A 113116-nucleotide genomic window follows, 5' to 3' on the forward strand; every position below is an offset into this window, starting at 1 on the left:
GGTCGTGCTGTTGAACAAGATTCTGGAAAGCCTGTTTGCGCGCCGCAAGTTGGTGCCGGAAGAGGAATGAGATTTACATTACTGCTTCCTATACGATCGGCACCATTGATCGCTGACGCGGTTAGCTATCGCACTTCATGGTATCGCTTGCACAAAGGAGCAAAAACGGAATCCGTCATCGCTCTATGATTGTCTATGCTGCATAACCAGACGCCCCACGGATCTCGCAGCCATGACAACAATTCCCTCCAACAAGGCAGCCGTACTGGCTCAAGCGCTTATTCGCAACCTGAACAATGCGTCGCTGACGCATGAAACCTACGGCCCTTTGTTTGAAAGTCAGAGCGGCAGCCTTTCTGAAGGAACAGCCGCACAAAAGCTTGGTTTTTCGCTGGATATCGTTCCGCCAGGCAAGCGCTCATGTCCCTATCATTTTCACCATGCTCAGGAGGAGGCATTTCTCATTCTGGAGGGCACGGGTACGTTGCGGGTAGCAGGCGAGCATGTGCCGATACAGGCCGGCGATGTGCTTTTTATTCCCGCCGGCCCTGACTATCCACATCAGATCATCAATACGTCTCACGCTGAGTTGAAATACCTGTCAATCAGCACGAAAGAGTCGCCCGAAGTCGTGGAGTATCCAGATTCGGGTAAGTACCTTGCGACTGCCAGTGCCAAGGGAATCAAGGCGTTTCGCGCCCTACAGAGGACCGAGGCCAACTTGGACTATTGGGAAGGTGAAATCTGAACACGGCTGTGTTCTGGAGGCCTCTCTATGCCCGAGGTTATGTCGTTAGAGAGGCATTGCTTGCTGCCGTGACCTGTATGGGCGTGCGCTTTTTCCATTTCCAGCCAGCAGCCATCCTGCTACAGGCACGGTCGTTATAGAACGCCGTTCTGCTGATACGGCAGCGCTTCACGCTCAACAGCGTCCTACTGTGTAAGCCTCCGGGCACGCCTAAGCCAGGGATGTGTCATGCAGGCGGCTCTTGAGCCATCCGAGGGTAAAAGACGGCAATGGCAAGCGACTTTGAAAGTCGTCTCCCTGGCCAGGAGTCTCACCTGTGTAAACTGTATACGTCCAAAGGTTGTCAACGAAACGATAATCGCGTTCACTACCCTGATCTATCGTCAGGGGCAGCCGTGAAGTACGCCTCGCTTCAAGGTATAACTCATAATGCGTACACTCGCGAATGATCTTTCCATCATCGCTAGAATCAGTGCTGTTGGTGTTATTCTCAAGGTCATATCTGAAAGCACCCTTCTTCGTTTTGTCGCAATCGCACGGGTAACTGAAGATTCCTGGACAACCTGTGCCGTATTGGACCTGATCGGCTTTGGGCTCAAGGTAGGCGATCCTCTGGATGTCACCACAACACTGTGCCGCGAAGTCCATGCAAGCCAGGACTCGATCCTGATCAATAACGCCAGTGCAGATACGCGCTACTGCAGCCACCCAACCCCCAAGCAGTATGGTTTTGAAAGTTATATCTCGGTTCCCATCTTCCGGCGCGATGGCAGTTTCTTCGGCACGTTGTGCGCACTGGATCCAGAGCCCGCGAATCTGGACGAGACGAAAACCTTGGCAATGATGAGTTCGTTTACTCATCTGCTTTCGCTGGAAATAGAAACCCAGGAAAACCTTATCGAAACCGAAAGCAAGCTGCTTGATGAAAAGCTGACGGCCAAATCCCGAGAGCATTTTCTTGCCTTGGTTGGCCATGATCTGCGCAATCCACTGTTCTCCATTTGTGCGGGTGCACAGCGGCTGCTGAAAACACCGCGCGAGGATCAGGAGCGCTCGCTGGTCGAACTGATCCACGCTTCTGCCCAGCGAGCCCTACGAATGGTGGAAGACATCTTTGATTTCTCCAGAGGACAGCTGGGTAACGGCATCCCGCTAGCCAAGGAGGAGCGCGGCAACCTGGAACTGCACCTTCGGCAGGTCGTCAATGAGCTACAGGCAACCTACCCTGATCGCTGCATTGAAAGCGCGGTAAATACATTGGGGACGGTCTATTGCGATTGCGACCGCCTGGCGCAGCTTCTGTCGAACCTGACAGCCAACGCCATTCAGCACGGCAATCCGCAGAGCCCTATTCTGATCCGTGCAGAGGTGGAGAATGGTTTACTGACGCTATCCGTCCACAACGATGGCGAGCCTCTTTCTGAAAACATCCTGTCTGGCCTGTTCCAACCGTATTGGCGGGCCAGCCGAACGACGCTTCAGACCAACCTGCAACAGGGGCTGGGTATCGGGCTGTACATCGTCAATGAAATTGCCCGCTCCCATGGTGGCCATATGAAGGTAAATTCCAACCGAGACAGCGGGACGGTATTCACCCTCACCATGCCAGTAAATCGCTAGCAAGCAAGCGCTCTAGCATCGCCTTTCGAGCTGAATGGTAGGAACATCGGCGGTGCTGTACCTGTCGAAGTGAAAACAACGACAGAATGGTTTTATGACAGTGAACGCCTTGAAATACCGCCTTGCCTCGCTCGATCCACCGGTCAAGTACACACTTGAGAGTCGCGGCGATGTATTTGTCATTACGCTCATCGACCCGCGAACGCCTGCCAAGGTTGAGCGGAGCCTGCTTAATCGTCATGCCGCGAATCAGGAACTCATGAACACCATCATTGAAGATGCCATCCATGAGCTCCGTCGCAAAAGTTCTGCCGTTGCACGGGATCTATAAGCGCAACCGCTTACAAGCAAGCGAACGGTAACGATTCTGTCCTCGTTTTAGTACCCAACGGTAAACCGGTTGCGGAGATGCCTGCCTTGCTCCAGTTCGTCAACCATGGCGATTGCATAATCTTCGAATGAAATGTGGCTCCGTCCCTTCTGATCTACCAGTAGGCTGTCTTCACCCAGTCGAAACGTCCCAGTGCGTGGCCCATGTACGAATTCGGCCGAGGGCGAAAGGAATGTCCAGTCAAGCGCTGGCTCCCTTTGTAATCGCTCGAGAAAGAGCGCACCCGCCGAAGCCTCTGGCTTGTATTCCGCTGGGAAATCAGGCGTATCGATTACTCTGACTCCGGGTGCCACCTCAAGGCTTCCCGCGCCACCCACTACCAGATAACGTCTGATCCCAGCCTTTTTTACCGCTGAGATAAGAGTTTCCGGGTTGCTGCTGGTAAACATGACGGCACTGATAACGGCGTCATGACCCTTTAGGACACCCGTCAATTCAGCTTCGTTATTCGCATCGACCGCTACCGGTAGTACGCCTGCTGCCTTTTTTATACGAGAGGCATTTCTGGCAATTGCAGTCACTTGATGCCCTCGCTTCATCAACTCATCCTGAATGCACGAGCCGGCATTTCCTGACGCGCCAATTAATGCAACCTTCATGTATAGTCCCCTTCCGTTAGTTAGTAACTTTCGGAAACCACGTTAATTGACGCGGTACGTTCCGACAAGAACGCACTTTTTTCTCACTTGGTTACCCTGAGGTGACTGCCAATGAATCAAGCGGCTCTGGCACCCGACACATTTAGCGCTGACTGTCCAACCCGACGGATACTGGATCGAATTGCAGATAAGTGGACGGTGCTGATACTTGATCTTCTGCTGGAAAGTCCCCTAAGGTTCAATGAGCTATTGCGCCGAATCGGCGGGCTTTCCCAGAAGATGTTATCGCAGACGTTGAAAACGCTCGAGCGGGACGGTCTGGTCTTGCGTACGGCATTTCCCACCGTTCCGGTCACCGTGGAATACCGTATCACCGAGCTGGGCGTTACCCTCGCCGAGACGCTCAAGCCACTTCGGTTGTGGGCAGAGGCGAATATGGAGGCGATCGATCAGGCCCAACTGCGCTACGACAGCACGCCTCGGTAAACCAAGGCATGCTGCACGTTACTTTGCACGCGCCAGACAGCGCTGGTAGCGCTCCTCGACACGCTTGGCAAACCAGGCGGTGGTTAGTTTGCGGGTAATCTTGGGGCTTTCGAGCGTAATGCCTGGCAATATGGCCCGAGGTAGCGATTTACCCGCTTTCTTCTCAGCCAGCTCGAAAACGCGGGTGTACAATTTGGATTCCTCGAAATCGAGTGTTTCTCCTTTTTCAAGCGCACGTCGTATGGCCAGTTCACTCATGTCCAGTCGTTTGCCCAGCTTACGGACGGCCAGTTCGGTTGCACTCGGCTCCAGTGAGCCATAGCGGATCAGATCGCCGTCCAGCGCAAGAGAAACGCCTGTCAGACTGCTCACTGCCCGCTGAAACGCAGCATTACGGCTCGAATACCAACCGGCATTGTAATCGGCAAATCGGTAGATCTGTTGGGTGTAGCTGACCGGATAGCCAAGCAGGTGTGCCGTCCCGAAATAGACACCGCCGCGTCGGGTAAAGACCTCGTTACGAATCGATCCGTCAATCGTATAGGGATAACCTCTGGATTGGCGCTCAGCGAACGCTACGCTGACCTGCATCGGCCCGCCAGTTTCAACAGGGTTGAAGCTGCCAAAGAGTGTCTTGCCCAGCGGAACCATGCCAATGAAGTCATCAAAGATATCGCTCAGCTCTTTTTCGGTATGCGCCGCAGCAAGTCGCTCGTTATAGGTTTTGCCGTTGGGTGACCGTAGGCTTAATGCGGTACGGACCAGAAAGGCCGGTATATGCAACTTGCCGGCGCGGCGATCGATTTCCTTTTTCGCAATCGAGCCCATGCCTGGCACTCGAGGGTTTGCCTGAAACGTGGACTCCTGCTCAGTCACCGCCAATACGGAACAGATGTTTTCGGTCGTTGGAGGAATTTTTTGCGCATCGAACGCCATATAAATATCCCTGGCCCAGCCCTGGCGCTCAGACACACTACCAGGCATGAGCCTGACAATCCTGGCTTGTACTTCAGTTGGGCTGGGCGCAGTTACCTGCTGCGGAGAGTGTGTTCCACATCCTGCCAGCATCAATAGGGCTGTAAGTCCAAGAGCGTACCGGCCATAGCGTAAACCGCTATCCAGGCCCCTGGAAATGGAGTGGAATGATACAAGGAACGTGGCCACCGTGGGTGTGAGACGGAGGGTCTGCAAGGATTATGGTTCCCGTGTCGAGGTGAGATGCGTGTGAGACCTGCCCCCTATCGAAAGAATTCCACCTCGATAGCAAACGTAACGGCCTGCCTCATCCTATCGGATATCGGCCTGAACAGCTGAGATCCGGATTGCCAGATGGCCCATCCATTTTTAAGTTGTCATACTGCTGTCTATACTCTCGCCTCAATAACAACAACAGCCGGAGTCGCACCTTGAATATTCTGAAATCTCTCGTGCTTTGCGGGATCAGCCTTGCCGCAACGGCAAATGCCCAGGCCCAGTCAGCTTCCGCTCCCATTACGGCCGACGCACTTCCCGGCAATTACCTGCTGCTCAAACAGAAGATGACCTATCCAGATAGCTGGCTGTCAGGTCATTACAAGCACTTTTCAAAATGGCGTACCTATGCCCAAACGCTACTGCGCGAGGCGTTGCTAACGCCAGATTCAAAGCGTGCCTTCAACGCTCAGGTTATTGATCAGCAGCAGCGTTCAGGCTACAGCGCTCAGAAGATCAGGTTCACGCTGACGGATGAAAGTCGTGTCAACGCTCTGCTTCTTTTGCCTGATACGCCCGGCCCTCATCCCGCGGTGCTAATGCTGCATGACCATGGGGCGCGCTTTGATATTGGCAAAGAGAAGATGGTCAAACCATGGGGTGATCAAACAGTATCTGCTTCCGCGCAGCAGTGGGCCGACAAATATTTCTCTGGCCGCTTTCCTGGCGATGAGCTGGCCAAGCGGGGCTATGTCGTGCTTTCGGTCGATGCCCTTGGTTGGGGTGAGCGCGGCCCGGTGACATACGAACAGCAACAGGCGCTTGCCAGCAATTTCTTCAATTTGGGACGTTCCCTTGCCGGAACAATGGCCTATGAAGACATGCGCTCGGTCGATTTTCTGGCAACGCTCCCCATGGTCGACGCACGTCGCATCGGCGTTGTCGGGTTCTCCATGGGGGCCTTTCGCGCCTGGCAGTTGGCAGCCCTTTCAGACAAGGTTGCGGCAACTGCTGCCATTTCCTGGTTTGGGACTTACCAAGGCCTGATGACGCCGGGGAATAACACATTACGCGGCCAGTCATCGTACTACATGCTGCATCCAGGCATACCGGCCCGGCTCGATATTCCAGACGTTGCCGGAATTGCTGCACCCCGTCCGTTGTTGCTTTTCAACGGTGGAAAGGACACGCTGTTCTCTTCAGAATCGGTCGAAGCGGCTTACGCCAAGGTGCACCGCATCTGGCGTTCTCAACAGGCCGAGCTGAATCTCACCACACAGCTGTGGCCCGAACTTGGCCACGTGTTTGTGCAGGAGCAACAGGAAGCCGCTTTTGTCTGGCTTGATCAGTGGCTCAAGCCACGTTGATATAGAAGGAACGATAGGCATGAAGCTTGACACGATTGCCATTGGCGTCCTGGCGCTGAGCCTGACTGGGTGTGGAACCCTCAATACGGTGTTCCAAGACGATGCGACTACTAGCTACAAGCTCAGGCAGCAGAAAACCTATTGCGAGTCCATAAGCCGGGTCTATAGCGGCGTGGCGTACGATTTCTGCTCACTCAACGCTCCGCCCGTTATCTATCCCCCACCTCAGGAAAAACATGCTGTTCCACTGATTGCGGTAGATATGGCGCTTTCTGGTGTGTTGGATACGTTGGTATTGCCTTACACGATCTATCAGCAGAACAAATACGGCAGTATGGAAATCAAGGGCCAGAAATAGTTTCTCCTTTTCCTTGCAGCCAGTAGTGCCCGCTCGTAAGCGTTCGGATCTGCACTCGGTTAACCAGGTGTGATCGAGTACGAATGCTTACAGCGTGAACTAGGAATCGACAGAAGAACGGCCCAGGGGCCAGAATACTGCATGGGGGCGCAGCCAGCAGTGGCTCGGCAAAACTTCCCAGCCAGGGCAAGGGATGGTGCTCCGTACGACCAACTACCAACACATCCACCTCATCACGGCTGCAATAGTTGGTTACTGCAGCAATGGGCTGTAATCGCCTCGCCTCGACATAATCAAACATAACCAGGTGCAATGCTGCTCGGCTGGCTTGCGCCGGCGCTTGGGCACGCATAAAGGCAGCAGTCCGCTAACAGCTGTTGTCCACCACAAGAAGGAGGCGTTGATAGCGATTCATGCCGCGGCTCCTTGGGGCTCTCCCCCTACCTGATGCCACTATCGTCATACGCCTGTAAAGCCAAGGCTTGATACATATCAAGGAAATGAAGCAGACCTGCGTGTTGCAGGACATCATAAATCACGGCACGTGATGTCACCCAGGTAGAAGGTGTTTCTCAGCCTGCCCCCAGTTATGGAGATCGGCAGCGCCGATTATCCATACGTCGCCAGGTTTCGCATATGACGCAAAGGAGTGCTTAGCTTGGAGGTACGTTCAAGTGGGGCCTACGGAAGTGACTGACATGTCCCAGGCTACTGCGCTCCGCTCAAACGGCAGTCTGTAGTACAGCACGTCGGTTACCTACATAGCCAAGGTCATGATTGCTGGCGGTGAAATAAGGCTGAAATGAAAAGAGCGGTATGTATACAGCACGCACAAGCCTTGATGTAAATCAGTACCAGACGCTCTACATGAGCGTAACTATGGACGAAATCTTACATGGTCCCTGCCCATGAACATACTTATCAAACAGTCACCAGCCCAGTCCCTGCTCCAACTCATGATCCACGGCTGCGATCTACAAGCCGGAACAATGTTGGCCCAGGAGCGCCAGCATGAGCAGTTGGGCCCCGTTCGCCTGTCCAGACATTTGAGACAAGGCTCCACTGCTTTTTTGGATCTTTATCAAAAGCGCTAATCGCTGTTAGGTTAATGTGTCATCCCTTGTGCTTACGCAACAGCTCGCATCAAGCACGAGGGATGGCACCCGTTTCAACGGACTGGATCAGTAGTACCAGTCGCCTTTTCAAGCTGCACCTGTTTTTGCGTACCCAGCAGAAAAGCCGCTTTTTCGGCAAAACTGGTGTGGATATGCAAGGCATTGGCTGGATTACGAAACAATTGATGAGTCATGGCGCTACCCTCTTTAACTGGTGGGCTCTTCAAGGAAGAGACAGGTTCACCATAGGCAGCGCAGGAACAGGCTAGAAATGTTTTGTAGCACTAGTCATCATCAGCCAAATCGATAATCAGAGAAAGAGACTCCTTTTCAAGGGTTTAGCTGCTATCAACATGGCCCTCTGGATTTGGTCGTATACCAGAGTACACGACTAACTCCTCGTGTGATCGCGACATAAGAGAGCCTTGATGACTCATCGGCCATCGCCTGATCATAGGTGTTCTGAAAAAAACCAGACGCTCTATACAATGCGTTGCGCAGCGGATGCGGTAAGGCACCGGCTCCATCATCGACAACAATGGCTACTTCAGCCTGTAATCCCTTCGCCCGGTGGATGGTATAGCAGCGCACAGGTAGCGCCTTGTCGAGATGGCTTTGAAGGGTCTTGAGCGTCTCATTGCGTCGGCTCAACACCAACACCGCAGTCCGCTCCGAAGAGTTCCGACTTGCAGCGTGGACGCACTGAGCCTCGATCTCCTTTACCACTTCCGGCAGACGACTCTTGAAATCGAACCGTGTAACCGCCTGCACGCCATGATCACCTCGCTTGACAGTCCTGGCGGCCTGGCAGGTCTTTTCCTGCTTGAATATTACGCCAGCCAATACTCTCTCAGCGTCCCGAATAATGGGTTCCACGGAGCGGTAGTTGGTAGCCAGCGTCAGAACGGTACTTTTTCTGTTTCGCCCCTGGCTTGGAAAATGACGGTCGAAGTTCATGAAGAGTTCGGGAGAGCTTCCTCGCCAGCCATAAATGGATTGCCAGTCATCCCCTATCGCCATAAGACTGATTGCCCGCTTCTGACGGGCCAGATATCCATGGACGGCTTGCAGCCACAATACGATCTGTGGGGAGATGTCCTGAAATTCATCGATCAGCAGATGACTGAACGGCATCAGCATTTCCGGACGGATGCTCCGATCGTTTCGATTGAGCCGATCGGTAAGCTCCTGAAACGCACGGTTGAACGTCAGCAGGCCCCTCTCTTTCAGACAGGCTTCAAACGTTTTCCAGAAGAGCCCTAGGGCCTCGATAAAGATCTGCTCGCGAACGGAACACTGCACGCTATCGCTTTGCAAACGATCTACCCGTAGTCCCAGGCTTTCGATAAAGCCCGCCTGGACGTAGAACGCCTCAAAAAGCGGAACCGCTACGAACTCGCCCTCCAGCTTGAACGGCTTGAGTGGAGCGGGCCTGTTTCCTTCGCTTTCATCGCTTTCGTTAGCGATATTCAGCAGCTTGTCGACCTTCCTCTTGAACGCCGGGACGTCTGAATAGGCACGCTGGTAGGCCTGTTTGAGCAGGTCCAACTGCACAGGATGAAGACGGCCGCCTGTCAATGGATTGTCCAGCTCGGTAGCTGATGCCTTGCGATCGGACAGCTGCTCAAACCATACCGGCGCACCTAATGCGTCCTTGGCGAGCGTACCCATCGCCGAATGAAAGGTCCGTACGCAGCTGCGCGCCTGCTCAGCTGAAAAAGAGAACTTCCAGAAGGACAATACCTTGATAAGCTGCTCGCGCAGCTGCGCGCAGGAGTCGTTAGTAAACGATATGACTGTGAGCTGTTCGGGCTTGATATCCAGATGGCACAGCATGAAGACTACGCGCAGCACCAGCGTAGTGGACTTGCCCGACCCTGCACCTGCAAAGATGCGCGTAGCCGGGCTGCGGCTGACAATCATACCCCACTGCTCGTCTGACGGCGCTCGGATCACTCCTGCTTTGACGGCTTCGGCTACGCGCTCATGCATCGCCTGAACGTGCTGCTCGGTTATAGACAGTAACGCGGGCCCATAGAGTCCTTCCGTGGTAGCTCTATGGGCCTTGGGCTCAGACTCCAGAGGCTTCTTGGCTCGTCCGCTCGGCTTCGTTGATCGCTTGGTCGCAGTCACACTCTTGCTTTGAGCTTTTTTAGCCGTGGGAGCCGCCTTGCCACGCTTTGGAGAACCTTTTGCACCGGTTTCAGGTTTTTTGCGTGGGTTGACTTTCTGGGTGGGCTTACGGGTGACCATGGACTTGAGTTTATTGGTCAGCAACGAGCCCGCCTGCTTGCTTGGCTTGGGATGAGACAGCGGGCCATCACCATTGCTCTGCAGGTACTCCGTGGTACGTGGAAAATAGTTCGATAACGCCCCTGCCAGGTAGCGTTTAACAGCAGACAGCATGTGGATTCTATCCGGTTGAAACTCACCCTCAATGATACGGCGTTTTGGCTCGTTGTGCTGGATAGATAATCAGGGGAATGCTCAGTGTGGCTGCAACGAGCAGAAGCAAACTACCGGCACCCAAGCACCCTTTTGAAAAACCATGCACCATTACAGAGCACACCTGTGCACAGTCGGTGCGCATTTCATTACCAATATCTTTCTCAGGCGTAACAATGGTTTAGCGACTGTTACCAAATGTATACAGGCTTAATGATATCGAAACTGCCCTGATTTTATGCATTTACGCCATAAATATATGTGTAACGGACAAACATAAACCTGACTAATCAGTCATGTTTCCTTAGGTACAGCTTCTGCATAGAGCCCTGCGACGGGCATGAAATCCTGGAACTGTTTCCATGGATCTCCATGCCGTTAAACGGCCTGCTTGGTTGCCTTGGCCCTGTCTCGATACGCCATTCGGGAAGTGAGCAAAGCGCAATAGAAGCAGAAACCCATTTTATTCAAATTGACTCGGCGAGACGGGTTTCTAAGCCATGGGCCTAGTACGTCTCGATTGAGGGAGAGCAAATACGTAAGCGTTGCGTTAACCGTCCTGGCAGAGCGTATAGCGCCGCGCCGCGGACACTTTCCTTCTGCCTGTCAGCAGGAAAAGCACCATGGGGCGTTTCACTCGAACTCCTATAAAAATCATAAGGAAAATAGATGTCTACTTTGTACCGCGCCGGTTTTACCCTTTCGCTACTTGCACTTTCGCTTGCAGCTCAGGCTCAATCTCCGGCCCCTGATGATCCCAGCTACATCAATGAAGTCCAAAGCCTTCCCAATGTACAGAAGCCGGTCAAAGGCCAGGCAGGTGCCAAAGGATTTTTTGAAGACGATACGCTAACGCTGACCACGCGGAACTTTGCTGCTCGGGAGATCGGGCAAGACCGTTTCGGTTTCACCTATCCCAAGAACGGCTCCCGTCACTTCACTCATACTCGTAATACCTGGGTTCAGGGCACAGCGCTCAAATACAGCTCCGGTTATACGCAAGGTACCGTGGGGTTCGGTATCGATGTTGCTGGGTTCAATGCCATCAACCTGGAGCGAGGCAAGGGACGAATCGGTGGTGGCGGCAACCGTACGCTGGCAGACAGTGACGGTCATGGCCACGATGAATGGTCAAAGCTAGGGGTAGCTGATGTCCGTTTGCGTGTGTCCAATACCGAGCTTAAGGTCGGTCGCTTTCTGATTGATACACCCGTAGCCAGCTATAACGACAACCGCGCTCTGCCCTCCAGCTTTACCGGTTTCGGGATCGTCAGCGATGAATGGGACAACCTGTCGCTTCAAGCCGGCAGCTTCCGCCGTGCCAGTCCGCGAACCGGTGCAGGCGATGAGAAATTCACGACTGAATACGGTACACGCGAAGTCATTGGTGATCATTTGAGTTATCTGGGCGGTAACTACAAGCCGCTGGACGGGTTCGAGATCAGCCTCTACGGCGCACAGTTTGAAGACGTCTGGAACCAGTATTACTTGGGATTGAGCAAGACCGGCGGTGATATCAAGACGTTTGGCTGGAAAGCTGCATTCAATGGTTATCGTACCCTCGATCAAGGCGATGCGAAGGCTGGCAATATAAACAATACTGCCTGGAGCATGGCGCTTACCGGTAGCCATCAGGCTCACAGCCTGACGTTCGTGTATCAGCAGATTGAAGGAAACGAGTACTTCGACTATGCCCACGAGACCGCTGCGATCTACTTGGGCAACTCGATGTTTTCGGACTATAACGGGCCAAACGAGAAGTCCGCCCAGGTCCGGTACGAGACCGACTGGAGCTACTTCGGTGTTCCGGGTCTGACAACGGGCATCTGGTACGTTAAGGGCTGGGACATCGACGGTACGCATTACAATCCCGGCAGTGGCAATTACGCTAACTATGCCGAAGTACTACAACAGGACGGGGAAACCCACCACGAACTCGGGCTGGTCGGCACATACCAGGTCCAGTCCGGCCGAATCAAGGACAGCAAGTTCCGCCTGATGCTGACCCGTCACAAGGCTAGCCAGAATCAGGTAGACGGCAGCTTCAAGGAGATCCGCCTCGTTTCCACATTGCCATTCAACTTCCTGTAATACCGAAGGACGCGCTTCGGCGCGTCCTTTCTCACCCTGCTGGTCCATAGCAAATTGTAATAGTTTCGCTTTAGGCAAATGTCTATCGCCCGGTTAAGCTCTAGGCTTTCCACTCTATCCAAGGTGTTATGAACACGTCCTCCGAACCTCCCAGTCGACGCTTCCCTTCCATATCGAGCGGCCCTGCTCAGCGTCACGTTGCCACTTCCTTACGCCCTTTCTGTTTACCTCACAACGCCCTCTCGTTGCCACGGTGCCTGCTTGATCATCCCATCGCGCACACCGACGCTGTACACGTTCGGCTATTCAACTTCCAACAGATAGAGGCCTGATCCAAATGGAATGGATTGCTGATCCCACCGCGTGGCTGGGGCTTGCCACGCTGATCGTGCTTGAGCTGGTCCTAGGCATTGATAACCTGGTTTTTATTGCCATTCTGGCAGACAAACTGCCGCCTCACTTACGTGACCGCGCCCGCATCATCGGCCTGTCGCTGGCGATGCTGATGCGTCTGGGTCTGCTGGCCGGCATTTCGTGGCTGGTAACCCTTACCGCTCCGTTGTTCGAGGTATTTGGCAAGAGCTTTTCCGGGCGCGACCTCATTATGCTGTTTGGCGGTATTTTCCTGCTCTTCAAAGCCACGATGGAATTGCATGAACGCCTTGAAGGACATGTCGTTCAGGCACGAAACAGCAAAACCTACGCGGCTTTCTGGCCTATCGTCGCTCAGATCGTGGTGCTGGACGCGGTCTTCTCACTGGATTCCGTGATTACCGCGGTCGGCATGGTCGACCATCTTTCCATCATGATGATCGCGGTGATCGTCTCGATCGGGGTAATGATCGTTGCGAGCAAGCCTCTGACCCACTTCGTCAATGCACACCCTACCGTCATCATGCTGTGCCTGGGTTTCTTGATGATGATCGGTTTGAGCCTGACCGCCGATGGTTTGGGCTTTCATATTCCGAAGGGCTACCTGTATGCCGCGATTGGCTTCTCGATTCTGATCGAGCTGCTCAACCAGATCGCACGCCTGCGACGTCGTAAGAAGCTGCACGGAAACCATCCCTTGAGGGAGCGAACGGCATACGCGGTCATGCGCCTGTTGGGCGGGCGTAAGTTTGAAACGGACGAGGTGGATGACGAGATCACTGACCTGCTGGATGATGACCGAGATCAAAACGTCTTCCATCGCCAGGAACGCATCATGATCAGCAGTGTATTGAACCTGTCCGAACGGCCGATTCGCAGCCTCATGACGGTACGCTCCAATGTGGACTACATCGACCTGGCCAATACAGATGAGCACAATCGCCAGCGTCTGATGGACTCCCCTCACTCACGCCTGCCGGTCATACGAGACGGTAAAGTTGATGAGCCGCTGGGATTCATTCATAAGAAAGACCTGCTTCGTGAGTTGCTGGCAGGACACGATGTAGCATTCGATAGCGCTATTCATGTCCCTATCGTATTGCCAGAAACCTGCGGGGCCTTGCATGCGTTGGAACAGCTTCGCCATGCTTCGACGCACATCGCGTTTGTAGTCAACGAATTCGGTGATTTCGTAGGTGTGCTGACCATTACCGATATGCTTGAGGCCATTGCAGGTGATCTTCCAGACGCCAGCGAAATGGAAGTGCCCGATATCCGCAAGGACAAGGACGGCTTTATCGTCAGTGGTGGACTCCCGCTGGATGTTCTCAGGCAGCGCCTGGGCTTTCAGGCCAAGGCCACTCAGGACTATCAGACGCTGGCCGGCCTCGTCATGAGCCTGCTGGATCGGTTGCCTGTCAAAGGTGATCGCGTGGAATGGCTAGATTGGAGTCTCACCGTGACCGATATTGACGAGCGACGCGTTAGCCGCGTTTATCTTCGCAAGCGATAAGGCCATTGTCAGGCCTCTTGAAAAAGGCGGCTTCACGCCGCCTTTTCTGTTCGCCCGCATTTGCTCTTTCCCCTCATAAAGTTGCAACGTTTTGTCAAACTTGTCAGTTGAGACGCTGCAGGAAAGGACTTAACGTAATCAGCGTGACGCCGGGCCCCTCTGACGGTTCCTACCGCCATGTCGGAGTCACAGCTGGTACAACTTCGACTGTAAGGAGGGGCTCATGAACACCCTAGAAGCGTTTCTGTTCGCCGATTTTCTTGGTACGGCCACATGGTTGTGGCTTGCATTTCTGGCTGTCGTCATCACCCTGCTCACGCTTGATCTTGGGGTTCTGCATCGTGACAATCACGAGATAGGGATCAAGGAAAGTCTATTCCTCTCGGCAGGCTATATCAGCATGGGCCTGTTGTTTGCCGTATGGGTATGGTTCCAGAAAGGCAGTGACGCCAGCATGGACTACCTGACCGGCTTTCTAATCGAAAAGTCGCTCTCCATGGACAATGTGTTTGTCATGGCGATCATCTTCAGCTTTCTTGGCATTCCTCGACAGTATCAGCACAAGGTGCTGTTCTGGGGAATCATGGGTGTAATCGTCCTCCGAGCGCTTATGATTGGCCTGGGCGCAGCCCTTATCCATCAGTTCAGCTGGATCCTTTATGTGTTCGGGGTATTTCTTGTCGTCACCGGCATCAAAATGCTGTTCGCCAAGGTGGATGAAGCTCCAAACCTGGAAGATAACGTCCTGGTCAAGTTCTTGCGCAGACGGATGCGCGTTACGAATGAGCTGCACGAGCAGCACTTCTTTGTAAGGAAACCTAATGCTGCCGGTCACACAGTCTGGTGGGCAACACCGTTGTTCCTCGCGTTGATTCTGATTGAGTGTGCTGATCTGGTGTTTGCGGTGGACAGCGTACCGGCGATCTTCTCGATCACACAGGACCCGTTCATTGTCTACACCTCGAACATCTTTGCGATCCTGGGTTTGCGTGCACTCTACTTTGCGCTGGCTGCCCTGATTCATCGCTTCGCCTACCTCAAGTATGCGCTGGCGTTGGTTCTGGTGTTCATCGGAAGCAAGATCTTCCTGGTGGGCATCATTGGCAAAATACCTGCCGCCTTGTCATTGAGTGTAACGCTGAGCTTGCTGGCGGGTGGCGTACTGGTATCACTCTGGAAAACCCGGTCAACGGAACCTGCCAAGATCGAGCGCCCCAACGCTGAGCGCTGATCAGGTTAATGCTCAAGCCCTGGCGCCTTACTCGCCAGGGCTTCTGCCTTACCAATGCCACCAATAGGCGTGCGTGTTTGTCTTTGCCTGGCAGATTGGAAGCCATGATGTCAGTGCAAACTGACAAACGAATGGCTTAGGTAGGGGAGCCGGTGCAGGCTGAGGTACTGGCGCGGGCTCAGGTACGGGCTGCGGTTGTGGAGCCGGTACTGGCTGTGGAATGGGCACGGGCTTTGGTTGAGGTTGCGGCTCAGGCTTGGGTTGGGGCACAGGCGGAGTTGGGCTTGCCGCTTTTTGTGGCCCAATAGACACACACGAATTACTAGTCTCCACGTATTTACGCAAGATCGGCCATTGGATACGGTCCTTGCCGTCAACAGGCTCCACACTCAATACATAGTCGTCACCCCATCCTGGCCCGGCAGCCCAGACAGAGGCAGGGATACAATTTTCAGCGAGGTACTTGAGGGTATTGTCGAGCGCAGGTAACCAGGCAGGATTATTGTTCGGAACGCCGATTTCTCCCAGATAGCCTTTCTTGTTGTTGGCTTTCAACCACTCTACAAACGGCCTGACCCGATTGACACCAACCATAGGATCATTCATCCCAGCATCCCGAGGATTGGTGTAAGTGCCAGAGTTGTTATCGTCCAGGTAGGTATGCGCTGAATAAAGAATCTTGTCGGCCGGATCCTTGACGGAAAGCAGACCTGCACTTGAAGACGACGACCATAGCCAGGCACTGGAGAAGTTTTCACCTTCCACCAATATGTAATGGGTATTATCGATGCGGCGAATACCATCGATACCCGCCTGCATGATGGACGCCACCGTACCCGAGGTCGCATAGGGTTCATTCATCACGTCATAGGCGAATAAGGCAGGGTGACTTCCCCATGCTATTGCCATTCGATACGTGACATCACGAAACGCGTCTAGCGGGACGTTTCGACTGCCAATCAGCTGATTCTTGTACCGCGCAAAGTTATGCAGGTCCAGAATAACCCGCATATTGTATTTATGGGCGTAGTCCAGCGTCTGAGTTACAAGCCCAGCATAAGTTGGATCAAACGATGCGTAGGTGGTTTTCTGCAGACGTTCCCACAGGATGGGGAAACGAATGGTCTTTATGCCCTTTGCGCTCCACGCCTTGAAATACTGCTCCGTAGGAAAGATGTAGTTAAAGCCATTAGCGCCCGGCAGCACCTCGGCTGCAAAACTTGCACCCGACATGTTCAGACTTACCAGGTCGATGCCTGCTTCGGCCGTTGACAACGCGGATAACAATCCAGCAGCCAGCACTACCTTTATGGCGGCCACGGCAAAACCTCGGGGCTTTAAGATCGCACCCTTCATAGCAGCTTCCTTGCATGAGTTGATGTCTCCCTTCCCGCCTCTGTGTAAACAGAATGCGGAGGTAAAGGCCTCTCCAGCGCAGCGCAGGAAGGCCAGGAAGAACTATACGCGCTACGTTTGAAATCAAAGTGATAGCAGCGTCATAGTTATTTAGCTTTCACGATATGCCTCATGAGATTTGACGCAATGTTGTGCGCCAGATGTACTTTTGGGTTCAGGCGAAGCCGGCCTAGAAGATTGATCACACCTCCACGTGCGACATTCTCTGAATAGCGTATCGATGATCCAAGGCCCCAGACCGGTCGTGAATAGCGTTCCAATAGGAAGGAGGGAAACATCCCATTCAGCGTTACACCAAGCCAAAAGTGCAACGCGCAGCTAGGAGAGCTACTGGTTACAACGGCGGGAAAAGAAACGTACATGATTGACCTTTCCTGATGTGGGCGGAAAGGTACAGGCACATGCCTACGAACCCTTCTAGACAGGGTTCTTAGGCATCATTACCCCAAGAGCAGTTAAAGGAGAAATACCATCTCCTGTACACCAGTTTAACTACCCGCTGCGCATGAGCGTAGCGTATGGGCTGGAATCAGCCTGTCACCCATTCAGCCACAATGCGCGCCGCATCGGCCAGTACGTCATTGCGCGCTTCCGCCTGCTGGTTTTCAAGAGCGGAATAGAGAGCCAGCACAACGGGTGCACGGCGAGGCGGCCAGAGGATAGCCACGTCGTTGGCCGAGCCGTAATCACCCGTACCTGTCTTATCGCCTACCTGCCAGCCAGCCGGTACCCCGGCCCGGATACGCTTGCCACCTGTGGTATTGCCTTTCAACCACGCCTGCAACTGATGCTGTTTATCCGCAGCCAGCATGTCACCCAATGCCAGACGTTGCAGGCTCATTGCCATGGCCTGAGGGGTACTCGTATCACGAGGATCTCCCGGAATAGCCGAATTGAGTTCGGTTTCCCACCGATCGAGGCGAAAATGCGTATCGCCTATCGAACGGGCAAATGCGGTGACCGCTTCAGGGCCCCCCAGCTTTTTCATGAGCACATTGGCCGCGGTGTTATCACTGTACTGAATGCCTGCGGCGCACAATTCGGCAACGGTCATCCCAGTGGAAACGTGCTTTTCCGTCACGGGAGAGTATGTGACCAGATCGGCCCGGGTGTACGTGAGCCGTTCTTCGAGGAGCCCCGGTTCGTCTTGGCTTCGGGCGAGAAACGCTGAGGCGAGCATGACCTTGAACGTGCTGTTCATGGCAAACCGCTCATTGGCGCGATAGCCCAACTGTGCTCCATTTGCGGTATCGATGGCGCATACTCCAAGCCGTCCGTTCAGCTGCTGCTCCAACTTAGCCAGCCGATCTTGAAAGGAAGCATCATCCCGATTAGCGCCAGCCAGCGTACCTAGCGAATAAGACGCAGACACCACAGCGCTAGCCAATAAAAACGTTCGACGGTTCAGGATGACATTCATGGCGCGGGCTCGTAATCGACTATGTAGGAAAACAACCTACTGGTTACAGACGTCACGTCGCCGGTAACCAGTAGGGAAACGGTGCAAGCGTAGCGCTGATGGAAGTCGGCTTACCAGCACAAGCTTTCTCAGGATGTTTGCACAATTCGCAGTTTTGGTGCTTAGGCTCAGTGAACCCCATGTTGAAGTAGCAGCCTAGACGGTTTCGTCTAGGCTTGGGGTATCTGTATCAGACGTGGGCATTGCCATACTGGCCGTGCAGTAGCAGACGTGGGACGACCACTTCGTTCTTTTGTGACTTGAGGAGATCGCATGAAAATCACTGTTTTCAGCGCCCAGCCCTACGATCAGCGGTTTCTTGACGAAGCCAATAGACACCATTTCGCTCATCACAACTTCGAGTTCACCTATCAAAATGTCCCGCTCTCGCTTCAAACCGTTGCGCTCGCGCAGGGCAGCGACGCCATTTGCACCTTCGTCAACGATCAACTCGATGCGCCTGTTCTCGAAACACTCAAGGAATATGGGGTCAATGCGATTCTCCTGCGTTGTGCAGGTTTTAATAATGTAGACCTCGACGCTGCCGAGCGACTAGGACTCTTTGTTGCGCGTGTCCCTGCCTATTCACCCGAAGCAGTGGCCGAGCACACCATTGCGCTTATCCTTACGCTTAACCGGCATACGCATCGGGCTTATAACCGCGTCCGCGAAGGCAATTTCATGCTGGAGGGGCTGCTGGGGTTTACGCTGCATGGCAAAACGGTCGGGGTTATCGGCACCGGCAAAATCGGTTTGGCAACGGCCCGCATCCTGAAAGGATTTGGCTGTCGCCTGCTGGGATACGATCCCATGCCTGCGCCTGAATTCAAGACGCTTGGGGATTTCGTTGACCTCGACATGCTACTGGCACAATCGGACATCGTGACGTTGCACTGCCCCTTGATGGACGCAACCCGCCACATTATCAATGAACGCACCTTGGCCGAGATGAAGCCCGGCGCCATGCTCGTCAATACCTCCCGCGGCGGACTGGTGGACACGGCCGCTGTTATAGAGGCACTGAAGAGCCGTCAGTTAGGCGCCCTGGCCATTGATGTGTATGAGCAGGAAAGTTTCCTCTTCTTCCATGATCGCTCATCCGACATCATTGATGACGATGTCTTCCAGCGGCTGATGACCTTTCCCAATGTGATTGTGACCGGACACCAGGGCTTCTTTACCGTCGAAGCGCTACGCGAGATTTCCGAGGTGACACTCCGTAACCTGGAATGCCTGGTGAACGGGACAGCATGCTCCAATGTGCTGATCAACAGGGATCCGGCCGGCCGCTAAGGGAGCCCCGTCATGTGGCAACAACTATACGACCCGCTTGGTAACGCCTATCTCTCGGCTTTGGTGGCCGCTGTTCCTATCTTGTTCTTTCTGACAGCACTGACGCTTCTCAAGTTGAAAGGGCTGACCGCCTCCCTGTTGACCCTGGGCATTGCCGTGGTCTCCTCTCTGTTTCTGTTCGGCATGCCCCTTGGCAAAATCCTGAGCGCCGCACTGTTGGGCATCGCCAACGGTTTATGGCCGATTGGCTATATCGTGCTGATGGCGGTGTGGCTTTACAAACTGGCAGTCAAGAGCGGCAAGTTTGATGTCATCCGTGGCAGTATTGCCACCATTTCTGAAGATCAGCGCATTCAGGTCATCTTGATTGCGTTCTGCTTTGGTGGCTTTCTCGAGGGTGCTGCAGGCTTTGGTGTACCTATTGCCATCTGCGCGGCGCTTCTGGTCGAGTTGGGTTTCAAGCCGCTCAAGGCTGCCATGCTGTGCCTGCTGGCCAATGCTGCGGCTGGCGCCTATGGCGCCATCGGAATCCCGGTAATTGTTGGCGCGCAACAAGGCTCTGTGCCGCTGGATGACATGGCGCTGATGATGATCGCCATTGTTCAGCCAGCCACCCTGCTTATTCCGACGCTCTTGATCCTGGTACTGGATGGGTTGCGTGGCATCCGTGAAACATGGCCGGTCCTTTTGTTGATCGGCGTGCTATTCAGTGGTCTGCAGACGCTTACGCTGTATCTGCTAGGACCGGAGCTGGTGGATATCATCGCCCCGCTTGTATCCATGGGAGCCCTTGCGCTGTTCATGCAGGTCTGGCAGCCCAGCCGTATCTATCGCGAGTCTGACGCACCGCCACGCTCTACACAGCGTTGGTCTCTGATGCAGGTTCTGGCAGCCTGGTCGCCTTTTTATATTCTGACCGGAATCGTGCTGCTGTGGAGTCTGCCCGCATTCAAATCGCTGTTTGCAGCGCAGGGCCCGTTGGCGGCCAGTGTGCTCAAACTGAATGCCCCGTTTCTTCATCAGCAGATCGAAGAAATTCCACCAATTGCCGCTGTAGCTCATACCTTACCCGCTACCTGGAGCGTTGCGCTAATCAGCGCGCCGGGAACAGCCATTCTACTTTCAGTACTGTTAACCACACTGCTTTCTCCTACGCTTTCATGGCAGGGTGCAGGCGAGCAGTTGAAGCAGACCATAAAAGAGCTGTGGCGTCCCTTGATCATGATCTGCCTCATCATGGGTGTTGCCTATATCGCCAATTTTTCAGGTGCCTCTTCTACCATCGGGCTTGCCTTGGCAGAAACCGGAAGCATCTTTCCACTGCTTTCTCCTGCTATCGGCTGGCTGGGCGTTTTTATCACCGGCTCGGTGGTCAACAACAACACGCTGTTTGCCCATCTGCAATCCGTGACAGCGCTTCAGATTGGCACCAGCCAGGCACTGCTTGTCGCCGCCAATACCAGCGGCGGCGTGATGGCCAAGCTGATTTCACCACAGTCGATCGCCATTGCCGCAGCCGCCGTGGATCAGGTAGGCGCTGAATCTTCGATTATGAGAATGGTGCTTCAGTACAGCCTGGCACTGTTGGCGTATGTTTGCGTCTGGACATTCATACTGTCGCTGCTGATTTGACGGTTACATCATCCACCAGCAGCGTTGAAAAGTTAGTGATCATTTCTTCAGGAGTTTGCTCATGTTCGTGCCCGGCCGCATTGAAGTCGATCAGGTTGCCAATGGATACCTTCCTGCCATGCATTTGCTGCTGGAATATACGGTCGACCCTGTTTCCTCAAACCAGCATGCTCACTTTCATCTCTCAGGCCACGTGGGCCAACGTGCGGTAGAAGAAAAGTTTTCCATGCACCGAGACGAAGCCTATAACTTCCTGGCGGAAATTGATCATCGCCTGCGCCGCTATGGTGTGCCTCTACCCAAGGCGAGCGTCTTTACGCATCACGAGGATTACGACCAGATGTTTGAAGATTTAAGAGGAAAACTGCATACCCAGCCGGGAGATCCCATAGATCTCGACCGGTTGGTAGGTGGTGAGTAAGCTGTCAGGGAGCGTTTAACAGCTCCAGCTTTATCGCCTGTCCGAGTCGATGCCTACCTGAGCTCTAGAACTCAGGCGCATGAGGCGGACTTTTATTACTGCTTGATACGCTCAAGAATCTGATTGGTCGTTGCGATGGCTTGCTTGTTGTTCTTTTCAACATCTTCACGAATCAACATAGCCAGAACGGTCAGAATGGAGGACCGGCAGATCTGAGACATCTCGCCTGACTCTTCCATCAGCAGGCGATAGAGAATCGATGAGGCAAGCTTACGGTCATAGGGTGGCAGTGAGTCGCTGCTGGCTAAAAGGGTAAGCTCTTCATTAAGCACGGCGTAGGCGTCCATTCGGCATATCCATAATGTTGAGCCTGGGCGCGGCTCTGATAAAAATGCCCTGAAAGTGAAGATCCTGACGATGGATCCCTGTACGCGAGCTTTGAGACACGACGTTTAAAAGAGTTTAGTGCCAGCTGTCGCTTCCATAGGCCATTGATGAGATTAGTCGACTCCGTCTCAATTCAGTTCAGGAAATCGCATCCCTTGTTTCCGCTGACAGACGGCGGTCTGCTCCAGCAATGACTGCGTCAAGATGCAGGACCCGGTTTGACTGCACGTCGTCAAAGCAGCTGCAAGAATTACCTGACTATTGAGCCTGAAAGGACCTAGCCATGGATGTTTTCGAGAAAGCGGCACTCTTCAAGAAGCTTCATACGTATGATCAACCGCTGATCCTACCCAATCCATGGGATGCCGGTAGCGCCCGCATATTGAGCCGGCTTGGCTTCGAGGCCTTGGCAACGACCAGCGCAGGATTAGCCTTCAGCCTGGGGCGCCAGGATGCACGCGGGAGCCTTTCCCGTGATTGCGTGTTGGCCAATGCGGAAAGTATCGTTCTGGCAACCGACCTGCCGGTCAGCGCAGACCTGGAAAACGGCTTTGGTGACTCGCCAGAAGCAGTGAGCGAAACGATACAGCGGGCGGCTGAAATAGGACTGGCAGGCGGCTCGATCGAGGATGCCACCGGCAACGCAAGCTCGCCTCTCTACGATTTCAACCATGCGGTGGAGCGTATCGCGGCTGCAGCTGAAGCCGTAAAGGAGCTGGGTTACCCTTTCATGCTGGTCGCACGTGCTGAGACCTATACCTGTGGTGGTGCAAGCCTCGATGATACGGTGCGGCGTCTCCAAGCCTACGAAGCAGCAGGAGCAGATGTCTTGTATGTACCCGGGCTGCCTGATCTGGAAGCCATACGGCTGATTTGCGAGTCCGTATCCAAGCCAGTCAATGTTGTGATGGGCCTGTCTGGAGCGAACTATAGCGTGAGTGAGCTGGCCGAAGCGGGAGTCAAACGGATAAGTCTGGGTAGCTCATTGGCGCGAGCGGCATGGAGTGGATTTATCGCAGCGGCGTTGGAAGCTCGCGATGAAGGCACATTCGGCTTTGCCGAAAGCGCCGTTTCTTTCGCAGAAATCAACAGCTGGATGAACAGAGACGGAGAGTAAAACGCATCATCCTACTGAAGGTACCTCATTGCTTCCAGGCTGGCCCATCAACTGCCCAACCAGGGCACGTGCCAGCTTGAGGCATTCGAGGGCCGCCTGCTCTAGTGTTTCCTGACCGGAAAAAGAGGAAGCATCGATCAGCGTCATGGCAGCATCAAGCATCTGGGCCTGATTGGAAAACTCATTCCTCAGCTCTGTATCTGAAAGATCAGTCATTAAATTGGCGTCTGTCGCTTGACCATCTGCACGTCCATCATTGGACGCGTGTTCCCTCAGGATCAGATTGATGAACGCATATTCATCCTTTGTAAGATCAAAAGCGCTACCCTCCTGCTGTGCAGCAGGATTTAGCAATCTGTCCGCCGTGCCTGTATAACGTGTTTTCATGATTGATCGTGATGAACTACATCTGAATGTTCAGTATCAATTCGCTCGACCAGTGTTATTGACAAGTCATTAAGCACATGATCCACCTGTTATACGTATCGGTTATCGAGGCGTTAACTTAAGGGCAGCAGGATAAAAGCAACAGTTGTGCCAGTTGGCAACAGCTATGTTTGAGCGGAGAGCAGCCTCCTTACCTAAATGCCTCTAACGCATAATCAACAAAACTGCGGAGTTTGAGTGAGCGATAACGGTCCTGGGAATAGACTAGGTGCATGGGTCTGCTGGGCAATTGATAATGGTCCAGCAGCTTGACCAACCTGCCCTGCTGCAGATCTTGCCACACGAGGACGTTAGGTAGCATAACGATCCCGATCCCACTGAGCGCGGCCTGCCGAAGCCCCTGGGCACTATTGACTATGACACGGCCACTGATATCGATGGAAACCTCGCCTTCCGGTCCGCTCAAGCACCAACGCTTTTCGGTCCATCGCCACTCCGTGCCGGCAGGATAGGCGAAGGACAAGCATTCGTGGTGGGAAAGCTCTTCCGGCCGTTCTGGGTAACCATGCCGCTGTAGATACTGAGGCGATGCACATATCGTCAGGCGATAGTCCATCAGTGGTCGGGCAATGAGCCGTGACGCATCCAGCGTGCCCAGGCGAATGGCGACATCGAAACCCTCCTCAACCAGATCGACCACTCGATCCGTTAATACCACGTCGAGCCTGATTTCTGGGTACTGGGCCAGATAGTCTGCCAAGGCAGGCATCAGGCATTCCGAGCCAAACGTGGGCGGTGCCGTGAGACGTAAGACTCCATGAGGGTTAGCCTGCGCCTGCTCAGCCAGACGCTCCGAATCGGCTACGAGACCCAGCACCTCGACGCACCGCTGATAATAGACCGACCCGAACTCTGTCAGGCTTTGCCGCCGAGTAGTCCTGCGCAAAAGACTCATGCCGAGGCGCTTCTCCAACGCGCGGAGATGGTTGCCGACCATCGTAGTGGACAATCCACACTGTTCACCTGCTGCAGTCATGCTGCCGCTTTCGACTACACGTACAAACACCGTCATGGCTTGATAAAGATCCATTTTAAAGCCTGAATTCAAAGTGATAGAACAATCATAGCGTTTATCTCATATTGCTACATAAAGATACTCAAGCCTTCTCTAATAGGAGGCTTTATGACAGCTATCTCTTCAACCTCTACCTTCGCATTTGGCCAGACGTCTGCATTTACAGGCTCATCCCTGCCCTTGATGCAGACATATAGCCCGTTGACGGTCAGCTTTGTAAGGGGCAAGGGAACGCGAGTTTGGGATCAGCAAGGAATTGAATATCTGGATGCTGTTGCGGGTATTGCGGTAACCAATATAGGTCACTCCCACCCGCGGATTACCCAAGTCATTCAGGAGCAGGCCGACCTGCTGATGCACACCTCCAATCACTACAGCATTACCTGGCAGCACGAGTTGGCCGAGCGTCTGACACAACTTACGGGTATGCAGCGCGTATTCTTTGGCAATTCGGGCTCGGAGGCCAACGAGGCCGCTTTTAAACTTGCCCGTCGGTATGCTCAGCATAAAGGCGTCTTAACACCCAAGGTGGTCGTGATGGAAAATGCATTTCATGGGCGCTCACTCGCCATGATATCCGCCAGCGACAGCCCTAGTGTTCGCAACGGCTTCGGGCCGTTGATCAATGACTTTGTCAGGATACCGTTTGGTGACTTGGACGCACTTGACGCCGTAACCCAACGGTATGGTGACCAGATTGTAGCATTGCTGATTGAGCCCATTCAGGGAGAAGCCGGCGTGATAACGCCACCCGTGGGTTACCTCACCGCGTTACGCACGCATTGCACGCGCAACGGCTGGTTGCTCATGCTGGATGAAATTCAGAGCGGCATGGGTCGTACAGGTGCCTGGTTCGCCTATCAACATGAAGGCATCCAACCCGACGTCGTTACAATCGCCAAGGCGCTTGCCAATGGCTTGCCTATTGGCGCTTGCCTGGCAGCTGGCATTGCTGCCGATCTTTTCACACCAGGAAGCCATGGCAGTACCTTTGGTGGAAATCCGCTCGTATGCCGAGTGGGATGTGCTGTGCTGGATGTTATCGAGGAAGAAGGCTTGGTCCTGCATGCGGCACAACGGGGTACACAGCTCAAGGACCGCCTCGAGAACCGCTTGAGCCACCTCCTACAGGTTCAGGCAATACGCGGCCATGGTCTCCTGCTGGGCATTCAATTGAATAAGCCCTGCCGATCATTGATGCAACGGGCGCTTGACCGGCATCGCCTGCTAATCAATGTTACGCGGGAAAATACTATTCGCCTGTTACCGCCATTGATCATCAGCGAAGCGGAAGTCGACACGCTTGCGGACGCCATACACGATCTGATTAGCCAGGAGTGGTAACCATGGATATCTGTCTTGATGGCAAGACGGTGCTGGTCACAGATGCAAGCGCTGGTATAGGGGCTGGTATTGCAAAGCTATTGGCTGCCGAGGGTGTCAACCTCGTTCTGCTTGCCAGGGATACGGAGCGGTTGCAGGCCGTTGCTTGTGAGGCGTCCATACTGGGCGCCCCTACCGTAAAGCTTCTTACAGGGGACTTGGCTGATGAAGATGCGTTGCACAGCGTGCTTGAAGCGATCGAAGGCAGCGTCATTGATATTCTGATCAATGCAGCGGGCGCCTCGCGTCCTGTCGCATTGATGGCAAGCGAAGAGGAGTGGCGCCAAGCCTTTCTGCTCAATTTCATTGCAGCCCGGCGGCTGACCCATGCCGTACTTCCTGCTATGCAGAACAGACGTTGGGGTCGGATCATTTCAATCAGCGGGTCCATGGAGCCGCGCAGCCTGAACGCGGCGAGCGCAGCCAAGGGTGCGCTGCATCTCTGGTCGAAGGGACTGTCCTGTGAGGTCGCCGTGCAAGGCATTACCGTCAACTGTATTGCGCCGGGTCGAATCCATAGCAGGCAGGTCATGACCCAGCTGCACCCTTCTGCTGAAGCCAGGGCCGACTTCGTTCAGCGTCATATTCCGGCCGGTTATTTTGGCGAGCCTGAAGACGTTGCTGCATTGATCGCGTTTCTCGCCTCACCACTGGCACGCTACATCACCGGCGCGGTTATTCCGGTAGATGGCGGTATGCATTATTTTGCACACTGACATACGAACCCTATCTGATTTTATCTCCAGAGGGTCCAGAAAGGCTTCGTTGCCTCTGCCACGCAGCCGCTCGACTCAAACCGGGATGCGAGTCAGCTACCCTAAAAGGAAAGGCGGTCGGTGCTGGACCAGACTGACCGCCAAGGTAGCACCTAGCGAGGCTGTAAACGCCAGCTATGAGACTCGAACTGAGCGGCAGGCTTAAAACGCATCACGATTGCCATCAGCACCACAATACCGAATGCCATCAGCAGCCATGCCTGGGAAAGATTGGTTGAGTGCTCTCGTATCAACCCCGCCAGGAAGGGCATACCGCTGGCAATGATGTAACCGCCCCCCTGTACGAACCCCATCAATGCGCCGGCGCCTTTGGCATCGCTGACGTGATCCATAGTCACGATCAGGGAGAGCGGAAACAGTGCGCCGATTCCGATACCGAGCAATACGGCGGCGGGAATGGCCATTGACAAGGGCGCGATCACGAGTCCTGCCAACCCCGCCAATATCAGCAGCAACATACCTAATAACGGAACACGCCGATCAGGAAAGCGACCAATGAACATTGATACGGAAAGCCCTGCTGCTACTTCCGTTAGCGTCAGTGCGCCGAGCAGATAGCCGCTGTCAGCTGCAGACCACCCCAACTGAACATAGAACGGCGGGAGCCAGGCGAGTACCAATGTATACGCACCAGTACCGATACCAAAAGCCGCCATCAGCAACCAGGCTCTACCGGCACCCAACGGGAGCCGGACGGGCGCGGTGGCGGCTGGTGCAGTTTCATGTGAGGCAGTCTGCCTCCACGCCAGCGCACCCAGGACTGCAGGAACGGACCACAGGGCAAAAGTGATTTCCCAATTACCGGTGATCTGTGTCAGCGGCGACGCTGACGCTGCAGCAAGCGCGGCCCCACCCATGATACCGGTGGTGTAAAGGCCCATCAGCATACCTACACGGGTAGGAAAGTGACGTTTGATATAAGCGGGCAGTAGCGCCTGTACCAACGCGATACCCAGCCCTGCAAGCATGGCCGTCAAGACAAGCCCGGTTGTCGAAGGCAGCAGCCAGCGTAATACACCTGCCAGCGCAATCGCCGTTACGCCAGCCATAACCCCTTTATATTCCCCCAAAAGCACCTGAAGCCATGAGCCAAACAAGGCGCCCACGCCCATTGCAAATACGGGCAATGTCGTCAGCAGACCTGCCGAAGCATTGGTAAGCCCAGTCGTATGCTGGATTTCATCGAGCAATGGTCCAATCGCAGCCAGGATGGGCCTTAGGTTAAGGCTGACCAGCATCAGGGCCAACACTACTGGCCAGGTTCTACAGGTGTGGTTCGAGGCAGTCATGCACAACTCCTTTTTGATTGTCTGGATTGACCTCTCTATAATTACCTTAATACAAAGTATCTTAACGTCAAGATATGAGGATACAACATGACTGATCGAGCCCTGCTTGCTGCTCAGCAATGGAAAACTCAACGGCCGGATATAGACCCCTTCCCTATGCAGGTCCTGGGGAGATTTGGCGAGCTTGCCCAGCTGATTACGCGGGATTACATCAACCCCTACTTTGCCCGCTATGAATTGCATCCGGGCGAGTTTGATGTATTGGCCACCCTGCGGCGCTCGGGAGAGCCATTTGCATTGACGCCAACGGCGCTTTATGAGGCGGCAATGATCTCCTCAGGTGGCATGACCAACCGCCTGGATCGTCTGGAGCGCGCCGAATTGATAGAACGGCGCAAACACCCCTCTGACCGCCGCGGTACACTGGTCGCCTTGACAGACAAAGGGCGAATGCTGATCGATGAGATGCTGGCGCCACATGTTGAAAACGAGCGCCAGGTATTGGCCGCACTGACCGCTGCAGAACAGCATCAACTGGATCAGCTCCTGGGCAAGCTGATCGCAGGCCTTTCGAAGGGTGTGTAATACAGAAGGTCATTAAATAAAAAGAAAACTGTCTATGCCGCTTCGCTTTTCTCTCGGCTACAGTCATGTCACGTCACATGCTGTGACCTGCGTCGCTCGGACGGTTCCGGGCGCTTACGTCTATCGAGGAAAACATGGCTGACTCCAGCTCCATGCGTCGCTTCACGCGTATTGATCGTCTCCCCCCTTACGTTTTCAACATTACCGCTGAACTCAAGCTGGCCGCTCGCCGTCGTGGCGAGGACATCATCGACCTGAGCATGGGTAATCCGGACGGCGCCACACCGCCTCACATTGTGGAAAAGCTGTGCCAGGTCGCCCAGCGTGAAGACACTCACGGCTACTCCAGCTCTAAAGGCATCCCTCGCCTGCGCCGCGCCATCTCGCGCTGGTATCAGGATCGTTATTCAGTCGAAATTGATCCGGAGTCCGAAGCCATCGTCACGATTGGGTCAAAGGAAGGTCTCGCCCATCTTATGCTGGCAACCCTGGACGCCGGCGACACGGTACTGGTACCCAACCCCAGCTATCCGATTCATATCTATGGTGCTGTTATTGCAGGTGCCCAGGTACGCTCCGTACCGCTGGTACCGGGTATGGATTTTTTTGCCGAGCTTGAGCGGGCTATTCGCGAAAGTATTCCCAAGCCAAAGATGATGATCCTGGGGTTTCCATCCAATCCCACGGCTCAATGCGTTGAGCTTGAGTTTTTCGAACGCGTCATCGCCCTGGCCAAGCAATACAACGTTCTGGTCGTTCACGACCTCGCCTATGCCGACATCGTGTTCGACGGCTGGAAGGCACCGTCCATCATGCAAGTACCGGGTGCCAAGGACATCGCCGTCGAGTTCTTCACTCTGTCCAAAAGCTACAACATGGCCGGCTGGCGAATCGGCTTCATGGTAGGCAACCTCGAGTTGGTCAACGCGCTCGCGCGTATCAAGAGCTACCATGATTACGGGACATTTACGCCATTACAGGTAGCTGCGATTGCGGCATTGGAAGGCGATCAGCAATGCGTTCGTGACATTGCTACGCAGTATCAGCAACGTCGGGATGTGCTGGTGAAAGGTCTCCATGAAGCGGGCTGGATGGTTGAGAACCCAAAGGCATCGATGTATGTCTGGGCCAAAATCCCTGAAGCCTATGCGCACCTGGGCTCGCTTGAATTTGCCAAGAAGCTGCTGGCGGATGCCAAGGTATCGGTCTCACCCGGGATTGGATTTGGAGACTACGGGGACGACCATGTCCGCTTCGCGTTGATCGAAAACCAGGACCGTATTCGTCAGGCCGTGCGGGGTATCAAGGCCATGTTCCGGGCCGACGGCATCCTTGCCAAACCCGCGGCTCAAAAGGCTGTAAGGCTGTAAGGCTGTAAGGCTGAACAAAGGCTAAGGCGGACTGCCTTAGCCTTCTTCTCGACTAACGTGAATGCTTAAGTGCACGCTCCTGGGCATGACGCTCCTGCGCCAGCTCAATCAGCCGGGTGATCAAATCCTGATAAGACAGCCCGCTAGCTTCCCAGAGCTTGGGATACATGCTGATATTGGTAAAGCCCGGGAGTGTATTAACTTCATTGATCAAGACCTCGCCACTGGCTGTCAGAAACACATCGACCCTTGCCAATCCCGAACATCCCAGCACCTTGAATGCGTCCAACGCCAGTGAGCGTATGCGCTCGCTGATCGCAGACGGCAGATCCGCCGGGACATTGACCTCAGCCGCTGCATCATCGATATATTTGGTGTCGTATGAGTAGAAACCACTGTGCACAACGATTTCTCCGCACGCACTGGCGACCGGCTCCTCGTTTCCGAGAACTGCACACTCGATTTCACGGCCCTTGACGGCCTGCTCCACCAACACCTTGGTATCGTAGGCAAATGCCTGAGCCATCGCATCAAGGTATTCGGCTTCCGTTTCCGCCTTGCTGACACCTACGGACGAACCTTGATTGGCAGGTTTGACGAACACCGGCGTCCCCAACGCTGCGGTGACCTCACTGAATGAAGTGCGGGCAGCGGTCAGGCGGCTGAACGTTAGGAAAGGAGTAACCGGTAATCCCGCATCACGCAGTAGCCGCTTGGTAACATCCTTATCCATGCAGACAGCAGACCCCAGCACGCCAGACCCCACGAAAGGCAAATCGGCCATGCGGAGAAGCCCTTGAAGAGAACCGTCTTCGCCCAAGGGGCCGTGCACAATCGGGAAAATGACATCAATTTGCCCCAGCGCCTGGGCAGAAGAGGTTTCAATCAGTTGCTGCTCACGCTGTCCTGGCACAAGGGCCAAGGCTCGATTGGACCGATTGAGTGCAATGAGCGCGGGGTTCTCAGCGTGAAGCAAATAATCGGACGCATCATTGAGATGCCATCGGCCTTCCTTGTCGATTCCGATAAGAATGACCTCGAATTTCGCCTTGTCGATGGCGTCGACAATATTTTTGGCGGATTGTAATGAAACCTCATGCTCCGAAGAGCGACCGCCAAAGATGACCCCTACTCGCGTCTTGCTCACGACCCTGCTCCTCAAGCGTTATACGCAGCCATAGGATACAGGGCAGAAGCGATTTGAAAATCGGGGCTATTGAATTATCGATTAGAAAACTGATTACGCGAACCAGAATCGCCCAGCCTGAATAAAACACAGTTGTCAGGCACTAACGCCCTGATGCTGCCATTCGGCTTCAAGCTGAGCCTCCAGCAAACTCAAGGTATTATAGGCTTCCGAGTAATCCAGAAAAGTTTTCTGGACGAGCAGGCGGGCCTGGTCTACCTTTATCTGGTACTGACGAATTTCCTTCTGCAGCTCTACGAGCCGTCTCGCCTTATCTCTTTCCGCCACGCCATCACCCTCCATGAGACCTGAAAAGAGGCGGGCTATTATGTGCTGCAGATCACATTACGAAAATACCGTCTATCTATCCTTTTAGACCGTTCAGCGGCTTTATCATTGACTAATATCAAAATGATATCTAGCGATATGGCTATGATCTTTTACCTCTTCTAAGATAAAAACAGACATGCCAATCCTGGGTCTTTGTTCTTGATGATCGGAGACATACTGGTAAGCCGTCATGCTTCCTTCATCGCGCATTCATCATTTCTTAACATTCGATACGTAACATTTATATCGACCGCTTTAGTTTCCCCACGGTTACCCGTTCTAAGGCGGTCATTTATTCTCTTCGCCTGATTTAACTCAGCATCTAATTTCTTTACTCAATCACCCTTCCCGCCTGTATTCCCGGCTCTGCCCAATGGCTGCACTTGCTGGTGTGACCGATGCCTGGGTTGAAGCTATTGCATGGATCGAGCTTGCGGTAGAACGCTTTTAGGCCCGGCTTGGCATGGTAGAGATGGCCCACGTTGTGTTCTGCCGGATACTCTGCACCACGCTGATCCAGTAAGTCCCACATGCGATGCTCAATCGCCAGACAGTCATTACCTTTCTTGACGATGTAATCCTGATGGAAAACATGGCAGAAGAAATGACCGTAGTACAGCTTATGGACAAGCTTGCCATCGAGGTCAGCGGGAAGCGTTTCGAACCACTCCCGGTCATTGCGTCTCAATGCGATGTCCAGCGCCACGATGTCTTCCACCTCCTTAGGGTGAACGTCCCGATAACGTATCGCTGCGCTGGCAGCGGCAAAGCGATGCAGGAACGCCTTGCGCCCTTCCTCAGCGGTACACCTGAAATAGGCACCACGGGCTTGATCGAAAAAGCTGTCCAGATAATGCTGCGTCTCATCGATCAAAGGGCCCGCGACCTTGAGTATCAAATGATGCTCATACTGATCCCGATACGCTTTCATTCGCTTGGGCAGATGGCTTGGGAACAACCGGCTCAGTGCCTGCAGAACCCGGTCACCCAGGTGCGATGGTAGAAAGCTGAAACGATTGAATACCTCATCGAAACGGCTCTTGAGCGAGAACAACTTGGGCAGTCGTTCGGTACCCAAGCGGTCGATGATGAGAAAAGTGTCTTTGCCGTAGGCTTCTGCGACGTCGAAGGCATCCCGATGCATATACTCACCGGCAATGGGCAGTTGCGAGAAGTTGGCGAGCATATGCCGCCGGATTTCCGTAAGGTCGGCGGTATCGTTAGTGCCGATATAGAAAACCGCGGTATCTTTCTCGATGGGAAAGGTATCCAGCCGAACCGCAAAAACAGCCAGCTTTCCTGCGCTGCCAGAAGCCTCGTACAAGCGGCTCGTGTCGGCGTTGAAGCGCGCCGGGGTATCGGCATCCACCTCCCGCACATGGCTGGTGTAGCCCTTGTCAGAACCGGCCCCTGCGTCACGTTCGATGTCGGCTTCACTGTACTGGTGATTATCCAGCCGCGTCAGGATTTCCTCCGGCGTACTGCCTAGCGCAACACCAAGGTGATTGACCAGATGAAGCTCACCACGCTCATCCAGACGCGCATAAAGCGCCATCTGGGTATAAGCCGGGCCGCGCTGGATGAGCGAACCGCCTGAATTGTTACAGACACCACCCAGCACGGACGCACCGATGCAAGAGGAGCCAATCACCGAATGAGGCTCCCGGCCGTGAACTTTCAACTCTCGCTCCAGCTGATCAAGGGTGGACCCAGGAAAACAGATCACCTGCTCTCCATTCATGATCAGCTGGATCTTCTTCATGCGCATGGTATTGATGAGCACAATGTCACGGTCGTAATCGTTGCCGTCGGGGGTTGATCCGCCTGTAAGTCCTGTATTGGCCGCCTGCATGATGATAATCGTATTGGCTTTCACACACGCCTTGACCACCTCCCACTGTTCCAGAAGCGAACCGGGCTGAACGACAGCAATCGCATCACCCGTACCAAAGCGATACCCGCTGCGAAATCGCTTCGTGCGGGAGGGGTCGGTCAATACGTGCTGAGGGCCGACCACTCCTTTCAAATGGTGAATAAGCGCCTCCCTGTCATGAGCAATGGCGTCGTCTACAGCAGGAGCGACGGACGATGACGCGTGCATAAGAACTCCATAGGCAGTAGCTAAAGATTGGCTTCCTCTATGGTAGACCTGGCCTACCCGCGCTTCCACCCACTCGCGGCGAAGGTCTAATCCCGTGAGAAACTGCCGTTATCTTTTCAGAGAAAAAGAAATAATGCGGTAATTGTCAGGCTTTGCGATTTGAAGTCGAGGTCTTCAAGAAGACGTTAATTACAGGTTTGAGCGGGTACAAGGCCACTTGGGAAGAAAAATATCTAGAGTCGCTACAAAAAGTCAGGCCTGTGCAGGCAAACGCAGGCTTGATACCTATTAACTCTGTCCCAATCCTTAGCATCGTCTGTCTGCGCTCATTAGAGAGGTTTTGTTAACCGCTCTTATTCAGGACTCGGTCTTGGCAGGGTCATCAACGGCCAGAATGGCATGGATCATGGCAAGATGACTTAAACCTTGAGGGAAGTTGCCCAGTGCTTCGCCGGTCTTGGGGTCCATCATCTCGGTCATCAATCCCACCCCGTTGGTTGATACCTTCAGCACGTCCTCCATCAATGCCTTGGCGCGCTCGTTGTCACCCAGCACAGCATAAGACTCAACCAGCCAGAACGAACAGGCCAGAAACGCGCCCTCTTCTTTCTCCGCACCGCTATAGCGATACACCAGCGGGCCGCGCGCCAGTTCACGATGGATTGCTTCACACGTGGTGATCAACCGCTGCTTGCTCTCAAAGCCGAAGCGAATAGCAAGCAAGAGGCCGGCGTCCAGCTTGTCAGTACCGGCATAGAAGGTATAAGCCTGCTTGGCCTCGGACCAGCAATGTTCATCAATCCAATTACGGATACGGTCACGCTCACGCTCCCAGCGCTTTTGCATCGTATCGGGAATGTGACCCTTTTCTGCCAACTTGACTGCTCGATCCAAGGCAAACCAGCAGCCTAACTTGGACATGGTGTAATGCTGCTCTTCTTCCAGCTCCCACATCCCGGCGTCCTTGCAATGCCATTGATCAGCGCAGAGATTGGCCAGCTCGACCAGCATTCCGGCGGTATTAAAATCCAGGATATGACCGCCCTCCACATACATGAGGGTGGTTTCTAAAAGATCGCCATACAGGCTCAGCTGGCATTGATAACTTGCTCGGTTGCCTACTCGAACAGGGCTGGACTTTCGATAGCCCGGCACATTGATCACCCGCTCTTCCGGCGCCTTATCGCCCTCCAGAGTAAAGCAGGTATGTAGACGATGGCCGTGCCGGCGGATGACGTTCTGCAACCACGCCAGCGCAGCCTGTGCTTCTGCCATGGCACCAATGCGCAGGAATGCTTTGATGGTAAACACCGCATCTCGTACCCATGCATAGCGGTACTCGTAATTCTTGTCGCCTCCCAATCTTTCAGGCAGCCCACACGTAGGTGCCGCCACGATAGCGCCACTTGGCGAATACAAGAGGAGTTTTAGCGCCAGAGCCGAACGAATGACTGCTTCCTTGAAAACCCCCTGGTATTGCAGACCTTCAGCCCATTCCCGCCACGCCATGTCACTGCGATCAATACGCTTGTCGACTTCCTCAAGAGTTGGCACAGCCAACGGCTCATTCTCGGCCGCCATCAGCGCCAATACGGTACGGTCCCCTTGTTTCAACGTAACGCGTGCACGCACCAGCCGGTCGGTACATTCATCAATCACCACCTCATCGCCGTAGCACAGCATGGCCATCAGACCATCGATATGCATCACTTCACCGTTCGGTGTCTGGCGAATCCACGGTGAGATGGTCTGGCCTCGCGTACCAGGCACTAACTCGATACTAAGCGTTACCTCACCCTGTACGCCCTCGATACGTCGCCCTAGCTCGGACCAGGGCAACCGGCCAGCAGATCCACTGTTAAGCGACTCGGTCAGGCGGACCTGACCCGAGTCGGTCTCAAACAAGGTCTCCAGTACATTGCTGCTTTGCAGATAGGCACGTCGGGCTGTGTAAGGTTGGACAGGGGTAATCGAAAAATAACCACCGCTGGGAGCATCCAGCAGACGATCAAACAGAGGGGGTGAGTCCATATTGGGGGCACACCACCAATCGATGGAGCCGTCAGCCGCTACCAGGGCAACCGAGCGGCCATCACTTAACGCAGCATAATTTTCCAGGGGTGCGTACCCCTCAATGCGGTGCGTCTCGAACGTCTGCATGATGCGATCCGTCAGGCCATGCCGCCGGTTGCGCCGTATACTTCACCCGTCACATAGCTGGACTCCTGGGAAGCCAGAATGACGTAGATCGGAGCCAGCTCTGCCGGTTGCCCAGGCCGCTTGAAGACAGTCTCGCTGCCAAACGACGGAATCTTCTCTTGAGGCTGGCCGCCGCTGGGCTGAAGTGGAGTCCAGAAGGGTCCGGGTGCTACCGCATTGACGCGGATACCCTTGGAAATGACCTGTTTGGCCAACGCCTTGGTAAAGGCAGTGATCGCCGCTTTGGTAGGCGCGTAATCCAGTAGGGTTTCCGACGGTTGCACGGCCTGAATGGACGTGGTGTTGATAATAGCGGCACCGGCCGGCATATGCGGAATCGCCGCCTTGCATAGCCAGAACAGCGCATACACATTGGTCTTGTAAGTGGCGTCGAATTGATCAGTGGTCAAATTGGCGATGTCTTCAACGGCTGTCTGCTTACCTGCCACGTTGACCAGAATATCCAGCCCGCCCAGTGCATCCTTGGCTTTGCCAATCAATTCATTGCAAAAGGCCTCGCTTTTCAGGTCGCCCGGAACGCAAACCGCTTTACGACCTTCCGCTTCGATCAGTTGTACAACTTCTTTCGCATCCGCCTCTTCTTCAGGCAGATAATTCAGCACGATGTCGGCCCCCTCGCGCGCATAAGCGATCGCCGTTGCTCGCCCGATACCCGAGTCCGCGCCGGTAATAAGCGCCTTGCGGCCCGCAAGACGTCCAAATCCCTTGTAACTGGTTTCACCGTGATCAGGGCGTGGCTGCATGTCCTGAGCGAGACCGGGCGGATTTTGCGGCTGCTTCGGAAATTCTGGCTGGGGATATTGGGTCAGGGGATTCTGCATGGTGTACTGGTTATCAGTAGGCATAAAATAGTTCTCTCGTCAGTGACGCCGCGATGAAAAGATGAAGGCGGCTTGGATAAGGACAGCGGACGTGTCCAAGTGCTGTCTAAAAATGGGAAAGCCTGACTGCGGAGATGGTTCCATCCGATTTTGGACCGAACTTAATGCATCAAGTGCTTGACGATCTTAAGTGGACGTAATGTGACGAGAGAAATAGGAAATAAAAAGTGGCCTGAAGCTTTAAAATCGTCCCGCAAAAGATATTTAGAAAAATTCACCAGCCTTTAGCTGGCTCGTCCACAGGATGGGTTTGCTACAGCATATTCATACCAGTAATCGAGACTACATAAAATTACTCTCAACTCATTACGCGCTCCTGCGAACTGCGCCCAAAGGAACCGTAACAGACTCCATCTTGGTCTAGCCCTTTGTGCTGTAATAGCGCTCGGGCTAGCCTCTCGCCAGTTTCCAATAATCATCCCTGACGCTCTTGGAAAATACCCAGGCGATGCGCTTTGGGCGCTCATGATCCTTACAGGTCTGGCTTTGATCGCGCGCCGCGCCAATGCTGTATGCCTGGCGGTAACAGCATTTAGTATTTCATGTGCGGTGGAGGCAACGCAGCTTTACCAGGCGCCCTGGATCAATGCGATTCGCCACCATCCGCTAGGCCATCTTGCCTTGGGCACTACGTTTTCCTGGATGGATATCGTTGCTTACGGTATCGGCATATTGGCGGGCGTTTTGATCGATGGCCTGGCCAGACTCACAGTAAAGGCTAGCCACTCACTCAAAGCAGACGCCTGAAATGATTCTGGCGCAGCAAGCGCTTACTGTCCTTTGTTCTGGAAGGTCGCAAGATAGGCAAGCAGGTCGGCAATCTGCTGCTCATTACTCATTCCCCAGAAACGCATCTTTGTGCCGGGTACGACCTTGTCCGGATCCTTTAAGTAGGCAGCGAGGGTTTCCTCATTCCAGACAATTCCTGACGCTTTCATGGCCTCGGAATAGTTGAAGTCTTCAGTAGCCCCTGCCTTGCGTCCGAAAATAGCGTTGAGTTCGGGGCCGAACGAGCCCCTGGCATAGGTCCCCACCTTATGACAGTTACCACACCAGGACGTAAAATACTTTTTCCCTGCCGTTGCGTCACCGGCACCATAGGCGACTCCGTGCACCAGCAAGGCCAACGTCATTAACACCCAATTTCGCATGTCTTCTCCCGAATACGATTAGCGACGCCTGACGATCATTATGCCTGTGTAATACAGCCACGTTCATTGATATGAAACGTAATGACCAACCATGGCCAGAAGTCAAGGCCTGCACTCTCCTACTTTGCATAACGTCATCGCTCAGCTGGCAAGTGCTCCTGCTTGCTGGCACTTCAGGACCAATGGCTTTGCCAGCCTGTTGAAGGTGGTCTATAGGTTCCTCTCTCGGTCTTGTGACTGACTGAGCCCTAATGGACACACAAGGAAAGTTATCATGTTCAAGCTCACCCCCCTGGCGCTTATCGTCCTTGCCTCGTTCAGCAGCCTTGTCGTAGCTGAAAACAACCGCGCCACACAAACGCAGAGTGGATTCGACAATGAGGTTTCCCTGGAGCAGCGTGGCGACGGCAATAACGCGACACAAGAGCAGCTGTTAGCAGACCACCAGAGCTCAACCGTTATACAAACGGGCAATAACAATGACGCCGACGTACTGCAACAAGCCTCTGGCCATAAAATGACGCTTGACCAGACGGGTAATGGCAATAATGCTGCCGTACATCAAGCTACCGCCGGGAGTGGAAGCGACGCTTCGATCCTGCAAATTGGCGATACCAATATTGTCACGGTAAACCAGCAGGGCGGTGACTCTGGTTACGACGCCACCTTATACCAGGAGGGCAGCAACAATATTCACACGATCGAGCAAGCAGGCGATGGGCGCGCCACGTTGACAGCCAATACCCTGGGTAACGGCAACACGATTAATGCATTACAACGAACGGGTGTATCGGCCAGCCTTACTCAGCTAGGTGAAAATAATCAGATCACACTTGAACAGAGCGGTTATAGCAATAACAGAGAGGGAGACAACGCTTCTGTAGTGCAAAATGGCGATGCGAATGTACTTACTTTGAATCAACTGGGTTACAACCCAGGTAAAACCGCCACGCTGTCTCAGGAAGGCAACAATAACCTGTACACGATCGATCAAATCGACGATGGCGTAACTACGTTGGTGGCCACTACCCTGGGTAACGGAAATACCATTACGGCGCTTCAGGAAAAAGGCAAATCAGCCACGCTTTCCCAACAAGGCGATAACAATCAGATCGCCTGGCCCAACGTGGTGGCCCGATGGAAGCTGATGTAAGTGTTGTGCAAAACGGCAACGAAAACAGCGCAACAGTTGATCAGTCAACAGGGAGTCGTTATGGCGCTTATTCCACCCGCCTGGCTCAAGAGGGAGATGCCAACACTGCTTCCCTCACTCAAGGAGGCGGCCTAAACGTGATAGATGTCGTCCAGGACGGTAACGGAAACGAGCTGACAATCGACCAGGACACAATAGCCGGGACCCTTATTGGCCGATCTGCCGGCACCCGCAACCAGGCAAGCATCAGCCAGGAAACATCCATTACCACCCTGTATTTCTCGCAGGAAGGAGACGCCAATCAGCTCACTGTCGATCAGGCTGGCATCAATAGCCAGGCACGTGTCGACCAGTTTGGTACTGCCAATGAAGTCTTTATTTCCCAACGCGGACCTACGGAGTTATTTACCGGGCCGGCTAATTCAGCAACGGTCATGCAGAGCGGAGCAGGTAACACCGCTACGCTTTATCAACAATGAGCGGTGTGGGTCCTGATAAAGCAATAAGCAGGGTGGCCTGTTCGGTATCGCTCCTTGCTCAGCGTTCTTGACTCTTCGGGACTTGGTTGGACTGACTGGCTTATTTCCAGTCAGTCCACATCAACTCATGCCGTTGCGGCTGTCTTCTGATCTGCAAGGTAAGTCCCCACCGGTGGCCGCTGGCTGAAGTAGGTGTGTACCCCATGAAATATACGATCAGCGACTACTTGCTGGTGACGGGGATTGAGCAACCGTTTGCTGTCCTGAGCATTGCTCATGAACCCCGTTTCTACCAGAATCGACGGAATGTCAGGTGACTTGAGTACAGCAAAACCAGCTTGCTGGACCTGCTTCTGATGTATCTTCGCAACGGTACCCAGACTCGTTAGTACGCTGTGTCCCAGATCCAGGCTCGAAGCAATGGTAGTGCTCATGGACATGTCCAGAATAACGTTGGCGAGGTCTGGATCCTTGTCTTGCAGAGGCAGGCTATTGGCTCCGACAAGATCGGCATCGTTCTCCCGCTTCGCCATCCAGCGAGCCATAGCAGACGTCGCACCGCTGCTGGAAAGCGCAAAGACAGAAGCCCCACGGGCACGGCGGTTGGGTGCTGCATCGGCATGGACCGAGATAAACATGTCGGCGTCATACTGGTGAGCGATGTCCACGCGCTTGCGCAGTGGAACGAAAATATCCTCGGTCCGTACCAGCTTGGCCTTGTAGCCTTTCTCCTTGTTGATCCGCTTGGCTAGATTATGAGCAATCGCCAGGGCGACCTTTTTTTCATAGGCACCTTTGGCACTGATGCATCCAGGGTCCTTGCCACCATGACCAGCATCTACGACAACCACCAGATCACGGCCGGGACTCTTCTTGGCGCGAGGTGTCGATGCCGCGTGCGCCACCTGTGTGGTTGCAGGCCCCATTGGGTGAAGGTCAAACACCAGTCGATCACCAAAGGAGCCGGACGGGCCAAGCACCAGGCTGTCGAGTTTTACTGGCTGCTTCAGTTCGAGGACGATACGACTGCCTGTCGTACCATGTGCTCCACCCCGAATCGTTTTGATTGCTGAGCCGGTAACATCCAATTTTGAAACATTGGTGGCTAACGTCGTATTAGGTAAGTCGATGACCAATCGATGAGGTGAGTCGAGCGTGAACGTGCGATAGTGGCTCGGGCCATTGAGATCCAGTACCAGGCGAAAGCGACCAGCGGTACGTGATGCTCTTACGGAGCGTACCTCGCTTGAAGCGGCAAAGGCGTTGGGAAAGGCTGGCAGTGTCAGCCCTGCCAGGATGAAGTTTAGAAGGCGACGACGGTTCATAACTACAACACATTTCGGCGAAACAATTTGTAACCATATAACATATCGAACTAGCAGGCCAAGGCTACGGTGGGCACAATGCGCTATATTCCTGATTTATCGATCCTGTCACTTACTGGAAGGCCCACCTTCTACATTCACGTGGCAGCATCGAAACGCCAAGCGCTCTAGGGTGGGGTTGTTGTAGAGGAATAGTTTGCCTAAAACATTCTGCCGAGCGTAACGTTCCGAATGGATAGTTATGTGCCCACAGTTAGATGTACGTATCTCTTAAATTGAGACGTTAGCTAATCTCATCTTCATCAATCACACACTAGTGACCCTAAATAGCCGCTAACTGAGAGGTATTCCAGCGGGGTCGTTTCTGATCTGGGCTGTAACACTGTGGAGTACCGCCCTACTCTGCTGATCTGCCTTGCGACAGTTATACGGTTACCAACGCAACGATTAGGTGGATGGCAAGATACTTTTAAATAACTTTTCTCGGCCAAGCGCCTAGCGGTCAGAGACGCTCTATTTGCGATACAGAATTGCCGTGCCGTTATTCCCATGAAATAACGGCACGGCAAGCGACTGATTGTCAGTCCAGAACCGCGCTATGCATCCCTTATGGAGGCATGCTGAAACCGTCACTTAGCGCGCAGCTCGTCATTATGTCAACGCAAGGCCAAGAATTGCCCATAGCGCTGCACTCGTAGAGCTGACAAACCAGGCGCATTTAGTCACCGCCTGGTTTGTTCGTTACCGATATCACCTAATCGGCCTATCAATCCAAAGAACGCTAAACAGTCCTATGGGCTGGAAACTCTTTTCCAGCCCATAGAGATGCGTTACAAGCTCCACCTCAAACTGAACATGACGTTACGCGGGTCACCATAGACACCTGTACCGCTGGAGTTAGGTATGCCTTGCCAGTACTTTTCGTCGAACACATTGTTCAGGTTTACCTGTCCATCCCAGTGCTCATTGAACTGGTAGCCCGCCATAAGCCCGACCACAGCATATGAATCCTGAACGGCGCGACCGGTACCAACACGGTTATAGGTTTTGCTCTGGGCAAGCACATCTGCACCAATGCGCCAGTCGCTCAGCGCTCCGGTCAAGCGATAGGTAGTAGCCGCTTTAAACAGATGCTTGGGTTGCTCAGGGGCAAACAAGGTACCCTTATTATAGGTTTGATCTTTCACGTATTGGCTGAGCACCAAGGTGTAGGAGGCCGAAATGTCCCAGTTGGGCGTCAAGGCACCTGACAGCTCGGTATCAATACCGCGGCTACGCACCTCTCCTGCCGCTTCATAACAGGTACGGTTCTGGTTTCGGCAAAGCGTAGGCTGATCTGGCACTGCGTATGCCCGGTTCTGCTGGGTCATATCGAACACCGCGATGGAGGCGTTCAGATTACCCTCCATGTACTCGCCCTTTAGACCGATCTCGTAGCTCTCCCCTGTCATAGGCTCAAGCGTGGACCCACTTAGATCCTGTTCGGTCTGCGGCTTGAAAATCTCGGTGTAGCTGGCATAGACCGAGTAGGTGTCATTCAGGTCATAGATAACCCCCGCATAGGGCGTCACCTCACGGGTTACCGTGTAATCCCCGGTATCGCTCGCACGGTTATCGTAGTCGTACCACGTCACGCGGCTACCCAGGATAACGTGCAGCGGATCAATGGGATTAAACCGGGCGACACCGTAAACAGCTTTTTCCGTTGCCGTATTCTTGCTCGAATAGGGAAGCCGGTCGCTCAGGCTGGGCTTAGCAATGACACCGGGATCAAAGTTGTAGATATCAACCGGCGTTGCTGTCGGCCAGTACCCTCCTTTTTGATCAAACCGCTCTTGCCGGCGGCTGGCGCCCAATGCCAGTTCATGCTCGCGCCCAAACAACGTGAACGGGCCGGATACGGTTGCGTCCAGGTTAGTCTGTACGTCCTTGCTGTGGTATTGACCGGAAGACTGCGTATAGGCATTACCCACCGGGGGATTAATGTAACTGGAGAAGGTATTCGATTCCGCCCAGATTCGAGCAGCTGCCAGCCTGGCACTCCAACCGTTGTCGAAACGGTGGGTGACATCGGTGAAGGCGGTAATGTTATCCCGATCCCAATATGCCCAGTCGTTACTAAGAAAGGTCGACCGCGACAGGTGCAGATTTTCCCCATTAGGCCCGGCGGGCAGGCTTCCCCAGTCCGATACAGCATCGTCGCGCTGTTTGGAGGCTCCGAGAGTCCAAGTGGTGGAGTCGCTGAGATCGGCTTCGAGGATGCCATAAAAGGTCTGACGCTGCTTTTCCCGCTCATCAACGAAGCTGCCGTTGTCTTCGTAGGCTGCAACCACGCGGCCACGCAACGTACCGCTTTCGTTCAGCTTGTTGGATGCGTCCAGCTGGGTACGGTAACGGTCCCAGCTGCCAGCGCTGGTGGTGATACTGACTTGCGGAGTAGCGGTGGGACGCTTACGCACCAGATTCAATGTCGCTGAAGGGCTGCCAGCGCCAGTCATCAGGCCTGTAGCACCGCGCACGACTTCCACGCGGTCATAGATGGCAAGATCAGCGCCGCTGATGGTATCGAGCGTAAACGTGCTAATGCTGGTGGGCAAGCCATCGTACATCAGGTTGTCGATGGTGAATCCACGCGCGAGAAACTGCTGGCGGTCTCCACCGAGTTTACGCAGTTGTATGCCGGGTGCGTATTTGACGATGTCATTGAGTTCATTAAGGGCTTGGTCGTCGATACGCTGGCGCGTCATTACACTTACCGATTGAGGCGTCTCGCGTATCGACAGAGGCAACTTGGTAGACGTACTCATGATACCTGTCGTGTAAGAGCCGGACCCTTCTGTTGCAGCTATATCGCTGGTAATACTGCCTGAGCCCTCCGCTACTACCTGAGTGATACCCAGCTGCGCCACTTCCTCACCCGCAGCTGATCCTGCCTCGGCGATAGTCAGCACGTTACCCTGAACACTGCCTACCAAATCACTCCCGGCCAACAGCGCCTGTAGTGCCACTGCAGGCTCCATCTGGCCCCGTACGGCAGGCGCTGTCTTGCCGGCCACTGCTGCCGAAGTATAGGAAACCTGAAGACCACTGGCCTGGCCCAGTTGTCTCAACGCATTTGCCAAGGGCTGGGACGCAAGATCAATTCTGATCGGGGCGGCAAGTACTGTACCGGTAGTTAACAGCGAAACGGTGAACACCAACAGCCGCAGAGGAAACGCTTTCATTATTCAGAAGTCCTTGAAAAGTGCGAGCACCGCTATACCAGGCCGAACGATGTCGATCTGGGACGTTTTGTACATATGAAAAACGGCGTACAGGCAAAACTGGCAAGATGCTATAAAAGTGACCTGTCAATGTAAATGATAAATATTAACAATTAATAATCATTACAGACATATGACGGATGCCATGGTGACTTCATGTTGTCCCTGTAGTGGAAAAACGCTTGAAAAATTGCTAATCGACATTGGATCAATGTCATGATGACCAATGCAAAACGGCATGAATGCGTATGGATTGAAGTAACGGAAGGATTATTCTGGCCGCAGGCGGGCAAGTTGCCGGTTATATCTGCTGGTGCGAGATTGGCTTGTAAATCTTTACAGCCCTACGGCTCTCCAATCAGATAATGGAACGGCAGTTGGACCCTAACGATGCCACAACAACGCCGGTTTGAGATAAATGCCAAGCGCCTGTCGACGCAACGCCTGACCTTGTCTTTGTTTCGCTCGTTGTCTCTGCCCTGACAATTATGGAATGTTGGCAGGTATGGACAGGCTACAACGAAGCGCTTGAGCAAGCCGAAGCCAATTCAACCTGACTCGCTCGATTGCGCAGCATGCAGAAGACAGTATCAAAGAAGTCGATACTCTGATTATAGGTGCCTCTGCTTTGTTTCAGTAGCTTAGAACACAATAGACGAGATCTAGCCTCAAGAAAGAAAGGCTACCTAGTAAGCCGCTCTGCATCGCTAAAATTAGAGACTTTCAGCGCTTGCTGAGCGCCAGGCGGGCGGCAAAGAGGAGGAAAACGCCCCCAGTGAGTCGGTCCATCCACTGGATCACTTTTTCACGACGTAAAATCTGGGCCAATGGGCGAGTCGCACCGATCAACGCCATGGACCAGATGAATCCAATCACCACGTGAATGCTTACCAGGCCAAAGGTCCAGAGGATCAAGGAGTGTCCCTGAGGAATGAATTGAGGCAGGAAGGAGACGTAGAAAATTCCAACTTTGGGATTCAATACGTTGCCCAGCATCCCTTTGAGAAACCAGTTCGTGTTCTGCACGCGGGTAGTGTCGTTGGCGACCATTGAGTTGCGGGGCCGCACCATCATGTTCAAGCCCAGCCAGCACAGGTAGGCAGCGCCACAATACTTGAGCACATCATAAGCCAGCTCGGATACGGCAATTAAAGCCCCAAGGCCAAAGGCAACGGCGGTGCCCCAGATCAAACACCCCGCATTGATGCCCAGTGCCGCCCGGATGGCCTGCGCTCTTCCCTCAACAGCCGCTGTGCGTAACACCAGGGCAGTATCAAGCCCTGGCGTTAATGTAAGTAAGGTAGCAGCCAAGGTAAACGCAACGACGTTATCAATGATGGGCATGGCTCAAAGAACGGTAGAGATGAAAACCAAACCTTAGCGCGTTTTAGCGTAACCCGACCATACCGCACGTGGAGTAATTCCTTTCCGGGAGCGCAACACTCTGTCATTACGGTGTGTAGCGCCCCTGCCTGACTAACCGATCCTCAAAGGCAAAATCCTGCCTCATAGGTGCCACGCCCATAGATTGATCAAGGCTTTTGCAAATAGCCGGGCAGCGCTTCCAGCCGCCTCATCCACCGTGCAACATGACTATAAGGTTCTAGATCCACATCGCCTTCTGGCGCCAGCACGACGTAAGGATAGACCGCGCAATCTGCGATGGTTGGGCGGCCCATTGCAAGCCAGTCGTTGTGCTCCAGATGCTTGTCGAGTAGCGAGAGCGTTACCACCGCTTTCTCAAGCGCCTGCGATTTATCCAGGTCGTAGCCAAATTTCTGCACCAGCCGTGCAGCACATACGCTGTGCTGCACTTCATTGGCAGCAAACGAGAGCCACTGAACGATCTCGGCTTGGCCTTGCGGATGCGCTGGCCACCATGCCAAACCACCATATACACCCGCCAGATAGACCAGAATGGCCTGCGAGTCTCTGACGACCTGCTTGCCGTCTTCCAGGATAGGTAACTGGCCCAACGGATTCAGCTCCGACAGCGGCGGCTGCTTGTGTGCTCCGCTTAGAAAATCCACTGGCACACGTTCAAGCTCGATATTGGCCAATGACGCAAAAAGCCTCACCTTGTAGCAGTTTCCGGAAGCCTCCAGATCATACAGTTTCATCATGCATCCCCTTCAACAAGCTGATTGAACTCGAGAACGTTGCCATCAGGATCGCGGATAAACAGCGCGACGCGTCTAGGACCAATAGGATGCGGCCCTTCCGTAATCATGATCCCCTGCTCGTTCAACCACCTCTGGAGTGCCTCAAGGTCATCCACAATAAAGGCAGGATGAGTCATACCCGGCAGCTTTATCGGTTCATCCAGTAAAACATTGTGAGCATGGGGTATACGGGTCCCGTTAAAGATCAGGTTTATACGAACCCCATCAGGGCTGAGCATCTCATTGGCCTCATACCGAGGAAAATGTTCGCTCTCCATAAATCCGAGGGCCTGATAAAACGATATCGCTCGGTTTTTATCACTGACACGAATCCCGATGTGGTCGTATGAGAGAATGCGAGCAGGACTTGGTTGCTGGTTCATAGGTTGCACTCCGGTTGACATCAGGCGTTCTAGTTTCTGCTGATCCATCCGTTTCACCTATGCCGTGAACCTGAGAAGACTTATGCAGTAATTGCACAGATAAAGGCGCAGCAATGGACAAGCGCAAGGCGATGGCCAATTTCATTCGGATAGTGGAAAACGGCAGCCTGAGTTCAGCGGCAGAGGCAACCGGCCAGTCGGTGGCGTCGCTTGTACGCTCACTGGCGGCCCTGGAGCGTCATCTGGGGGTTCGGCTATTGAACCGCAGTACGCGCCGTATGGCCCTTACCGTCGAGGGTGAGGAGTATCTTGCCTGGAGTCAGCGGATGCTGGCTGATGTCGACGACATGGAGCAGCGCCTGGAAGCTCGCGATGGCATAGTTAGAGGCGTGCTCCGGCTAACGGCGCCTGTCGAATTCGGACAACGCTACGTTGCACCTGTCCTAAACGGCTTTCTTAAGGAGCATGAAGAAGCAAGCGCCGAACTGACGTTAAGCGACGAGATCCTCCCGCTGCTGGATGAGCACCTCGATCTTGCCCTGCGGATCGGCCATCTTCGTGACTCGACCATGATCGCACGGAGAATAGGAGGTACCCGCCTCGTTACCTGTGCCAGCCCTGATTACCTTCGCGCCTCACCTGTCATTGATAACCCAGGCTCATTGCGTGAACATGCTTGCATCCTGTTGTCATCACAAGGCCGGCACTGGTACTACCGGCACAACGGAAAGGAGCTGGCCGAATCCATCACACCTCGGCTGGTCTGCAACCAGGTTAGAGCAGCCACCCTCGCCTGCCTGCAAGGTTTGGGCATCACCCGGCTGATGCATTATCAGGTTGCCGATGAGCTTGCTGAGGGTCGTTTGATCAGAGTCCTCGAATCGTTCGAACCTGCGGTCCTGCCCATTCATCTGGTCTATCCGCACGCGCTGCAGCTTTCGCCCCGTGTGCGCGCCTTCGTGGACTGGGCTTGCCCGCAGCTGGAAAAACGTACACCTGATCCGCGGGTACGCCGCCTGTAAAAACCAGGCGGCCTCAGGTTTTCACACTTTCAAACACGCAGAATCAGAGGCATAACATAACGCTACCCGCTCAAGCGATACGCCTTGTTGTCCATACACTATTGAGTTTGGAGCTCGGCCTTGCAAAAAGGACAGAGCCAGGCAAGCGAGTCGCTCTCCGGATGAAGCGAATAAATACAAGCCCGGAGCTCACCGCACTCTTCGCACTCGACACGACGGTTCAGTTGGTCATCGTCATCATCAGGCATGCCAGACATAAGAACATCCATTTAATATGAGTCGGTTGTTACTAGAGGCAGACAGCATGGAATTCAGGACGGCCTCATGTCCTGAAGGCTTTTCTAGAGCCAACCAAGCCAGCCGACACTAGTAAAAAGGTAAAACGCGTAAAAGGGAATAGCCGTTTGCCACCTTGATACTGCGCTTATCCAGCCAAGCCGTCTATTACCAAGAGGTATTAAAGAAGGTATAAGGCGGGCTCAAGGCTGCGAAGATTGAAATGCTGTGCAAACTACCAGTGGCCATCCACCCCGCAAATGGTTTTCATCTAGGTAATAGACTCCTGCTCGACTAGCTTTCCCTTCTATTGCATGCTCCGCTGCCTGTTTCCATCGCACCCCTTCGTAGAGAATGGCCGCCTGCGCTTCAGAAAAAAGGAGTCGTGTGTTTCTACCTCTTCGAATAGTTTGTACATGGCCGGATGATCAAAAGCACCGGCCGCTGCGCTAGATGTCGTATCATAAAAGGGCTTCGTCTAGTCAGCCTTGGCTGGAATGCTCGTGCGCAGCAGGCTTTACCTTTGTTGAGGATCTACCCTTGGCTTTACCCGGCAAGCCCACCCCCAAGGTTCGTCTACGCAGACGTCTTCTGACGCTTTCATTGGCAGGCATTGCGCCAATTGCGCTGATTGCCGGGCTTGGCCTGGTGGCCATCATTCATGAGCAGAAGTCGATAGCCGAGCAGCGGAGCCTTGAGGCCACGCGCCTGACAGCAACGGCAGTAGACGTTGAAATTAACCGCTCGCTGGACCTGCTACAAACCCTTTCGCAGTCTCCTTTTCTTGATGATGGCAACCTCGACAGCTATCAGGAATTGGTCCGCCGTGTCGTCCCGCTGGTGCCTGGTTGGAAAACCGTCATTATTGCCACACCGGATGGTCAGGTACTGAGAAGGATTACCGCCCATCATGTGAGTGCAGACGGCCCGTTGGCAGAACCGGAAAGTTTTATGCAGGTCGTAAGCACTCTCAAACCTGCGATCGGCCAGTTGGCGGCAGGCCCCTCAGGCACATTGGCCATCCCCCTGCGTATGCCGGTCATGCGCAATGGCAAGCTGGTTTATGTCTTAACGGCGGTGCTCAAGCCTGAGGTGATCTCTAACGTTATCAACCTTCGACGTCTGCCCAGCGATTGGGTCGCCACCGTAGTCGATGCCAATGGGCGCCGCATTGCGCGTACGCGCGACCATGAGAAAACCTTGGGCAAACCTGCTGCCCCTTCACTGATGGCAATGGTCAAGCAGAACACAAACGAAGGCAGCGGGCTGACACAGACGGTAGAAGGTATAAGGGTATATTCCGCCTATGTGCATTTGAAGCAGAGCGGATGGTTTGTCGCAACGGGCATTCCCGCACACGATATTGCCAAGGGGGCCCTCAAGGCGTTTGCCATTTATGGTGGAGGCCTTCTGTTGTCCCTGATTGTCGCGCTGTTGGCCACACGATATGCCTCGCGCCGCATCAATGACCCGATGCGCGCCTTGCGGCATGCTGCATTGGCCATGGGTCAGAACCAGGCACCTCATCTACCGGAAACCGAGATTCGAGAGATCGATGACGTGGCCCAGGCGCTGATCACATCGGCGACGGCACGCCAGGAGAGCGAGCACCAACGTGACCTTTTAGTATCACGCCTGCAAAAAGCCCAGACGGCTCTCTCACAGCAAGTCGAAGATTTGGAAGGACTCTATGCGCTCAGTCAAAGCCTGCTGCAGTTATCGTCGCTGTACGACCAGTTAAGTGCGATTCTGAACTTGGTCTGCGAGCTGCTGAACGCACCTGGAGGGTTCATCGGTTTGGAAGGTACAGCACCAGCGCCCGATCGGCTGGTCAGCAAAGGAATATCAAATGCTGCCCTACCGGTGTCATGTCTCCATGATCAGGTGCAGGGCAACCTGGTAGAGCACTCAAGCCGGCTGCGCGCTGAGGGTTTCAGAACGCATCACGATGTAACGATACGGCGTGATGGTCAGGACACACTGGGCTGGCTAACGGTGCTGTTCAGAGAGACCCATGAGCTTTCACCACGGGAGATTCGGCTGGTCGAGATCTGCGCAGCGACAGCTGCCCTCTTTATAGATCGCGCCAGCCAACAGGAAAAAGCCCGGCGCTCCGAACAGCAACTTCACGTAGCGCTTAACTCTTCAGCTATTCCCTTCGCCATTCTCTCTCCTGCTACAGAGGCACAAACATCGGCTGAAGACTTCACCCTGGTCTATATCAATGACGCTGGGGCGACGGCCCTACGCTCCCGTGCAGCGGCGCTTACAGACAAGCCCGTTAGCGGAGTGCTGTCTGGTTGGGCGCAGGGCGACATCTATCATGCGATGCGTGAAACAATGATCAGCGGCGAGCCTAGATCGCTCGAGTCGCTGGTACAAACGAGCACCTGCAAGGGCTGGTTCCATATCGTAGCCACGCCGTTCCAGAACAATATTGCTGTCTGGTTTGCCGATATCAGTGAGCGCAAACTTCAGGAGCAGCAGCTTCGCGAGGCTGATCGCCAGAAAGACGAGTTCCTGGCGACATTGGCCCATGAATTGAGAAACCCGCTGGCGCCTATTCGTCAGGCAGTCAGCCTGCTGGAAACAGGTCAAATCAGCGAAGAGCACCGCCGGTGGAGCCAGGACGTCATCAAGCGTCAGGTGACCCATATGGGGATGCTACTGGACGATCTGCTTGATGTTTCCCGGATAACCCGCGGCAAGATCGAACTGCGTAAGCAGCCCACGCAGCTAGCCTCTGTGATACGTGCCGCCGTCGAAACGACTAAGCCTCTGTTCGAGACGAAGGGGCACACACTGACTGTAGAGCTCCCTTCAGACTCTGTCGCTCTGAATGTGGACCCGTTACGACTGGAACAGATTCTGATCAACCTGTTGAGCAACGCAGCCAAATATACGCCCCAGAAAGGTCGGATTACAGTTACCACAGCCCTTAGTGGCAACAAGGCACACATCACTGTTTCGGATAATGGGATTGGCATTGAGCATGACGCCCTGGCCTCCCTGTTCGAGATGTTTGTACAGGTTCCCAGATCCAGCGAAGAAACCAATAGCGGATTGGGTATTGGATTGGCACTGGCTCAATCCCTGGCTCAACTGCATGACGGCACGCTTACTGTTGCTAGTGAGGGCTCAGACAAGGGCGCCTGCTTCACCCTCAGCCTGCCTTATGATGAGACGCTGGAGGCACCGCACGACGTCGTCTCAGCGCCTGCCATCTCGACAGCGGCCCATCGCCGCATCGTAGTTGCCGATGACAACCCTGACATAGCGGAAACCATGGCCGAGCTACTGCGCCTGGAAGACCATGAGGTCTCATTAGCCTACAACGGCTTTCAGGCGCTGGAGCTGTTCAAAACGCTCAAGCCCGACGTGATGCTGCTGGATGTAGGTATGCCCGGCATGACGGGGCATCAGGTCGCTCAGGCTATTCGGGCATTGCCGGAGGGCAGACACACGCTGCTTATCGCGATCACGGGATGGGGACAGGATCAGGATAAGGAAAAGGCCCTACAGGCCGGCTTCGACTACCACTTTACCAAGCCAGTAAGCATTGCCGATATTTATGCCCTGCTCCAATAGCCAAACGTTATCTGGAAAGAACGCATGGCTCATAGCATGACACTTTCAAACCCTGCTCTGGAGCACCGGCGGGCCATATCGCATCGAAGAGGCAGACGCTCAGTGGCCTTGCTCTGGTTGTCATGAGGAAGACTGCATAGCGGGCGCCATCGCCGAAGCCTGGGGTGGCCTGTATTACCTGGAGCGGTTAGCGAAGGTACAGATACGTGCAATGAGCACAGGCAGGTAAGCTCTTTGCTCGCGTGGCCCTGCGATCATACGTAAGACCGCCGAGCAGATGCGCGAAGGCGACCTGGAAAGCGCTCGTCTGCACCGTGCCAGTATCAAACAGATGCTGGATCGTCATGAACCGGACTATGCAACGTAGCACCAGCAGAGGCCGGCTCCGGCGATGCAGATCGGAACACATCTACTGACGCACCGGGGACGGGTTCGGTACTATGCGGTACGCCACTCATTCACTTATCCCGAGAGCTACGGATGACATTGCCCACGCGACCCTATTCTGCTTTTCTTTTCGATATGGATGGCACGCTGCTGACCAGCATCGCCTCCGCTGAGCGTGCCTGGACGCAGTGGGCACTGGGTCATGGCCTTGACCCGGCCGACCTTATTGCCGTCATGCATGGCGTACGCGCCGTGGAAACCGTTCGCCGTTTTGCGCCACCCGGCGCGGACATTGAGGCAGAGACGCGGGCCATTACCGAGGCCGAGATAGCCGACACCTCGGATGTAAGGGAAATTGCGGGAGCGGCAGCCTTTCTTGCCAGCCTGCCGGAAGGCCGCTGGGCACTCGTGACCTCAGCCTCACGTCGTCTGGCTGAGGCACGCCTTGCCGCGGCGGGTATGGCGCTGCCTGCCGTCATCATTTCGTCTGAGGACGTGGAGCATGGCAAGCCCGCCCCTGACTGCTTCCTGGCAGGCGCCAAAGCCCTTGGGGTCGATATCAGTGAGTGTCTGGTATTTGAGGATACTCATGCAGGCATTACGGCGGCGCAGGCTGCTGGCGCCGATGTAGTGGTCATTACGGCCACTCACAAAACACCACTGGATGTCGCCCATCCTGGCCTTGCGCACTACGCGGACGTGCGTATTGAGCATGAGGCGGAAGGCCGGTTCCGGCTGGTTACGGCGAGCAATTGAAATAACAGGGCAGGCCTCCAGATGTCATTGTCAGGCCTACCCGTAACTGGCAGGCGCGCCGCAGCACAGGCTACGGCGCTTACCTCTTAGGGTGCCAGATAGCGTTCGTCGAGCCGTACTCGCACCTTGTGCGGACGATCCATTGCATTAGCGCCTGCACTTACGTTGTAACTCCCTGCATGGATATGCCAGCTGTTGAACCGCTCATCGAACCGGGCAACCAGACGCGGATCAACCGTCACTTTTACCCGCTTGGTATGCCCTGGCTTGAGCTCAACGCGATCCCAGCCTACCAGGCGACTCGTGAATCCGTTTTTCCTGGATGGGTTTTCGATATAGAACTGCGGCGTATCGATACCCTTAACCCGCCCACGGTTGGTGACGTCCATGCTCAGCACCAGCTTGCTGCCACGTGTTTCGGCATTGAGGTTACTGTATTTGAACTGGGTATAGGACAGTCCATAGCCGAACGGAAATAGCGGCTTCTTGCCCTCTCGCTCATACCATTTGTAGCCCACGTCAGCACCTTCAATGTTGTAGTTCTCTGAGAAAAACTCCTCAGGTACTACAAAGGGACTGGAGGTTGTAGTTGAAGGGTCACGCATGGTAGACCGTGGCAGTTGGCTTTCATCCTGGGGAAAGGTAACCGGCAAACGACCAGATGGGTTGACACTGCCAAACAGGACACCCGCAATGGCCTCACCGCCTTTGGCTCCGGAATACCAGGCCTCCAGTACTGCTGGCACTCGGTTGAGCCAAGGCATCTTTACGGGTCCGCCTGTCTCAAGCACAACGGTTGTTCTTGGGTTGGCCTTAGCAACCACCTCAATTAAGGCATCCTGATTATCAGGCAGGCTTAAATCAGGAACATCGACTCCCTCGGTTGCCCATTGCTGAGCGAAGACGATAACGGCATCTGCGCCTTTGGCCAGTCTGGCAGCCTGCTGAATATCCTCTCCGCTGTCATACACAACCTGGGCGCGCGGCGCTTCAGCCTGAATAGCCTTTAAAGGTGATGAGGGATGATAGACCTGGCTGACATAATCAGAACCCGCCGGCAGAACCAGGCTTCCGATGGGTGTCACCTGGGCAGAGCCGCCACCTGATAAAACACCGGCATCCGCATGGCTACCTATCACAACGATACGTCTTAACGTACGTGAGAGCGGTAACTGATTACGGTCGTTTTTCAGAAGTACGATACCCTGCTCTGCCGTCGCCTTGGCCACCTTGGCATGAGCCTTGAAGTTTATGTCGGTCAGCTTGGGCGGATGATCAACCGCGCCCACAGCAAACAGGCTGCGCACCACGCGCATGGCCATATCATCCAGCCGCTCCTGGGATACACGTCCTTCCTGCACAGCCTGCTTCAAAGGCTCGCCAAAGTAGATAACTGGGTCCAAATTTTCACCGGACTCCTGATCCAGTCCTGCAAGTGCTGCTTTCTCAGTACTGGCAGTAGCGCCCCAGTCGGACATGACCCAGCCCTTGTACTTCCAGTCACCCTTCAAGACCTGATTGATGAGAAAGGCATTTTCCGAGGTATAGGTGCCGTTGTATTGGTTATAGGAAGTCATCACCGAGCCCGGCTGACCTTTTTCGATAGCCAGCTCGAAGGCCAGGAGATCGGACTCACGTGCGGCCCCTTCCTTGATATCGGAGCTCACCGCCACGCGGCCCGTCTCCTGAGCGTTCAAGGCATAGTGCTTGATCGTCGAGACAACGTGCTTACTCTGTATCCCTTTGATGGAGTAGCCTCCCATGATGCCTGCCAGTAGAGGATCCTCTCCCACGTTCTCGAAGTTACGACCACTGCGGGGTTCCCGAACCAGATTGACGCCGCCAGCCAACATGACATTGATACCCTTGGCGTGAGCCTCGGTGCCGATAACCTTGCCACCTCGGTAAGCCAAATCAGGGTCAAACGTAGCAGCCAGCATCATGCTGGAAGGCAAGGCCGTGGCATTGTCGTTTGGGCGGATGTTTGAAGGATTGGCCACACCCATGCTGGCGTCACTTTCCTGCAACGCAGGGATGCCAAGGCGAGGAACCCCAGGAGCATAGCCTGCCGAGCCGACAGCTCCGTCTGGCTTGGGCGTATTGCCGATTGGAAACGGAAAGCCCACCTGGGTGTGCAAGAGCGAAATCTTTTCGTCGATCGTCATCGCCTTGACAGCAGCTTCGGCACGACGGTCTGCTGAATCTTTATGGTCAGTTGAGTGGGCCGCCCAACCATGCTCAACGTTAAATAAAGCAGCACCTACTATTGCAAGCGAAAAACAACTACGCAGGTTTGTTATTTTCATGTCTTATCCGAGCCGAGCGATTACCTTCTTATTGAATGTGCTTGGGATGTATCACTGCTCAAAGACCTATCCTAAACACGTTTGTCCGGAGCGTAATGAATGGGATATAGGGAATAGATGACGATGACGCCGAGCCCTCACTGATCCTTGAATTCAATCCTTCTTCTCTGTCCTTGATCGATACTCAACCGGTCGGCTCAGCTTACGTTTCTTTAACACACCGCTCTTCCGTCTAGAGGCTGAAAGGCCCTCCTCCTTCTAGCCGAGGAGAGCCGGCCGGCGTGACCAACCGGGAGACAAAGGACAGGATAACCAGGCGATCAAATCCATGATGCTGCTTATAACGCTCAGGCAATACAGGTGCGGTACCTTACAGAGGCTCAGCATCAACTACCGTAACGGCATGACAGGAATATTCTTAGCCGGGCCGTGTTCTTCGACGACTGCCGCGCCCGCATTCGATTCATCGCTGTCCAGGTCCACTAGATGCGAAGGCACTCCGCTAGCGGCGCCCCAGTAGTAGATGACCAGCGCAAACAAGGCTATGACTGCGATGTCGTAGGGATGGGTCAGCCAACCAGTGCCACCAAAGCTTCCCTGGTAGGAAAGGCCAATCATTCCAGCATAAAACGCAACCAACCAGGCCGCGCTCTTTATCTGCTGCTTCAGGCTTACGTCACGAGTCGGCGCCCACTTTCCACAGAACACATAGATCAGCGCCATTACCATTTGCAGCCCCAGCAGCCAGACTATGGTACTCCAGGCGGACCAGTAAACGATAAGCGCCGCAACCATGAATGAAACCGGCCCGATTACTCCGAACGCCCGGACCTTGAAAGGACGTGGCAAGTCAGGCGCGTTACGGCGTAAGGCTGCCACTGAAAGTGGTGCGATGGCATAGCTCAGAACCAGCGCTGCCGATACCACATTGATCATGGCCTCCCAGGAGGGAAACGGCAGTGTCCAGAGCAGCGATAGCCCGAATGTCAACCACAGCGCTGGTCGAGGAATGCCCGACTCGGTGTCGACCTTGGTAAAGAGCTTAAACAGTGTTCCGCTCTTGGCCCAAGCATAAACGACCCTGGGAGAGGCGTTCATATAGATATTTCCGCATCCAGTGGGTGAAATTACCGCATCACATACCACCAGAAAAGCCAGCCAGCCCATGCCAAGCAGAATCGCAATATCCCTGAAGGGAAGACTCATTTCCTGGCTGACCGCTTGCCATCCCTTGCTTAACAGTTCGGCAGGAACACTTCCCAGAAAGGCTATCTGCAACAAGACATAGATCAACGTAGAAAACAGAACCGATAGGATCAGTGCAATCGGTATGGTTTTCTGCGGATTATTCACTTCGCTTGCAACCGAGATGATCGGTGTCAGGCCCAGATAAGCAAAAATGATCCCACCTGCCGAAACCGCCATTTCAATCCCTGAAAGCCCAAAAGGCACAAACCCTTGTGCGCTAAAGTTCTCAGGTTTGAAAAACGCAAACAGCACCACGATTACCGCCAGCGGCACAAAGAACTTGAACACACTGATAAAGTTGTTCGCTCTTGCAAACGTCTTGACGCTTGAATAGTTGAGCTTGAAGAAGAGACATAATAACGCGAATTGAACCAGCCATCCGAGTAGTGTTGGACTACCCCCTTGCACCTGGGTGAGGCTGGGAAACCAGGCAGACGCATATTGGCGCGCAGCAACGACTTCGATGGCTACAAGGCTCGTGAAAGCAATCACCGTGATCGAGCCCATGAGGTACCCCATCAGCGGTCCGTGGGAATATACCGGATACCGGATGATCCCTCCGGTTCTTGGCAGAGCAGCACCCAGCTCACAATAGACAATGCCCAGCAGCAGCACAGCAAAGCCACCAATAAGCCAAGACAGAATTCCGGCCGGCCCTGCGATGGAGGACACGTGACTGGCCGCAAAGAGCCAGCCGGAGCCAAAGGTTCCGCCCAACCCTATGAGGGTCAGATCGACAAGTGACAGGTTCCGCTTGAATCTACCCTGAGAAGGCATAGTTATTACCCTTTATAAGTTTTATAGGCAGGTGTTGAAACGCAACGGTGTTATGGTTGCGAGGGCGGCCGATCCGCTGGCCGCTTAGAATCGAGTTATTCGAAAGGGCTTGAGGTTGAGGTCACAAGGCATACCCATCAGCCGCTGACTAAGCAACCGCCCCGTAATGGCAGCCTGGGTAAGACCCAAATGCTGGTTACCAAATGCAAACCCGAGATGGGCATGATCCGGATGTACATCGATGACCGGAAGCGAATCAGGAAGCGTAGGCCGCTTGCCCATCCACTCACTGGCCTGATTGATCAACTCGCTACGGTGTGGAAATAACTGACGAGCATGATGGCGTAATGTTTCGAATCGAGCCGGCTGGGCCGGCAAGGTCAGCCCGCCCAGCTCGCTGATACCGACAACTCTGAAACCGCTATTTAGCGGACTTAAAAACACCCGACGATCAACCGAACAGACTGGGCGATTCAGAAAAGTTTCAGAGCTTTGCACGCTCAGGTGATAGCCCCGTTCAGCCATCAGCGGGACGCTTATGCTTAGCGTTTTTAGCAGCTCACCGCTGCTTGCGCCGGCACAAAGGGCCACCTTGGAGAACATTCGGGTTTCCAGGCCAAGCTGAAGCTCGATACGGTGAGCATCAACTACCCGTATCGCAGCAACTGGCTGCTGCATAAACACGCCGCCTGCTGAGGTATAGGCCTCAAACAGCGCCGCACCCAACCAGGCGGGATCACGTACACGGTAGGCTTCGGGAAAATGCAGGGCATGGCTCATACGGCCCGCTAGATTAGGCTCCATATCGTCCAATTGCTGTCTCTCGATTAGCTCTACAGGCTGATCCCATGCCTGCAGGTGCTTAACCTCGCGGCGAGCAGCCGATAGGCCCGCAGCCGACTCCCAGGCCAGCAAATAGCCGCACCTCACCAACAAATCGGATTGCCCAATGGAGGAAAGGCACGCTTGCCAAGCCGGTACTGCCTGGCGATTCAAGTCGGCCAAGGCTGTTCGGGAAGCATTGACCATGGCGGGACCGGCTGCCCGAGTAAAACGTGCAAGCCAGGGCAAACTGGCAGGAAGGTTCACCTTGGGAATAACTAATGGCCCATGCCTGTCCAGCAGCAGACGTGGCGCACTTTTGAGTGTGCCCCAAGTGGATAATGGATCAATCGACTCCGTTGCAAGAAACCCGGCATTTCCCCAAGATGCGCCCTCACCCGGCCTGCCAGCATCTATTAACGTGACCTTACGGCCCTGCCGTTGCAGCGCTAGCGCCGTGCAAAGTCCAACCAGGCCAGCCCCAATAACCGCACAGCGCAACGAATCTAAAGCCTCCATGATGCGCCTACCTGTTTGCTGATGAACGTTCATAGGCCAGTATGGCGGCAGCCAAGTCCTCCACAGAGGCGCCGACAGACTTGAACAATGTCATTGCAGCATCAGGACTCTCCAGCGCAGCGCGCCCCTTGTGCTTACCGTTGCAGAGGTCGCTGAATTCGGCTTGAATGGACTGCGGTGTGATAACGCCTTGTTTGATGGGAGTGATCAAATCACCCGTTTCGGAAAGTGTACCTTCGCGCGTATCGACAAAAATTGCACAGCGGCGAACCACATCATCATCTGCCTCACGCATCTGAGGAGTAAAGCTGCCCACCAGATCCACATGCACCCCGGGGCTCAACCATTCGCCCTTGATCACAGGCTCATTAGCAAGCGTTGCACAACTAATGATGTCGGCGGCTACGGCAGCCTGCGCAAGTTCATCCGGCCGTACTGCTTGCGCTACTATTCCCTGCTGGATGAGTTCCTGGGCAAAACGCTCGGCAGAAACCTCGTTTCGATCGTAAATTCTGACCTGTTCGATCTGCCTTACCGAGAGATGGGCAGGAACAAGATAATGTCCCATACGCCCAGCCCCAACCATCAGCAGTGTTTTCGAGTCGGGCCGGGAAAGATACGTTGATGCCAGTGCCGAAGCTGCTGCGGTGCGGCGTGCCGTCAGTTCATTTCCGTCGAACTGACCTAGCGGGAGACCTGTCTTGCCACAGCTGAGCAGGTAATGACTACTCAAGCCCGGCTTGCCTCGAGCGTTGTTACCAGGAAAGACATTGACCTGCTTGACGCCCACATACTCACCTTCGATCCAGGCGGGCATCAGCAACAGCATGGCAGCAGGATCTCCAGGTACTTCGATACGGTGATGATGGCGCACCGGCGAGTGGGCCGTACGCGTGAAGATTCGGGAAAGGGCCTCGATAAGCGCAGGCCAAGGCAAGGCCTCAGCCAACTGTTTTGCGTCTAGATACATAGTAGGTACTCGACATCAAACGAGCCCCCAGCCTAGTATGCTAATGCAAGCCTATGTTGACCCAGATTATGACAGCCTTGTCTCAAACTATTAGGTTTACGCGCTGTGCAGACTTCCTTCCGAACTAATCTCATTGCGACCAGCCATGGCGTCCATACCCATAGCTATCCCCAGATACTGATTGGTCAACAAGGAGTTATGCATTGTGAGCTGCCTGCCAACAGCGGAGAGGTCGCGCGTGGCGCCATTGGCCTCTTGCCCTGCGATACCGAACACCGGTATCGCGGTGCCTCCGAGCGGTGCCAGTTGCTGGTAATCGACCTCAACGTCGAAGACGCCTTCATCAAGGCCTTTGAGGAGGCCTGCACGGTCTCTATCGAATCGCGACTGCTGAGCGAGCCTGCTCTACTGCCTCCAAGTCCGGGTGTGCTAAATCTGCTAAGCTGGACGGACTATCAGGTTCGCCACCTGAACAGCCATACCATGCCGGTACTTCAATATCAGTTGATCTCGGCTTTTCTAGGAGAATTGATACTACAGGGAGCATATACACCCGTTGCCTCTCTAAAATCAGGCAGGCTCGAAAAAGCCCGCCTTGATGATTATATAGATCATCATATGCATCGGCTTATAGAGAACGAAGAACTGGCCAACCTCTGCCATGTCAGCACAAGCCATCTGTATGTGTTGATCAAACAGCTCTCAGGCCTGAGCCCTCAGCAATACATAGCTGCCCGACGCATGCTCAAGGCACAACAGCTGATCAACGAACGAAAGTTTAATTTGATTACTATTGCTCACCGGGTGGGCTTCTCGGACGGCGCCAGTTTCAGCCGGGCCTTTCGCCGCCATTTTGGCCATGCTCCCAGCGCAGCGAATTAATGTAGCAAGAGGCTTTAAAACTGATCTGAGTCAAACATCCAATGTTAGCCAAGACTCCTACAATTAATCCGGCCTTTCCTGTGCGACAGACTTTTTCTGCTAAAGCGAGGCTATTTTGTAGGAAACAAAAAACCCGCCGAAGCGGGTTTTTGCTGACCGTGCTCGATATCCGTATCAAGCTGCCATCCTGGCTTGGTCATCATCCTTGACCTGACTGAGCGCGTCCTGCGCTCCATCCAATATGTGTAGATTAGGACATGACTTAGCTGAGTAATAGCGCTGCTTTTCCCACGCTTGTGTAAGCCTTTTGCTATAGATAAAGCAGCTTGGCCCTACACCAGACTTATGCCGACTAGAGCTCGCTGGCAAAGCGTTTGACTGCTCCCACGACCTGTTTTGCCCCCTCCTGAATCTCGACGATCGCCGTACCGGCTTGTGCAGCCAGATCCAGTCCCCGCGCGGCCTGTTCACGGCTGCTGGCCATGCCGCGTACGGCGGTTTCGGTCATTTTCTGATTCTGCTGCACGACGCCTACAATTTCTTCAGTCGCCGAGCTGGTACGCCCTGCCAGTTGTCGTACTTCATCAGCGACCACGGCAAAGCCTCGCCCCTGCTCGCCGGCACGAGCGGCTTCGATTGCGGCATTAAGCGCCAGCAGATTGGTTTGTGCAGCAATGCCGCCAATTGTCTGGACGATGGAGTTGATCAGCAGTGACTGCCGGTCTAGCGCTTCGATCCCCTCGGCAGCAGCCTGCATTTCAACCGAAATCTGCTGCATGGTTTCGACGGCATTATTCACGACCGCAGCGCCCCGCTGAGCGATGATGTCTGTTTGCCTGGAGATATCAAAGGCTATTCTGGCCGCTTCGCGCACCTCGGCCTCCCGAAGTACCTGATCCGTAATGACCGTTGCGAATTTCACGACCTTGTAAAGTCGGTTATGTGAGTCATAGACTGGGTTGTACGTAGCCTCGAGCCAGACTTCGGCACCGTGACTATCGACTCGCCTGAAGCGGCCGGCAACAAATTCGCCCCGGTTCAGCTTGGCCCAGAATGCCTCATACTCTGCAGAGGATGCTTCTTGCTGTGTGCAGAAAATGCGGTGGTGCTTACCTGCTATCTGCGGCTCTGAATACCCCATCGTCCTCAGAAACAAGTCGTTAGCCTTGATCACCGTACCGTCAAGGTTGAACTCAATGACTGCCGTAGAGCGCAGCAATGCGTTGATGAAGTGCTCGTTCTCCTTGGCTAGTTCGATGGTTTTGGTCACTTCCTTGCCAAAGCCCTGGATATAGGAAAGCTTATTCTCTTGGTCGCGGACAGGTTGCCAATGAATACTTAGCCAAGCGAGCGCGCCATCCTTGCGGATATAGCGATATTCGTCACTGACCGGGAGCCCTTTGGCAACGGCTGCACGAAAGTTGTGGAAGCATGGCAACGTCTTCACATAGGGAGGCACAATATCTGCCATTGGACGTCCTATCACCTGGTCAGCCGAGTAGCCCAGCGTCTGAAGAAATTTGCTGTTGGCACTCTGAATACGGAACTCAGGATCAAGGGTCAAGGCGACCATGGAATCGTTCATTCCGTTGATGATCTGACGTAACGCTGTCAGCTCTTCGGCCTGGACTTGCAAGTCCTTTTTCAAGCGAGCATTGAACATGATGCACCGGCTAAACCAAGAAAGGGGTCGATGGTTAACGGCAGGGCTGGAGTATTTCTTGAGTAGCCAAAGGCAACTTTTTTCTTAATATCCAAGGTACATCAAATCGCTCTAGCTGAATGCTTTCAGCATAGAACTCATGAGCAACGGCGGCTAACTTGGTTACCTGTTTACTTTGCTCAAATGTGTCTTTCAGGTATGTACATATATATGGGCTGGTATTATAGCTTGATAAGTCTATTGAATGCGCCGTTGTTGGACGAGGCCACAGCAAAGGCTCTATAAATCGCACCATTGTCAGCGTCCGATGCACAAGAGGTACGCCATGCAGATCGACAGGATCGACCACCTTGTTTTGACCGTTTGCAACCTTGAGCGGACCTGTGACTTCTATACTCGTGTGCTGGGCATGGACGTCATCACATTTGGCGAAGGACGTAAGGCCTTGGCGTTTGGCGAGCAGAAATTCAACCTGTATGAAGCGGGAAAGGAACTCGAGCCCAAAGCCGAGAGGCCGGCACCGGGTGCCGTCGACATTTGCCTGATTACCCGTATGCCTATTGAGGATGTCGTGACCCATCTGCATTCGACAGGCGTTACAGTGATTGACGGACCGGTACGGCGTACCGGTGCCACCGGAGCAATCGTCTCGGTTTATTTTCGAGACCCGGACGGTAACCTAATCAAGGTATCGAATTATTAGTTATCTTCAAAGGTAACTTTTACGAAAGCATCCTGACAGCGAATCGATATCGTCAAAATTCGATCAGCGGCCAGGAGCACTGCAAGGAGATCCGCTTTCGCTACACGGAAGTCTTGGCCGCGTACGCATCCATTACACGGGCTGAATACACCATAGCCGCACCCGCATTGATTGCTACCGCTACGCCCAGCGCTTCGGCAATTTCTTCTTTACTGGCGCCTTTCTTGATAGCGGCATCGGTATGGACCGTGATACAGCCATCGCATTGACGGGTGACGGCAACGGCCAGCGCAATCAACTCACGCGTCTTGGCATCTAGGTGATTGGTCTTGTTACCCGCCTCGCTCAAGAGCGAGTAACCGCGCACCGTATCAGGGCTCAGCTTGCCAATTTCGCCAATGGTGCTAACCAGTTGCTTCTGATAGGTGTTCCAGTCGTACATCATGGTGATTCTCCTGCTATCGGTTGGAGTGATATGTTCCCAGTGTTGAAAAGCAGTATCGGGAACGTCTGTGCCGATAGTAGGAGTGCTTCGAGCGGGTAAACACCGCCATGACGCGATAACACTTTCACTCGATTCGGGAAAATCTGGCGTCAGGCAATGCGTTTCGTATCGAGCGCGGAATAGGCCTGGATCAAATCTGCAAATCCCGACCTGAGCCACTCATACAGTAGCCTGACGCCAGGAGAGAATTGCTTGCGGTGCGGGCAAACCATATGCAGCGCACAACTCTCACCGGGAATCTCCGGCAGCAGGACCTCCAACCGCCCGGCCAATACGTCTGCACTGACATCCAGCCATGACTTGTAGATAATCCCTTCGCCCTCAAGTGCCCACCGGCGAACGATATCAGCATCATCACTCATCAGTGGGCCTTTGACGGCGATGGTTTCACGGCGACCGTTGACGTCGGGAAAGACCCAATTGTCATACACCCGACCATTGAGCATATAAAGCAGGCAAGGGTGCTCCGCCAGATCCTTGAGAGAGGCCGGCCGCCCGTGCCGCTCGAGGTAAGCAGGGGACGCGGCCAGCACCCGCCGATTCTCAGGCGCCAGTGGTAAGGCAATAAAGCTTGCGTCCTCCATCATCCCGTAGCGCAAGGCCACATCAACCGGATCGCGAAAGACATTCGCCACCTGATCGGACAGAAACAACCGAAGCGCAAGACGGGGATGCTCGTGGCGAAATGCCGTGAGTCTTGGCAGGAGCACGTTACGTCCCAGGTCTGAAGGTGCAGCCACCTGTATGACGCCCTCTAGAGCAGTGCTTTCCGGCTGAAGCCGCTCACGGCCTTCCCTGAGTGTACTGAGCACATCATTGGCATAGGGCAAGTACCGCTCCCCCTCCCCTGTCAGCCGGAGGCTGCGTGTTGAGCGCGCAAAGAGACGGATATCAAGCTCGCGTTCAAGACGCTGAATTGCAGCACTGACCTGCCCTGGCAGGAGATCCGCCTCTCTGGCCGCCGCCGAAAAACTGCCAAGCGCTGCCGTGCGAACAAACAAGGCCAGATCGTCGAAACGGATCATTTTCACTCCTCCTGAGAAAGTGCTGCTTGATTCTGCGGGTTTTTTTAGAGCTTGGCGACAGTGAAGATGCGGTCATGGCATGCAACGTCCCGATGCGAACGTAGCGACCCATCCCGTTATCCCGACACCACCTCAAGGAATTCTCATGCGCCGCTTACTCAATGAAGATACATCCGCCAAAGCCCAGTTCGAAAAAGACCGCGACACAGCCGAGAAGTGTACAGAGGCGAAGCCGTCATGCCATGACAAGAGCCCAACGCTGCCAACACTCGAAGCGGTAATAGAGCCGCCTTTCTGGATCACCAATGGTCTGCCTTGATCATCCACAAACCCATCCGGTTTCAGAATGGAGATATTCCATGCCCAACACTTCTCGTTTTTCCCTGGCCGCTACAGCGGCATTTGCGTTATCCGCACTGCTTGCTGGCTTTACCCCTCAGGCTCAGGCTGCTAGCAATCCCTTGATTGAGCCTCGTGTGCTGATTGTTGACCCGGCGGCACAAGCTGATGCAGCGGTCCAGGCAGCACGCCGATATGGCACTTTCTGGGCCACAGGTAACGAAGAGTTGGCCCGGGAGGCGCTTGCGCCTCAGTTCATGGATCGCACCCTGCCGCCAGGCAGAGCTCAAGGAGTAGAAGGGCCTCTGGCGGCCTCGAAGGCTTTTCGCGCCGCCGTACCGGATCTGGACTGTCAGATCGAGCAGATGATCGTGGCGGGTGACCGGGTTGTGGCGCATCTGCGTTTTACCGGTCATTTCAGCGGGCAATTCCAGGGTATTAAAGGCAAGGGACAGCCGATTGATTTTATCGCGACCGACATCTACCGCATCGCCAATGGCCGCATCCAGGAGAACTGGCACATCGAAGATAACCTGACTCTTTTGCAGCAACTGGGTGTAGTTGGAGCATAGCGGCTACACGCCAGACGTCATCTTTTTCCAGCCCCGGCTCCGTCAAGGCAACCGGGGCTTTATTTTTCCAGGGGGGATCCCTGGCGCGGCGTCAAAGCACTCATGCAGTATTGCTTTCCGCTTACTTCACTCCATTTTCACTGCGCCAGTGAAAGTCCTGCCCGTTTCGATGGCTGTTTGCTCCCGTCGTGAATCGCGATGATGGCTCCACGGTTAACGCCACTGTTCGTATGTTCACTTATGGAGTCCAGCATGAAAGCGATTGCCTATACCCAGCACGGCCTGTCCATCGATGATTCTCGCTCTCTGGTTGATATCGAGCTGCCCAAGCCAACCCCTGGTCCACACGATCTTCTGGTTGAGGTTCAAGCCGTTTCGGTGAACCCTGTCGACACCAAAGTCCGTAGTGGTTCGCCCACTGACACACCGCGTGTGCTTGGCTGGGATGCGGTAGGCATCGTACGTGAGGTGGGGTCAGAGGTGACACTCTTCCAACCGGGTGATGACGTTTACTATGCCGGCTCGATTACCCGCCCTGGCACCAACAGTGAGTTTCATCTGGTGGATGAGCGTATTGTAGGCCGTAAGCCCGCCTCGCTAGGCGCGGCCGATGCCGCTGCACTCCCTCTGACATCCATAACCGCCTGGGAATTGCTCTTTGATCGACTAGGCATTCTGGAGAATGGTGGCAAAGGCGAAAGTCTTCTGATAGTCGGCGCCGCAGGCGGGGTCGGCTCAATCCTGACGCAACTGGCCCGACAGCTCACCCAACTTACCGTTATCGGTACGGCTTCGCGCCCTGAAACCCAGGAATGGATCCGAGCGCTTGGCGCGCACCATGTGATTGACCATAGCCAGCCACTCACTGAAGAACTGGCTCGCATCGGTCTCAAGGAGGTCAGCCATGTTATCAGCCTGACTCATACCGATAGCCATTTCCCACACCTTATCGAAGTGCTTCGCCCACAAGGGCGCCTCGCGCTAATCGACGATCCCGATACGCTGGACGTAGTACCCATGAAGCGCAAATCCCTGTCATTGCACTGGGAGTTGATGTTTACCCGCCCGATGTTCGAAACATCCGACATGATCCGCCAGCATGAGCTGCTGAACCGGGTAGCGGAGCTTATCGACCAAGGCGTGCTGCGCTCTACGCTGGGAGAACATTTCGGCCGGATCAATGCGCAAAACCTGCGCCGTGCCCACGCCCTTATCGAGAGCGGGAAGGCCAAAGGCAAGCTTGTCCTGGAAGGCTTTTAGCCTCTGATAAGGAGTAGCCCCATGTCACGTATTGCTGCAGTCAGCACGACAACATCCCTGCTTCCGAAGGACATGCTCGACATCGTGTCCTTCTGGCGGCAGGCAGGTCATGAAACCTGTATGTTCTTGTGCGATGACCAAGCGCCTCTGGCACATATTGACCCTGTCGAATTCGACGCCCTGGTAGTGCTTGGTAGCAGCGATACGCTTTGCCCACTCGGTTACAACGAGTCGCTATGGAATAGCGTGCAAGGCTTCGATGCCATCAAGAAGACGGTTGCCGGCATAGGGACTGGGGCATTGGTACTGGCCCATGCCGGCCTGCTGGTTGGCAAGCGTGCCACCTGCAATCCAACACCCGCTGTGATCGCTGACCTCAAACTACACGGCGCCCTATACAGCAATGAATCACCTGTCGTGGCCGGCTGGATCGTAACAGCGACACGAGGGGGCACTCATTCTTTTGCCGAAGCCGTTTTGGATAACTTAGCCGCCGCTAAGGCACCCCGTTTTCATTTACAAGGAGCCACCCAATGAAGCATTTGATTCCCACCCTGCTGGCCGCAACCATTGCCGCCGTGAGTACATTGTCGTTTGCGGCAGCTCCTGCACCACAGGACCTGCCACATGAGACATCCATTGGCCAGCTGGAACCTGTGTTTGCGTTCTATGACGCCATGCCGACCGGCGTTACGGTTTCCGAGCAAGGCCGCCTCTTTGTCAATTTCCCACAATGGGGTGACAACGCGCCCTTCAGCGTTGGCGAAATACGCGACGGCAAGGTAGTCCCCTACCCTGATCAGGCCATCAATACGCCTGATCAGAAGGCACCCGCCAAGCACTTCATCAGCGTGCAAAGCGTTGTGGCGGACGGACAAGGACGCTTGTGGGTACTAGATACTGCTGCGCCGAAGTTCAGTGCTCCTCAACCTGGCGGCGCCAAACTGGTCGCGATCGACCTTAAGAGCAATAAGGTTGTGAAGACGCTGGTTTTCCCTGCCAACGTCATCCTGCCGAGTACGTATGTCAATGACATGCGCTTTGACTTCCGTAGCGGGAAGGAAGGTACGGTGTATGTCACCGACTCGTCTGTCAGCGGGCCGGGTGCCATCATTGTCATGGATATCGCCACCGGCAAGGCGACTCGCCGTCTTGATGGAGATATCTCGACCTCTGCCGACAAGCGTTTTATTCCTACCGTGGAAGGCGAAGCCATGCTGGCACGCGGCGCAGATGGAACCGCTAAACCGTTTGGTGTGGCATCCGATGGTATTGCCCTGTCGCCGGACGGTCAGACGCTCTACTTCAGCCCACTTTCGAGCCGCCACCTTTATGCAGTACCAACCCGTCTGTTACGGGACGAGCATGTGACTGAAGCACAGCTATCGGCTGCGGTACTGGATATGGGCGAGAAAGGCGCCTCCGATGGCCTTGAAGCCGATGCCAATGGCGCCGTCTATGCCAGTGACTACGAGCACAACGGTATTCGCAAACGGCTTGCCGACGGCACTTGGCAGACCATCGTCCACGATCCTCGTGCAATCTGGCCTGACACCCTGTCCATCGGGCCGGATGGCTATCTCTATTTCACGGCTAATCAGCTAAATCGCCAGGCTGGCTTTCATGGCGGCAAGGATCTGCGTACCAAGCCTTACAGCCTGTTCCGTGTGAAGATCAACGCCGCTCCGGCGCCAACCCGCTAATACGGGAGAGCTCATCATGCATAATCCGATTCGTATAGGTCATATTGGGCTGAGCTTTCATGCTGCCAGTGCCGCCGTGGTACAACGTATTGTTGAGCGTCATGGTTATCGCGTAGAGAGCGTAGCTGCTCCCCATGAAGCTATGTTCAAGCACTATGGCGCTGGAGAAGTGGACTTTTTGGTATCGGCCTGGCTACCGGCCAGTCATGGGGGCTATCTGGCTCCCTATGCCGAACAGACCCATACCCTGGGCGTTCTATATCAGCCGTACTGTATCTGGGGCGTGCCGGACTATGTGCCTGCCGAGGCGGTGGCAAGCATCGATGATCTAAAGCGACCTGACGTTGCGGCACATATGAGTCTGCTGATACAGGGCATCAATCCGGGAGCCGGTATCAGCCGCTTTTCGCGTGACATCATTGAGCAGTATGGCCTTGATCAAGTTGGCTATCACTTCGCCAACGGTACGCAAGCCCAATGTTTCGAGCGATTCGAGCAGGCCGTAGAGCATCGCGAATGGATCGTCGTCCCCCTCTGGCACCCTCAGTTCCTGCATTACCGCTACGCCATCCGAGCGCTACACGAACCACGCGGCCTTCTGGGTGGCCAGGATGACGCCACGCTGATTGTGCGCGAAGAAACGGCTGCCCATCTGGCGCCGGCACTGCTTGATGAGCTTTCTCAGCTCTCGCTGGGAAACGCCACAGTCAGCGAACTCGATTACTGGATCTGCCGGGAAGGGCTTTCGCCTCTGGAAGCGGCTGATCGCTGGCTGGCCCAATCTTTCACCTGACCTGAGAGAAGATACCTATGAATCTATCTACATTACTTAGTCAGCGGTACACCACCAAGGCGTTCGACCCTTCGCGAAAGATACCGCACGCCACGCTTGAAGAACTGCTTGGTTTGCTACGCCAGAGCCCTTCTTCCGTGAACTCACAGCCCTGGCATTTCGTGGTTGCCTCAACTGACGAAGGCAAGGCTCGCTTAGCCGTCTCGACACAAGACACGTTTGCCTACAACCAGCCCAAGGTGCTTAATGCGTCCCACGTCATAGTGCTCTGCACACGCACCGATATGACCGAAGAACATCTTGGCGCCATCCTGGAGCAGGAAGATATCGCTGGTCGCTTCCGGTCTGAAGAAGCCAAGGCCACACAGAACAAGAGCCGTCGTCATTACGTGAGTCTGCATCGCTACGACCAGAAGGATTTGCAGCATTGGATGGAAAAACAGACCTACCTGGCCTTGGGAACGCTATTGCTGGGTGCTGCCAGTCTGGGTGTCGACGCCACCCCCATGGAAGGTTTTGACTCTCGCAAGCTGGATGAAGAGCTCGGCCTTCGTGAACAGGGCTTCACGAGTCTGGTTCTGGTAAGCCTTGGCTATCGAGCCGATTCGGACTTCAACGCGAGTCTGCCCAAGTCACGCTTGCCAGCTGAGCGCCTCTTCACTTATGTATAAACGGGCCAGGCGCCAGACAAAGAAACTGTTTGGCGCCTACCCTTTTGGATACAGGCATGAGCAGCTTGCCTTGATCATATATGCCGCTATCGCTCCAGCCAGTCGAACAACGCCTTGTATTGTTGGGTCAACTTGTGGCCAGGGTCCAGATGGATAAGCGGCTTGCTCTGCTGGTGGGACTCTTTCATCTTGACCGACCCCATAAGGTACGTCGGGATAATCGGCATGTCCGTCTTTTCCAGTTCACCTAACAGCGCTCGAGGAACACCGGCATTGGCCTGGAACTGATTGACGACGATGCCTTCCACACGCAAACGATCACTGAAGTCCTCCTTGATCTCTTCAATATCAAGAAAGAGCTCACGTAACGCATTAAGCGAAAACGTATCGCAATCAAAAGGAATAAGGCAGCGGTCAGCTGCAATCAAGGCCGATACACTATAAAAATTCAAAGCCGGTGGTGTGTCGAGATAGATACGATCGTAATCATCGATCAACTTCTCGAGGTATTTTCCCAACTTCTGGATTTTATATTTGGCTTCGAGCTTCATCTGAATATCTTCCAGCTCGCGGGAAGCCGTTATGATGCTCAGATTATGAAAGGGCGTCTCGAGAATAGAAGCCTTGGCTTTCTTGGCCGAATCAGAAACCGTTTGCTTGAAGAAGTCGGCAATACCGGCCGGAATCTCGTCGCCTATAAAGCCTGTCAGATAATGAGTGGAATTGGCCTGTGGGTCCAGGTCAATCAGAAGTGTGCGAAAGCCCTCAGCTGCGCTGATGGCGGCGAGGTTGCAGGCAATACTGGTCTTGCCCACGCCTCCCTTTTTGTTGAAAACCGCTCTGATCATTTGCTTTGAAAACTGCTCCTTGCATGGTAAGACGGTAGTGAGCACAACACGTTTAAAGCGGCACTCTTTAACCAGAGTCCCGCTTCCGCGTTTTACACTGCCTCGGCCAGACTTTCCCTGGTCAGCCGGACGTCTTGCAGCGCATCAATGCGTGTCGAAAGCGTCTGAGCAAAAGCATCGGCTTCATATTCCGTATAGAACTTGACCGGAATATTATTCAGCCAAACAACCCATGTGGATTCAGCTTGTACTTTTTCTATGCGTATATCCATTTCACATGCTCTAAGCTTTAAAGAAATCGACTTCTCGTTTTTGCGCCTACCTTTTAACCTTCAAGAAATAGATTGTCTATATTTCTATAATAAATAAGTAAGCAAAGCTTAATATTCAGTTGTTTTATTACACTATTATTTCAATAGCATTAAATTTAAGTTTCATTGCGTCTTTATGAGATCATAATGCTATCAACATAGCTATTATAACGCCTTGCTTGATTGGCTTCTGGCACGCCCTTACGTGTATCAGCATTCACACTGACGCATTGGGTTAAAAAGGTTGTTTGCAACTAGGCGGACGGCTCTCGTATAAAAATACGACAGTGCTCAAGGTCAGCTAGGCAAGCGCGACGATAGGCTCAGACCCAACGCACCTTACCCGCAGTTAACCTCACTATTTGAAATCCCGGCTCCGGGTATCCAGTCCGTCAAGCAGCTCGCTCAGGTCTGTAAGACGACCCGCGATGAGATGAAGCACTCCTTCCTTTCGTTCAACCGTACCATCGATACGCAGCAGCCTCGACTGCAGCAGTTCGCGTCGCTGCTGCTCGGCAAGGTCACGCCATACGACCACATTGACCATTCCATACTCATCTTCAAGCGTTACAAAGGTGACGCCACTGGCAGTACCAGGGCGCTGCCGACCAACGACGAGGCCGGCAATGCGCGAGAGCTGCCCATGATATCGCTCGGCAAGTTCGCGCGAATCAAGCAGCCGGCGAGTTCTGAGCTCAGCCCTAAGCAGTGCTAATGGATGTGGCCCCAGCGTAGTACCTGTAGCGGCGTAGTCAGTATACAGATCGTCTGCCACAGTAGGCTCTGGTAATTTGACGTGTTCCTCGCTCACCACTGCGCCCTCTGTGAAGAGAGGCAACTGCGGCTCGATAGCAGCCATATTCCAGCGGGCCTGGTAGCGATGCCCCGCCAGGCTTTTGAGCGCGCCAGCGTCTGCCAGACATTCACGCGCTCTGGCATCGAGCCCTGCTCGCAGGCACAGATCGGCCACACTCAAAAACGGTTGTACCGTACAGGCTTTTTCAATAGCGCGTCCGGCTGATTCCGAAAGCCCTCGAATCATTCGCAAGCCCAACCGGATTGCAGGCTGGTCGGTGTCTGCCTGCTCCAGACTACAGTCCCAATGGCTGTGACAGACGTCGATTGGACGCGTTTCAATACCGTGTCGCCGGGCATCCTGTAACACCTGATCAGGGCTATAAAACCCCATGGGCCAGCTATTGATCAAGGCACAGGCAAAAGCGGCCGGCTCATGGCATTTCAACCAGCAACTGGCATATGTCAGTAACGCAAAGCTGGCTGCATGGGATTCAGGAAACCCATAACTGCCAAAGCCCTGAATCTGCAAAAAAATACGCTCGGCAAATTCCAGGGTATAGCCATTGGCAAGCATCCGCTCGGTCAGTCTTTGCCGATGCGGCTCCAGTCCGCCGTGGCGCTTCCAGGCGGCCATGGAGCGACGTAATTGATCGGCCTCGCCAGGCGTGTAGTCTGCAGCCACAATTGCCAGCTCCATGACCTGCTCCTGAAACAGCGGAACCCCCAAGGTACGCTCGAATACACGCTTCAGGCGGGAGGGATAAGCGATAGGCTCCTCGCCGTTACGGCGGCGCAGATAGGGATGGACCATATCACCCTGGATAGGCCCGGGACGAACAATTGCCACCTCGATGACCAGATCATAAAACGTTTGTGGTTTGAGCCGTGGCAGCATAGCCATCTGGGCCCGTGACTCGATCTGAAAAGTGCCAAGAGTGTCTGCACGACTGATCATGGCATAGGTCTTTCGGTCTTCCTGGGGAATGGTGGCCAGGGTAAGTTCACGTCCCTTATAGTGCCCAATCAGATCGAAGCAGCGGCGTAGCGCGCTAAGCATGCCCAGCGCCAAGATATCTACTTTTAGCAGCCCCATGGCGTCCAGATCGTCCTTGTCCCACTGAATAACGGTACGCTCGGCCATCGCTGCATTTTCTACAGGTACAAGCGTCTCCAGTGATTGCTCCGAAATGACGAATCCACCTGGGTGCTGCGAGAGATGCCGTGGAAAGCCAATCAACTCACCGGCCAAGACGAGCACTCGCTTGAGCAACAGGCTCTCCGGGTCAAAGCCGGCCTCCTGCAGGCGATCCGGAGGCGGTATACGATCGCTCCAGCGACCGCAGCATTCAGCCAGGGCATTGATCTGATCCGCCGGCAAGCCCAGCGCCTTGGCCACGTCACGCACGGCGCCAGCCGCGTGGTAGGTATTGACCACCGCCGTCAGGGCTGCACGTGTGCGCCCGTAACGTTGAAAGACATACTGGATGACCTCTTCACGGCGTTCGTGCTCGAAGTCCACATCGATGTCTGGCGGCTCGTTTCGCTCATGGGAAATAAACCGCTCGAACAGTAAATTGATTCGCGTCGGGTCAAGCTCGGTAATCCCCAGGGCAAAGCATACCGCCGAGTTGGCTGCTGAGCCCCGACCCTGACAGAGAATGCCTTGCTCTCGTGCAAAGCGGACGATGTCATGCACGGTCAGAAAATAACTCTCGTACCGCTTCTGGCAGATCAGCTCAAGTTCACGATCCAGCTGTTTCGTAACAGTGTCCGGCGCACCTTCCGGCCACCGCCAGATACTGCCCTGCTCTACCAACCTGCGTAGCCAGCTACTGGGCGTATGCCCCTGGGGCACCACCTCCGAAGGATAGTGATACTGTAGTTCGGTAAGCCTGAAACGACAGCGCCGGGTAATCTTCACCGACTCGGCCAGCAACGCTGCCGGATAGCACTCAAACAGTGTTTCCAGCGTACGCAGGTGGCGTTCGCCATTGGGGAACAATCGCTGCCCAGCTTCGGCGACCGTTACATGATGCCGAATGGCGGTCATGGTGTCCTGCAAGGCCCGTCGACCTCGTGCGTGCATATGCACATCGCCACAGGCGACCAGAGGCAAATCCAGGGCGGCGCCTAGCGCCTGAAGCCTTACCCATCTTTCGGCATCATCCGGACCATAATGTCGCTCGACACCTACCCATAGGCGCCCGGGAAAGCACTCGCTCAACCAGCTGCCCTGCGCATTGTCGTCCGTGTCAGGCAGCCAGATCGCCAGAAGTCCCGAGCAGTGATCGGTAAGGTCCTCCTTGAGCAGACGATAACGGCCCTTTTCCGCACGGCGCCTCGCTCGGGTAATCAGTCGGCACAGATGGTGGTAGCCGCCCAGGTCTTCCACCAGCAGCACAACCTTGGGACCTTCACTGATACAGAATTCAGCACCCACAATCAGAGGTAGGCCATGTGCTTGTGCGGCTTGCCAGGCGCGTACGATACCGGCAAGCGTGCACTCATCCGTAATGGCCAGCGCCTCATATCCCAGGCGTTTGGCCCGTTCAAATAACTCATCGGCACTGGAGGCGCCTCGCTGAAAACTGAATTGGGATAAACAGTGCAGCTCCGCATAACCAGCGCTCATGCAAACCACCCATGCAACCACCAACCCGGCCGCTGTGCGATTGCCTGATAAGCCCAGGCCAGGCGGCCATTGGGAAGCTCCACCAGATAGTAATCCCGGCGTATATCGCTGCCGTCCCACCAGCCAGACTCGATCCGCTCGGGGCCGGCCAGAATACGGGGTGCCGCCTCGCCCAGTGGAATAGGTTCACGTAACAGCCACGCCGGGCGCTTCCCCTGGGCAAGCATCTGTAGATCACATGATCTGGCATCCTGGCGCCAGGATGCCTCCGGCCGATGATCCCCCTGGCCGCCAACCGCATAGACGGCCGAATCACCAAGGCGTGCTCTGAGGCGTTCGCGTAACTGCTCCCATGACAGCGTCTGCTGCGGTCGCGGTTCAAACAAACTACGGTGCTCCGGTACAAAGGGTGGAAGTTGCTCCGCGACCAGCCGCAACGCCAGAATGGGCGCCGTAACCTGCTGGATTTCCAGCCGCCCACGGGCATATTCAAACAACAGGCCCGCATCCCGTTCGGGTGTCAGGAGTCCTACCGTGATCAGGCTATCCGGTTGCGCACGGTGCTCCAGATACAGCATGAAGCGCTGCACACCACTATCCCTCCCGGCCAGGTACATGGCCAGATCCAGCGTCAGGCGACGTAACGGAAATAGAAGTTGCTGGTTCGACTCCACTTCAAAGTTAAACTCTACCCGCGTATCAAAGGTATCAGGCGGCCGGTAGAAGCCCAGCGCCAATGGCCTTCTACCCAGTAACAGATCGAGTTGGGTCAGCAAACCGGCGGGAAAGCGCCTGGCTATTTCGGCTCTGGGCAGATCCATTACCTGCCTGAGTCGTCTGAACCCCATACGGCCAAGCGATTGCACCAGAGCGTTATCCAGACCAGCCCGGTCCAGCGGCAAGGGGCCGAGCCTTTGCCACAACTCCGTATCGTTCGCGATAACCAGATCATCCGAGACATTGGCCATGATGCGCGCGGATACAGGATTGGGCGCCAGGGTAATACGGTGGCTGAAGCCGAGCGCCGCCAACTCGTCACGTAGGCGTCTGGAAAAGGCTGGCCAGGGGCCAAACAACGGCATGCTCGATTCAACTTCGAGCAGGAGCGCTCGCGGATAATGCAGACTCACCTGGGCACTGAAGCCATATGCCCAGGCAGCCAGAAGATTCTGGTTGCGCTCGATATCGTCCAGATCGTATTCGGCTGTTGCAAAGCCCGGGCATAAGGTTTGTGCAGCGGCGAGGGTCAACCCTGGCGCCAGCCCCAACGCCCTGGCACGGGCATTGACTGCACGCAGGACGCGCCGTTGTGGCGTACCTCCGAGCAAGACCAGGGGTTCGGTACATTCGGGACGGTGACGCAGCACACCGTCCAGCGCCAGTTGTGGCAGCAGGATACACGCCCATTTCATAGCGGCCCCCTTAGCGCCAGGCAGCCGCAGGAAGAGGCAGTGCTTTCGGTTGACCGCTACGGCACTTGAGGATGCGCAGCTGTAGCGGGCTGGGCTCTATCACCAGCCGTAGAGCAGCAGGTGATGGATTGGCAGCCTCTTCAAGGCTGCGGTAGACAAATGCCAATGTCTGTCCGGTCTCGGCCGCCACTTGTAGCCTGCGTAGCGCCTTGTCATCCGCACGTTCCGGCCAGCACAGTACCGCACCACAACTGCCCGAGCGAAGGCATTGCTCTGCAGCCCATAAGGTTTCCCGCCCCTTGGCTTCGACGATACTTACCAAGCCCATATCGACCCCAGCGGCGATCCAGGCCTGGGGATAAGGCAAGTAAGGGGGTGCAATCAAGGTAACTCGCTCACCGCTTTGCGTCAGCCGGGCAAGCGTAGGCCAAAGCAGCTTGATATCCCCTATTCCGGTATAGGGCAACAGGATCTCAGTCAAGGCAGCCTCAGGCCAGCCGCCAAAAGGCAATCGCTCATCCAGCTCCGCATATCCGGTTGGCTGAGTGCCTATTCTGACCTGAACGCCGTGGCCCTTCCAGACCCGACGACTATCAAGCAGGCCCTCGAGCGCTACCACATTGCTCATGGCATGCCTCCCGCTTTGCGCAGGGCATGGGTCAGCTGGAGATTGTCTCCGGCCAGCGGCTTGAGCAGTAGCCTGAGCAAAGCCAGGCGCGCATGCCGAACCGAATTAAATGCCTTAAAGCGGGAGATGTGCCGATGGGCCTTGACCAGACCGTTGTAAGTATCAACGAGGACTGGTTTGTTATATGGCTTGCCTTGCAGGTGATTGGCCTGCTGGGCTTTTGCTAGAACGCCACGTAACCTATCCAACGTCTCGTTGAGTAAGTGATCATAACGAAGCAGTGATGATTGTGGTCGGAACAGAATGACTTGCAGATCAAGCGAGTCGATCGTTTCACTGAGCTTGTCCATGTGGCCCTACCTTGAGCACGACAACGTTTTCAGCATCCTTGCAAGCCGCTGGTTGGAATGTGCTCTCGGAAAGCCTGTGCGCCAGATGAAGATAATCTTCCTGCGCCATCCAACAGACAGGGTCGATCTGTTTTTCAGGGCTGAGTCGTCGTAAAAGGGCAAGCATGAACATGGGTGAGACCTCCTTTGCTATTACTGTATAAATAAACAGTAATAAGACAAACGGTATCTCGCAATCTTGACTCCGACGAACGGTATATCAAAAGGCTTTTATTTAGCACGCATTCTTCTTACCTCATCACTGAACCCATACCATGCTCTACCCTTCAAAACCTGTTCAGACGATTTCCAAGCAACTCCAGGAAGACCTTTACCCTAAGTGGGATATAACGCCGCGTCGGTAGCAGCGCCCAGATAGACAGCGCCTGCGGCTGTACATCATCCAGGCTGACCTCTATCAACGAACCGGCTGCCAGCGCTTCATGCACATCCCAATAGGTCAGCTGCGCCAGACCCAACCCCTGAAGGCAGGCAGTACGAATACCTTCAAGGCTGCTGCTGGAAAGCCGCCCCTCCACCCGAATCGAGCGCACCTGCTGCCCTGCCATGAAAGGCCAGTGCTGAAGGCCGTTCAACAGGAGACAGGCGTGACGGGACAATTCACTTGAGTTAACAGGCGTGCCGTTGAGCCGCAGGTATTGTGGGGAGGCACATAACACACGTGGATTGACTGCCAGCTGACGTGCGATCAGGTTCGAGTCTCGCAAAGGTGCAATGCGAATGGCTACATCGATACCGCTCCCCACGATATCGACAATGTTATCACTCAGATTCAAATCCACCTTCAAGGCAGGATGCTCTGCCAAGAGCTGGGGTAATAGAGGCGCAATCACCGTGCGGCCAAAAACCGCTGGCGCGGTGATCTTCAGCACACCGCGAGCACCAGAGGCCTCTGGAGAAAGCGTAGCACGTGCAGCTTCCTCAGCCTCCAGCATGGTCTGGGCATACGGTAAAAACGCCTCGCCTTCAGGCGTCAGCGATACGGAGCGGGTCGTGCGGTGAATCAGCCGAACCCGCAACTCACGCTCCAATGCCGCCAGTCGACGTGAAACGGACATAGGAGTCATGCCGAGGCGGCGGGCCGCACCTGACAAACTCCCCGCCGCTGCAATGGCTGCCAGGACGCCAACATCTTTCATATCCATAGACTTTAACGCCTACCGTTATACCGGTTACTCACTTGTGCAGACTACAGAAGCACTCAAGATCTCGCTATCGTAACCACACGACCCCTCTTCAAGCCTATCGATAAAGGCTTGGCAAACTTCTCTTTGCATTAAAGCCTTTGGAGACATCATCCCATGGTCAAGACACTTTTCACCCATTTCGATATAAACGGCGTATCGTTAAACAACCGCCTCGCCGTGGCGCCCATGACACGTGTCAGTGCCAATGAGGACGGGACCCCGAACGACACCATGAATCGTTACTACGAGCGCTTTGCACGTGGTGGGTTTGGGTTGATCATCACGGAAGGCTTGTATACCGATCAGGCTTACGCTCAGGGTTATGCGTATCAGCCCGGGATAAGCGATGACGTGCAAGCTCAGGCTTGGAAACCTCTTGTGAATACCCTGCATGCCCAGGGCAGCAAGGTTTTTGCACAGCTCATGCATGCCGGCGCACTGACTCAGGGCAATCGTTTTCGCAACGACACCCTCGCCCCCTCTGCCCTCCAACCCAAGGGCGAGCAGATGACGTTCTACCGTGGTCAAGGCCCTTATCCCCTGCCAAAAGCAATGACCGAAGCAGACATCGCTGATGTCATCAGCAGCTTTGCCCAGGCAGCCAAGCGGGCGGTGGAGGTTGCGGGATTCGATGGCATAGAGATCCATGGCGCTAATGGCTACCTGCTCGATCAGTTCTTTACCAACTACACCAACACGCGTGATGACCGCTGGGGTGGCGATATTCGCCAGCGTCTCTCGCTGAGCCTTGAAGTGTATAAAGCGGTTCGCTCTGCAGTCGGCGCTGACGTGCCGGTGGGAATTCGTATCTCCCAAGGCAAGGTGAACGACTTCGAGCATAAATGGAAAGAAGGCGAAGCCGGTGCAGAAATTGTATTTGGTACGCTGGCCGAAGCGGGTATCAACTTCATCCACGTGACCGAGCACGAAGCATGGCAGCCTGCCTTTGGCGAAGGTCCTAGCCTTGCAGCACTGGCACGTCGTTATGCACCCGGTGTTACAGTTATCGCCAACGGCAAATTGCATGACCCGGAGCGGGCAGCACAGGCGCTGGAAGACGGTGCCGATCTGATTGCCATTGGACGCGGAGCGCTGGCCAACCCCGACTGGCCGCAAAAAGTGGAGAATGCACAGGCACTGGCCGAATTCGATCCTAGCCTGCTAGGCCCGATTGCCCATATCAAAGAATCCGAAACGCTTTGATATCCAAGTCTATTACTTCTCTACCAAAGTAATATTCAAGCGATACAGCCACCCAAACGGCCAGACATCTGTCTGGCCGTTTTGCTTCAGCTCTACGTGCTACCGCCTTACGCTACTGGACAACAGCTCGTAGCCCCTTATTTTTCTGCCTTGAATGTCAACGCAATCAAGCTCTTCGCTCTCTTAATGTATATCCCCACAAGGCCATGTATGGCTGGCCAATCAAAATTCGATTATTTATGTAAAGTTTGCTTTACATATCTCATAAAGTGGTCAATGATGGAAAGTAGGCTTTACATCAGGAGCATTACATGTCCCGGTATCACTATGAGTTAGGCGCTGCACTTCTTCTTTATAGTACCGTTCTGGTCGCATCCCTGATCCTACTGCGGCATCTTGAAGGCGCCAGTCTGGCAGTACAGACAGTGGTTTCCTTATTGCCCATCGTACCGGCCGGGTTGATGTGCTGGGCAATCGTCCGGCAGCTTCGCCGTCTTGATGAGATGTACCTGCGCATCCAGCTTGAAGCGCTCGGCTTTGCCTTTGCAGCTTCCGCCCTGCTGACCTTCAGTTATGGGTTTCTTGAAAACGTAGGTTTTCCCCATATCAGCTGGCACATGGTGTGGCCAATCATGGGACTCATGTGGATGATAGGGCTGAGAATAGCGACGCTGCGTTACCGATGAAAAACAGACTCAAGGAGCTACGCGCCGAACGTAACTGGTCCCAGGCCGATCTCGCCTCGCAGCTCGACGTTTCCCGACAAACCATCAATGCCATCGAAAACGGCCGCTACGACCCTAGCCTGCCACTGGCCTTTCAGATAGCACGGATTTTTGCCTTGCCTATCGAGGCAATCTTTGATGATGATCAATAAGGGTTACTAACACATTCAGATATGTGTGTACTTTCATGGCCTAAATGGCTTCGAGTGCCTCAAGCGCAGCCAGCCATTGAGCTTTAATCTCAGGCTAACTGCTGCCTGGCCTGCTATGCGCAAGGATCATGTGATGCAGTAACTCAAAATTCTTGTGCGGTTTGAGCGACATTTACGCTGTCTGATTGAGACATAACCGGCAGGCTTTAGCAGGCCCCGTCGCCCATTCAGAAAGGGGCTGGTTGGATAAAGGTTGTATCTGCAAATACTGTAATTGCACCAAAATCTCCTTCGAGAGTATAGCGACCCTTACAGCATGAGATTGACTCTATTTCTCCAAGAGTCGCGAAGCCATCCACTGTGCAAAGTCCTGTCTTTAACGATAATGCGTAGAATCGAATCTTTATCTTTGAGGTATCTCGATTATGAGAAAAGACAGTTACTCTCTCATTATCGGAGGTAAGTGTCGTAAACTGTACGAACAACTCGCCAGCCTCTAATTTAATCCCAAGAAGCTGGCCTTCTTCTAGCTCTGTTAGCTCTATGCAAGCCTTACAATTTTTGGGCAAGTTTAGGCTTTAGCCAAGCCCTAGTAAGCAGGAGCAGATAATCTGAACCCTTTATTAGATAGAGAGACAACTGCCCACAGATTCTTTCAGGATAGCTACGAGCTCAGGGTCCATATATCTGTAATCGTCTGGAATTTCCAGTACATGAATAGGCTTATGCTCCAATAGACGAGTAAAATCCGCCACTAACCTGCTCTTATGCTTTTGCTCCATGACAATAATGACGTCCGCCCAGCGTATGTCCGAAGGACCTACCGTTTTTCGAGCATTTGGGCTTGTACCTGCAGACCGAACACTGATGCCTGGATGTTTGCGCCAGACTGCTTCAGCTGTAGGACTTCGCCACTGATTACGGCTACAGATAAATAGTATATTCATAATTAAATTATTTTCTAAAGTTTGTTTGTCATCATTATTCTTACGTATTTTATTTACTGGATAGAATTTCCAGTATTTAGCTCTTATAATTTATCCAAGCTTATATATTAATCTCCGGCTCTTCTCGGACTTTCCTCCACTCACTAGAATAGGCATCGTCTTTATATTTTAAAATCGGTATTATCCAAGTAGATAATTAAAGAGCATCTGCTAGAGTTCCGGCAATAAGCTTGCTTGCGAACAATATCGAAGTGGTTCAGCTGACTATGTACCTAACACCTGAGTTAAGCCGCGCCACAAAGCGGCAGCGGCTTGGATGAATTACTAGCTCACATCATCGCACTTTAGCAGCTGCCAGTGCCAACTGGATGAAAGGCTCCTTTGCCGCTTGATAGGCGCTCTTGTCCGATGGATATTGCGCCGCCAGACTAAGCTTGAGTTCCTGGTAGGCCGACCGAAGCGCACTCTGTCGGAACGAAGCAGGTTCCGAAACACCAGATGCTCTATCCAGAAGGCGGAGCCCAGCTCCACCGCGTGGACATGCACGCGCAGCGGGCCGGTGGACTTAACAAAATACCGCCTGTTTGGCAGCTCCCGTTCATATCTTGCGACGTACTCGTAACCGGCGCTTACCAGATCAGGAACTTTCGATTCGATGGCCGTAAGACTTCGGGCGCCCACCAAAATGTCCAAGACGGGCTTCGCGGCCAAGCCCGGCACGGAGGTGCTGCCAACATGCTCAATCTCCATAGTGCATGGTGACAGCACGTGCAGCAGCTCTTCGCGGATCGCGCAGAATGCTTTTGGCCACTCATGAGAATATGGACTAACTACGACAATGGCCATGCCGGCTAGCGCTTAAGCTGACAGGCGCGCTTGCGCGTTCTGGTTCAGCGAAGAGTTATGTTGGGACATCTGTCTGCCTCCTCGATATTTCTTCAGCAATTCTCTTCACGTCACTTCTATTTTCGGCTGTGTGTTTTATCAATGGCGACGTCCAGTCATGGTTCCTAAGTAATAGAATTCTATATTCCGTTTGATAAAACCCGATGTCTAAGATGAGATTTGACCCATCTTTAGCTCGCAACTCTGCTTGATACAAATCCTCATTGACGTCGTAATTGCGCTCTCCATCAGCATCAAACGGTTCGGCATCTGGAAAAGCCGAAAACGTCTCTTTCCACCCTGGGGCGAGGTCTATTCTTAAAAACCTAGTCATCGGCTTAGCACAACATAACGCTTGGTTAAGGAGCGGGCTTTAGCCCGTCCTGATGAGCGAAGCGACCAATCTGAACCAGTTGTTAGGCGTTTATTGCAGAGAAGCACAGACACGGTTGCAAACCTCAATAATCCTCTCATGAGTAGAGCGGGTGATTTCCACTTGGCCTACCGAATACTGTGAGTCAGAAACCGGGCCTTTTATGGCTGGCTTTTCCGAGAACGAAAAATTGGATAGATGAGCGCTTAATTCACTGGAGCGACCTAGCCAATATGATTTGGAAAAAGAAACTACTGGCGGCGCCCCAAACGAAACGCAAAAATATCTAGCATTTCACTATTAGTCCCACGACGCTGAAATAGCAATGTTTCATTGTTTGACTTGCCCAGCGGGCGAAAGTTACTGGATTCGAGGACTTCAAAAATTTCTCGGTATCTCTGTCCGCCAAAACCGCTGACGAACTTTCCCACCATTTTCTCAGTTTCAGTCACGATTCCTCCTTGCGTCTAACGTTTGGCTAAGGGCCGGGCTTTAGCCCGTCCCAGTGAGCGTAGCGAGCGGTTTGAACCATTTGTTATAAGTCACATTTAGTTAACTATTGTTTTACGAAACCCATTAATTGAATTTTGTATTTAATCTTTCGTATCTAGCTTTTGCCATCGCCTTAAGTTCATCAGGCTGGTAGTTCAAAGGCGAGTAAACTCCCTCTGAAAACTCAAAGAAATACAGTTAGTAGACCTCATACCCTTTCTCTTTTATGAAGTCGCAGAATTCTTTATCTTTTGGCCTCAAGAAAACATCGCACCAAAATGGCAATCCTTCGTCCAAATATGCTTTTGCCTCCCTAAATGCTTCCTCAAAATCGTCCATAAGTGTAGATCCTTGTGACTTATAACGTTTGGTTAAGGGGCCGTCCCAGCGAGCGGAGCGAGCGATTTGAACCAGTTGTTAGAAGGCGTTAGCTCATGCTGCCAACCAGCTTTGATGCGGCTCTGGTGTAAAAATATATTGGGTTGCCCTTAGAGTTGTAGTTTTGCACAAGCAAGCCCAAACCAACCATTAGAGCAAGGTCATCTCTAAAAAAACGAGATTCCTTACAGATGTAATTTGGTCCTGGGCTTAGAACTAGCCTTTGGTCGCGGCTGCCCAGTTCATTTGACAAAAGAAAGAACTCTGTATGATGCTCTTCCATTAAGGCTAGTAGCTCCAGCGCTTGCTCGGATATTGACTCTTTCGCATATGCTAAAGCTAGCTCTTCTACGCCGTTAGAGCGGCTTGCGAGTATTGCTATTCTGTTTGAGATATCGTCCAGCTTTTTATGGACGTCATCAAGGCCTTTGTTTAATAAAGCTTTGATGCTTACCGTGGTAGCGTGGTTGCTTTCGATTGAAGCACGTATTTCTTCATGGTTATGCTCGGTTAACCATGCAAGAAAGTCAGATACGGCCGCCTGCTCTGATGCCTGTCGGCCTGAGGAAAAAGCAGACAACAACCCTACAATTGTTGCGAACTCTGCGATCATACTTTTGCCTTCTAACGATTAAGCTAACAGGCGAGTAAAAGCGTAGCTTTTGCAAGTCCAGTGAGCGGAGCGAACGGTGTTGAGCGACTTGTTATGTTTCATTGCTAATGAGATTTTTCAGCTGGGCGATGGTGAGCCATGGCCTTGAGCGGTGCAGTATCCTATGGCAGTTTGAGCACACCATCGCTATGTCTGATATTTTGGTTTTCTGGGCTGGAAGCATTTCGCTAACTGGAATTGTATGGTGAGCCTCAATGAAGTTGAAACCTCTTTGGCCATAGGCCTTTTCGAAGTCGAAATTGCAAGCTTCACAAAAAAGACGCTTATTTTTTCTTTTAAAATGCTCTTTTGCTTGCGAGATTAACGCTGAGTTTCGCTCTCGTGCGAGATGTCTTCGCTCAACAATTTTCCCTTCAGGAAAGCCTTCTGACGAAGTTTCATGGCTTTTAAAGTCTGATTCTTCAAGATCCAGGGTCCAGAATTTTCTTTTCTTGTTGTAAGGCGTGGAGCCTAGGCTTTCGCAGTATTCAATATATTTTGATCTAGATCGCTGTTTTCGACTAGTTTTCCAAGAAGCTTGGAAATTGCAGGGGTGGTGTCTCTTCCGTCGCCTGCGTCTTCGCTGTGAGATTGTATTGAGTTGTTGGTATAGCCAATATAACGGCTAGGGGCGAAGCGCAGTTCTTGACCAACTTTGTATGCAATAAGACACTTTCCCTTTCTTATTAAATCCGAGCAGTAAAGCTGTTCATCGTCTGTGCCTTCGCACAAATAATCCTCGAATAGTCGGAGATTTTCTATAATCTCATCTTGTGCTGTTACGACGACCATGTTTCGACCTCAAGATGGGACATAACGTTTGGTTAAGGGGCGGGCTTTAGCCCGTCCCAGTGAGCGAAGCGAACGGTTTGAACCAGTTGTTAGCCGAGCTCTCATGTGTCGCCGGAAATAACATGGATGATTAAGTTAAGTGAGCCATCGTTCAGCAATGGTGGGTAGTTTTGATCTGAGTGAGTAAGGGAAAACAGAGAGCCTGGCTGTGTGTCGGATGGCATTGAGAAATAGGTGTAGAGACGATTTTTTACAGAATCGGAGTACGTGATATGAATTTCCGAACCTTCAATTTTTATAGCAGCGAGCTGGCCATGGCACTTGGTGTTCAGTGAGGAAAATAAGGAATGTGTAGTGCAAAGCTCAAAGAATGCTGATGCGCCGTGTCTACCTTTATGAATTGACCTAGCGACTGCATTGAGTTCTGCTGTCTTACCGTGAAGATGCAGTTCCTTATTTTTCAACTCCGCGAACATGATTGCTCTCTGGCTGTAGATTTTAACGTCTTTGGCGGCTAACGCTTGGTTAAGGGGCCGGCTTTAGCCGGTCCCAGTGAGCGAAGCGAGCGGCTTGAACCGCTAGTTAGGTTGCCTTGCTACGGTCTGAGTAGTAGAAGCCTAAAACTGTACCTATGAGTGTGCCGGAAAAGGCTAACACTTCGCTAAAGTATGGGCTTTTTAGCACCGCACTTAAAAACACACCAAACATTAGAAGAAAAACCACCATAAAGCCTAATATCGCTGGCATGCGCTTATTAATTCTCTCGGTTCGGGGTTCTGCTTGTCCGATACCGCCACAGACACCACATGGAAGCCCAGCGAACTCTTTGCCTTTCAACTCATGTTCTTTTACGCAAACAGCACAAGAAGATTCGTTAGTGCCGTTTTTGCAAGTTCCTACGCCAGAGCAGTGAGCGCAGGGATATAGGTTAGATTTGATCTGGTGCATATTCCCTTTGCAACCTAACGTTTGGTTAAGGGGCGCCCGCAAGCGTGGCTTGCGGGCGCCCAGAGTGAGCGAAGCGAACGAACTTGAACCGTTTGTTAGGCTTCATTGCACGCCTCGCTTTGAACCTATGTGTTTTGCCATTGTGTCTATTAAGAAGAACGCAGAAATAGGTAGCGATAGCCAAAATAGGATTGGGCTCCAGAACATGCTGAAACCTAACCAAGGCAGAAGATCAAAGCCGCCTACAGAGCACGGGGCCAAATATTTGATGTTTCCCTGGCAGCCGAAGTGATGATAGGAGAAAACTCCTAGCTTCCAGAGTGCAAAGAGAATGACTGATGGTATTGCTGAAACGATGTATTTGGACATCCATGTCATTTTGATACCTAACGTTTGGTTAAGGGGCCGGCTTTAGCCGGTCCCAGTGAGCGAAGCGAACGATTTGAACCACTAGTTAGGGGAGGCTAAAGGCCGGGGTAATGACCTTCATCATCCACCAAGTACACCTGATTTAAATACCAGCGACCCTGTGCTTTGACTAAATGATACTCATAAATTGGCGAGTAGTAGGGCTTGGGAAACTCGGTGCGAACAATGGCGTTATCACCATTTATTGCGCTTGAGATTATATTTTCCTTTCTGTGGATCGTGAGCTGGCTCGGATCCATATGCTATCGGTTCCCCCTTAAATCCAGGGAGAGTATATTTACTCAGCAGTTTTTTATACGACTCTTCTGCTAGCTCCATGGCTTTGATTGATGCGTGCGCAGAGTCTACTTTTAGTGCGTGATTATTCCATGACAAATAATCGGCTTGGAACGATTTAACTAAACTCTCTGGAGTATCCATTCCACTTGCATTTTGGCTCAGCGAGAATAGGCCCAGAACAAAGGGGATTAGCCTTTTCATGTGATCCCTAACTATTATTAGGCGTCGAGTGACGGATAACACGCTGGACGCGTCTGACGCATAACCTTCCCTGTCATTTCTATTTTCCTTTCTAAAACGGGCCTTTCCAAGGAGCAGTGACGGTATAAGCACGTTATACATCATGCTCAGGGCGGCACGGCTGCGGGAGCAAATTGAGCCCAGACATTACTCGATTCGCATGGGGCGCGTCTATTACAGGTAGGTTTAATTTTCAAGCAAAAGAAACGAGATTCAGTTCATACTCCTTCGCTTACACAGATGCTTATGCCAACGCTCCATGTCATAAACATGCAGCATCTAAAGCCACTATTTGGCTTTTTCCAGCTTGGCTCACAGCCCCAGTAGGGATATCAAACAGCCGCTCGCCTATAGGTAAGTCATGCCTACTGCGGTGTGAACCGTCTTTTAAAAAGCCTGAGGACAGACTTAAGGCGGAGGGCAAATCATCCATAAGGCGGGTGTCTCCCCTCTTCTCAGCCGCTACCTTGGCGCACATTTTTAGTTTGGAAAAGTGTGCGTCTACACATGAAATCGAAAGCCTTTCTGTATCTGGCTGTGCTGTGGCTAGCCGCCTGCAAACCTGAAGCGCCTGCCCATGCACCTGCAGCACCGCCGGTTGAGGTGGCGGTGGTAACGCTGAAGTCACAACCTGTCCCCTTGGTTGCCGAGCTTAACGGCAGAACCGTTGCCCATATGGAGGCTGAGGTTCGTCCACAGGTGTCAGGCATCATTACACAGCGCACCTTTGAAGAAGGAACACTCGTCAAGGCCGGGCAGGTTCTCTACCGAATCGAACAGGCACCCTACCGTGCCTCGCTAAACCAAGCCAAGGCCTCGCTGGCTAATGCTCAGGCCACGTTGCAGGCCGCCAAGCTTAAAGCCGAACGCTACAACGACTTGATCAAGATTGAAGCCGTCTCCCAACAGGAGGCTGACGATGCCAAGGCCAGCTATCAGCAAGCTCTGGCTACCATTGCCGAGCGCAAGGCGGCGGTTGAGTCTGCACAGATCGACCTGAACTTCACGCAGATTACGGCGCCTATTGCTGGGCGGATCAGCAAGAGCAGCATCACGCCGGGTGCTCTGGTAACAGCCAATCAGGAGACCGCGTTGGCAGTTATCCGTACGCTGGACCCTATCTATGTGGACATCACTCAATCCAGCGCCGCGCTGCTCAGGCTCAAGAAGGCCTTGGGCAATGGCGTCGCCGCGGGCAGCACTGATGTCAGCCTTCGCTTGGAGGACGGCTCGCTCTATCAACATTCGGGAGTGTTGAAATTTGCAGAGGTTGCCGTGGATCAGGAGACCGGCTCTGTCACGCTTCGCGCACTTTTCCCTAACGCTGAAGGGCTTCTTCTGCCCGGCATGTATGTGAGAGCCCTCTTGCAAGAGGCCGTTGCGCCTCAGGGACTCCTTGCGCCTCAACGAGGCATTACCCGAGATGCAAAAGGCAATGGCATGGCCCTGGTTGTAAACGCCAACAACACGGTTGAAGCACGTGAAGTGGTTACAACCCAGGCTATTGGTAGCAGTTGGCTGATTCAAAGCGGATTGGCGGAAGGCGATCGCCTCATCGTTGAAGGCACCGGCAAGGTCAAGGCGGGGGCGACGGTACATGCGGTTGAATTCAAACCGGCAGGTTCCGGTGAGGCTCGCGCCACGCAGCAGGGACAGTAACCGATGTTTGCACATTTCTTTATCAAGCGACCGGTCTTCGCCTGGGTCATCAGTATAGTCATCATGCTTTTTGGCGTCCTGGCAATACGTACTCTACCTATCGCTCAATACCCGGATGTGGCTCCCCCAGCCATTTCAGTCAGCGCCTCCTACTCCGGCGCCTCGGCCGAGACCATGGAGAACAGCGTTACGCAAATCCTTGAACAGCAACTCAAGGGGCTGGATGGCCTTCAATCATTTTCCGCCAGCAGCAGCTCCACAGGACGAACCAGTATCACGGTGACCTTCAACCAGGGCATTGATCCCGATAACGCTCAGATCCAGGTCCAGAACAAGGTCCAGCAGGCGCTTACGCGTCTTCCCTCCGAGGTGCAGCGGCAAGGCGTCTCGGTGACCAAGGCGCAGAATGATTTCCTGCTCATCATGGCCCTGTACGACGACACGGATCGTTCATCCTCTACGGATATTTCCGACTACATGGCCAGTAACCTGCAGGACCCTATCTCACGGGTTGCTGGTGTAGGCGATGTGCAAATATTCGGCTCTGAATATGCCATGCGCATATGGCTTGATCCTTCGAAGCTGGCCACCTATGGATTGATGCCCTCTGACATCACTGCCGCTATGCAGGCACAGAACACTCAGGTTTCTGCTGGGCAGATTGGCGGATTGCCTTCTCCACCGGATCAGGAGCTCAACGCCACCGTCACCGCACAATCGCGACTGCGTACACCCCAGCAGTTCCGGGACATCATCTTGAAGAGCGATTCGTCAGGCGCGCATGTGCATTTGGGCGATGTGGCTCGGGTGGAGCTGGGCAGTGAGAGTTACGGCATTGTCACTCGCTTGAACGGCCATGCTGCTGCAGGACTTGCAGTGAAGCTTGCACCTGGAAGCAATGCACTTTCTACAGCCGAAGGCGTAAAGGCGCTGGCACAGGAGCTGTCCAGTAACTTTCCTGAAGGCTACCACCTGGAATTCCCGCTCGACAGCACGGAATTTATCAAGCTTTCAGTTCATGAGGTCATCAAGACACTCTTCGAGGCCATTGCCCTTGTCGTCGTGGTGATGTTCATTTTCCTGCAGAGCTGGCGCGCAACCCTTATCCCGGCGATTTCCGTTCCGGTGGTGCTGTTGGGCACATTCGGCGTGCTATGGATTGCAGGATATTCCATCAATACGCTCACCCTGTTTGGCGTGGTGCTGTCCATTGGCCTTCTGGTAGACGACACTATTGTGGTGGTGGAAAACGTTGAGCGCTTGATGACGGAGCGCAAGCTGTCTGCCCTTGACGCCACCATGGAGTCAATGACGGAGATCAACAGTGCGTTGATCGGGATTGCCATGGTGCTGTCTGCCGTTTTTCTACCCATGGCTTTCTTTGGCGGGTCGACAGGGGTTATCTATCGGCAGTTTTCCATCACTATCGTAGCGTCTATGGTGCTGTCGGTGTTCATTGCACTGACCCTCACACCCGCCCTGTGCGCAACATTGCTCAAGCCAGCCGAGCATCGGGCGCACTCTGGTTTCTTTGGCTGGTTCAACCGCACCTTCAACAAGAACCTCAACCGCTATGAGCATGGAGTAACGGGCGTACTCAAACGCCCGGTACGGTTCATGCTCATTTATGGATGCTTGGGTGCCGTACTGGTCGTGCTGTATATGCGTTTACCCAGCGGCTTTCTGCCTACCGAAGACCAGGGCTCGAACATGGTGCAGTTTACCTTGCCGGTCGGAGCCTCCCAGAAGCGCAGTCTGGAGGTTGGCAAGACCATTGAGCGCCATTATCTGGAAGCCGAAAAGGACAACACCAAAGCAATTTTTACCATTGTCGGATTTGGCTTTGGCGGAAGCGGCCAGAATACGGGCCTTGCGTTTGTTGCCCTTAAAGATTGGAGCGAGCGCACCGATGAAAAAGATCGGGCCGATAGTATTTCCAATCGCGCCATGGCCACCTTTTACCGTTCCCGCGATGCGCAGATCTACGCCCTGACGCCACCTGCGATCCAGGGCCTGGGCCAATCGTCTGGCTTCACGTTCCAGCTACAGGCATCAGCCACAACGGACCGTGTTCAGCTCCTGGGCTTTCGTAATCAGCTGTTAGGGCTGGCCGCAGCAGAGCCGTCCCTGGCAGCCGTTCGCCCAAGCGGCCTGGAAGAAACTCCACAGCTCAAAATCGACATTGATCAATCCAAGGCGGTTTCCAGCGGGCTAGCGTTGAGCGATATCAACTCGACGTTAAGTGCCGCCTGGGGCAGTACCTATATCAATGACTTTATCGACCGGGGTCGCGTCAAGCGGGTATACATGCAGGGTGACGCCCCGTTTCGCTCGCAGCCTGATGATTTGTACCAGTGGTATGTGCGTGGTCAGTCCAACGCGATGACACCTTTCTCGGCCTTTGCCACTACGCATTGGGAGCGCGGCCCGGACAACCTTGAACGCTTCAACGGCCTTGCCTCATACGCGATTCAGGGTCAGGGTGCTCCGGGTGTCAGCTCGGGTGAAGCCATGGACACCATGGAGCGCTTGGCCAGCCAGTTGCCCCAGGGGACGACCTTCGCCTGGAGCGACTTGTCCTATCAGGAGCGCGAATCCAGCGGGCAGGCCATTCGCCTTTATGCCCTGTCCATCCTGATTGTTTTCCTCTGCCTAGCAGCCCTCTACAACAGCTGGTCGATTCCCTTCTCAGTGCTCATGGTCATTCCGCTGGGTATTGTCGGCACCATTCTCGCAGCTACCTTACGGGGGCTGGAAAACGATGTCTTTTTCCAGGTTGCGCTCATTACCACCATTGGCCTGGCTTCCAAGAATGCCATTCTGATTGTTGAGTTTGCCGAAGCGGCTGAGCAGCGTGAGCTCTCCATCTGGAATGCTGCGCTTGAGGGTGCTCGCTTGAGACTTCGCCCGATCGTTATGACCTCGCTGGCCTTCATGGCAGGTGTGCTGCCTCTGGCCGTTGCTACCGGTGCGGGTGCCAACAGCCGCATCTCCATTGGCACCGGCATCATTGGCGGTACGCTCACCGCAACAGTGCTTGCGATCTTTTTCGTACCGCTGTTCTTTGTGCTCGTCCGCGGCCTCGCTATCCGCTTCCAGAAGAGCAAGACCCCATCCGCTTCGCAGGAGACACCGTGATGCGCCTGAGATATTTAGCGCTGCTCATGCCGATGGCTCTGCTTGGCTGCACCCTCGCTCCCACTTATGAGCGCCCCGCCGCCCCGGTTCCTTCAACGTGGCCGCTGGGAACTGGCTACACGCCCTCTGTACAAGCCTTTGTGCCAGCCACTTGGGAAGCGCTTGTGCTGGATGCCGATCTACGATCCGTCATAACGCTTGCGCTAGCCAATAACCGGGACCTGCGCAAAGCGGCGGCCAATATCGAGTCGGCTCGGGCGCAGTATCGTCTGCAGCGCTCCGAACTCTGGCCCCAGCTAAACGCCAGCGCCAATGCTTCACGTTCACGCACTCAGGTTGAGACGTTGGGCCAAAAACAGACCGTCTATAGCAAAAGCGTTTCGGCAAGCGTTGGGCTTAGCGCCTATGAGCTGGATTTGTTTGGACGCGTGCGGAGCCTGTCCGAATCAGCACAGCAGAGTTTGCTGGCTACAGAAGAGGCTTCCCGCGCCACCTATATCAGTTTGATCGCGGAAACAGCCAATGCCTACCTGACGCTCGCGTCTGACCGGGCGCAACTGAGGATCTCGGAGGAAACGCTGGAAAGCGCGGATCGCACGGTCAGTCTGATCCAGGGTCGGCTCTCGGCAGGCATCGCCTCCCGCGTAGACTTGCGGCAGGCCCAGACGATCTATGAACAGGCACGCGCGGATATTGCCAATTACCGGACGCTTGTTGCTCAGGACCGCAATGCACTGGAACTGTTAGTCGGGCAGACACTGGATGATGCGGTGCTACCCCAACCATTGGCAGCAGATAAACCATTGTTTGCAGAGATCTCGCCTGGACTGTCTTCCGATGTCCTGCTCAGGCGCCCGGATGTGCTTCAGGCGGAACATAACCTGTTGGCAGCCAATGCCAATATCGGGGCTGCTCGGGCAGCATTCTTTCCACAGCTGAGCCTTACTTCCTCTGTAGGCTTGAGCAGTAACGAGCTGTCATCGCTGTTTTCAAGCGCCAACAAGGTCTGGTCGTTCATGCCCTCTGTTAGCATCCCGATCTTCACCGGTGGCGCCAACACAGCCAACCTGAACTACAGCAAGGCCCAGCGGGACTATTACGTCGCTGACTATGAGCAAAGCATCCAGACCGCTTTTCGTGAGGTGGCTGACGCGCTGGCCAGGCACGACACATTGGAGGAGCAACTTTCTGCCCAGACAGCTCTTTTGGAAGCGGCCAGCGAAAGCTACCAGCTCTCGGATGCACGTTATAGACGGGGTATTGATACCTTCCTGAATGCGCTCGATGCGCAACGTACGCTCTACAGCGCTCAGAAATCGCTGATCAATGCACGTCAAATCGCGGAGGAAAACCGCATCGAGTTGTACAGAGTGTTGGGTGGTATCTGATAAACAAAGGCCCGGCCGAATACCGGCTGGGCCTTTACTAGACTGCGCTTTCAGGACCCATGATGCGTCATCAATCCTTGCTTCCAGGCGAAGGCAACGGCTTCTGTACGATCAACCAAGTCGAGTTTGGAGAGCAGGCTGCTAATATGGGACTTCACTGTTTTCTCACTGATATTCAGTGCAGTAGCAATGCGCACGTTACTGCCCCCAGAGGCAAGCTCGCGAAGCACATCAAGTTCACGCTCGGTCAGCTCCTTGAAGGGATCGACCTTGGGCTCGCGAATTCCCCTGACCACTTTGAGAAGCTTCGACGCGATAAAGGGATGAATAATGACCTCACCTCGCGCGATCCGGCGGATCATATCAATCAGCTCATCACCCAACATCGTCTTGACCAGAAAGGACTGAGCACCCGCCTCGATGGCAGCAAAGGCCAACTCATCCTCTTCGGTAGAACTCAGGACAGCTATCTGGCTACCCGGACTTACCTCCAGCAGTCGCTTGATGGTCTCCACACCGCTCAACCCTGGCATCATCAAATCCAGCAAGACAAGCTCAGGCTTGGACGCCTGAGCGAGCTCAATCGCTGTCTGCCCATCTCCCGCCTCGCCTATCACATCGAACTCGCCGGTAATGTCGAGCAGACTTCGGATACCCTGTCTGACAATGGCATGGTCATCAACCAGCAACACGGTGGTTTTCATCATTGCCCTTCTGTGGGTTTAAAGGAGATTTCAACGGTCGTTCCCTCACCAGGCTCGCTGCAGATATCAATACGCCCTTCCAAAAGCCAATGGACTCTTTGACGCATATTGCCCAGGCCCATTCCCGAGCTGGTGTGCCCTGGATGAAAGCCTTGACCATCGTCCTCGATTTTAAGAACAAACCGCTCTCCCTGACGAACGAGGGATATCCATAGATGCGAGGCGTTGGCATGTCGAAGCGTGTTGGCTGCCCCCTCACTAGCAATCAAGAGCAGCTCAGTTGCAACCGCATCCTCCTCATTCAACCAGTGCATCACCTCTTCCTGAATATCGACAGACCATTGGATGGCGCTGCCCTCAAGCAGGTTTGCCAGGTTCTGCTTCAAGGCGCTATCCAGGCCTAGTTCGGCCACTGTAGGTGCCGAGAGGCGATGGATAACATCGCTCATGTCTCGTTGAAGATGCTCAACGAGCTTGAGTGATGAGCTGGCCAGCTTGCTCTGCTCGGGATGGGTACTGCACAGGCGGCGTAAGAGGCTGAGCTGCAGCCCTAGGGCGAAGCACCGCTGCTTTGCGGTATCGTGCAGTTCGCGGGCCAGCCGACTGCGCTCATCCTGCGCAGCGATAGCCTGCTTGACCTCAATCACACCTGCTACCGCATCAGCCATATGATCGAATCGCTGGGCCAGCCGGCCGAACTCATCATGTCCCTCATCGTTGATACGCATATCGAGTTGGCCCTGTGCCCAGGTATTGGCTACCTGCTCGGCATGACGAATTCTATTCAGCAGGAAGAAAGCCAGCAGCAGTGCGGTGCAACAATTACTGATCAGCATGTAGGGCCAAAGCCAACCAAACTGACGGCTCGTATCCGCCCAGAAGGCTTTCCATGGATCAAACCCTTCCATACCTAGAACAAGCCTATCTGCCTCTTGTGGTAGCTGAACAACCGTCGTGCTAAACCAGATATCACTGCCGGTACGCGTCTCATCGCTTTCAACCTTGATACTGTTACCCTGGCGGCTAACTGTCTGCATTCTGGCTTGAAGCGGCTCCGTCAGTTTGGCGGGGTAATGACATTGCAGCCCCTGCTCATTGCGGTACAGCGCTGCAAGACGCCCCTCCCCAAGAGACTGGCTAAAACTATTACCAGCCTTGCCTGTTAATACACCAGAACCAAAGATACGATGGACCAACAATTCAAGCAGTGCCTGGCAGCGTTCAGGCGTAGCGGCGGCTTGCAGCAGCTCAGCCACCACCCTGCCCTCTACCGCAACACGGTCGTGCAATTTATCTTCACTTAGCGCCTCTTTAAGCTCAACCTGACTTTTCCAGGTACCGAGGCCGATGATTGCAACTGTAGAAGAACCAGAGATCACGAACAGACTGACAAAAAATTTGATGAACAGTCCGCCCAGCCATCGCTTGGGCGTGAATAACGAGGCGAGCCTGGAGAGAGTAAGCAAGGAGGGCGTGAATCCTGATCATCGGGTTATATGATCATTTTGCCATGAACCCTTCAGCAGCGCCTGCGGCCTATCAACTGCATCGTGAAGATTGGAGAATCTCCTCGCGTTAAGACGTCAAGCTTTGCCTTTGGGTATGGAAATAGGCAAGACTCCATTTTTCTATCTACTGCGAAGGAAACCATGAAAACTTTCCTGTCCAGATTAATGATTCTTGGCTTAGCGTGCCAAGTTGCTCAGGCGGCCTGCCAGCGAGAGGCCACTGATTTTAATTATCCGTCTCAGCGTTTGGATGAAGCATTACAGCGGCTGGCTCATAGTACCGGTTGCCCTGTCACGGTGGACCTTACCCCTTTCGCAGATCGGAAGGTGCCTGCACTGCATGGCCGCTATACGCCTGAAGAAGCGCTCTGGCAGCTAATAAAAGGAACAGGACTCGAAGGTTACCCTACGGCTGATGGGCTGGAAGCGAATACCCATGAACAGGATGCCGTCGGGGTCAAGGCAAAGGCTGTACGTAACCTCATCAATGCTAACAACGGCTCGATTACCAAGGCTAAACAGCAGCATTACGAACAGCAAATCAAGGAAGTAGAAACCAACGCAGCGGACCTGGCTCGCCAGCAGGGTTTTATCAGTGCCGGGGAGCGCAGCTCATTTCATCGCAGCCTGGACGGGATACTCAACGAACTGAAGCGCTAGGTTATCCAGCCTATACAGGTCGCTTTGAGAGCAGGCGGCTGACTTCTGTTGCAGACGCCTGCCGGTCTATAAGGAAAGAAGGCTGCCTAGGGCTTTTACCCAGGCAGCCTTTGATCAACCTGCCAAGACGCTATCGACCAGTGCTTTGGCCTCTTCCTGAATGCGCTTGAGGTGCGCTTCTCCCTCAAAGCTTTCGGCGTAGATTTTGTAAACGTCTTCCGTACCGGAAGGACGTGCAGCAAACCAGCCGTTTTCAGTCACAACTTTGAGGCCACCGATCGCCGCACCATTGCCAGGCGCCTCGGTCAGGATCTGTGTAATCGGCTGACCGGCCAGCTCGCTGGCAGTCACCTGGGATGCAGACAGCTTACCGAGCTTGGCTTTCTGCTCGCGATCAGCTGCAGCATCGATACGCTGATACACCGGCGAACCAAACCGCTCGGTCAGGGCTTGATAACGCTCACCAGGGTCCTTGTCGGTAACTGCCGTGATTTCCGCTGCCAGCAACCCCAGGATGATGCCGTCCTTATCGGTCGACCATGCACCGCCAGTCTTGCGCAGGAACGATGCGCCCGCGGACTCCTCACCACCAAAGCCAAGGCTTCCGTCCATGAGGCCATCTACGAACCACTTGAAGCCCACCGGCACCTCGACGACCTTCCGATCGATACCCTGAGCCACACGGTCGATCATGGAAGACGACACCAGTGTTTTACCAATACCCGCGTGAGCGCTCCACTCGGGACGGTGAGTAAAGAGGTATTCGATCGCTACCGCCAAGTAATGGTTGGGATTGAGCAGCCCAGTCGAACGCGACACGATACCGTGGCGGTCATGGTCGGTATCACAGGCAAAGGACACATCGAAACGGTCCTTGTTTTCAATCAATCCAGCCATCGCATGGGGCGAGCTGCAGTCCATACGGATCTTGCCGTCCCAATCCAGGCGCATGAAGCGGAAGGTAGGATCGATACGGGTCGACAGGACTTCAAGCGGCAAACCAAAACGCTCGGCAATGCGCGTCCAGTAGTGCACGCCTGCCCCGCCCAGAGGATCCACGCCAAACTTAAGGCCCGAACGCTTGATGGCTTCGATATCGATGACCTGATCAAGGCCACCCACATAGCTTTCGATAAAGTCGAATCGCTGCGTCGTTGGCGCTTTCAACGCACGGGCATAGTCCATGCGCTCCACGCCCTTCAATCCTGCCTTGAGCAGCGCATTCGCACGCTCCTGAATCCACTTGGTTACGTTAGTATCGGCCGGACCACCGTTGGTGGGGTTGTATTTGAATCCACCATCGGCAGGCGGATTGTGTGAAGGCGTAATGACAATACCGTCAGCCAGGCCGCTGGTGCGGCCTTTGTTGTATTCGAGAATGGCATTGGAGATGGCGGGCGTTGGCGTATAACCGGGCTCGCCCTGGGTCTCAGCACAGCCTGCATCGATACGGGTCTCAACACCATTGGCAGCCAGCACTTCCAGTGCTGAAACAAAGGCAGGTTCGGACAGCGCATGGGTATCCATGCCAACAAAGAGCGGACCATTTACGCCCTGCTCTTTTCGGTAATCACAAATAGCCTGGGTAGTTGCCAGGATGTGCCACTCATTGAAGCTGACCTTCAGCGATGAACCGCGATGCCCGGATGTACCGAATGAAACCTGCTGCGCCGGATCATCAGGGTTGGGCCGTTCACTGTAATAGCGCGACACCAGGCGCGGTAGGTTGACCAGGGTATGCTCATCGGGCAGGCGTCCTGCGTTAAGGTCGATGCTCATCTGACGTTCCTTTGATGGATTGAAATTACTGCCTCAAGTAAACCATGCGGCGATTCAAGAAGCATTCGAAAGCGGTATGACACTGGTGGGTGTCATTCATTCGCGCTTCGACCCAAGCACTACCACCCAGGGTTCCCTTTTCGTATCGCTTATGTGCTGCGGTGCTCGGAAATAAGCAGTGAAAACGGCTCGCCAAAAGAAAACCCGGCATTAGCCGGGTTTTCGATAACTGTGTTGCGTTACAGCGGATGATCTACCTCATCATCGCCAAGCGGATTATCAGGAATGATATCGGGACGCAGTGGATCGAATACGTCACTGCCAATGCCCGCATCGTCCGGCACCACAGGATCGGAGCCTTGTGCATCTAAGGGCGCATTGCTCATACGGATCTCCTCCATTTATAGCCATCAGCACCAGGCTTTGGAGGTATAAATCCACCCGTTGTTTATACCGGTCATCCGAACCTTTTGCAGCAGATTTAAAGGTGGGTATAGATGTAACGGGCCGTCATCACAAGCGCTGTCACTCCAACCATAATCCCGATAAGACCAGACAATGCCAGTGCCGAAAAATGATAGAGATGACTCGGTGCACTGGCCATGATCAGTATCGCCGAAACACTGATCAACGAAACGATAGGCCCCACAGTCAGATAGCGTTTGAACACTGCCATGAACATGCCTCCCCAAGCAGCTCTGCAGACAGGCATCGTTGATAACACGGAATTATGAAGGCTATAAGTCATCACCAGACGGTTTGCCACTTGCGCCGGTCGTCAAACGACGAAAGGTATAAAGTTTTTCTGATCCCGACCGACAACGCAGTCACATCAATCAAGTAGATCCCTATGAAAAAGGTCAGCCAAACCTTGCGGACTCAAGCGTCCATCATCGAGGCCTATTGCGTTTTGGAAGAGAAAGCTCGTCAGCATCCCGAGCTACGCGTATTCCTGCCTGAACTGCTTGATCTAAACGAACAGGCCTGCACGCTCATTGAGCGCTATATGGCCAAGGCAGCCGTTAAAGCCGCCACTGAATGAATCCAGCAATCCAACGGATGCGTTTGGGCGCGAGCCTGACATACGTGCTCACTGGCATAGCACAGGACAAAGGCTCACGAATGATGCCATTGAAGGCAAAATCGTAGCGACCTTGAGCCGCCGGTTATGGCTTACACGAATCGAAATGCAGGCTGCCAGGGAGCGTCTATAGTGTCTGGGCACATAACAAAAAGGACGCCTCATGACTGTTATGCTCCGCCGCGCCACGTGCTCTCTTTCATTGGCAATCGCTTTTGCCTTTTCTACCGCTTCCACCGTACAGGCTGAACCTAATCACCCTGTTCAATCCCATGCCGAACAGTACAAGGAAGAAGCACTCAAGCTACTCGAGCAACTGGTAAATATTGATTCGGGCTCGGGTTATGCACCTGGTCTGATACAGGTAGGTCAGATTGCAGCTGATCAGTTGAAACAGCTGGGCGCTACGATCGAGACTGTTCCAAACTCTCCACCTGATAAAAGTCATCATATCGTTGCCACGCTTAAAGGCACAGGCAAGGCCAAAATCTTGCTGATGGCGCATATGGATACCGTTTTCAAAGAGGGCTCAGCCAAGGAGCGGCCTTTCCATATAAAGGATGGGCGAGCCTACGGACCCGGCGTGATGGACGATAAGGGCGGAATCGTAGCGGGCATCTATGCGCTCAAAATATTGAAAGACCTCAACTTCAAGGATTACGCTCAAATTACCTTTTTGCTCGATGCCAGCGAGGAAACCGGTTCCGATGCTGCTACTCAGCTGATTCAACGGGTGGCCAGGGAGCATGACGTTACCCTCAATCTAGAGCCAGGCCGGCCTGCCGATGGCCTCGTGGCTTGGCGAAAAGGAAGCGCGACCGCAACCGTTGACGTTACCGGTAAGGCCGCTCATGCGGGCGTAGCGCCGGAGCTCGGCCGAAACGCTGCCATGGAAATCTCGCATCAGGTCCTCCAGCTTGGCAAACTGGGCGATGTCGAGAAGAAAACTACGGTCAATTTTACTGTAATCGACGCTGGCGATCGCACGAATGTCATACCTGACAGCGCAACTGCCAAGGCAGACGTCCGTGTAGCAGTTCCTGAGGAGTTTGATCGGGTCGAGCAAGACATGGCGCGCGTCTCTGCCAACAAGCTGATCCAAGAGACCGACGTGAAAACTCATCTGCATCGGGGCTTGCCGCCTATGCCTCAAACCGCCGAAACGGATAGGCTCGTGTCGATGGCTCAAAACATCTACGGTGAAATTGGCCGCAAGCTTACGATTGAGGGCAGCGGTGGCGCAGCTGACGCCAGCCTTGCTGCGGGTGTGGGCGTACCAACGCTGGATGGCTTTGGCATCGTAGGCGGCAATATCCATACGCCAGAAGAGTACGCCGAGGTGGAAAGCGTCGCGCCGAGACTTTATCTACTGGCAAGGATGATCATGGAGCTGGCGCAGCGTGATAAAGGTTAAGTCTCTCAATGAAAAGGACTTTTCATCGGACGTATATAGCACGTGAGGAACGATAAGGAAGACTGGGCATCCCTTCTTATAGTCCTGTTGCAATCATGCAGGTAGATATTCAAGGCCTACGGCCTCCAAGTCAAAAAGCTCGGCGCCAGACTGCTGAGCCACATCCGATAGGAGGATGAGCGATGGATGATCTGGAACAACGCATACGTCAACGCGCCTACGAAATCTGGGAAGCCGCAGGTCGTCCGGATGGACAGGGATTTGAGCACTGGTTTCAAGCCCAGAGAGAAGTCGACTACGACACCGCAGGGGACCCGCTGTCGGGCGGAATAGAAACCAGCGTGGCGCAGCCCATGCCCAAGCCAAAGCGAAGCCGTACCAAGAAGACAGCCTGACCACAGGTCTTTGCCACTACGTAAAACGGCCAATCCTATTGGCCGTTTTATTTTAGTCGGCCTGAAATGCCTAGAGCGCTATCCACCCTACTCTGATTGGCGTTAGCCGAAAACATGCTCTGTAAGAGTGACTTCGATGAAGTAGCCTTCAGCCTGATCGCGTCATTACGTCATTAATAAAGCGGTACACCTCTTTGATTCCGCAAAGGCCGCCTCGCCTGATCAACCAAGCTGCCAAACCGCTTATTCATCATAACATTAGCTCGCCACCACTAGACGTATGAGCGATGTAGGCTATAAATAATCGGGCGATCCCGGTAATAGTCATACCATTATCATGGCTTGCGCTTGAGCTATCTCTGCTGTCGGGCTTGGCGACCCTGCCTTATGAGGTCACCCGTCTTGCAGGGTTCGGCTTGAGGAGCTGCAGTTATGGGCCGTTTTCTTCAGCCTCTAAATCTGTGGCTCACACTGCTCGATAACAACCTGTGTTCTTGCTAATAACAACAACGGAGAAACACCATGGTTCTAGAACTGTGTGCTCAGGTAAGGCGTCTCAAGCGCAACCTTACCAATGCCGCCTGGTTTTCCCTCGCGGTCGCTGTAACAGTATTGATCAACCCGGCCTCCTCTCTGGCGGCAACCCAGTACGACAATCCCATCATTACGCAACGAGCCGATCCGTCTGTTTATAAACATACCGACGGGTATTACTACATGACTTATAGCGTACCGGAGTACAACCGGATCGCACTCAGGCGCGCCAGGACCATTGCCGGTCTTGCAAAGGCCCAGGAACAGGTCATCTGGACCAAGCACGACAGTGGTGAGATGAGTACCCACGTCTGGGCACCCTGGATCGATTACAACAACGGTTCCTGGTACGTCTATTTCGCTGCCGCTCAGGAGGGCACCCCGTTCAATCACCGCATTTATGCACTGTCCAACAATGCAGCCAATCCGGTAACAGGCTCAGGCTGGATCGAGCGTGGTCAGATCAAGACAAACTGGGAGTCATTCAGTATCGATACGACTACCTTTGTGCATGCAGGCAAACGTTACATCGTCTGGGCCCAGAAAGACCCGAACATCGAAGGTAACAGCAATCTCTACATTGCCGAGCTGGATGGCCCGTTGGCTATTAAAGGCAAACAGGTAATGCTATCGCAACCTGAATACGACTGGGAGAAGGTAGGTTTCTGGGTCAACGAAGCGCCTGCCGTCATGGAACATAATGGCAAGGTGTTCATTGCCTATTCGGGCAGTGCTACCGATGCGAACTACAACATGGGCCTGCTTTCCGCACCAGCCACGGCGGATCTACTCGATCCTAGCGTATGGACCAAATCACCTGTTCCTGTCTTCAAGAGTAGCGAGCGTAACGGGATCTACGGCACAGGTAGCAATACCTTCACAACCGACCGAGATGGCACCATCCTTCACATCTATAATGCTCGCAACTACAAGAGCATCGTAGGCGATCCGCTGTACGATCCCAACAGGGCCATTTATGTGCAACCGCTCAGCTGGGATTCAAACGGCAATCCAGTCTTTGGTGTTCCAACAGGCGCAGACAAGCCAGTGACGCTGATCAACCAAAACAGCAGCAAGTGCCTCAATGTGAAAGATGCCAGTCTCGATGCAGGCGTACGGGTCGAACAGGCCTCGTGTGATCAGACGAATGCCCAACGCTGGCACATGATCAATCTGAAAAATGGCTTCTATGAGGTATTGAGTGTCAACAGCGGCAAAGTGTTGACTGCGCAGGAGGCATTCAAGGATTCGCCGATCTCACAGGAGACATGGCAAAACCTTCATACCCAGCAATGGCAGATGTTGCCTGGTGCATCAACCTGGTTCCGCTTGGTCAACCGGTCGAGCGGCAAGGTGCTGAATGTACCCGGATGCAAAGTTGGCGATGGCGTTGACGTCGATCAGAGCCAGTGGATGAAGAACGGCTGCCAGCACTGGTCAGCTGTACCCTGAGCAGAACTTTTCAAGGCATAGACATGGACGTCTTGCCCTATAGCCTGCTTCTTTCCTGGTTAGCAGATACGCTGACCACATGCGTGTTCATGCTTTCGCTACTGTTATACGCCGACCGTTAGTCAGTTTTCATTCAAGGTCTTGTCCGTTTACACCGATAACGAGAAGAGACCAGATGAAGGAGACTGAACATGGCAATCCCGATAACCGGAGCCAGCCCAACAGAAGTCATTGAGCGCGCCCGGCAACTGGGCCTCAGCAAATGGCCAATCCGCGCCGGCCGCACAAAAGAAGGCCACTGGGTACATCATTACTCCATCACCTCCGACGAGCTGATTGCCTATATAGACAGTTTGCTTGTCAGACAATGGAAGAAAAATACATAACTATAAAGGCTTAAACTACATTGTTTCGTACAGCCTTGTTCTAAATATTTAAATTAATTTTAAATAAGTTAACAGTGTGTTTTAAAAAAACCAAGCCGCCTCAAATAGGCTTACACCCTTATTAATTAGCCTTTGAAAGGTTATTCACGCTCTCTGGCAGCCTCTTAAACGCACCAACAGTTCGCAATCAGCAAAAATATATTGTTTACCAATAGATCACAGGCAATCCTACTTATTGCTTATCAAGCTAAACATAGCTGTATTGTTTATCTAAAAAGCAGCCTACGATAATCCGCCGATCGTCTTATATGGCTTTCCCGATCCTCCTGACTTTTGGGGCATCGGTATTACCCTCTATGGCTCCCAGGGGCATCTGGCCGGACTCATGCTTGGGCGCAACAAGGAGATAGCACTGCGCCTGCAGGTCTACAGTCATTACCGGCATGCTCAACAAGGAATTGGCTGCTACTATCTTCGTGAATGGTCGCGTGACTTCCCGCCGTTCCGAGGGTCAGCTACGTGCGCTCGCCGTTACGAGCAGAGAACAGCTGCAGGCTTGGCCTTAAATCAAGATCTTTACTGATCCAGCTAAATTATCAGCTTCAACTACACGCTCATTGCTGGCCCAAATTTACAGGGTGCAGCAATTTCCATATTACATTGACCTACAAAAGCGTCAATTGCTGGCACAGGTTTATCTGGAACTTCGCCAAAGTGATAAAAAATATAAAGTAAGTCGCATAGAACGGAATACTTAATTAGGCTGCGAACCTTTAAAAGCATTACCTATTAATTAATGATTTGTCTGATTAGTTCATAATCACTCTGGCGAGACCACTGCTTTTCTGAAACGCGAACATTGATACGGCCATTCAATTTCGGGTCAATTTTGACAGGATCTTTCAATACCCTTTTGAACGAACCACATCGGTTATCCAGATATATCTGGAGATAAGCCTCTATCTCACCCTATTTAGCATTTCGTCATTGGATAGGCATCGGCTGTAGACTGGTACAGTGACCAATGTCTATTACTGACCGAGCCGGAGAACTTTATAGCCCATGTCGATTGCTGAGGTTCCGATTCGATTTCGCCCAATGGTAACGGAAGACCTGATACATGCCCATGAATTGTCACGTGCCGTAGGCTGGCCCCATCGCCTGCAGGACTGGCAATGGATACACCACGTCAGCCAGGGAATAGTGGCAGAAGACGCACATGGCATATTGGGTACGGCGCTCTGCTGCCTTCAAGGCGATTACGTCAGCCTAGGTCTGGTCATCGTTGATGTGCGGCGACAAGGCCAAGGACTGGGCCGTAAATTGGTCGACCAGGTATTGAACCATACAAGCCCACGCACTCCTCTCCTGGTTGCAACACCACAAGGAGCGCCCCTTTATTCCAGCCAGGGCTTTATTACCTACGAACATATTCATCAACACCAAACCGCGAGCGCACCAGCCCTCCCTCATCATGAGCTACCAGTCGGGCATACGCTGCACGAGATAACATCACAACATTTTCCTCAACTCATTGAATTAGCTTCCAGCGCAACCGGAATGAACCGTGGCCTAGTGCTTGCGGCTTTATTAAAGATCAGTCAGTACGTAATAGGTATTGAGCGGGATAGGCAGCAGGTCGGCTTTGCATTATTACGCCCGTTTGGGCGCGGTCTAGCTATTGGGCCGGTGGTGGCAGAGTCCGCCGAGCAGGCGAAAGTGTTGATTGTTGCCCTACTGTCTCGAGTAGCCGGACAGTTCGTTCGGCTGGACGTCACACACAGCAGTGGGTTAAGCAACTGGTTGACCGATATCGGGATTCCTCAAACGGATAAAGTTGCACAAATGGTCAAGGGTAGTCCCCCCATACCATTGGGCAATGCACTACAAATGGCACTGGCCAATCAAGCCTTGTGCTAACTCCGTTAGCGTCCTGCCTGATCGCATCAGGGGTGATCAGGCAGATTAGCGCTATCAGTCCTTGAACCTTTCAGGTTTCCAATCCGGGAAGATAAGGTCCAAGGTAAACGTCCTCAACTGCTCAGTTGTAAGCTGTCGTCGCTGTGGGTCCCATAATGCAGCCCCTGGACCATAGTTGCGCCCCTCGAAGAAGCGAGAGTCCTGCGGATAGAACCAGATGGTGTTGCCATCCTTGTCCTTGCCCGACATCTTGTCCCAGCCGTAGATGTGATCATCCATATAAGACTTGATAAAGACTGACTGACCGATTGCATTCGGGTCAGCGTAACGGCCATCCTCAAAGGTCGTAGTAGGATGCCAGGGACGTCCCAATGCGAAACTGCGAGCAGGCACCCCCATCTCTTTCACAATACGACTTTGCAGGAAGATCAGCCCGTAGGGAGACTTGATATCGGTACTAGGCGCGGTGAGATAGCCATAAGGCGGTGCTATATCGGTACGGCGTCGAGCAACGATGTCGCAGTGATCGAACACACTGATCCCTGATCCGAAAATGAAATCAACATGCCCTGTGATCTTGCTTTGAGTGAAATAGCTGCGGCTACCGGTTTTGCTATAAAACGTATCCTGATATCCCTCCAGTCTCACATTGTGAAAACGCGCGCGATCACTGTTACTGTCCAGCAGCAGCGCCACCGCCTGGGTATCCTTTACCTTGGTAGGATCAGTAGCCAGCTTGGCCGCATTGGCCGGAAAGTCGAAACTGTTTCGAATGGTCAGATTGCGCGCTGTAAAATCAGGCGCGTTCACACTCACGGTGCTGCTGCCTGACGTACCATATTTCTGTCTCTTCTCATCGAGCATGCCCGCGTACACACCGGCACTGATGATGGTCTTGTCCCGCTGCTCGCCTATCAAGGTGATATTAGGGCGAGTGATGCTCAAGCGCTCCTCATAGGTTCCTTTTTTCAGGAAAATGACATAGGGCGACTGGTCTGATGGGGCCGCCTTGATGGCCGCATTAATGGATGTGAATGTGTTGGGTTGCGCCGTTGGTGACACCACCGCCTGGTACTGCACTGCCAATGCCGTCTGGCTGATACATACAAGGCTGACAGTGCCCAAGAGCATGGTGCTGCGTAATAGGGAAGGCATGGACATTGTTGTTATTCCTTCTTATTTGAGTTTTGCAGCCAGCTCAACCAGTGCCGGTTGCTGCGCGATGCCTTCGGCTACTATACCGGCAACCGCCTCGGCGCCCTTCTGCTGGAAGTGGGTACGATCAGGATTATCCAACGTTCCGGAAGTCTGGGTTTTGTAATAGGGATAGCGTGGGTCGTTGGGATCAACCGCAAGCCAATAGGACTTCCAGTCGTCTCGGTGCTGATTGACGAAGTCGATAGTCTTCCGCTCGAGGTCAATGAATGGAATTCGATTGTCCGCAGCCGTTTTGCGAATGGTGGCCGCGTAATCACCTACATAGGCATAGCCGTTTTCGCTGTTCTGCTTGGTCCAGTGGGAACTGCCAACCGGTGTAGTATCACCATTTTCGAAAGCGGGTTTACGCTCTGCAGTCATCACCCGTGTGGTAGGCGTCATAATGATGGGTCTGGCTCCTTGCCGACGCGCCAATGCAATGTAGCGCTCCAAGGAGTTCTGGAATGACAGCTGCGGTTGGCCTTCAGGATATTGCTTGTTGCCATTACTGTCATTGGGATAGGTACACAGGTTTTTCACATCTGCCGCACCACGCACCGGTTTGGCGCTATTACAGTTTTGGTCGTTGTGCCCATGGGCGATGAATACATAGTCACCTGCCTTCATGAAGCGCGCCATCTGTTGATACCAACCCTCGTTATAGAAATCGCGACTCGATCGCCCTGCCCGCGCTCCGTTGAGTACGGCAACACCGCTATCGTTCCGAAAGCGTTCCTGGAAGACCTGCCCCCATCCCATCCTGGGTAGTCGGCTTTCCTCATAGGTTGCTGCGGTGGAATCACTCACAATCAGGATGCGCACCTTAGCGCTCTTGATAGCCTCCAGCTCACCCTTTGCACGCAGGTAGTCGAAGCGCTCATAGCTGCTGGTGTCATGCGTCGTGCTGACATCGCTGAAGCCTAGAATAGGGCGAAAGCGAATATCAGTCAGAATGGTTCCGCTCGCCTCGCCGCTGTCATTGTGATAACCCCGGTTGTGATTAATCACCTGGAGCAACGCCTCAGCTCCTTTTCCGTCGTCACGCAGGGGGGTGGTAATAGGGTTGTACCGATCTACATGGCTAACGCCTGCTTGAGTCAGTGCTTGCGAAAGGCCTGCCCTCATCGCATTAAGCGGAGCAGTTAGAAACTCCTCGCGCATTTGCCCCGCATTACCACTTTCCACCCACTGTTGAGGACCGATGTACCCAAGCTTCTGGGCGATTTCGGAAACAATCCGATCTGTAAGTGGTGTGATATTGACCGTTGTATTTCCATTACGTGGGAGCGCTGTCACTACCGAGGCCATACAACGCGTTCGAGGTTTATCGTTGTAGCGGCAATTTTGCGTAATGTGTCCGTCGCGCGGTGTAAGATCGGTAGCGGATACCAGTAACGGCGGCGTCAGTGTTGAGGCTTCCAGGCGCCAATGCCCCTTGCGGTCCGTCAGAGCAGTCTTTTGCTTTCCCCACTTATCAATCACTGTGACCTTGGCATTGGTCAAAGGCGCATCGGCCATGACCACTCCATTCAAGAACGTTGCTCCCTGAGCGAATCCTGCACCAGCTAGCAGCAAACACCCCATCAGAGCCGAGCCTTTCATACGCATGCGAATACTCCTCAGTAACTCGACAGCATCCAGAGCTGTACAAGCGAACCGTTGTAAATTCAGTACCGTTAAATGCTCCGAGAGCACGCGCCTATGAGCTGAAGGCGTTAACCTGCTTGACGGAAGAAAAAACAGCCATGTGCCGGGTGACCAAGTAGTAATGCATTGCTGAAACTAGAGAGCGGGTAAGAAGAATCATGCTAGTCCTTTGTTGTTGTTGTTAAGACTTGTTTACTAGCTGGTCTGTTTGCCCACCAGCCAAGTATCAACACTACCAGCTATGCAGGAGTCTAAATAATTAACTAGATTAACTATTAAAGAAGGCCTGAAGATTTACTTTCATCAAACAGTCTTCATCTGTATGTCGTCATACAACAAGATCAGTATTTTTTGGCAACGCCATTTTGTCAAGGGATTCCACCCACTCCTTTTGAGAATAACCATCGAAGTCGAGGGTTATAGTGGCGCTTTAGCCTCAAATAGCCTTATAGCAGCTAAAGGTTATAAAATTGACTGTCTGTACTTAGCTGCTCAGGAAGCCGCTCGTTCACAAACCGAAGGAATAGCTTCTTAGCTGTTGTCATACCACACAAATAAATTATGATGGGCTCAAGGTGGCGCTCTAAACCCTCTCGTTCATAACAATAAGGATAAATCTATGAGCATCGAACACCCTGCAGCCTTGTCACGCTCAATGAAAAAACAGATTCTGACCATAACAGCGTTAACCTTGGGGTTAACCGTGACCGCGTTACCCTGCTTCGCACTTGATGCGCCGGTTAACGTACAGGTTCCTACACTAGCCTACGATGAGAGCCAGATTGTTCTGGTGTGGGAAAAGCCTGCAAATCCGCAGGATATCCGTGACTATAATGTCTACCTGAACGGTAAATTTCTTGGCAGCGCCACCGCCAATAACAATCGCGTCTCACCTGCCAAGCCTTACATTAATCGTTTTTATGAAGAAGACACAGACGGCTTCCACCACCGTATTACCATCCACAGCTTCACGGCAACGGGTCTGAAGGCAGACACTGAATACCGTTTCACGGTGCGTGCTGTAGATGCTTATGGCAATGAATCCGCTGACAGCAAAGCAGTAGTCCAGCGTACCAGCCGTCTACCCAAAGTGTTCAATGTCGTTCGATACGGCGCTAAAGGAGATGGCAAGACTGTTAACACACATGCCATCCAAGCCGCTATTGATGCTTGCACACCTGGATGCAAGGTGCTCATTCCTGCCGGGACGTTCAAGACTGGTGCACTTTACCTGAAGAGCAACATGACGCTCGAAATTGGACGTGGCGCAACGCTTCTCGGCTCAGAGCGCGGGGAAGACTATCCAGCGAAGGGATATATTCAGTACCCCTACTCCACCACCATCCGTCCCGCCTCCCTTATCAACGCGCTACCCCGCGACCCCTACACAGAAGAGCATTTCGAAAACATCCGTATCGTAGGTAAAGGGATTATCAACGGCAATGGCTGGAGGCGTCTGGAAGACGACACTGATGAGCTGGGACGAGCCTTGCCGGTTTACGTCGCAAGCAATAATACACGCTATATGCAAGACGGCATTCTTGCCAAGGACCAAGTCCAGAGAGCAGTGGCTTCGGGTATGAACGTCAAGGATGCGTACGGCCAAATGCGGTCATCCCTAATCACGCTGCGCAACGTCCGTAACGTATTCTATGGTGACTTTACTGTACTCAATCCAGCCTACCACGGCATCATGAACTTAGAGACGGAAAATGTGGTGATGGCCAACACCACACACAAGACATACGATGCCAATAACGGTGATGGTATTGAATTTGCCAACAGCCGAGGCGCCATGGTTTTCAATAACTTTTTCGAGACGGGTGATGACTGCGTCAACTTCGCAGCAGGGACTGGGGCTGATGCCATTAAACAGAAGCCACAGGAAAATGTCTGGGTCTTCAATAACTACTTTCGTCACGGCCACGGCATGATCGTTGCTGGCAGCCACACCGGGGCATGGATACAGAATATCCTGGCCGAGGATAATGTCTCAGACGGGACCGATGTCGGGCTGCGCATGAAAAGTACCAACTTCATGGGCGGCGGTGTCAGAAATGTCATCTTTCGCGACTCCGCCATTCGTAATAGCGCCAAGCAAGGCTTTATATTCACCTTAGACTATAACGATCCTAACGCCATCCTGGACTACAAGCGCTCGGATATCTCCGGCAAATTTCAGGATATTAAGGTCAGCAACGTTACCGTGGAGAATCCTGTCTCTGCAGCCTTGGAGATCAAGGGCGACAGCGCGCATGATGCTTTCCATGAACGCTTCGAATTTGCCAAGGTGAGTTTCAAAGGAACAGCACCTGCCACTATCAATGGTCTTCGAAACTCGAGCTTTAGAGATATTACCTTTGAAGGAACCGCAAAAAACCCTTGGTCGATTACGAACAGTGCAGACCTAAGCTTTACGCACGTGGTACCACAACCGCTTCAATAATGAACACTCCGGCACTCTCGTGAGCGCTGGAGCCACAATTTGCCGTTGGATAATGGTAATCATATTTGGCAGCAGACATCATTTGGTTGATTAGATTGTTGCCAAACTGCTCAAAGAAGACGAAGTAAGAGAGGATACTACCCTAACGTATTCGATACCTTAACGCACCAGTGTTTTTCTTACTTGATTCAAGCAATAAAGACAGGACTGGGAAGCCTGCGTTTAGTGTATTGCCTGCTCCCTGCAAAATACATTTCATAAAAAAGCCCGCTAAAGCGGGCTCTTTTTAGCGCTCAGAAAGAGCAAATTCAGTAAGGCTAAACGTCGGAATGCCTGCTTTCTGTAAACGCTTAGAGCCTTGCAATTCTGGCAAATCTACAATAGCAGCTGCTTCAAATACATTAGCCCCCATGCGACGAATCAGGTTTGCCGCAGCAACAAGAGTCCCACCTGTTGCAATAAGGTCATCTACCAGCAGTACAGTGTCTCCTTGCGACAAGCTGTCTTTATGAACCTCAATGACGGAATCACCGTATTCAGTTGTATAGGTCTCGGTAAGCAACTCGGCAGGAAGCTTTCCTTTTTTACGGAAAAGAATTAATGGCTTATTCAGTGCGTAAGCCAATATGGGACCAATCAAGAAGCCCCTGGCATCCAACGCTCCCACATGCGTGAACTCAGCCTCAACATAGCGCTGAATCAAACTGTCCACAGTCATTCTTAAGGCACGTGGCGATTGAAACAACGGGGTAATATCCCGAAAAATCACACCCGGCTTAGGAAAATCAGGTACAGCACGGATATAAGATTTCAGGTTAGAGGCATCGCAGCTCATAACAACACTCAGGTACAAAATTGGCGAAAAGACAGTATAACTGGACTAGGCTGGTTTGCCGAATAGAGATGCGTCGCTAGATAAACTGTTCCAGCTCCACAAACCTATTTTATCCGCACAAAGCAAAACCCCCGGGCGGTTAGGCCTGGGGGTTTTGGGTATAGGTGCTTGACGATGACCTACTCTCACATGGGGAAACCCCACACTACCATCGGCGATGCATCGTTTCACTTCTGAGTTCGGAAAGGGATCAGGTGGTTCCAACGCTCTATGGTCGTCAAGCAATTCGGGTGGGGAACCGGTGTCTAGTCGTTTCCCCGAATGGGTATGTGATTGGTATTTTGCGGTTCAACCAAGCTTTCGGCTGGTCTTTACCAAACAACAGATTGTTTGGGTGTTATATGGTCAAGCCTCACGGGCAATTAGTATCGGTTAGCTCAACGCCTCACAGCGCTTACACACCCGACCTATCAACGTTGTAGTCTTCAACGGCCCTTCAGGAAGCTCGAGGCTCCAGTGAGATCTCATCTTGAGGCAAGTTTCCCGCTTAGATGCTTTCAGCGGTTATCTTTTCCGAACATAGCTACCCGGCAATGCCACTGGCGTGACAACCGGAACACCAGAGGTTCGTCCACTCCGGTCCTCTCGTACTAGGAGCAGCCCCTCTCAAATCTCAAACGTCCACGGCAGATAGGGACCGAACTGTCTCACGACGTTCTAAACCCAGCTCGCGTACCACTTTAAATGGCGAACAGCCATACCCTTGGGACCGGCTTCAGCCCCAGGATGTGATGAGCCGACATCGAGGTGCCAAACACCGCCGTCGATATGAACTCTTGGGCGGTATCAGCCTGTTATCCCCGGAGTACCTTTTATCCGTTGAGCGATGGCCCTTCCATACAGAACCACCGGATCACTAAGACCTACTTTCGTACCTGCTCGACGTGTCTGTCTCGCAGTCAAGCGCGCTTTTGCCTTTATACTCTGCGACCGATTTCCGACCGGTCTGAGCGCACCTTCGTACTCCTCCGTTACTCTTTAGGAGGAGACCGCCCCAGTCAAACTGCCCACCATACACTGTCCTCGATCCGGATAACGGACCAGAGTTAGAACCTCAAGCATGCCAGGGTGGTATTTCAAGGATGGCTCCACGAGAACTGGCGTCCTCGCTTCAAAGCCTCCCACCTATCCTACACAAGCAGGCTCAAAGTCCAGTGCAAAGCTACAGTAAAGGTTCACGGGGTCTTTCCGTCTAGCCGCGGATACACTGCATCTTCACAGCGATTTCAATTTCACTGAGTCTCGGGTGGAGACAGCGCCGCCATCGTTACGCCATTCGTGCAGGTCGGAACTTACCCGACAAGGAATTTCGCTACCTTAGGACCGTTATAGTTACGGCCGCCGTTTACCGGGGCTTCGATCAAGAGCTTCGCTTGCGCTAACCCCATCAATTAACCTTCCGGCACCGGGCAGGCGTCACACCCTATACGTCCACTTTCGTGTTTGCAGAGTGCTGTGTTTTTAATAAACAGTCGCAGCGGCCTGGTATCTTCGACCGGCATGGGCTTACGGAGCAAGTCCTTCACCCTCACCGGCGCACCTTCTCCCGAAGTTACGGTGCCATTTTGCCTAGTTCCTTCACCCGAGTTCTCTCAAGCGCCTTGGTATTCTCTACCCGACCACCTGTGTCGGTTTGGGGTACGATTTCTAATTACCTGAAGCTTAGAGGCTTTTCCTGGAAGCATGGCATCAACCACTTCCTCTTCATAAGAAGAGTCGTCATCAGCTCTCGGCCTTAACTGTCCGGATTTACCTAAACAGTCAGCCTACCGCCTTAAACTTGGACAACCAACGCCAAGCTGGCCTAGCCTTCTCCGTCCCCCCATCGCAGTAATTAGAAGTACAGGAATATTAACCTGTTTCCCATCGACTACGCCTTTCAGCCTCGCCTTAGGGGTCGACTCACCCTGCGTCGATTAACGTTGCGCAGGAACCCTTGGTCTTTCGGCGTGCGAGTTTTTCACTCGCATTGTCGTTACTCATGTCAGCATTCGCACTTCTGATACCTCCAGCAAGCTTCTCAACTCACCTTCACAGGCTTACAGAACGCTCCTCTACCGCTCATCTTGCGATGAACCCGTAGCTTCGGTGTGTAGTTTGAGCCCCGTTACATCTTCCGCGCAGGCCGACTCGACTAGTGAGCTATTACGCTTTCTTTAAAGGGTGGCTGCTTCTAAGCCAACCTCCTAGCTGTCTAAGCCTTCCCACATCGTTTACCACTTAACTACAACTTTGGGACCTTAGCTGACGGTCTGGGTTGTTTCCCTTTTCACGACGGACGTTAGCACCCGCCGTGTGTCTCCCATGCTTGCACTTCTGGGTATTCGGAGTTTGCATCGGTTTGGTAAGTCGGGATGACCCCCTAGCCGAAACAGTGCTCTACCCCCCAGAGTGATACATGAGGCGCTACCTAAATAGCTTTCGAGGAGAACCAGCTATCTCCGAGCTTGATTAGCCTTTCACTCCGATCCACAAGTCATCCCCTGCCTTTTCAACGGAAGTGGGTTCGGTCCTCCAGTCAGTGTTACCTAACCTTCAACCTGCTCATGGATAGATCGCCCGGTTTCGGGTCTATACCCAGCGACTAAAACGCCCTATTAAGACTCGCTTTCGCTACGCCTTCCCTATACGGTTAAGCTTGCCACTGAATATAA

At 53.6% G+C, this 113116-nt stretch carries 101 protein-coding genes, 2 rRNA genes, 3 pseudogenes and 1 riboswitch (2 of these 107 cut by a window edge); of the genes and pseudogenes, 49 read left to right on the top strand and 57 right to left on the bottom strand.

The genetic code is table 11. The features are described 5' to 3' along the window. The 4 genes from JQR90_RS22385 to JQR90_RS22400 all read left to right on the top strand — a co-directional run. On the top strand, window positions 1-70 hold the end of the coding sequence (locus JQR90_RS22385) for a hypothetical protein (protein ID WP_010798589.1). Its footprint begins 179 nt before the window's first position; the window shows 70 of its 249 coding nt (coding positions 180-249); its start codon lies beyond the left edge, outside the window; it ends in the stop codon at window positions 68-70. Between the two features lie 162 nt (window positions 71-232). Continuing rightward, window positions 233-748 carry a cupin domain-containing protein gene (locus tag JQR90_RS22390; RefSeq protein ID WP_010798590.1) on the top strand — a complete coding sequence of 172 codons (516 nt, stop codon included), beginning with the start codon at window positions 233-235 and terminating at the stop codon, window positions 746-748. 429 nt (window positions 749-1177) lie between these two features. Then, on the top strand, window positions 1178-2368 hold the full coding sequence (locus JQR90_RS22395) for a GAF domain-containing sensor histidine kinase (RefSeq protein WP_010798592.1): 1191 nt from the start codon (window positions 1178-1180) through the stop codon (window positions 2366-2368). Between the two features lie 94 nt (window positions 2369-2462). Continuing rightward, window positions 2463-2699: a hypothetical protein gene (locus JQR90_RS22400; protein ID WP_010798593.1), complete on the top strand. Its 237-nt coding sequence runs from the start codon at window positions 2463-2465 to the stop codon at window positions 2697-2699. A gap of 47 nt (window positions 2700-2746) precedes the next feature. On the opposite strand, the gene JQR90_RS22405 is transcribed toward JQR90_RS22400, so the two are convergent. Then, the gene (locus tag JQR90_RS22405) at window positions 2747-3358 is read right to left on the bottom strand and encodes an NAD(P)-dependent oxidoreductase (protein ID WP_010798594.1); all 612 of its coding nucleotides are present in this window, start codon (window positions 3356-3358) and stop codon (window positions 2747-2749) included. A 111-nt stretch (window positions 3359-3469) separates the two neighbouring features. Here JQR90_RS22405 and JQR90_RS22410 point away from each other — a divergent pair, with 111 nt between their 5' ends. Continuing rightward, window positions 3470-3844 (top strand): winged helix-turn-helix transcriptional regulator, encoded by a 375-nt coding sequence (locus JQR90_RS22410; protein WP_010798595.1) that lies wholly within the window; start codon window positions 3470-3472, stop codon window positions 3842-3844. 18 nt (window positions 3845-3862) lie between these two features. Here JQR90_RS22410 and JQR90_RS22415 read toward each other — a convergent pair whose 3' ends face one another. Then, window positions 3863-4912 carry a DUF1615 domain-containing protein gene (locus JQR90_RS22415; protein ID WP_051370256.1) on the bottom strand — a complete coding sequence of 350 codons (1050 nt, stop codon included), beginning with the start codon at window positions 4910-4912 and terminating at the stop codon, window positions 3863-3865. A gap of 338 nt (window positions 4913-5250) precedes the next feature. On the opposite strand from JQR90_RS22415, the gene JQR90_RS22420 reads away from it, so the two are divergent. Further along, window positions 5251-6402 carry a dienelactone hydrolase family protein gene (locus JQR90_RS22420; RefSeq protein WP_010798597.1) on the top strand — a complete coding sequence of 384 codons (1152 nt, stop codon included), beginning with the start codon at window positions 5251-5253 and terminating at the stop codon, window positions 6400-6402. A 19-nt stretch (window positions 6403-6421) separates the two neighbouring features. Then, window positions 6422-6760 (top strand): YceK/YidQ family lipoprotein, encoded by a 339-nt coding sequence (locus JQR90_RS22425; RefSeq protein WP_010798598.1) that lies wholly within the window; start codon window positions 6422-6424, stop codon window positions 6758-6760. On the opposite strand, the gene JQR90_RS22430 is transcribed toward JQR90_RS22425, so the two are convergent. Beyond that, window positions 6744-7112 (bottom strand): hypothetical protein, encoded by a 369-nt coding sequence (locus JQR90_RS22430; protein ID WP_010798599.1) that lies wholly within the window; start codon window positions 7110-7112, stop codon window positions 6744-6746. The two genes, JQR90_RS22425 and JQR90_RS22430, sit on opposite strands and share 17 nt — an antisense overlap. 556 nt (window positions 7113-7668) lie before the next feature. Between JQR90_RS22430 and JQR90_RS22435 the strand changes: the two genes are divergently transcribed. Next, window positions 7669-7854, top strand: coding sequence for a hypothetical protein (locus JQR90_RS22435; protein ID WP_037031074.1), 186 nt, complete (start codon window positions 7669-7671; stop codon window positions 7852-7854). 74 nt (window positions 7855-7928) lie between these two features. Here the strand turns inward: JQR90_RS22435 and JQR90_RS22440 are convergent, their stop codons facing one another. Next, window positions 7929-8069 (bottom strand): hypothetical protein, encoded by a 141-nt coding sequence (locus JQR90_RS22440; RefSeq protein WP_010798600.1) that lies wholly within the window; start codon window positions 8067-8069, stop codon window positions 7929-7931. A 154-nt stretch (window positions 8070-8223) separates the two neighbouring features. Beyond that, window positions 8224-10281 carry a UvrD-helicase domain-containing protein gene (locus tag JQR90_RS22445; protein ID WP_073450698.1) on the bottom strand — a complete coding sequence of 686 codons (2058 nt, stop codon included), beginning with the start codon at window positions 10279-10281 and terminating at the stop codon, window positions 8224-8226. Window positions 10282-10989: 708 nt separating this feature from the next. Here JQR90_RS22445 and JQR90_RS22450 point away from each other — a divergent pair. From JQR90_RS22450 to JQR90_RS22460, 3 genes are all read left to right on the top strand, one after another. Next, window positions 10990-12411 (top strand): OprD family outer membrane porin, encoded by a 1422-nt coding sequence (locus JQR90_RS22450; protein WP_434140814.1) that lies wholly within the window; start codon window positions 10990-10992, stop codon window positions 12409-12411. Between the two features lie 337 nt (window positions 12412-12748). Next, a complete protein-coding gene (locus JQR90_RS22455; protein ID WP_010798603.1) occupies window positions 12749-14296 on the top strand; it encodes a TerC family protein in 1548 nt (515 codons plus the stop codon). A 223-nt stretch (window positions 14297-14519) separates the two neighbouring features. Beyond that, window positions 14520-15527, top strand: a complete 1008-nt coding sequence (locus JQR90_RS22460) for a TerC family protein (protein ID WP_010798604.1) — start codon at window positions 14520-14522, stop codon at window positions 15525-15527. A 48-nt stretch (window positions 15528-15575) separates the two neighbouring features. On the opposite strand, the gene JQR90_RS22465 is transcribed toward JQR90_RS22460, so the two are convergent. After that, window positions 15576-16883 carry a glycoside hydrolase family 5 protein gene (locus JQR90_RS22465; protein WP_010798605.1) on the bottom strand — a complete coding sequence of 436 codons (1308 nt, stop codon included), beginning with the start codon at window positions 16881-16883 and terminating at the stop codon, window positions 15576-15578. Between the two features lie 484 nt (window positions 16884-17367). Next, window positions 17368-17429: riboswitch (Fluoride riboswitch) on the bottom strand. Between the two features lie 43 nt (window positions 17430-17472). After that, complete coding sequence (locus JQR90_RS22470; protein WP_010798607.1) at window positions 17473-18363, bottom strand: extended-spectrum class A beta-lactamase LUT-1; 891 nt, start codon at window positions 18361-18363, stop codon at window positions 17473-17475. A gap of 312 nt (window positions 18364-18675) precedes the next feature. On the opposite strand from JQR90_RS22470, the gene JQR90_RS22475 reads away from it, so the two are divergent. The 3 genes from JQR90_RS22475 to JQR90_RS22485 all read left to right on the top strand — a co-directional run bounded on the left by JQR90_RS22475 (window position 18676) and on the right by JQR90_RS22485 (window position 21748). Further along, window positions 18676-19695, top strand: coding sequence for a 2-hydroxyacid dehydrogenase (locus tag JQR90_RS22475; RefSeq protein ID WP_010798608.1), 1020 nt, complete (start codon window positions 18676-18678; stop codon window positions 19693-19695). A 12-nt stretch (window positions 19696-19707) separates the two neighbouring features. Next, window positions 19708-21327 carry an L-lactate permease gene (locus JQR90_RS22480; RefSeq protein ID WP_434140815.1) on the top strand — a complete coding sequence of 540 codons (1620 nt, stop codon included), beginning with the start codon at window positions 19708-19710 and terminating at the stop codon, window positions 21325-21327. A gap of 61 nt (window positions 21328-21388) precedes the next feature. Continuing rightward, entirely contained in the window at window positions 21389-21748 is a 360-nt protein-coding gene (locus JQR90_RS22485; protein ID WP_010798610.1) for a DUF5064 family protein, read from the top strand. A 95-nt stretch (window positions 21749-21843) separates the two neighbouring features. Here the strand turns inward: JQR90_RS22485 and JQR90_RS22490 are convergent, their stop codons facing one another. Then, window positions 21844-22095: a hypothetical protein gene (locus JQR90_RS22490; RefSeq protein ID WP_010798611.1), complete on the bottom strand. Its 252-nt coding sequence runs from the start codon at window positions 22093-22095 to the stop codon at window positions 21844-21846. A 323-nt stretch (window positions 22096-22418) separates the two neighbouring features. Here JQR90_RS22490 and JQR90_RS22495 point away from each other — a divergent pair, with 323 nt between their 5' ends. Continuing rightward, a complete protein-coding gene (locus JQR90_RS22495; RefSeq protein WP_010798612.1) occupies window positions 22419-23252 on the top strand; it encodes an isocitrate lyase/PEP mutase family protein in 834 nt (277 codons plus the stop codon). Window positions 23253-23258: 6 nt separating this feature from the next. Here the strand turns inward: JQR90_RS22495 and JQR90_RS22500 are convergent, their stop codons facing one another. Both JQR90_RS22500 and JQR90_RS22505 read right to left on the bottom strand, forming a co-directional pair. Continuing rightward, entirely contained in the window at window positions 23259-23639 is a 381-nt protein-coding gene (locus JQR90_RS22500; protein WP_010798613.1) for a hypothetical protein, read from the bottom strand. Window positions 23640-23829: 190 nt separating this feature from the next. Then, window positions 23830-24729: a LysR family transcriptional regulator gene (locus JQR90_RS22505; protein WP_073450695.1), complete on the bottom strand. Its 900-nt coding sequence runs from the start codon at window positions 24727-24729 to the stop codon at window positions 23830-23832. 168 nt (window positions 24730-24897) lie between these two features. Here JQR90_RS22505 and JQR90_RS22510 point away from each other — a divergent pair, with 168 nt between their 5' ends. Together JQR90_RS22510 and JQR90_RS22515 are read left to right on the top strand one after the other, a co-directional pair. After that, window positions 24898-26058: an aspartate aminotransferase family protein gene (locus tag JQR90_RS22510; RefSeq protein WP_037031147.1), complete on the top strand. Its 1161-nt coding sequence runs from the start codon at window positions 24898-24900 to the stop codon at window positions 26056-26058. A 2-nt stretch (window positions 26059-26060) separates the two neighbouring features. Beyond that, the gene (locus tag JQR90_RS22515; protein WP_010798616.1) at window positions 26061-26813 is read left to right on the top strand and encodes an SDR family NAD(P)-dependent oxidoreductase; all 753 of its coding nucleotides are present in this window, start codon (window positions 26061-26063) and stop codon (window positions 26811-26813) included. A 152-nt stretch (window positions 26814-26965) separates the two neighbouring features. On the opposite strand, the gene JQR90_RS22520 is transcribed toward JQR90_RS22515, so the two are convergent. Beyond that, a complete protein-coding gene (locus JQR90_RS22520; protein WP_010798617.1) occupies window positions 26966-28162 on the bottom strand; it encodes an MFS transporter in 1197 nt (398 codons plus the stop codon). Between the two features lie 87 nt (window positions 28163-28249). Here JQR90_RS22520 and JQR90_RS22525 point away from each other — a divergent pair, with 87 nt between their 5' ends. Continuing rightward, on the top strand, window positions 28250-28747 hold the full coding sequence (locus JQR90_RS22525; protein WP_010798618.1) for a MarR family winged helix-turn-helix transcriptional regulator: 498 nt from the start codon (window positions 28250-28252) through the stop codon (window positions 28745-28747). A gap of 134 nt (window positions 28748-28881) precedes the next feature. Continuing rightward, on the top strand, window positions 28882-30117 hold the full coding sequence (alaC, locus tag JQR90_RS22530) for an alanine transaminase (protein ID WP_286790833.1): 1236 nt from the start codon (window positions 28882-28884) through the stop codon (window positions 30115-30117). A gap of 52 nt (window positions 30118-30169) precedes the next feature. On the opposite strand, the gene ddlA is transcribed toward alaC, so the two are convergent. The 5 genes from ddlA to JQR90_RS22555 all read right to left on the bottom strand — a co-directional run bounded on the left by ddlA (window position 30170) and on the right by JQR90_RS22555 (window position 36799). Continuing rightward, window positions 30170-31264, bottom strand: a complete 1095-nt coding sequence (gene ddlA / locus JQR90_RS22535) for a D-alanine--D-alanine ligase (protein ID WP_010798620.1) — start codon at window positions 31262-31264, stop codon at window positions 30170-30172. 135 nt (window positions 31265-31399) lie between these two features. Beyond that, window positions 31400-31591 (bottom strand): hypothetical protein, encoded by a 192-nt coding sequence (locus JQR90_RS22540; protein WP_010798621.1) that lies wholly within the window; start codon window positions 31589-31591, stop codon window positions 31400-31402. Between the two features lie 373 nt (window positions 31592-31964). Further along, complete coding sequence (gene dld, locus JQR90_RS22545) at window positions 31965-33734, bottom strand: D-lactate dehydrogenase (RefSeq protein WP_407363499.1); 1770 nt, start codon at window positions 33732-33734, stop codon at window positions 31965-31967. A gap of 357 nt (window positions 33735-34091) precedes the next feature. After that, complete coding sequence (locus JQR90_RS22550) at window positions 34092-35894, bottom strand: glycoside hydrolase family 15 protein (RefSeq protein ID WP_434140816.1); 1803 nt, start codon at window positions 35892-35894, stop codon at window positions 34092-34094. Window positions 35895-35905: 11 nt separating this feature from the next. Then, on the bottom strand, window positions 35906-36799 hold the full coding sequence (locus JQR90_RS22555) for an SDR family oxidoreductase (protein ID WP_074829320.1): 894 nt from the start codon (window positions 36797-36799) through the stop codon (window positions 35906-35908). A gap of 453 nt (window positions 36800-37252) precedes the next feature. On the opposite strand from JQR90_RS22555, the gene JQR90_RS22560 reads away from it, so the two are divergent. Beyond that, entirely contained in the window at window positions 37253-37582 is a 330-nt protein-coding gene (locus JQR90_RS22560) for a DUF2809 domain-containing protein (RefSeq protein ID WP_434141147.1), read from the top strand. 23 nt (window positions 37583-37605) lie between these two features. On the opposite strand, the gene JQR90_RS22565 is transcribed toward JQR90_RS22560, so the two are convergent. After that, window positions 37606-37986: a c-type cytochrome gene (locus JQR90_RS22565; RefSeq protein WP_074829311.1), complete on the bottom strand. Its 381-nt coding sequence runs from the start codon at window positions 37984-37986 to the stop codon at window positions 37606-37608. 274 nt (window positions 37987-38260) lie between these two features. Here JQR90_RS22565 and JQR90_RS22570 point away from each other — a divergent pair, with 274 nt between their 5' ends. Both JQR90_RS22570 and JQR90_RS22575 read left to right on the top strand, forming a co-directional pair. Continuing rightward, window positions 38261-39139: a hypothetical protein gene (locus JQR90_RS22570; RefSeq protein WP_434140817.1), complete on the top strand. Its 879-nt coding sequence runs from the start codon at window positions 38261-38263 to the stop codon at window positions 39137-39139. Then, window positions 39124-39618 (top strand): hypothetical protein, encoded by a 495-nt coding sequence (locus tag JQR90_RS22575; RefSeq protein ID WP_434140818.1) that lies wholly within the window; start codon window positions 39124-39126, stop codon window positions 39616-39618. Before JQR90_RS22570 ends, JQR90_RS22575 begins: the two co-directional genes overlap by 16 nt. A 125-nt stretch (window positions 39619-39743) precedes the next feature. Here the strand turns inward: JQR90_RS22575 and JQR90_RS22580 are convergent, their stop codons facing one another. The 5 genes from JQR90_RS22580 to JQR90_RS22600 form a co-directional block, all read right to left on the bottom strand. After that, window positions 39744-40943 (bottom strand): N-acetylmuramoyl-L-alanine amidase, encoded by a 1200-nt coding sequence (locus JQR90_RS22580; RefSeq protein WP_434140819.1) that lies wholly within the window; start codon window positions 40941-40943, stop codon window positions 39744-39746. Between the two features lie 830 nt (window positions 40944-41773). After that, window positions 41774-44167 (bottom strand): TonB-dependent siderophore receptor, encoded by a 2394-nt coding sequence (locus tag JQR90_RS22585; RefSeq protein WP_434140820.1) that lies wholly within the window; start codon window positions 44165-44167, stop codon window positions 41774-41776. Between the two features lie 762 nt (window positions 44168-44929). After that, window positions 44930-45550 (bottom strand): LysE family translocator, encoded by a 621-nt coding sequence (locus JQR90_RS22590; protein ID WP_073450692.1) that lies wholly within the window; start codon window positions 45548-45550, stop codon window positions 44930-44932. A gap of 188 nt (window positions 45551-45738) precedes the next feature. Next, on the bottom strand, window positions 45739-46326 hold the full coding sequence (locus JQR90_RS22595; RefSeq protein WP_019364123.1) for a glutathione S-transferase family protein: 588 nt from the start codon (window positions 46324-46326) through the stop codon (window positions 45739-45741). After that, on the bottom strand, window positions 46326-46751 hold the full coding sequence (locus JQR90_RS22600; protein ID WP_010798633.1) for a VOC family protein: 426 nt from the start codon (window positions 46749-46751) through the stop codon (window positions 46326-46328). The genes JQR90_RS22595 and JQR90_RS22600 overlap by 1 nt, the downstream gene beginning before the upstream one ends. Before the next feature lie 113 nt (window positions 46752-46864). Here JQR90_RS22600 and JQR90_RS22605 point away from each other — a divergent pair, with 113 nt between their 5' ends. The 4 genes and pseudogenes from JQR90_RS22605 to JQR90_RS22620 all read left to right on the top strand — a co-directional run bounded on the left by JQR90_RS22605 (window position 46865) and on the right by JQR90_RS22620 (window position 52780). Continuing rightward, entirely contained in the window at window positions 46865-47773 is a 909-nt protein-coding gene (locus JQR90_RS22605; protein ID WP_125912943.1) for a LysR family transcriptional regulator, read from the top strand. An 816-nt stretch (window positions 47774-48589) separates the two neighbouring features. Continuing rightward, the gene (locus JQR90_RS22610; RefSeq protein WP_010798636.1) at window positions 48590-51637 is read left to right on the top strand and encodes a hybrid sensor histidine kinase/response regulator; all 3048 of its coding nucleotides are present in this window, start codon (window positions 48590-48592) and stop codon (window positions 51635-51637) included. Between the two features lie 148 nt (window positions 51638-51785). After that, window positions 51786-52004, top strand: a pseudogene (locus JQR90_RS22615) (aldolase); the annotation flags it as partial. 113 nt (window positions 52005-52117) lie between these two features. Next, window positions 52118-52780: an HAD-IA family hydrolase gene (locus JQR90_RS22620; RefSeq protein ID WP_010798637.1), complete on the top strand. Its 663-nt coding sequence runs from the start codon at window positions 52118-52120 to the stop codon at window positions 52778-52780. 86 nt (window positions 52781-52866) lie between these two features. Here JQR90_RS22620 and JQR90_RS22625 read toward each other — a convergent pair whose 3' ends face one another. The 4 genes from JQR90_RS22625 to JQR90_RS22640 all read right to left on the bottom strand — a co-directional run bounded on the left by JQR90_RS22625 (window position 52867) and on the right by JQR90_RS22640 (window position 59422). After that, window positions 52867-55086, bottom strand: a complete 2220-nt coding sequence (locus JQR90_RS22625) for a beta-glucosidase (RefSeq protein ID WP_010798638.1) — start codon at window positions 55084-55086, stop codon at window positions 52867-52869. A 390-nt stretch (window positions 55087-55476) separates the two neighbouring features. Further along, on the bottom strand, window positions 55477-57111 hold the full coding sequence (locus tag JQR90_RS22630; protein WP_219653368.1) for an APC family permease: 1635 nt from the start codon (window positions 57109-57111) through the stop codon (window positions 55477-55479). Window positions 57112-57195: 84 nt separating this feature from the next. Further along, window positions 57196-58452: an NAD(P)/FAD-dependent oxidoreductase gene (locus JQR90_RS22635; protein WP_010798640.1), complete on the bottom strand. Its 1257-nt coding sequence runs from the start codon at window positions 58450-58452 to the stop codon at window positions 57196-57198. A 7-nt stretch (window positions 58453-58459) separates the two neighbouring features. Further along, window positions 58460-59422 carry an ornithine cyclodeaminase family protein gene (locus JQR90_RS22640; RefSeq protein ID WP_010798641.1) on the bottom strand — a complete coding sequence of 321 codons (963 nt, stop codon included), beginning with the start codon at window positions 59420-59422 and terminating at the stop codon, window positions 58460-58462. 105 nt (window positions 59423-59527) lie between these two features. On the opposite strand from JQR90_RS22640, the gene JQR90_RS22645 reads away from it, so the two are divergent. Continuing rightward, window positions 59528-60304, top strand: a complete 777-nt coding sequence (locus JQR90_RS22645) for an AraC family transcriptional regulator (protein ID WP_010798642.1) — start codon at window positions 59528-59530, stop codon at window positions 60302-60304. Between the two features lie 352 nt (window positions 60305-60656). Here JQR90_RS22645 and JQR90_RS22650 read toward each other — a convergent pair whose 3' ends face one another. Further along, on the bottom strand, window positions 60657-61178 hold the full coding sequence (locus JQR90_RS22650; protein ID WP_371106397.1) for a methyl-accepting chemotaxis protein: 522 nt from the start codon (window positions 61176-61178) through the stop codon (window positions 60657-60659). Between the two features lie 18 nt (window positions 61179-61196). Further along, window positions 61197-61967, bottom strand: a pseudogene (locus JQR90_RS22655) (PAS domain-containing protein); the annotation flags it as partial. Window positions 61968-62292: 325 nt separating this feature from the next. Here JQR90_RS22655 and JQR90_RS22660 point away from each other — a divergent pair. Next, complete coding sequence (locus JQR90_RS22660) at window positions 62293-62670, top strand: VOC family protein (protein WP_010798644.1); 378 nt, start codon at window positions 62293-62295, stop codon at window positions 62668-62670. A gap of 100 nt (window positions 62671-62770) precedes the next feature. Here the strand turns inward: JQR90_RS22660 and JQR90_RS22665 are convergent, their stop codons facing one another. Both JQR90_RS22665 and JQR90_RS22670 read right to left on the bottom strand, forming a co-directional pair. Next, window positions 62771-63112, bottom strand: coding sequence for a carboxymuconolactone decarboxylase family protein (locus JQR90_RS22665; RefSeq protein WP_026003721.1), 342 nt, complete (start codon window positions 63110-63112; stop codon window positions 62771-62773). Window positions 63113-63264: 152 nt separating this feature from the next. Next, complete coding sequence (locus JQR90_RS22670; protein WP_073450688.1) at window positions 63265-64200, bottom strand: LysR family transcriptional regulator; 936 nt, start codon at window positions 64198-64200, stop codon at window positions 63265-63267. A 145-nt stretch (window positions 64201-64345) separates the two neighbouring features. Between JQR90_RS22670 and JQR90_RS22675 the strand changes: the two genes are divergently transcribed. The 7 genes from JQR90_RS22675 to JQR90_RS22705 all read left to right on the top strand — a co-directional run bounded on the left by JQR90_RS22675 (window position 64346) and on the right by JQR90_RS22705 (window position 69538). Then, window positions 64346-64519: a hypothetical protein gene (locus JQR90_RS22675; RefSeq protein ID WP_010798647.1), complete on the top strand. Its 174-nt coding sequence runs from the start codon at window positions 64346-64348 to the stop codon at window positions 64517-64519. 40 nt (window positions 64520-64559) lie between these two features. Next, window positions 64560-65111 (top strand): ester cyclase, encoded by a 552-nt coding sequence (locus tag JQR90_RS22680; RefSeq protein ID WP_010798648.1) that lies wholly within the window; start codon window positions 64560-64562, stop codon window positions 65109-65111. Between the two features lie 252 nt (window positions 65112-65363). Next, a complete protein-coding gene (locus JQR90_RS22685) occupies window positions 65364-66371 on the top strand; it encodes a zinc-binding alcohol dehydrogenase family protein (protein WP_073450687.1) in 1008 nt (335 codons plus the stop codon). Between the two features lie 21 nt (window positions 66372-66392). Further along, on the top strand, window positions 66393-66908 hold the full coding sequence (locus tag JQR90_RS22690; RefSeq protein WP_010798650.1) for a DJ-1/PfpI family protein: 516 nt from the start codon (window positions 66393-66395) through the stop codon (window positions 66906-66908). Next, entirely contained in the window at window positions 66905-68074 is a 1170-nt protein-coding gene (locus tag JQR90_RS22695; protein WP_010798651.1) for an L-dopachrome tautomerase-related protein, read from the top strand. Before JQR90_RS22690 ends, JQR90_RS22695 begins: the two co-directional genes overlap by 4 nt. A 16-nt stretch (window positions 68075-68090) precedes the next feature. After that, window positions 68091-68867: a glycine betaine ABC transporter substrate-binding protein gene (locus JQR90_RS22700; RefSeq protein ID WP_073450686.1), complete on the top strand. Its 777-nt coding sequence runs from the start codon at window positions 68091-68093 to the stop codon at window positions 68865-68867. 17 nt (window positions 68868-68884) lie between these two features. Beyond that, complete coding sequence (locus JQR90_RS22705; protein ID WP_010798653.1) at window positions 68885-69538, top strand: oxygen-insensitive NAD(P)H-dependent nitroreductase NfsB; 654 nt, start codon at window positions 68885-68887, stop codon at window positions 69536-69538. An 86-nt stretch (window positions 69539-69624) separates the two neighbouring features. Here JQR90_RS22705 and JQR90_RS22710 read toward each other — a convergent pair whose 3' ends face one another. The 8 genes from JQR90_RS22710 to JQR90_RS22745 all read right to left on the bottom strand — a co-directional run bounded on the left by JQR90_RS22710 (window position 69625) and on the right by JQR90_RS22745 (window position 77722). Then, complete coding sequence (locus JQR90_RS22710) at window positions 69625-70386, bottom strand: ParA family protein (RefSeq protein ID WP_010798654.1); 762 nt, start codon at window positions 70384-70386, stop codon at window positions 69625-69627. A gap of 92 nt (window positions 70387-70478) precedes the next feature. Further along, on the bottom strand, window positions 70479-70658 hold the full coding sequence (locus tag JQR90_RS22715) for a hypothetical protein (protein ID WP_010798655.1): 180 nt from the start codon (window positions 70656-70658) through the stop codon (window positions 70479-70481). Between the two features lie 397 nt (window positions 70659-71055). Further along, complete coding sequence (locus JQR90_RS22720) at window positions 71056-74148, bottom strand: error-prone DNA polymerase (protein WP_196122122.1); 3093 nt, start codon at window positions 74146-74148, stop codon at window positions 71056-71058. Next, entirely contained in the window at window positions 74124-75539 is a 1416-nt protein-coding gene (locus tag JQR90_RS22725; protein ID WP_434140821.1) for a Y-family DNA polymerase, read from the bottom strand. Before JQR90_RS22725 ends, JQR90_RS22720 begins: the two co-directional genes overlap by 25 nt. Before the next feature lie 10 nt (window positions 75540-75549). Further along, the gene (gene imuA / locus JQR90_RS22730; protein WP_010798658.1) at window positions 75550-76167 is read right to left on the bottom strand and encodes a translesion DNA synthesis-associated protein ImuA; all 618 of its coding nucleotides are present in this window, start codon (window positions 76165-76167) and stop codon (window positions 75550-75552) included. After that, the gene (locus JQR90_RS22735) at window positions 76164-76517 is read right to left on the bottom strand and encodes a hypothetical protein (protein WP_010798659.1); all 354 of its coding nucleotides are present in this window, start codon (window positions 76515-76517) and stop codon (window positions 76164-76166) included. The genes imuA and JQR90_RS22735 overlap by 4 nt, the downstream gene beginning before the upstream one ends. Further along, window positions 76501-76689, bottom strand: a complete 189-nt coding sequence (locus tag JQR90_RS22740; protein ID WP_010798660.1) for a hypothetical protein — start codon at window positions 76687-76689, stop codon at window positions 76501-76503. Before JQR90_RS22740 ends, JQR90_RS22735 begins: the two co-directional genes overlap by 17 nt. 154 nt (window positions 76690-76843) lie before the next feature. Continuing rightward, the gene (locus tag JQR90_RS22745) at window positions 76844-77722 is read right to left on the bottom strand and encodes a LysR substrate-binding domain-containing protein (RefSeq protein ID WP_010798661.1); all 879 of its coding nucleotides are present in this window, start codon (window positions 77720-77722) and stop codon (window positions 76844-76846) included. Window positions 77723-77878: 156 nt separating this feature from the next. Between JQR90_RS22745 and JQR90_RS22750 the strand changes: the two genes are divergently transcribed. The 3 genes from JQR90_RS22750 (at window position 77879) to JQR90_RS22760 (ending at window position 79844) form a co-directional block, all read left to right on the top strand. Further along, on the top strand, window positions 77879-78967 hold the full coding sequence (locus JQR90_RS22750) for an NADH:flavin oxidoreductase (protein ID WP_010798662.1): 1089 nt from the start codon (window positions 77879-77881) through the stop codon (window positions 78965-78967). Window positions 78968-79278: 311 nt separating this feature from the next. Then, window positions 79279-79653: a hypothetical protein gene (locus tag JQR90_RS22755; RefSeq protein WP_010798663.1), complete on the top strand. Its 375-nt coding sequence runs from the start codon at window positions 79279-79281 to the stop codon at window positions 79651-79653. After that, on the top strand, window positions 79650-79844 hold the full coding sequence (locus JQR90_RS22760; protein ID WP_010798664.1) for a helix-turn-helix transcriptional regulator: 195 nt from the start codon (window positions 79650-79652) through the stop codon (window positions 79842-79844). Before JQR90_RS22755 ends, JQR90_RS22760 begins: the two co-directional genes overlap by 4 nt. A 623-nt stretch (window positions 79845-80467) precedes the next feature. On the opposite strand, the gene JQR90_RS22765 is transcribed toward JQR90_RS22760, so the two are convergent. The 9 genes and pseudogenes from JQR90_RS22765 to JQR90_RS22805 all read right to left on the bottom strand — a co-directional run bounded on the left by JQR90_RS22765 (window position 80468) and on the right by JQR90_RS22805 (window position 84839). Continuing rightward, complete coding sequence (locus JQR90_RS22765) at window positions 80468-80794, bottom strand: low molecular weight protein tyrosine phosphatase family protein (protein ID WP_073450684.1); 327 nt, start codon at window positions 80792-80794, stop codon at window positions 80468-80470. Window positions 80795-81125: 331 nt separating this feature from the next. Continuing rightward, on the bottom strand, window positions 81126-81302 hold the full coding sequence (locus tag JQR90_RS22770; protein WP_371106398.1) for a GrpB family protein: 177 nt from the start codon (window positions 81300-81302) through the stop codon (window positions 81126-81128). Continuing rightward, window positions 81269-81637 (bottom strand): annotated as a pseudogene (locus JQR90_RS22775) (GrpB family protein); the annotation flags it as partial. The gene JQR90_RS22770 and the pseudogene JQR90_RS22775, both read right to left, overlap by 34 nt. Window positions 81638-82300: 663 nt before the next feature. Then, window positions 82301-82501, bottom strand: coding sequence for a hypothetical protein (locus JQR90_RS22780; RefSeq protein WP_010798668.1), 201 nt, complete (start codon window positions 82499-82501; stop codon window positions 82301-82303). 238 nt (window positions 82502-82739) lie between these two features. After that, window positions 82740-82880: a hypothetical protein gene (locus JQR90_RS22785; RefSeq protein WP_010798669.1), complete on the bottom strand. Its 141-nt coding sequence runs from the start codon at window positions 82878-82880 to the stop codon at window positions 82740-82742. A gap of 88 nt (window positions 82881-82968) precedes the next feature. Continuing rightward, window positions 82969-83532: a hypothetical protein gene (locus tag JQR90_RS22790; RefSeq protein ID WP_010798670.1), complete on the bottom strand. Its 564-nt coding sequence runs from the start codon at window positions 83530-83532 to the stop codon at window positions 82969-82971. A gap of 91 nt (window positions 83533-83623) precedes the next feature. Then, window positions 83624-84064, bottom strand: coding sequence for an HNH endonuclease (locus JQR90_RS22795; RefSeq protein WP_371106399.1), 441 nt, complete (start codon window positions 84062-84064; stop codon window positions 83624-83626). Next, complete coding sequence (locus JQR90_RS22800) at window positions 84043-84363, bottom strand: hypothetical protein (RefSeq protein ID WP_073450683.1); 321 nt, start codon at window positions 84361-84363, stop codon at window positions 84043-84045. The genes JQR90_RS22795 and JQR90_RS22800 overlap by 22 nt, the downstream gene beginning before the upstream one ends. 101 nt (window positions 84364-84464) lie before the next feature. Continuing rightward, the gene (locus JQR90_RS22805) at window positions 84465-84839 is read right to left on the bottom strand and encodes a hypothetical protein (RefSeq protein ID WP_010798672.1); all 375 of its coding nucleotides are present in this window, start codon (window positions 84837-84839) and stop codon (window positions 84465-84467) included. A 1927-nt stretch (window positions 84840-86766) separates the two neighbouring features. On the opposite strand from JQR90_RS22805, the gene JQR90_RS22810 reads away from it, so the two are divergent. Genes JQR90_RS22810 through JQR90_RS22820 form a run of 3 tightly spaced genes read left to right on the top strand, consistent with a single transcriptional unit; the run spans window position 86767 to window position 92444 of the window. Next, on the top strand, window positions 86767-87918 hold the full coding sequence (locus tag JQR90_RS22810; protein ID WP_010798674.1) for an efflux RND transporter periplasmic adaptor subunit: 1152 nt from the start codon (window positions 86767-86769) through the stop codon (window positions 87916-87918). Window positions 87919-87921: 3 nt separating this feature from the next. Beyond that, window positions 87922-91056 (top strand): efflux RND transporter permease subunit, encoded by a 3135-nt coding sequence (locus JQR90_RS22815; RefSeq protein ID WP_434140822.1) that lies wholly within the window; start codon window positions 87922-87924, stop codon window positions 91054-91056. Beyond that, on the top strand, window positions 91056-92444 hold the full coding sequence (locus JQR90_RS22820) for an efflux transporter outer membrane subunit (protein ID WP_434140823.1): 1389 nt from the start codon (window positions 91056-91058) through the stop codon (window positions 92442-92444). The genes JQR90_RS22815 and JQR90_RS22820 overlap by 1 nt, the downstream gene beginning before the upstream one ends. A gap of 50 nt (window positions 92445-92494) precedes the next feature. Here the strand turns inward: JQR90_RS22820 and JQR90_RS22825 are convergent, their stop codons facing one another. After that, the gene (locus JQR90_RS22825; protein WP_434140824.1) at window positions 92495-93148 is read right to left on the bottom strand and encodes a response regulator; all 654 of its coding nucleotides are present in this window, start codon (window positions 93146-93148) and stop codon (window positions 92495-92497) included. Beyond that, a complete protein-coding gene (locus JQR90_RS22830) occupies window positions 93148-94614 on the bottom strand; it encodes a HAMP domain-containing sensor histidine kinase (RefSeq protein ID WP_434140825.1) in 1467 nt (488 codons plus the stop codon). Before JQR90_RS22830 ends, JQR90_RS22825 begins: the two co-directional genes overlap by 1 nt. Window positions 94615-94797: 183 nt before the next feature. On the opposite strand from JQR90_RS22830, the gene JQR90_RS22835 reads away from it, so the two are divergent. Beyond that, entirely contained in the window at window positions 94798-95316 is a 519-nt protein-coding gene (locus JQR90_RS22835; protein WP_434140826.1) for an STN domain-containing protein, read from the top strand. A gap of 114 nt (window positions 95317-95430) precedes the next feature. On the opposite strand, the gene pgm is transcribed toward JQR90_RS22835, so the two are convergent. The 3 genes from pgm to JQR90_RS22850 form a co-directional block, all read right to left on the bottom strand. After that, window positions 95431-97095 (bottom strand): phosphoglucomutase (alpha-D-glucose-1,6-bisphosphate-dependent), encoded by a 1665-nt coding sequence (pgm, locus tag JQR90_RS22840; protein WP_434140827.1) that lies wholly within the window; start codon window positions 97093-97095, stop codon window positions 95431-95433. Between the two features lie 239 nt (window positions 97096-97334). Further along, on the bottom strand, window positions 97335-97481 hold the full coding sequence (locus tag JQR90_RS22845) for a hypothetical protein (protein ID WP_010798681.1): 147 nt from the start codon (window positions 97479-97481) through the stop codon (window positions 97335-97337). A gap of 95 nt (window positions 97482-97576) precedes the next feature. After that, entirely contained in the window at window positions 97577-97771 is a 195-nt protein-coding gene (locus JQR90_RS22850) for a hypothetical protein (RefSeq protein ID WP_122044038.1), read from the bottom strand. A gap of 174 nt (window positions 97772-97945) precedes the next feature. On the opposite strand from JQR90_RS22850, the gene JQR90_RS22855 reads away from it, so the two are divergent. From JQR90_RS22855 to JQR90_RS22880, 6 genes are all read left to right on the top strand, one after another. After that, window positions 97946-98137: a hypothetical protein gene (locus JQR90_RS22855; RefSeq protein ID WP_010798683.1), complete on the top strand. Its 192-nt coding sequence runs from the start codon at window positions 97946-97948 to the stop codon at window positions 98135-98137. 202 nt (window positions 98138-98339) lie between these two features. After that, window positions 98340-99590 carry a M20/M25/M40 family metallo-hydrolase gene (locus JQR90_RS22860; protein ID WP_010798684.1) on the top strand — a complete coding sequence of 417 codons (1251 nt, stop codon included), beginning with the start codon at window positions 98340-98342 and terminating at the stop codon, window positions 99588-99590. Window positions 99591-99772: 182 nt separating this feature from the next. Next, the gene (locus JQR90_RS22865; RefSeq protein WP_010798685.1) at window positions 99773-99985 is read left to right on the top strand and encodes a DUF2934 domain-containing protein; all 213 of its coding nucleotides are present in this window, start codon (window positions 99773-99775) and stop codon (window positions 99983-99985) included. A 522-nt stretch (window positions 99986-100507) separates the two neighbouring features. Further along, window positions 100508-101971, top strand: a complete 1464-nt coding sequence (locus JQR90_RS22870; protein ID WP_010798686.1) for a family 43 glycosylhydrolase — start codon at window positions 100508-100510, stop codon at window positions 101969-101971. Window positions 101972-102162: 191 nt separating this feature from the next. Beyond that, entirely contained in the window at window positions 102163-102357 is a 195-nt protein-coding gene (locus JQR90_RS22875; RefSeq protein ID WP_010798688.1) for a hypothetical protein, read from the top strand. A 1062-nt stretch (window positions 102358-103419) separates the two neighbouring features. Beyond that, window positions 103420-104277, top strand: coding sequence for a GNAT family N-acetyltransferase (locus JQR90_RS22880; RefSeq protein ID WP_010798690.1), 858 nt, complete (start codon window positions 103420-103422; stop codon window positions 104275-104277). A 54-nt stretch (window positions 104278-104331) separates the two neighbouring features. Here the strand turns inward: JQR90_RS22880 and JQR90_RS22885 are convergent, their stop codons facing one another. Then, complete coding sequence (locus JQR90_RS22885; protein WP_037031159.1) at window positions 104332-105432, bottom strand: pectinesterase family protein; 1101 nt, start codon at window positions 105430-105432, stop codon at window positions 104332-104334. A 21-nt stretch (window positions 105433-105453) separates the two neighbouring features. Next, entirely contained in the window at window positions 105454-107082 is a 1629-nt protein-coding gene (locus JQR90_RS22890; protein WP_010798692.1) for an SGNH/GDSL hydrolase family protein, read from the bottom strand. Window positions 107083-107740: 658 nt separating this feature from the next. Between JQR90_RS22890 and JQR90_RS22895 the strand changes: the two genes are divergently transcribed. Further along, window positions 107741-109567 carry a glycosyl hydrolase family 28 protein gene (locus JQR90_RS22895; RefSeq protein ID WP_434140828.1) on the top strand — a complete coding sequence of 609 codons (1827 nt, stop codon included), beginning with the start codon at window positions 107741-107743 and terminating at the stop codon, window positions 109565-109567. A gap of 286 nt (window positions 109568-109853) precedes the next feature. On the opposite strand, the gene JQR90_RS22900 is transcribed toward JQR90_RS22895, so the two are convergent. The 3 genes from JQR90_RS22900 to JQR90_RS22910 form a co-directional block, all read right to left on the bottom strand. Then, entirely contained in the window at window positions 109854-110402 is a 549-nt protein-coding gene (locus JQR90_RS22900; RefSeq protein WP_434140829.1) for an adenine phosphoribosyltransferase, read from the bottom strand. Window positions 110403-110568: 166 nt separating this feature from the next. Then, window positions 110569-110684, bottom strand: a 5S ribosomal RNA gene (rrf, locus tag JQR90_RS22905). A 119-nt stretch (window positions 110685-110803) separates the two neighbouring features. Continuing rightward, a 23S ribosomal RNA gene (locus JQR90_RS22910) occupies window positions 110804-113116 on the bottom strand; it runs 578 nt beyond the window's last position.

This window comes from Pseudomonas sp. JZ114 (assembly GCF_051027705.1).
Lineage (GTDB): Bacteria > Pseudomonadota > Gammaproteobacteria > Pseudomonadales > Pseudomonadaceae > Chryseomonas > Chryseomonas luteola.

What these genes read in the sequence shown, in the direction of transcription:
- JQR90_RS22605 (WP_125912943.1), top strand. Translation starts at nt 46,865, where the DNA reads ATGGACAAGCGCAAGGCGATGGCCAATTTCATTCGGATAGTGGAAAAC.
- JQR90_RS22740 (WP_010798660.1), bottom strand. Translation starts at nt 76,689, where the DNA reads ATGTTCATGCTTGCCCTTTTACGACGACTCAGCCCTGAAAAACAGATC.
- JQR90_RS22715 (WP_010798655.1), bottom strand. Translation starts at nt 70,658, where the DNA reads ATGGATATACGCATAGAAAAAGTACAAGCTGAATCCACATGGGTTGTT.
- JQR90_RS22490 (WP_010798611.1), bottom strand. Translation starts at nt 22,095, where the DNA reads ATGGACGCCTACGCCGTGCTTAATGAAGAGCTTACCCTTTTAGCCAGC.
- JQR90_RS22725 (WP_434140821.1), bottom strand. Translation starts at nt 75,539, where the DNA reads ATGAAATGGGCGTGTATCCTGCTGCCACAACTGGCGCTGGACGGTGTG.
- JQR90_RS22890 (WP_010798692.1), bottom strand. Translation starts at nt 107,082, where the DNA reads ATGCGTATGAAAGGCTCGGCTCTGATGGGGTGTTTGCTGCTAGCTGGT.
- JQR90_RS22485 (WP_010798610.1), top strand. Translation starts at nt 21,389, where the DNA reads ATGTTCGTGCCCGGCCGCATTGAAGTCGATCAGGTTGCCAATGGATAC.
- dld (WP_407363499.1), bottom strand. Translation starts at nt 33,734, where the DNA reads ATGCACGCGTCATCGTCCGTCGCTCCTGCTGTAGACGACGCCATTGCT.
- JQR90_RS22410 (WP_010798595.1), top strand. Translation starts at nt 3,470, where the DNA reads ATGAATCAAGCGGCTCTGGCACCCGACACATTTAGCGCTGACTGTCCA.
- JQR90_RS22470 (WP_010798607.1), bottom strand. Translation starts at nt 18,363, where the DNA reads ATGAATGTCATCCTGAACCGTCGAACGTTTTTATTGGCTAGCGCTGTG.
- JQR90_RS22825 (WP_434140824.1), bottom strand. Translation starts at nt 93,148, where the DNA reads ATGAAAACCACCGTGTTGCTGGTTGATGACCATGCCATTGTCAGACAG.
- JQR90_RS22635 (WP_010798640.1), bottom strand. Translation starts at nt 58,452, where the DNA reads ATGGAGGCTTTAGATTCGTTGCGCTGTGCGGTTATTGGGGCTGGCCTG.
- JQR90_RS22630 (WP_219653368.1), bottom strand. Translation starts at nt 57,111, where the DNA reads ATGCCTTCTCAGGGTAGATTCAAGCGGAACCTGTCACTTGTCGATCTG.
- JQR90_RS22570 (WP_434140817.1), top strand. Translation starts at nt 38,261, where the DNA reads ATGTTCAAGCTCACCCCCCTGGCGCTTATCGTCCTTGCCTCGTTCAGC.
- JQR90_RS22505 (WP_073450695.1), bottom strand. Translation starts at nt 24,729, where the DNA reads ATGGATCTTTATCAAGCCATGACGGTGTTTGTACGTGTAGTCGAAAGC.
- JQR90_RS22625 (WP_010798638.1), bottom strand. Translation starts at nt 55,086, where the DNA reads ATGAAAATAACAAACCTGCGTAGTTGTTTTTCGCTTGCAATAGTAGGT.
- JQR90_RS22525 (WP_010798618.1), top strand. Translation starts at nt 28,250, where the DNA reads ATGACTGATCGAGCCCTGCTTGCTGCTCAGCAATGGAAAACTCAACGG.
- imuA (WP_010798658.1), bottom strand. Translation starts at nt 76,167, where the DNA reads ATGAGCAATGTGGTAGCGCTCGAGGGCCTGCTTGATAGTCGTCGGGTC.
- JQR90_RS22820 (WP_434140823.1), top strand. Translation starts at nt 91,056, where the DNA reads ATGCGCCTGAGATATTTAGCGCTGCTCATGCCGATGGCTCTGCTTGGC.
- JQR90_RS22835 (WP_434140826.1), top strand. Translation starts at nt 94,798, where the DNA reads ATGAAAACTTTCCTGTCCAGATTAATGATTCTTGGCTTAGCGTGCCAA.
- JQR90_RS22750 (WP_010798662.1), top strand. Translation starts at nt 77,879, where the DNA reads ATGGTCAAGACACTTTTCACCCATTTCGATATAAACGGCGTATCGTTA.
- JQR90_RS22555 (WP_074829320.1), bottom strand. Translation starts at nt 36,799, where the DNA reads ATGCCTACTGATAACCAGTACACCATGCAGAATCCCCTGACCCAATAT.
- JQR90_RS22870 (WP_010798686.1), top strand. Translation starts at nt 100,508, where the DNA reads ATGGTTCTAGAACTGTGTGCTCAGGTAAGGCGTCTCAAGCGCAACCTT.
- JQR90_RS22475 (WP_010798608.1), top strand. Translation starts at nt 18,676, where the DNA reads ATGAAAATCACTGTTTTCAGCGCCCAGCCCTACGATCAGCGGTTTCTT.
- JQR90_RS22495 (WP_010798612.1), top strand. Translation starts at nt 22,419, where the DNA reads ATGGATGTTTTCGAGAAAGCGGCACTCTTCAAGAAGCTTCATACGTAT.
- JQR90_RS22845 (WP_010798681.1), bottom strand. Translation starts at nt 97,481, where the DNA reads ATGAGCAATGCGCCCTTAGATGCACAAGGCTCCGATCCTGTGGTGCCG.
- JQR90_RS22480 (WP_434140815.1), top strand. Translation starts at nt 19,708, where the DNA reads ATGTGGCAACAACTATACGACCCGCTTGGTAACGCCTATCTCTCGGCT.
- JQR90_RS22735 (WP_010798659.1), bottom strand. Translation starts at nt 76,517, where the DNA reads ATGGACAAGCTCAGTGAAACGATCGACTCGCTTGATCTGCAAGTCATT.
- JQR90_RS22800 (WP_073450683.1), bottom strand. Translation starts at nt 84,363, where the DNA reads ATGGTCGTCGTAACAGCACAAGATGAGATTATAGAAAATCTCCGACTA.
- JQR90_RS22675 (WP_010798647.1), top strand. Translation starts at nt 64,346, where the DNA reads ATGCGCCGCTTACTCAATGAAGATACATCCGCCAAAGCCCAGTTCGAA.
- JQR90_RS22460 (WP_010798604.1), top strand. Translation starts at nt 14,520, where the DNA reads ATGAACACCCTAGAAGCGTTTCTGTTCGCCGATTTTCTTGGTACGGCC.
- JQR90_RS22690 (WP_010798650.1), top strand. Translation starts at nt 66,393, where the DNA reads ATGTCACGTATTGCTGCAGTCAGCACGACAACATCCCTGCTTCCGAAG.
- JQR90_RS22680 (WP_010798648.1), top strand. Translation starts at nt 64,560, where the DNA reads ATGCCCAACACTTCTCGTTTTTCCCTGGCCGCTACAGCGGCATTTGCG.
- JQR90_RS22885 (WP_037031159.1), bottom strand. Translation starts at nt 105,432, where the DNA reads ATGCCTTCCCTATTACGCAGCACCATGCTCTTGGGCACTGTCAGCCTT.
- JQR90_RS22790 (WP_010798670.1), bottom strand. Translation starts at nt 83,532, where the DNA reads ATGATCGCAGAGTTCGCAACAATTGTAGGGTTGTTGTCTGCTTTTTCC.
- JQR90_RS22590 (WP_073450692.1), bottom strand. Translation starts at nt 45,550, where the DNA reads ATGCCCATCATTGATAACGTCGTTGCGTTTACCTTGGCTGCTACCTTA.
- JQR90_RS22395 (WP_010798592.1), top strand. Translation starts at nt 1,178, where the DNA reads ATGCGTACACTCGCGAATGATCTTTCCATCATCGCTAGAATCAGTGCT.
- JQR90_RS22665 (WP_026003721.1), bottom strand. Translation starts at nt 63,112, where the DNA reads ATGTACGACTGGAACACCTATCAGAAGCAACTGGTTAGCACCATTGGC.
- JQR90_RS22520 (WP_010798617.1), bottom strand. Translation starts at nt 28,162, where the DNA reads ATGACTGCCTCGAACCACACCTGTAGAACCTGGCCAGTAGTGTTGGCC.
- JQR90_RS22515 (WP_010798616.1), top strand. Translation starts at nt 26,061, where the DNA reads ATGGATATCTGTCTTGATGGCAAGACGGTGCTGGTCACAGATGCAAGC.
- JQR90_RS22745 (WP_010798661.1), bottom strand. Translation starts at nt 77,722, where the DNA reads ATGGATATGAAAGATGTTGGCGTCCTGGCAGCCATTGCAGCGGCGGGG.
- JQR90_RS22550 (WP_434140816.1), bottom strand. Translation starts at nt 35,894, where the DNA reads ATGCAGACGTTCGAGACGCACCGCATTGAGGGGTACGCACCCCTGGAA.
- JQR90_RS22860 (WP_010798684.1), top strand. Translation starts at nt 98,340, where the DNA reads ATGACTGTTATGCTCCGCCGCGCCACGTGCTCTCTTTCATTGGCAATC.
- JQR90_RS22755 (WP_010798663.1), top strand. Translation starts at nt 79,279, where the DNA reads ATGTCCCGGTATCACTATGAGTTAGGCGCTGCACTTCTTCTTTATAGT.
- JQR90_RS22400 (WP_010798593.1), top strand. Translation starts at nt 2,463, where the DNA reads ATGACAGTGAACGCCTTGAAATACCGCCTTGCCTCGCTCGATCCACCG.
- JQR90_RS22700 (WP_073450686.1), top strand. Translation starts at nt 68,091, where the DNA reads ATGCATAATCCGATTCGTATAGGTCATATTGGGCTGAGCTTTCATGCT.
- JQR90_RS22430 (WP_010798599.1), bottom strand. Translation starts at nt 7,112, where the DNA reads ATGCGTGCCCAAGCGCCGGCGCAAGCCAGCCGAGCAGCATTGCACCTG.
- JQR90_RS22500 (WP_010798613.1), bottom strand. Translation starts at nt 23,639, where the DNA reads ATGAAAACACGTTATACAGGCACGGCGGACAGATTGCTAAATCCTGCT.
- JQR90_RS22585 (WP_434140820.1), bottom strand. Translation starts at nt 44,167, where the DNA reads ATGAAAGCGTTTCCTCTGCGGCTGTTGGTGTTCACCGTTTCGCTGTTA.
- JQR90_RS22895 (WP_434140828.1), top strand. Translation starts at nt 107,741, where the DNA reads ATGAGCATCGAACACCCTGCAGCCTTGTCACGCTCAATGAAAAAACAG.
- JQR90_RS22900 (WP_434140829.1), bottom strand. Translation starts at nt 110,402, where the DNA reads ATGAGCTGCGATGCCTCTAACCTGAAATCTTATATCCGTGCTGTACCT.
- JQR90_RS22695 (WP_010798651.1), top strand. Translation starts at nt 66,905, where the DNA reads ATGAAGCATTTGATTCCCACCCTGCTGGCCGCAACCATTGCCGCCGTG.
- JQR90_RS22390 (WP_010798590.1), top strand. Translation starts at nt 233, where the DNA reads ATGACAACAATTCCCTCCAACAAGGCAGCCGTACTGGCTCAAGCGCTT.
- JQR90_RS22415 (WP_051370256.1), bottom strand. Translation starts at nt 4,912, where the DNA reads ATGCTGGCAGGATGTGGAACACACTCTCCGCAGCAGGTAACTGCGCCC.
- JQR90_RS22640 (WP_010798641.1), bottom strand. Translation starts at nt 59,422, where the DNA reads ATGTATCTAGACGCAAAACAGTTGGCTGAGGCCTTGCCTTGGCCTGCG.
- alaC (WP_286790833.1), top strand. Translation starts at nt 28,882, where the DNA reads ATGGCTGACTCCAGCTCCATGCGTCGCTTCACGCGTATTGATCGTCTC.
- JQR90_RS22445 (WP_073450698.1), bottom strand. Translation starts at nt 10,281, where the DNA reads ATGCTGTCTGCTGTTAAACGCTACCTGGCAGGGGCGTTATCGAACTAT.
- JQR90_RS22465 (WP_010798605.1), bottom strand. Translation starts at nt 16,883, where the DNA reads ATGAAGGGTGCGATCTTAAAGCCCCGAGGTTTTGCCGTGGCCGCCATA.
- JQR90_RS22435 (WP_037031074.1), top strand. Translation starts at nt 7,669, where the DNA reads ATGAACATACTTATCAAACAGTCACCAGCCCAGTCCCTGCTCCAACTC.
- JQR90_RS22785 (WP_010798669.1), bottom strand. Translation starts at nt 82,880, where the DNA reads ATGGACGATTTTGAGGAAGCATTTAGGGAGGCAAAAGCATATTTGGAC.
- JQR90_RS22875 (WP_010798688.1), top strand. Translation starts at nt 102,163, where the DNA reads ATGGCAATCCCGATAACCGGAGCCAGCCCAACAGAAGTCATTGAGCGC.
- JQR90_RS22405 (WP_010798594.1), bottom strand. Translation starts at nt 3,358, where the DNA reads ATGAAGGTTGCATTAATTGGCGCGTCAGGAAATGCCGGCTCGTGCATT.
- JQR90_RS22855 (WP_010798683.1), top strand. Translation starts at nt 97,946, where the DNA reads ATGAAAAAGGTCAGCCAAACCTTGCGGACTCAAGCGTCCATCATCGAG.
- JQR90_RS22575 (WP_434140818.1), top strand. Translation starts at nt 39,124, where the DNA reads ATGGAAGCTGATGTAAGTGTTGTGCAAAACGGCAACGAAAACAGCGCA.
- JQR90_RS22450 (WP_434140814.1), top strand. Translation starts at nt 10,990, where the DNA reads ATGTCTACTTTGTACCGCGCCGGTTTTACCCTTTCGCTACTTGCACTT.
- JQR90_RS22660 (WP_010798644.1), top strand. Translation starts at nt 62,293, where the DNA reads ATGCAGATCGACAGGATCGACCACCTTGTTTTGACCGTTTGCAACCTT.
- JQR90_RS22440 (WP_010798600.1), bottom strand. Translation starts at nt 8,069, where the DNA reads ATGACTCATCAATTGTTTCGTAATCCAGCCAATGCCTTGCATATCCAC.
- JQR90_RS22425 (WP_010798598.1), top strand. Translation starts at nt 6,422, where the DNA reads ATGAAGCTTGACACGATTGCCATTGGCGTCCTGGCGCTGAGCCTGACT.
- JQR90_RS22810 (WP_010798674.1), top strand. Translation starts at nt 86,767, where the DNA reads ATGAAATCGAAAGCCTTTCTGTATCTGGCTGTGCTGTGGCTAGCCGCC.
- JQR90_RS22670 (WP_073450688.1), bottom strand. Translation starts at nt 64,200, where the DNA reads ATGATCCGTTTCGACGATCTGGCCTTGTTTGTTCGCACGGCAGCGCTT.
- JQR90_RS22580 (WP_434140819.1), bottom strand. Translation starts at nt 40,943, where the DNA reads ATGAACCGTCGTCGCCTTCTAAACTTCATCCTGGCAGGGCTGACACTG.
- JQR90_RS22805 (WP_010798672.1), bottom strand. Translation starts at nt 84,839, where the DNA reads ATGTTCGCGGAGTTGAAAAATAAGGAACTGCATCTTCACGGTAAGACA.
- JQR90_RS22710 (WP_010798654.1), bottom strand. Translation starts at nt 70,386, where the DNA reads ATGATCAGAGCGGTTTTCAACAAAAAGGGAGGCGTGGGCAAGACCAGT.
- JQR90_RS22685 (WP_073450687.1), top strand. Translation starts at nt 65,364, where the DNA reads ATGAAAGCGATTGCCTATACCCAGCACGGCCTGTCCATCGATGATTCT.
- JQR90_RS22705 (WP_010798653.1), top strand. Translation starts at nt 68,885, where the DNA reads ATGAATCTATCTACATTACTTAGTCAGCGGTACACCACCAAGGCGTTC.
- JQR90_RS22455 (WP_010798603.1), top strand. Translation starts at nt 12,749, where the DNA reads ATGGAATGGATTGCTGATCCCACCGCGTGGCTGGGGCTTGCCACGCTG.
- JQR90_RS22815 (WP_434140822.1), top strand. Translation starts at nt 87,922, where the DNA reads ATGTTTGCACATTTCTTTATCAAGCGACCGGTCTTCGCCTGGGTCATC.
- JQR90_RS22600 (WP_010798633.1), bottom strand. Translation starts at nt 46,751, where the DNA reads ATGAACCAGCAACCAAGTCCTGCTCGCATTCTCTCATACGACCACATC.
- JQR90_RS22850 (WP_122044038.1), bottom strand. Translation starts at nt 97,771, where the DNA reads ATGGCAGTGTTCAAACGCTATCTGACTGTGGGGCCTATCGTTTCGTTG.
- JQR90_RS22880 (WP_010798690.1), top strand. Translation starts at nt 103,420, where the DNA reads ATGTCGATTGCTGAGGTTCCGATTCGATTTCGCCCAATGGTAACGGAA.
- JQR90_RS22565 (WP_074829311.1), bottom strand. Translation starts at nt 37,986, where the DNA reads ATGCGAAATTGGGTGTTAATGACGTTGGCCTTGCTGGTGCACGGAGTC.
- JQR90_RS22760 (WP_010798664.1), top strand. Translation starts at nt 79,650, where the DNA reads ATGAAAAACAGACTCAAGGAGCTACGCGCCGAACGTAACTGGTCCCAG.
- pgm (WP_434140827.1), bottom strand. Translation starts at nt 97,095, where the DNA reads ATGAGCATCGACCTTAACGCAGGACGCCTGCCCGATGAGCATACCCTG.
- JQR90_RS22865 (WP_010798685.1), top strand. Translation starts at nt 99,773, where the DNA reads ATGGATGATCTGGAACAACGCATACGTCAACGCGCCTACGAAATCTGG.
- JQR90_RS22595 (WP_019364123.1), bottom strand. Translation starts at nt 46,326, where the DNA reads ATGAAACTGTATGATCTGGAGGCTTCCGGAAACTGCTACAAGGTGAGG.
- JQR90_RS22510 (WP_037031147.1), top strand. Translation starts at nt 24,898, where the DNA reads ATGCAGACATATAGCCCGTTGACGGTCAGCTTTGTAAGGGGCAAGGGA.
- JQR90_RS22620 (WP_010798637.1), top strand. Translation starts at nt 52,118, where the DNA reads ATGACATTGCCCACGCGACCCTATTCTGCTTTTCTTTTCGATATGGAT.